Origin of the sequence: Streptomyces tuirus (assembly GCF_014701095.1) — a bacterium.
GTDB lineage: Bacteria > Actinomycetota > Actinomycetes > Streptomycetales > Streptomycetaceae > Streptomyces > Streptomyces tuirus.
Window position 1 is genome coordinate 6,108,177 of the sequence record NZ_AP023439.1, and the last position, 114,208, is coordinate 6,222,384.

A 114,208-nucleotide genomic window follows, 5' to 3' on the forward strand; every position below is an offset into this window, starting at 1 on the left:
GGTAGTCGGCGAGTCCGCCCGGGCCGTTGCCCATCGCGTGCGCGTACTCGCACTGGATGAAGGGCAGTTCGCGGCGCCTGAGCGTGCCGCCGTCGAGGTGCCGCCCGATCTTCTCGACCTCGTCGTGGAAGGCGTACATCCGCGAGTACACGTCCGTGTCGCGGCAGTTCCAGTCGCCCTCGTAGTGCACCAGCCGCGCGGGGTCGCGGCCGTGGATCCACTCGGCCATGGCGGTGAGCCCGCGGCCGGTGCCGGCCTCGTTGCCCAGCGACCAGAACACGATCGACGGGTGGTTCTTGTCCCGCTCGACCATGCGCGCCGCACGGTCCAGCAGGGCCGGGGTCCAGCGGTCGTCGTCGACGGGGTTGTCCCGCCAGTCCTGCTCGGTGAAGCCGTGGGTCTCCAGGTCGCACTCGTCGATGACCCACAGGCCGTACTCGTCGCACAGGTCAAGGAAGGCCGGGTGCGGCGGATAGTGCGAGGTGCGCACGGCGTTGAGGTTGTGCCGCTTCATCAGCACCACGTCCTCGCGCATGGTCTCCAGGTCGAGCGCGCGGCCGTGCTCGGGGTGCCACTCGTGCCGGTTGACGCCCTTGAACAGGACGGCCTTGCCGTTGACCTTGATGAGCCCGTCCTCGAGGACGACCGTACGGAAACCGATCCGCAGCGGCACCCGCTCCCCGTCCGTGACCAGCACACCGTCGTAGAGCTTCGGCGTCTCGGCGGTCCACGGCTGGACCCCGACCGTCACCGGCTCGCCGGTCGCGACATCGATGTCGAGGGCCGGCACGGTCACCCGGCCGTCGACGTCGGAGTCGACGCGCAGGGTGCCCTCACCGGTGGTGTGGTCGTAGGAGGCGTGCACGAAGAAGTCGCCGGCGCTGCCCGCCGGGCGGTGCAGCAGCGTCACGTCACGGAAGATGCCCGGCAGCCACCACTGGTCCTGGTCCTCCAGGTACGACCCCGCCGACCACTGGTGCACGCGCACGGCGAGCACGTTGGAGCCCGGCTTCAGCAGCTCGCCGACCGCGAACTCGTGCGCGAGGCGGGAGCCCTTGAACTCGCCGAGCTCCGTGCCGTTCAGCCAGACCCGGGCGCAGGACTCGACCCCGTCGAAGCGCAGCACCGCCCCGCCGTCCGCCGGCCAGTCGTACGGCAGGTCGAAGACGCGCAGATGGTCACCGGTGGGGTTCTCCGTCGGGACGTACGGCGGGTCCACCGGGAAGGGGTAGAGGTGGTTGGTGTAGATCGGGGAGCCGAACGCCCCGTCGCCCTGGAGGACCCAGTGCCCGGGGACCGTGACCTCGGCCCAGTTCCCGGCGTCGAAGCCCTCCTCGGCGAACGAGTCGTCCTCGGCGCCGGCGGTGGCCGAGAGCCGGAAACGCCAGCTGCCGTTCAGCGACAGGGACCGCGCGTCCGAGGCCGCGTACCAGGCGCGGGGCGGCAGGGCCCCGGTGCCCGGGGAGACGTCCTCGACGTAGTCGACGGAGGGGGTCGTGCGCAATGACATCGGTCTCCTAGCTCAGCCCTTGATGCCGGTCTGTGCGATCCCCTGCACCAGCCAGCGCTGGAGGAAGAGGAACACGAAGATCAGGGGCAGGATCGAGATGGCGGTGGCCATGAAGATCAGGTGGTAGTTGACGGTCTGGTTCGTCATATACGACGACAGCGCCACCTGGACTGTCCAGGCACTCGGATCCTGGCCGATGACCAGGGGCCAGAGGAAGGCGTTCCAGCCGTTGATGAAGGTGATCGTGGCGATGGCCGCGAAGAAGTTCAGCGAGTTGGGTACGACGATCCGCCAGTACGCGCCCCAGTAGCCGAGCCCGTCCACCCGCGCCGCCTCCTCGAGCTCCTTCGGGAACCCCAGGAAGTACTGCCGGAACAGGAAGCAGGTGAAACCACTGAAGAGGCCCGGGATGATCAGACCCCGGTAGCTGTCGACCCAGCCGAGGGACGAGACCAGCACGAAGCTCGGCACGAAGGTGACGGCCGTGGGAACCATCAGGGTCACCAGGACGGCGTAGAACACCTTGTTGGCGTGCTGGTACGGGATGCGGGCGAGGCCGTATCCCGCCATCGAGCAGATCAGCAGGATTCCCGCCGTGTGGAGGACGGCGACGACCACGGAGTTCCACAGGGACCGTGCGAAGTCGACCGTGACGTCGTCGAACGGCTCGGTGATGTTGCCCCACTGGATGGACGTGGGGAACCACTTCCAGGTCTCGCCCGTGATCTCCGGGTCCGTCATCAGCGCGTTGCGGACGATCAGATAGAAGGGGACGAGGAAGAGCAGGGCGGCGACGCCGGTCGCGAGGTACAGACCGGTACTGCCCATGACGCCGCCGCCGCGTCTTGCCTTGGCCGGCTTCGTCGTCTCGGTGATGTCGGGTGCCGTGGTGGTCACTTGGACTCCTCGCCCCTTCCGAAGCCCATGATCCTGCCCTGGAGCAGTGTGACGACGCAGATGAGCAGGGTCAGCACGACCGCGCCCGCGCTGCCCGCGCCGTAGTTCTGGTTCTGGCCGAGGGCCATCTTGTACAGCTCGACCAGCGGGGGCTGGCCCCAGGTGGCCTTGCTGAGCAGGTTGAAGAACTCGTCGAAGGCCTGGTACGCGGCGACCAGCAGGAGCAGGATCACCGCGGTGGAAGTGGCCCTGAGCTGGGGCAGGGTGATGTGCCGGAAGGTCTGCCAGCCCGGTTTGGCGCCGTCGATGGAGGCCGCCTCGTACAGCTCCCGCGGGATGTTCTGCAGCGCCGCGATGAACAGGATCATGTAGAAGCCCGACTGGAGCCAGAGCCGGACGGTCACGATGACCAGCCAGTACCAGGGCGGGTCGGGGTTGGCCAGCCAGGCGATGTTGTCGACGCCGAACCAGCCGAGGACGGTGTTGGCCAGACCGAAGCGGACGCCGTTGAAGATGGACATCTTCCAGATCAGCGCGGCGGCGACATAGCTGACCGCGGTCGGCAGGAAGAACACCGACCGGAAGAACGCCCGCATGAACCGCAGCCGGTTGACCAGCAGCGCGAGCCCCAGCGAGAGGGCCCAGGTGGCGGGCACGATGAACGCGGCGAACACGGTGAACGTGACCAGCGAGTTCCGGAAGTTCGTGTCCGTCAGGACCTGCTGGTAGTTGCCGAAGCCGACGAACTCGCTCGGCGTCACGGTGAAGCGCGCCTCGAAGAAGCTGAGCCAGACGCTCCAGCCGATCGGCACGAAGACGAAGATGATCAGGCCGGTCAGGAACGGCCCGGTGAACAGCCAGAAGTTGAAGGTGCTGCTCGCCCTCAGGCCCCGCCGCGGCCGACGCCGGGAGACCTTGGCCGGGGCGGGCTGGGCGACCCCGCGCGTGGTGGTGGTCGACATGTCGAGATCCCTCCGGTGGTCTATCCGAAGAGCTTCTCGAGTTCGGCGTCGACCTTCTTCTCACAGGCGTCGAGCTGGGCCTTCGGGTCACCGTCCTTGCGGACGGTGTTGGCGATCACGTCCCAGAACGCGGCGATCATGGCCTGCGTCCAGCCGATGTTGTCGAAGTGGCCGAACTCGTTGAAGAGCTTGACGCCCTCGGCCGGCAGACCGGACTTCAGCTTGGTCGCGGACCGGGCGAGCGAGGCGCGCGGCGGGATGTGGAAGCCGTAGGAGGTGGCGAAGTCCTCCTGGTACTTCTTCTGGTCGATCCACAGCCACTTGACGTATTCCTTGGCCGCCTCGACGTTCTTGCTCTTGGCGTTGACGAACATCGACCAGCCGCCGTTGTAGACCGACTGCTTGCCGGCCGAACCGACCTTCGGGAAGGGGAAGATGCCGATGTCGTCGCCGAGTGCTTTCTGCATGGCCGGCATGGCCCACATGCCGCACCACTGGATCGCGGTCAGCCCCTGGATGAGGGCCGACGGGTCCCACGAGTCGGCGGGGGCGTCGAGCAGCAGGTTGCCACTGGTGAAGAGGCCACGCAGCTGCTTGAGGCCGTCGGCGACGGCGTCGGTGTTGAAGGCGGGCTTGTTGTCCGCGGTGAGGGTGTCGGCGCCGGCCGACCAGATCAGCGGGCGGTCGATCGAGGTCAGGTCGTTGCCGAGGAAGATGCCCTTGACCTTGCTGGTGGTCAGCTTGCCGGCGGCCTCGATCAGCTCTTCCAGCGTGGTCGGCACCTCGACTCCGGCCTTCTCGAACAGCGAGGGCCGGTAGAAGAGGAACTGCGGGTCGTCGATCATCCGGACGCCGTATATCTTGCCGTCGACCGTGTGCGACGTGATGTCGGCCTGGTTGAAGTCGTCCTTGACCGGTTCGATGATGTCGGTCAGGTCGGCCACCTGACCGCTCTTGACGAGCTGGATCTGCGGGTGGAACTCGAAGACGTCGGGCGCGTTCCTGGTGAGCAGCGCGGCGAACAGCTTCTGCTCGTAGTTGTTGCCGGTGATCCACTGCGTGGTGACGTCGGCGTCCTGGTACGCCTTCGCGTACCGCTTGACGGCCTGCTCGACACCGGCCTCGCCGTACGCGTGGAAGTACTGGACCAGGCCGTCGCCGGATCCCCCGGTGCTGCGTCCGGTGTTGCTGCCGCACGCGGCGAGTCCGCCGGCGGCGGCCAGGCCCATCGCGGCCCGCAGTACGTTTCGGCGGTCCCAGTTCATGTTGCTCGATGCCGGCATGCTGACGTCCTTGTCTCGAGTGCGGCTGCGGCTCTGCGGCTCACTGCCTGAGGCTCACGGCCCGGGGGCTCGCGCCGGATGGCTCAAAGGAAGGTGCGGTGCGGGACGCTAGAGCTTCGGCTAAACCTTCGGCAAGGGGTTGGACGAAGTCTGTGCGAAGCGTTGTGTCCGGTTCGTCATTTCGAACGCGTGGGCGCGCGGAGGAGTTGGTTCCGCCGCTACGAAGGTGTGGTGGTACGGCTCCGCACGGGGGCGGCGCGTTTGCCGTTCTTCTGCCCGACGGTCTGCAGGGCGCCTTCGAGTGCGAACGTGGCCGCGCCCAGGCACACCGGGTCGGTGGGGATCGGCGAGAGGACCACTTCGGTGGCGGCCAGCGGCCGGGGCAGCGCGTGCCGGGTGACGGCCTCGCGCACCTCGTGCAGCAGCGGCTCGCCCAGGGTGCGGGCGACCCAGCTGCTCAGCACGACGATCTCGGGGTTGAACAGGTTGACCAGATCCGCGACGCCGGCGCCGAGGTAGCGGGCGGTCTCGTGGACGACCCGGCGTGCCACGGGGTCGTCCGCCGCGACCCCGCGGGCCAGGGCGTCGATGGTCGCCGTCTGGTCCTCGCCGTGCAACAGCGGGCTGCCGGGGCTGAGTTCGCGCAGGTTCAGCATGATGCCGCGCGCGCCGACGTACGCCTCCACACAGCCGTGGTTGCCGCACCGGCACAGGCGTCCGTCCAGCACCATCGTGGTGTGGCCCCACTCGCCGGCGCTGTTGCTGACCCCACGGTGCAGTCCGCCGCCCAGGACGAGACCGGCGCCCACGCCCGTGCCGAGGTTGACCACCACGGCGTTTCCGCGCCCGCGTGCGGCCCCGAACCACAGCTCGGCGACCGCGCTCGCGCGTAGCGGGTTGTCCAGGTACAGCGGGTAGGCGATGTGCTCGGTGAGCAGATCGAGGAGCGGTACGTCGTGCCAGTCCCAGTTGGGCGCGTACTCCGAGGTGCCGGTCGCGCGGTCCACCTGCCCCGGCACGCTCACCCCGACCCCGAGCACCCGGGCGCCCTCGATGCCGGCCTGGGTGACCACCGAGCCGACGGCGGTGGCCACATGGCCCACCACCTGCTCGGGCAGGCTCTCGCTGGGCCGGACGTCCTCCTCGGCGCGGGCCAGCACGTTCAGCCCGAGGTCGAACAGCTCGACATGGACGTAGGTCTCCGCGATGTCGACGCCGATCAGCGCGCCGCCCGAGCTGTTGACCGCGACCAGGCCCCGGGGGCGGCCGCCCGCCGAGTCCTCGAAGCCGACCTCGGTGATCATGCGGAGGTCGAGCAGCTCGCCGACGAGGGTGGCGACCGTGGCGAGGCTGAGGCCGGTGGCCGCCGCCAGCTCCTGCCGGGACGTGGGTGACTCCGCGATGATCTGGCGCAGCACCTCGTAGCGGTTCGCGGTGCGGATGTCGCGTGATGTGCGCTTCACCGGGGTGTCCCATTCCTTCCCAGACCGGCCGGGCGGTTCGACGTCGGCACCGGCGCGGCGCAAGGCTATGATCTGCCTCGACTTTCGACAAGGGGTTTGGAAAGGGGCTTTATAAAGGGCGCGCCCGCTGCGTACGGTGGTGGCCGGGCTCGGCCTGCCCATGATGCCTCAGTGCGGGGGTGTCAGTCGCCGGTGGCGCGGTCCCGGTCCTCGACCGGGGCGCCCGTGGGGCATGCCGCCGGCTCTCCCGGGCGGCTCGCCCCGGCGACCGCGGCGGCCAGCTGTCGCTGCACCTGCTCCGGCAGCGTCCTGCCGCGCACGGTGCCCACCAGGTCCTGGGCGAGGTGGTGCAGCTTGGTGTTGGTGTTCTGGGAGGTCCTGACCAGAACACCCCAGGCGGCCTCGGGGCTCAGGCCGAACGAAGCCATCAGGATGCCGCGGGCCAGGTCGATGGTGGGCCGGGTCTGCATGGCGCGGCGCAGCTGGGTGACCTCGGCGCGGAGGTCCTGGCCGTCCTCTTCCGGCGGGTCCGCGGCGGGAGCGGCCGGGGGCGGGACGCTCCCGGAGCGGCCGGAGTCCGCGAACAGCTCCCGCGTGCCGGTCAGGTCGAGCAGGCGCTCGACCGCGACGCCGCAGGACCGGACGGTGACCGTCTTGCCCTCGTCGACCGCGCGGGTGCGCAGTTCCAGCAGTGCGTTGAGGCCGGAGCAGTCGCAGAAGCCGACCGCGTCCATGCGCAGGTCGAGGCCGGTGCCGGACAGGGTGAGCATGTCGTACAGCTCGGGGAGCAATCGCCGGCTGCCCAGGTCCAGTTCGCCCCACAGGGTCACGGTCATGCGGTCGCCGTCCGGGACGACGTCCATGGTCGCCATGCAGGGCGGGATCGCCGCCGGCGCGCTGCCGGCCGCTGTGGGTACGGCGTCCTCCTCTGTGTGAGACCGCGCAGAGTACGCAGGCTCCGGCATGGCCCTGTTCTCCCTTGCTCTGTTCGCCTTGCCTCCGCTTCCAGCGTCGCCTCTCTACCCCACACCCGTCAACTGATACATGAAACAGAGTACGTGTTTTTGGGTGCATGAATGTTCTGTCGCTAGAGTTGAGGCATGGATGGAGTGCCCGAGCCACACACCGGATGGACGTTCCTCACCAACCATGCCCGCGTGCTGGCCGCCATTGCCGACAATCACTGTGCCCGGATCCGTGACATCGCGGCCCACTGCCGGCTCACCGAGCGAGCCGTGCAGAAGATCATCGCCGACCTGGAGCAGGACGGATACCTCTCCCACACCCGGGAGGGGCGCACCAACACGTACCGAATCGACCCCGGCAAGGTGCTGCGCCACCCGGCCGAGGCGGGTCTGACCGTGGCCTCCCTGATGTCCCTGCTCGTCAAGGCCGAGGCCGACCGCGCCACGACCTCCAGGACGAGGGGCGGCGGCCCGCGCCCGGCGACCTGACCGGGGGCGAGGGGGCTGCCCCCGCCCCCTTCTCGCCTACGCCTGCGTCTACGCTTCCGTGCCCGCCAGCACCCCTCGTACGAAGGCGTTGGCGAACTTCACCCGTGGGTCCAGATCCTGGGCCAGTGACCGGAAGTCGCCGAGTCGCGGATACAGCTCGCGCAGGGCGGTCGCGGGCATCGCGAACACCTTCCCCCAGTGCGGGCGCGCCCCGAAGGGCTCGAGCGCCTCCTCGACCCGCCGGACCACCGGCAGCACCGCCTCCGTGTCCTCGACCCACGTGAAGTGCGCCGCGACCGTGTCCCGGCCGTGGGAGGGGCTGAGCCACTGGTCGTCACCGGCGACCGTGCGCACCTCGCAGGTCTGCAGGACCGGGGCGACGGTCTGCCGTATCGCGTCGAGCGCGTGCAGCATCTCCACCGCGTGCCCGCGCGGCAGCAGGTACTCCGACTGCAGCTCCGCCCCGCTGCTCGGGACGAACTCCGCCCGGAAGTGCGGCAGTCGCTGGTGCCACGGCCCCGGCACACCGAACTGCTCGGTGCAGTTGACCGCGGGCATGCCCGGCACCGGGTGCATCTTCTGCGTGGCGGGAGCGGCCCAGGGGAAGGCGGGCAGCGGCTGGTCGGTGCGCCGCTTGAGCCACACCTGCCGGAAGCCCGGCTCCCGCCAGTCGGTGAACAGGCTGACGCTGTACCCCGTGGCCATCACCGTCTCGAACACCCCGGAGTCCAGTCCCTCCAGCGGCAGTTCGGTGAACACGTGCTGCTCGACCTCGTAGGCCGGCTCCAGGTCCAGGGTGAGCGCGGTGACGACCCCCAGCGCGCCGAGTGACGTGACGGCCCCGCCGAACCGCTCCTCGCCCCGGCCCACGGTCAGTACCGAGCCGTCCGCCGTGACCAGCTCCACCTCGCGTACGGACACCGAGAGCGGCCCGTTGAGCACCCCCGAGCCATGGGTGCCGGTCGCCACCGACCCGGCCACCGAGATGTGCGGCAGGGACGCCATGTTGTGCAGCGCGAGCCCCTGCCCGTGCACCCGGCGGGCCAGTTCCGCGTAGCGCACGCCCCCGCCGACCCGGACGGTGCGGGCCGCCGTGTCGACGTCCACCTCCGGGGGCAGGCCGGCCAGCGACAGCAGGACGCCCTCGGGGCCCGGTTCGGCGATCTCGTTGAACGAGTGCCCGCTGCCCAGCACCCGCACCCGGTCGCCGTCCGCGACGAGCGCCCGCAGCGCGGTGAGCGACCCGGGCCGGTGCAGTTCCTTGGCCGCGTAGGTGATGTTGCCCGCCCAGTTGGTCACGGTCCCGTTCATCGCGTCGTCCTTCCCCTAGGCAGCGGGGACCGGGAAGCCCCCCGGCCGGAACCTACCCCGGCCCGGTGCACGTTGCCGCTGCCGCCCGGCCGGGCCTACCGTGGAGAGGTTGTAGAGAGCGGTTTCTGCCGCCGCGGCCTCCCCATCTGCCGCCCAGCCGGAAGGTCACCCCTTGAGCCACCGCCCCCAGGCACTTTCCTTGAGCCGGCGCCCCCAGGCACTCTTCGCCATGGCCGCCGAGAACGTGCCGCAGGTCTTCCCGCCCGAGGTGCTGGCACGGCTGCGCACGTCGGTGGACATCGATCCGGACGTCGTGGCCGAGGACTTCACCCACCCCCGCGTCCTCGACGCCCTGGCCCGGACCGAGGTCCTGGTGACCGGCTGGGGCTGCCCCCGGCTCGACGAGACGATCCTCGACGCCGCTCCCCGGCTGCGGGCGGTACTGCACTCGGCCGGTTCCGTGAAGTCCTTCACCACCCCCGCCGTCCGGGAGCGCGGCATCACCGTCTCCTCGGCCGCCGCCGCCAACGCACTGCCGGTCGCCGAGTACACCCTCGCCATGATCCTGCTCGCCGGGAAGGACGTCCTCGCCGCCCGCGACCGGCTGCGCACGGCCCGCACCTCCACCGGCTGGGGTCTCATCCCCGGCATCGGCAACCACGGCCGCCGGGTCGGCGTCATCGGCGCCTCCCGCATCGGCCGCCGCGTCCTCGAACTGCTGCGCCCCTTCGACCTGCGGCCGGTCCTCACCGACCCGTACGTCGACGAACGGCGGGCCGCCGCGCTCGGCGTCCCCCTGCTGCCCCTGGACGAACTGCTGCGCACGTCCCACATCGTCACCGTCCACGCCCCCGACACGCCCGAGACGCGCCACATGATCGGCCGCCGCGAGCTGGCCCTGATGCCCGACGGCGCCGTGCTGATCAACACCGCGCGCGGCGCGCTCGTCGACCACGACGCCCTGGTGGCGGAACTGCGCGCCGGGCGCCTGACCGCGATCCTCGACGTCACCGACCCGGAGCCGCTCCCCGCCGACTCCCCGCTCTACGACCTCCCCGGCGCGTTCGTCACCCCGCACCTCGCGGGCTCCCAGGGCAACGAGCTGGCGCGGCTCGGACTGGCGGTCGTGGAGGAGGCGGAGCGGCTGCTGGCGGGGCAGGAGCCCGCGCACGCGGTCGACTGGGCGGCGCTGGCCCGCGAAGCCTGACAGCAGCCCGGCAACGCACCACGAACGGGGCTTTCTCCCGGCTCGGGGGGACCCGGTACCCGCCCCGCACACCCATGGGCATACCGTGAGGAGTCGTACGTCCGAACCGGGAGGAGAGACGGGATGGGCAGCCGAACCGCGCTGGTCGAGGATCTGATGGAGCGGTTCCCGCACGTGCCGCGGGAAGCCGTCTTCAAGGAGGACCTGCTCCGCGGCGGTGTCGCCTTCGACCCGTCCGCGCTCAGCGACAACGAGGGCGGCGAGGTCAAGCCGAAGTCGTACTTCATCTTCTCCTTCGACCACGGCACCCTGCCCGAGCTGGGCGAGGCGGCGCTGCGCCGGCCGCCGGAGGAGATCATCCTCACCGGCGGCCCCTACGACCTGCGCCGCACCGTCGTCTCGGTGCGCGTGAACCCGTCCTCGCCGTACCGCGTCGCCGCGAACGACGACGGTGTGCTCGGCCTGTACCTCGACGGCAAGCGGATCTCCGACGTCGGGGTGCCGCCCATGCCCGAGTACTACCGGCACACCCTCGCCAACGGGAAGTCGGTCATGGAGGTCGCCCCGACCATCCAGTGGGGCTACCTGATCTACCTGACCGCGTTCCGCGTGTGCCAGTACTTCGGTGCCAAGGAGGAGTGCCAGTACTGCGACATCAACCACAACTGGCGCCAGCACAAGGCGGCGGGCCGGCCGTACACGGGCGTGAAGGACGTCGACGAGGTCCTCGAGGCGCTCGACATCATCAACAGGTACGACACCGCGAAGGTGTCCACCGCGTACACGCTCACCGGTGGAGCGATCACGTCGAAGGTCCAGGGCCTGGACGAGGCGGACTTCTACGGGCGGTACGCCAAGGCCATCGAGGAGCACTTCCCGGGCCGCTGGATCGGCAAGGTCGTCGCCCAGGCGCTGCCGCGCGACGACGTCCAGCGGTTCAAGGACTACGGCGTGCAGATCTACCACCCCAACTACGAGGTGTGGGACGAGTACCTCTTCAAGATGTACTGCCCGGGCAAGGAGCGGTACGTCGGCCGGGACGTATGGCACAAGCGCATCCTCGACTCGGCCGAGGTCTTCGGGGCGCGCAACGTCATCCCCAACTTCGTCGCGGGCGTCGAGATGGCCGAGCCGTTCGGCTTCAAGACGGTCGACGAGGCCATCGCGTCGACCACCGAGGGCCTGCGGTTCTTCATGTCGCACGGCATCACGCCCCGCTTCACCACCTGGTGCCCGGAGCCCACGACGCCGCTCGGCAAGGCCAACCCGCAGGGCGCGCCGCTGGAGTACCACATCCGCCTGCTCCAGGCCTACCGGCAGACCATGGAGGACTTCGGTCTCTCCTCGCCCCCCGGCTACGGTCCGCCCGGCGCCGGCAACGCGGTCTTCTCGGTCAGCTCCTTCATGGACAGTCTCCCGGCCGACGAACCCACCGCCGTTTGATAACACTTCGATGACGCCGTGCCTTTTCGCGGCACGGTATTGAGTCGCGCGGCGGCCGCACCCGTAGGACACTCCGAGCTCGGAGTCGTGGGGTGCGGCCGTCCTGTCGTGATATCTGAACAGGGCGCTTGTCAGTTGTGAGGGAGGCGTGAAAAGCTCTGCCCCTGCCGCGAGGTTCCCCCCAACTCCGATGCCGATCCGGTGAGTTGACCTCGCTTGTGGATGCAGGAGACTCATGCCCGACCTGCCGACCCCTCAGGACGCCACCGAGGCCGCGCTGTTCTCCGAGTGCTGGGACGCCGTCCTCGCGTACGCGGACCTGTGCACCTCCGGTTCCACGGCCGCCGCGCAGCTCGGCCGCGAGGCGTTCGCGCACGGCATACGCGAGGCCCGCGCCGCCGACACCGGCCCGGTCCGCGGCACCGCACGCCGCCCGGCCCGGCTGCCCCGCATACCCCTGCTGCTGACCTCCGTACGCACCACGGCGGCGGCCTGGGAGGAGGCGGGGCAGGGCCACAAACTCGACCCCGACCTGCGCCTGTGGCTCAACTCGGACAAGGCCGCCCGCTACACCGGCCCGCCCCTGCAGCGCCCGCTCGCGCTGCGCGGCCTGCGCGATCTGCAGCAGGCGGACGCGGAACTGCTGTGGTTCACCGAGGTGGAGGCGCTGCCGCTGCCCCTGGTCGCCCGCCGTCTCGGCCTCGACCCGGCCGGCGCCGCCGAGGAACTCCAGCAGGTGCGCACCCTGTTCCGGGACCGCTGCCACCGCAACCACCTCGACACGCCGATGGACGCACAGTGCCGCAGCTACGCCCGGCTGCTGGACGCCGTCACCCGCTCCTCCGCCGCCGAGACCCCCGGCGACCTCTCCCGGCACCTCGCCACCTGCACGCAGTGCGCCGAGGCCGCGGCCTGTCTGCGCCTGCACGGCGGCTCCCTGCCCGGGGCGCTGGCCGGCGGGGTGATCGGCTGGGGCGGCCTCGCCTACCTGGAGCGCCGCCGCCGCGCCGCCGAGGTGCGGCTCGGCGCGGGCCGCACCGGCCCGGCCGACAAGGCGGCCGGTGAACCGCAGGACGGCGAACAGAAGGCGCGCGTCGCCCGCAACGGCCTCCTTGTTGCCGCCGTCCTGGTCTCCGCACTGGCCCTCGGTGTCTCACTGATGCCCTTCGGCGGTGGAGACGACGAACTCGGCGCGCCCGGCGGCACCGACCGCCAGCCGGTGGCCGACCCCGCTCCGCCCCTGCCGTCCGCCCCGTCCCTGCCGCCGGCCGCCTCCAAGCCGGCCGAACGGACCACCCAGGGCACGAAGCAGCTGAAGAAGTCCGGCACGCCGCAGGACAGGAACCGCCACACCGAACCGCAGGGCACCTCCTCGCCCACCGGCCGCCCCGAGCCGGACGAGAGCGGCGACCCCGTCTGCCGGGTCGAGTACGACCTGGTCAACCAGTGGCCCGACGGCTTCCAGGCCACCGTGACCGTCACCAGCGCCCGGTCCCTCGACTCCTGGCGCGTCGCCTGGTCCTTCCGCGACGGCCAGAAGGTCGGCCAGATGTGGGACGCCTCGGTCTCCCAGGACGGCTCCCGCGTCACCGCCACCGCCGCCGACTACAACAAGTCGGTCCCCGCCGGCGGCGACCTGGCCTTCGGCTTCATCGCCTCCTGGCACGGCAAGAACTCCCCGCCGTACGACTTCGAGGTGAACGGGCACGCCTGCGCGCAGGGCCGTTGACGAACTCCCCTTCGTCAGGCGGCAAGCGGCACCTGCTCGCCCTCTTCCGCGTTCTGGTACCGAGCCCAGATCTGGTTCAGCTCATGCTGGTAGTAGAGCGGGAACAGCACGGCCACGATGTAGAGAATGAGGCCGATCCAGGGGTTGCAGCTGCGCTCCATCCCGGCCGACTGCTGCATGCGGGCAATGCGCACACCGGTGTTGTAGACCGACACGAAGGGCGGAACGATCAGCAGCCAGCCGAGGGTGATGGCCACCACGGCAAGCGCCGGATTGACCTCGATCCGTGAATCGAATTCCCGGGCCTCGCGATTGATTTTGTAGTACCAGACCAGGTGGTAGATACCCAGTGTGATCAGCGGCCAGATCAGCCACACGAGAAAGATGTTGCGGGTCTTGCCTGCGCGACCTGACATGCTGCACCTCCCGTCATTCCAGTGCACCACGTCCGCCCACCACGTGCGCGTCGTGCCTTAATTCCGTGGCGCCCGGGGGGCGCACGCCTCTATGGTGGGGGCGAATCGCGCGGCGGCCCGGTGCTGCCGCCGTCGGCCGTGTGACGAGCAGGAGGTGTGATCGATGGCTGTCTTCGAGACGGGCGCTGCCCGCATCCGGAAGTTCATCAAGTCCACCTCCGTGGCCTCCGGCTGACCCCTTTCTCCCAGCGCCTTCGAGCGCGCCGCCGGGGCCACCCTTGTGAAGGGTCACCCCTTGTCTTTCTCCTCTCTCCCGGGTTCGTCCTCGTCTGCCTCGCATCCGCTTCAGCCGTACGGCTGGGACGCGGGCTGGGAGGCCGAGTTCGCGCCGTACGAGGCCGAAGGCCTGCTGCCGGGCCGGGTCGTACGGGTCGACCGCGGGCAGTGCGACGTCGTCACCGCCGACGGGCCGCTGCGGGCCGACACCGCTTTCGTCACCCCGCACGACCCCCTGCGGGTCGTGTGCACCGGCGACTGGGTCGCCGTCGAGCCCGGCGGGAACCCGCGCTACGTCCGCACCTGCCTGCCGCGCCGCACCGCCTTCGTCCGCTCCACCTCCTCGCAGCGGTCCGAGGGGCAGATCCTCGCGGCCAACGTCGACCACGCCGTCATCGCCGTGTCCCTCGCGGGCGAGCTGGACCTCGGCCGCATCGAGCGCTTCCTCGCGCTCGCCTGGGAATCCGGGGCCCAGCCCGTCGTCGTCCTCACCAAGGCCGACCTCGTGCCGGACGCCGTGACCCGCGGGCACCTCGTCCAGGACGTGGAGACGAGCGCGCCCGGCGTGCCGGTCGTGCCCGTCAGCTCCGTCGACGGGGACGGGCTCGACGTCGTCGCCGCGCTCGTCGGCGGAGGGACGTCCGTGCTGCTCGGACAGTCCGGCGCGGGCAAGTCGACCCTCGCCAACGCGCTGCTCGGCGAGGACGTCATGACCGTCCGGGCCACCCGCGACGTCGACGGCAAGGGCCGCCACACCACGACCACCCGCAACCTGCTCGTCCTGCCCGGCGGGGGCGTCCTGATCGACACCCCCGGACTGCGCGGCGTCGGACTCTGGGACGCCGAGACGGGCGTCGGGCAGGTCTTCTCCGAGATCGAGGAACTGGCCGAGCGCTGCCGCTTCCACGACTGCGCCCATGAGGCGGAGCCGGGGTGCGCCGTGCTGGCCGCCATCGACAGCGGCGAGCTACCGCAGCGGCGCCTGGAGAGCTACCGCAAGCTGCTGCGGGAGAACCAGCGCATCGTCGCCAAGACCGACGCCCGCCTCCGTGCCGAGATCCGCAAGGACTGGAAGCGGAAGGGGGCGATGGGCAGGGCCGCGATGGAGGCGAAGCGGGGGGCGCACTGGCGCGCGTAGCCGTCTCGCGCCGCGGTACCGGAGCCTGCGGCGCGCTCGCGCAGTTCCCCGCGCCCCTGACGGGGCGTGATGCCGACCGCGTCGCCGTTGCCGGGCACCCCCGCATCGCGGTGTCCGATTTCCGCCAGCGGCCGGTCGGCCGCCGGCGGAGACTGGACCTGTGACAGACCAGGGAACGGACGAGGACACCAGGTACGAGGCCGTGCGCAGTCGTGACGCCCGCTTCGACGGCGTGTTCTTCTTCGCCGTCGGGACGACCGGCATCTACTGCCGGCCGAGCTGCCCCGCGGTCACCCCCAAGCGGGCCAACGTACGGTTCTTCGCCACGGCCGCCGCCGCGCAGGGCTCGGGCTTCCGGGCCTGCCGGCGGTGCCGTCCGGACGCGGTGCCCGGCTCCGCCGAGTGGAACGTCCGCGCCGACGTGGTGGGCCGGGCCGTGCGGCTGATCGCCGACGGCGTGGTCGACCGGGAAGGCGTCGCCGGGCTCGCCGGACGCCTCGGCTACAGCGCACGGCAGGTGCAGCGGCAGCTCACCGCCGAACTCGGCGCCGGGCCGGTCGCCCTCGCCCGGGCCCAGCGGGCCCACACCGCACGCGTCCTCGTGCAGACCACCGGGCTTCCGATCACCGAGATCGCGTTCGCGTCGGGCTTCGCCAGCGTGCGGCAGTTCAACGACACCATCCGGGCGGTGTACGCGTCGACCCCCAGCGAGCTGCGCGCCGCCGCGCCGAAGCACGGCCGGGCCCGCCGTACGGCCACCCCGAACGCCGGCATCCCGCTCCGGCTCGCCCACCGCGGCCCCTACCGGGCCGGACCCGTCTTCGACCTGCTCGCACACGAGACCGTACCCGGCATCGAGGAGGTGAGCGGACAGCGCGGCACCCGCACCTACCGGCGCACCCTCCGCCTCCCGTACGGCACCGGCATCGTCGCAGTCGACGAACGCCCCGGCGCCGCCCGGACCGGGCCCGGCGCCCACCCCGGGGGCTGGCTGGACGCCCGCCTGCACCTCACCGACCCGCGCGACCTGACCACCGCCGTCCAGCGGCTGCGGCGCCTCTTCGACCTCGACGCCGACCCCTACGCCGTCGACCAGCGCCTCGCCGCCGACCCGCGGCTCGCGCCCCTGGTCGCAGCCCGGCCCGGGCTGCGCTCGCCGGGCACCGCCGACCCGGAGGAACTCGCGGTGCGCGCACTCACCGGCCGCACGGAAGCGGAACGGCTCGTACACCGCTACGGCAAGGCCCTCGACGCCCCCTGCGGCAGCCTCACCCACCTCTTCCCCGAGCCGGCCGTGCTCGCCGCTGCCGAGCCCGGCGGCACCCTCGGCGCGCTCACCGCCGCCCTCGCCGACCACGCCGTACGCCTGGACCCGGGTGCCGACCGGGACGAGGCGCAGGACGCCCTGCTGGCCGTGCCCGGCCTGGACGCCCGTACGGTGGCCGAGATCCGCACCCGCGCCCTCGGCGACCCGGACGTCGCCCCGCCCGGCCTCGACGTCCCCGACAGCTGGCGCCCCTGGCGCTCGTACGCACTGAACCACCTGCGCGCAGCAGGGGAGTGGGAGTCCCGATGACCTGCCCGACCTACTGGACGAGCGTGCCCGGCCCCCTCGGGCCGCTGCTCCTCACCGCCGCCCCGACCGGCGAGCTGACCTCACTGTCGGTGCCCGGCCAGAAGGGCGGACGCGAGGTGCGGGAGGACTGGCGGCGCGACCCCGGGCCCTTCCGGGAGGCCGAGGAGCAGCTCGCCGCCTACTTCGCCGGGGAGCTGAAGGAGTTCCGCCTGGCCTGGCGCACCGAGGGCACCGCCTTCCGCGAGAAGGTCTGGGCCGCGCTGGACGACATCCCCTACGGCTCGACCACGACCTACGGCGAGATCGCCGCGCGCATCGGGGCGCCCCGGGCGGCCGTGCGGGCCGTCGGCGGTGCGATCGGCGCGAATCCGCTGCTGGTGGTCCGCCCGTGCCACCGGGTGATCGGCGCGGACGGCGCACTGACCGGATACGCGGGAGGCCTGGACCGCAAGGTACGGCTGCTGACCCACGAGGGCGTGCTGCGTGCCTGAGGGCTCACGGCTGAGGACTCACGGCTGAGGACTCAGGGCTGAGGGCTGAAGGCTCAGCCCCAGACGACCGCGCCCACCCAGGCCGCCGCGATCAGCTGGCAGGTGAACAGTTCAGCCAGGATGCTGGAGCCGCCCGCGCGCATGACCGTGCGCAGGGCGGCCACCGCGTCGGCGTGCCGGCCGAGGCGGAGCCGTTCGAAGAGGTAGACACCGCCGAGGAATCCCGGGATCGCGCCGAGGACCGGGACCAGGACGAAGCCGAGGACGGATCCGGTGCCGGCGCAGGCCAGCATGCGGCGGGTGGTGCGGTTCATGCGCAACCGCCGCGGCGGCAGCGCCCAGCGGACGGCCTGGGAGAGCAGCAGCAGGACCGTGGCCCCGACCAGCACCCACCATGCGACGGGCTGCGGATCCTTCAGCGCCCACCACATGACCGCGGCCCACACCAGCAACGATCCCGGCATGGCGGGCAGCAGCACTCCGCACAGCCCGAGCAGGATGACCAGCCCGACCAGCAGGAGGTCCCACACTCCCATCTGACCAGCCTGCCGGAACACGGGAGAACACGCAGGTCAGAAGCCTGGCCGGGCCCCAGACCCGCAGGTCAGCCGCCCGCGCGCCGCCGGACCCCGGATTTCGGATGACCGTTCTATCGCTCACCCGAGGCGCCGTTCACCTGCCCGCGGCCGGCCGGTTTTTTCCACAAGCCCCGTTTTCATCCGGCTCGTGCGGTGGACAATTACGGGCATGAGCCAGCAGGGGGGAAGGCCCACCGGTCACGAGGACGACTGGTGGAGGGAGTTGTACGAGGACTCCACCGACGACACGGGCCCCACACCGGCACGGGATTCCCTGGACGACCGGTTCGCGTCGGCGTCGGGGGCGGTGGGAGACGCGGCGGAGGGGCGGACCGGTCCCTCGGACCGGCCGGCGGCGCGGCCCCCCGGCTCGGAGCCGGGGGTTCCGGCACCCCGGACCGGGGCCGACGACGCCCCGGCGACGCCCCGCCCGAACGGCCGGGCCCCGCAGCGCGCCCCCTGGGAGCCACCGCCGCCCCGGCCCACCGGGCCCATGAGCTTCCCGGCCGCACCGAACCCGCCGGGCCGCCCGGAGCGGACCCGTTCGCAGGAGCGGCCGGGCAGCGCGTCCCCGGGCCCGGCCGGGTCCCGTCCGCCCACGGGTGAGCAGGCGGCCGGCCCGCCCCCGCCCACGGCGGCTCCGCGTCCGTCCCCGGATGACGGGCCGGGCAGGGCGGCTCCCGCCGCGGCGGGCCCTGACCGGCCCTCCTCGGGCGAGCGAACCGGCGGCGCACCACCGCCCACCCCTGCCCCACCCCCACCCCCGCCCACAGCCGCCCCGCCTCCGCCCTCGGAGCGCCCGGGGCAGCCCCCGGCCCCGACGTTCTCCGCCTCCGGGACGCACCCCGTTCCCCCACCCCCCAAGGCCCCTCCGGCCTGGCAGGACCCCGAGGCGCGCCCCGCCGCGGCATCGGAGCCGCCCGCCAGCCCCGCCCCACCGGCCACCGCCGCCGCGCCCCACGACGCCCCGCCCCCCGCTCCGACCGGCCGGCCGCCCGCACCGCCGCGCCCCGCCGAGCCGCCGCCCACTGACTCACGCACCGCAGACTCACGCACCCCGGCCTCACGTACCCCGGATCCCCGCACCGCGGAGCCACGTGCCGCCGAGCCCCGGTCGGGATCGCCGTCCCCCGTCGACACTCCGCCCACCACGAATCCCCCTCCCGGCCAGGACGGCCCCCGGATCGAGCGCCCGGCTCCCACCCCCCGGCCCCGTGGCCACGTCGGAACCCGGCCCCCCACGTACGACGCCGAACCCACCGCTCTCCCGGCCGCCGATCCGGACGACCTCGACGATCTCGTGCCGGACACGGTGCTGGACGGGGCCCGGTACGGGGCCTGCACCCTGCGGGCCGTCTCCGTGCGGGGGGACTCGGCGCGGTACCGGGGCGAGCCCCGCAGGGACTCGCTGCTCACCGCCCGGTTCGGGACGGGCGAGCACGCGCTGCTGCTGGTGGCGATGGCGACCGGGGCCCGGGCCACACCGGGTGCGCACCGGGCCGCCGCCGAGGCCTGTCACTGGATCGGCCGGGCCGTCGGACGCAGCCACCCGCGCCTGGTCGAGGACATAAGGGACGGCCGGCGCGGCGACCTCAAGTCCGGGCTGCACCGGCTCATCGACCGCAGTCTCGGCAAGCTCCGGGCCAGCGCCTCCGAGCAGGGCGTCGACCCCGAGGAGTACGCGGCCAGCCTGCGCTGTCTCCTGCTGTCGGCCGACCCCGGCTGCCGGACCCGGGTGTTCTTCGGGGTCGGACCGGGCGGACTGTTCCGGTTGCGGGAGGGGGAGTGGCAGGACATCGAGCCGCGGGTCGCCGACGTCAAGGGCGAGCCCGTCCTGGGCTTCGGCTCGCCGCCCTCCGAGACCCCCGAGGGCGACCGGCTCACCATGGACCTGGGCATTCCGACCCCGCCCAGCCCGTACGAACCGGCCCCGGAGCCGCCCCGCGAGCCCTTCCGCTTCCGGACTTCGGTCGCCCGCCCGGGTGACACGCTCCTGATGTGCAGCGGCGGCCTCGCCGACCCCCTGCGCGGCGAGCCCGAACTGGGCGAGTACCTCGCCGAGCGGTGGTCCCGCCCCGAACCGCCCGGCCTCGCCGCGTTCCTCGCCGACTCCCAGGTACGGGTCAAGGGATATGCGGACGACCGCACGGCCGCCGCGGTCTGGGAGGCGTGAGCGCCACCGGTGTGACTTGATGGAACCCGGAGGGATCCCAGGAGACCGAAGGGGCAGACGAGAGCCATGGCCAAACAGAACGTCGCGGAACAGTTCGTCGACATCCTGACCCGCGCCGGGGTCAAACATCTCTACGGAGTCGTCGGCGACAGCCTCAACCCGGTCGTCGACGCCGTCCGCCGCAACTCCGCCATCGACTGGATCCACGTCCGGCACGAGGAGACCGCCGCCTTCGCCGCCAGTGCCGAGGCGCAGATCACCGGCCGGCTCGCGGCCTGCGCCGGCTCCTGCGGCCCCGGCAACCTCCACCTCATCAACGGCCTCTACGACGCCCACCGCTCCATGGCCCCGGTCCTCGCCCTCGCCTCGCACATCCCGTCCAGCGAGATCGGCCTCGGCTACTTCCAGGAGACCCACCCCGACCGGCTGTTCAGCGAGTGCAGCCACTACAGCGAGATGATCTCCAGCCCGGAGCAGATGCCGCGGCTGCTGCAGACCGCCATCCAGAACGCCGTCGGACGCAGCGGCGTCAGCGTCGTCACCCTGCCCGGCGACATCGCCGACCGGCCCGCCCCGGAGAAGGCCGCCGAGTCCGCCCTCGTCACCTCCCGCCCGACGGTCCGCCCGGGCGACGCCGAGATCGACCGGCTCGTCGAGATGATCGACGGCGCGGGCAAGGTCACCCTCTTCTGCGGCAGCGGCACGGCCGGCGCGCACGCCGAGGTCATGGAATTCGCCGGGAAGATCAAGTCCCCGGTCGGGCACGCCCTGCGCGGCAAGGAATGGATCCAGTACGACAACCCCTTCGACGTCGGCATGAGCGGGCTGCTCGGCTACGGCGCCGCCTACGAGGCCACCCACGAGTGCGACCTGTTGATCCTGCTCGGCACCGACTTCCCCTACAACGCGTTCCTCCCCGACGACGTGCAGATCGCCCAGGTCGACGTCCGGCCCGAGAACCTCGGCCGCCGCTCCAAGCTGGATCTCGCGGTGTGGGGCGACGTACGGGAGACGCTGCGCTGTCTGATCCCGCGCGTGAAGGAGAAGAAGAACCGCCGCTTCCTCGACCGGATGCTGAAGAAGCACGCCGACGCGCTGGAAGGCGTGGTGAAGGCGTACACCCGCAAGGTCGAGAAGCACGTGCCGATCCACCCCGAGTACGTGGCGTCCGTGCTCGACGAAGTGGCCTCCGACGACGCCGTGTTCACCGTCGACACCGGCATGTGCAACGTCTGGGCCGCCCGCTACATCTCACCCAACGGCCGCCGCCGGGTCATCGGCTCCTTCTCCCACGGGTCGATGGCGAACGCGCTGCCCATGGCGATCGGCGCCCAGTTCACCGACCGCAAACGGCAGGTCGTGTCGATGTCCGGCGACGGCGGATTCTCCATGCTGATGGGCGACTTCCTGACGCTGGTGCAGTACGACCTGCCCGTGAAGGTCGTGCTGTTCAACAACTCCTCCCTCAGCATGGTCGAGTTGGAGATGCTGGTCGCCGGCCTCCCCTCGTACGGCACCGCGAACAAGAACCCCGACTTCGCCGCCGTCGCCAGCGCCTGCGGTGCGTACGGGGTGCGCGTCGAGAAGCCCAAGGACCTCCCCGGCGCCCTGAAAGACGCCTTCAAGCACAAGGGGCCGGCCCTCGTCGACGTCGTCACCGATCCCAACGCCCTGTCCATCCCGCCGAAGATCAAGGCCGAGATGGTGACCGGCTTCGCCCTGTCCGCCTCGAAGATGGTGCTGGACGGCGGGGTCGGCCGGATGCTGCAGATGGCCCGCTCCAACCTGCGCAACGTGCCCCGCTTCTAGCTGTAGGGCCCATGTTCTAGCTGTAGGGCACCCACGCGCGTGCGGAGGTTTCGTACACGTAGCGGGGCAGCCCCTTGATGCCGCTGGTGCGGAACGGGCGGCCGGCGTCGTCGATCCGGACCGTGCCCGTGCGGCCCTGCGAGGACCAGTCCAGCTCCAGGTACCAGCGGCAGTCGCACCCTTGGGTCCTGGCGTTGACCAGCAGCACCTCGGGATCCCGCGCCGAGACGCGGTACGGCATGCGCACCGCCGGGACCGGCGTACCCGCGTCGCTCCCGGCGACCGCGCGGGCGATGGGGCGGTCCTTGTCCAGGTTCACCTCGAAGGAGCGCGGCGTGATGGAACCGCCGCAGCCCCGGTCCATGGCGTAGGCGTTGCCCTGCGCCGGGGCCGTCCGCCCCACCACGCGTACGCGCAGCGCCTCCAGCACGACGGCCGTGTCGGTCCGCCCCTGCACGGTCAGCTCCACGAGGGTCTCGCCGCCGTGCACCGCGTTCTGCGACGCGGCCCAGACGCCCGCGTCCTGCGGGACGGGCGGCGGCGCCACCTGCCCGGGCGGCCTGGCGATGACGTAGTCGTGAGCGCAGCCGAGCTCCCAGGCCTGGGAGTTGGCCGACCAGGTGAGGGGCGGGGTGGGCGCGGAGCCGCCGGTGGGCGGGGTGGTGCGCGGGGTGGTGCGCGGGGTGGTGCGCGGGGAGGGCTTCAGCTGCTTCGGGGCGGCGGAGGGAGAGGACCGCCGGGGAGCCGGGGAGCCGCCGCTCGGAGTGGGCGAGGCGCCGCGCCGGTCCGGTGCCCTGGTCTCCGTCATGGCGGAGGGGGCCGGACCGGCCGAGCCGGCCCGGTCGCCGGCCGGCGTACGCCGCCCGTCCGGCAGTGCGGCGAGGCTCCCGAGCGCCGCGAGCACCACGCAGACGGCGGCCAGTCCGACCGCGACGCGTCTGCGGCGGTACCAGGGCCGGCGGGGGAGCGGGGGGTCTCCCGCAGGGGCGTGCCCCGGGCCGTCCGCCGCGTCGGTAACCGAGCTGTCCATCCCGTCGTCCGCCGCGTCGGATACCGGGCTGTCCACCGGGTCGGGTACCTGGCCGTCCGTCAATCCGTTGACGACGTCCGGTGCGTGCTCCGGTTCGTCCGCCCCGGCGGCGACCTCGCTCTCCTGCGCAGTACCGGCCGCAGCCGCCGTCCGGGGCCGTTGCCGCGCGGCCACCGCCAGGAGCCAGCGGCGGTGCAGTTCCAGACGTTCCTCCGGGGACGCCCCGCACAGGGCGGCGAAGCGCTCCACCGGCGCGAAGTCGAGCGGGACCGCGTCGCCCGCGCAGTAGCGGTGCAGGGTCGAGGTGTTCATGGCCAGACGCCGGGCCAGCGAACCGTAGCTGCGGTCCGTGCGCTCCTTCAGCGCCCTCAGCAGCGCCGCGAACTCCCCGACGTCGTCGACGTCGCTCTGTGCCGACACCGTTCCCCCGTCCTCGTAGGTCCGACCCGGCCCGGAACGGCATCCCAGGCACTCCATGTACCTGCACGTCAGACGGGCTGGGATGGTTCCACCGTGCCCGATCGAACGCCGGCTGTTGCGCCCGCCCGGTGTGACCGCTGATGCTTTTGGTGTCGCACCGAGCAGGCCCGGGCCGACCAGCCGGCCTCGCGGCGGCATCCGGCATCCACGCCGTCTGCATTCGTCCACGCCTCGTCCACGCACTCATCCACGGGGGAACACCCATGCCCAAGCACCTCCGAGCCAGCGCGCTCACCGCACTCACCGTCGCCGCCCTCGCGGCGGGCACGGTCCTCACGGCACCGGCTGCCGGCGCCGCGCCGAAGGCCGCCGCCCCCACGTTCCTGTCGGCGTCCCAGCTGCCGCCGCACCCGACCTCGGCCTGGACGGCCGGCCCGGTCACCGAAGGGTTCCCGGAGGAACTCGGCTTCTGCGTGAGCACGGAGGGCGTGCCCTCCTACGACTACCGGCACCGGCAGTTCCGGACCGACCTGGACACCGGCGCCGTGCAGCTGACCGTCGTGGCGGACACGGCCGCCCTGGCCAAGGCCCTGGCGAAGCACTACGACGATTTGATCCGCACCTGCGCCGACCGCATCGAGCAGAACGACCCCGACGTCGAGGCCGAGGGCCGGGACTACGGCACCCTGCCGGTCGAGGAGGGCGCCCACGTCCGCGGCCTGCACACCGAGACGTCCTGGGGTGCCACGGACATCTCGCTGCTGTCCGTCGGGCGGGACGGCAGGACCGTCACGGTCGTGCAGTGGGGCCAGATGGGCGACTTCGACGACGCCCCCGTGGCCGCCTTCAAGAAGACCACGACCACCGCCGTCAACAAGCTGTACTGACCGCTCGCGCCGGAAGGCCGGGGCCGTCCTCCCGCCACGGGGGTGGGGAGGACGGCCCCGTACCGGTCCCGGCGGATGTCAAGACGTCGTACTTCGGCCAATTTCGCCGGAGCGCCGTGCGTGGAGGCCCGTCGCCCCAGCCCTTCACCCTGTACGCAGGGATCGGCAGCCGGCCATCGGCCCATCGTCCGATCTCCGGCGGTCAGGATCCACCCGCGGACCCTGACCGGCTACCCTCTTGTCCCCCTCACCCGCAGCGTCGTACCGCTCGGCGCCCCGCCCCCGGGCCGCCCGTCCCGTTCCGGTGGCCGAACACCCGGTCGTTGACAATTCGACATGACTGCCGCGTTCCCGTTGGGGCATGGATCCCCGTGAACATGTTCGAGCAGGAGGGGAACCGACATCGGCGCGCGGGCGGGGGTCATGGAGAGGCAGGCACGACGAGGCGGTCCCATAGCGATCGGGAGCTACTCGACCAAGACAGTGGAGGACGGGGCCGACGACATCACGGAGCGGGATCCGGCACCGCAGTTGAGGCGCAGACTCGGGCGGGCGGACCTGCGGGCCGTCCCGGAAGCCCGAAGGGCCCTGCGGGAACTGCTCGGGCAGTGGGGGAAGCACGGGCAGTCGGATGTGGCGGAGCTGCTGACCAGCGAGCTCGTCACCAACGCGATCGTCCACACCGACCACGACGCGGTCCTGACGGCCACGGTCGGGCCCCACGGACTGCGGGTGGAGGTGCGGGACTTCGTGGCCCGCAGGCCCCGGCTGCGTGTACCGGTCGCCGACGACGGTACGAACGGCAGGGGCCTGTTGCTGGTGCAGTCCCTCGCGGACGCCTGGGGGGTCCGGCCGCACGGCGTGGGCAAGGCCGTCTGGTTCGAGCTGGAGGCGGAGGCGGCGTGAACGCCGAGGGGGCGCGGCCCGCAGGCCACGCCCCCTCGGCGCTTCGCTCCGGCTCGGCTAACCGAACTGCTGCTCAAGGTCCTTGAGCTTGCGCTCCAGGGAGTCCAGCCGCGGCAGCGCCATGGTGTCGTCCTCCGCGGTGAGGTCGACCGTCACGGGGTCAGCTCCTTTGCGCACCGGCTGAAGGGAGGGACGCGAGCGCACGGGCAGGGGCTCCGGCGCCGATATGGCAGGCTCCGCGGTGACCTGCGAGGAGCCGCGCTCCACCTGCACCTCCAGCTGGCGTCCGGCACCCCGGCCGAAGTGGCCGCGGTGGCCGCGGCTGATCGCCTTCAGCTGGGCCCGCTCCACGCGCTGCTGGTCACGCCGCCGCTGCCGCGCCTCTTCCTTCTTGCGCCGGTCGTCGCGCACCTCGTCGACGGCCTCGTCCAGGCTGCGCACACCCTCGAGGAGCATCAGCGACCAGGCGCGGTAGGTCTCCCTGGGGGCCCGCAGCCAGCGCACCATACGGATCTGCGGCAGCGGGCGCGGCACCAGGCCCTGCTCCCGCAGGGCGGCCCGGCGGGTCTGCTTCAGCGCGCGGTCGAAGAGGACCGCCGCCGACAGGGACATGCCCGCGAAGAAGTGGGGGGCACCCGCGTGACCGATGCCCCGGGGCGCGTGCACCCAGTTGAACCAGGCCGCGGCGAAGGCGAACGTCCAGACCAGTATCCGGGAGCCGAGCGCCGCGTCACCGTGGCTGGCCTCGCGCACCGCGAGGACGGAGCAGAACATCGCCGCGCCGTCCAGGCCGAACGGGACGAGGTACTGCCAGCCGCCGGAGAGCCCGAGGTTCTGCTCGCCGAAGCCGACCAGGCCGTGGAAGGACAGCAGGGCGGCGACGGCCGCACAGCAGAAGAGGAGGAGGTAAGAGAGGGTGCCGTAGACGGCTTCCTTGCGTCTGCGGCGTTCCTCGCTGCGCTCCCAGGAGTCGTCCGCGCTCGTGTCCTTGACCGAGGAGCGCTTGCCGCGCGCGAGCACCGCCACCGCCGCCAGCATGCCCAGGAAAAGCACGGCGCCCGGAAGCAGCCAGTTCAGCGATATGTCGGTCAGTCTCATCTGGGTGGTCCCTTGCATTGGGATAGGGCGTAACGCCCGCCATAGTGGCCCAATCCCGTCGGCCCTCAGGGGGTTTCGGGGCAAGAGGCCGCCAAGGAGGTGCAAGGGAATGCCCAGGGCGGCGTTCTGCTCGAACTGCCGCTTGAGGGGGGGGAGTTGAGTTCGAACAAGACTACCCGTACGAGTGGTTCCCCGGAAAGTTCCCGTGACACGTGAGGATGATGTGAACCGCCTGTGGGCGTACGGGTGTCCGGTTCCGTGATGATCTTACGGGACGGCGGGGGCGGATCCGGCCCCGCGGAAGCTCAACTCGCCGTTGCCAGAAGCTTGGTGACGCGGTCCGAGTCGCAGGTGCGCGGGCAGGTGGCGCAGGTGTCCTCGGGGCGGAGTGTGTAGAACATGCAGCAGCTCGCGCGGTCCCGGGTGAGCAGCGGCTGGCCGCCCGGGCCGGCCAGCTCCCGGAACGCCGCCGTGCCGACGTACGGCTTGGTCGCGCCCGGCAGGAGCAGCTCCAGCTCGCGCATCGCGCGCCGCTCCTCGATCTCGCCGAGCAGCTGGGCGATGTACCAGACCCCTTCGACGATCTCGTCGGTCGCCATGCCCCACAGGGCGCGTCCGCGGCGCCGCATCCGGGGGCCGAAGCCGGTCAGGACCGGCTCCAGGTGCTCGGCGACCGCCGACCGTACCTCCGCCCGCAGCGCCTCCTCGTCCGGGACGACCCGGGCGCCGGGCAGGGCGGCCGCCTCGTCGCCGGGCAGGCAGGCGAAGCCGGCGGGGCGGACGGCCATGCGTCCGAGGGCGTGGCCCGGGGCGGTGCGGTCGTACGAGACGTGGGTCACGGGGTAGCGGGGGACGCGGCGGTGCAGGAACCACGGCACGGTGATCAGGAGGCAGGCGGGCCAGGCGTAGCGGTGCAGGCCGAAGGTGGCGACGACGTCGGGGCGGGCCTGGCGGCCGTAGTCCCGTTCGATCTGGGCCACGTCCCATGCGAGGAAGCGGTCGAGGGCGGGGCCCGCGGCCGCGAGGTCGGCGGCCGTGGTCCAGCCGCCGCCGTGCGGGGTCTCGGCGTCGGCGTCCAGTTCGGTGACCGCCAGGCCCGGGAGGACCTCGGCCAGGCGGGTGTAGGCGCCGGAGACGGCCGAAACGGGCGCAGGCATGTGATCACCGATCCGTCGGGGGAAACGGGGCTCTTAAAGGTAAGCCTAACCTTACTCAAGATCTCCGGAAATTGAACGGGGATGTGAACTGGGGGCCGGGGCGCTTATGGTGCTTGACGGACGAGTAACAACCCGCCGTAATGACCCCAAGTACCGATACGTCCGGAGGAGGACCTGTGAGGCAGGGAGCGCAGGGCTCCGCGGAGACGGGGGTTCCGTGGGTGGGGGTGGGTCGGGGACGGTCGGCTGCCGGTGCCGGTGCCGGTGCCGGTGCCGCTGCCGGTGCCCGTGCCGCTTCGGCTGCCGCTGCTCAGGTGCGGGTGCCGCGGCAGGGCGGCGAGGCGGTGGTGCGGGGGGAGCATACGCACAGTGAGCCGCCCGCGCCGCCCGCGCCGGTCGTGCCTGTCGTTCCGCGGGTTCGGCCGGTGGTGCAGCGGGCCTCCGTGCGGGGGCAGATTCTGGACGCGCTGCGGGCCGCGCTGGTGGCGGGGGATCTACGGCCCGGGGAGGTGTACTCGGCGCCGGTGCTGGGTGAGCAGTTCGGGGTCTCGGCGACGCCGGTCCGGGAGGCCATGCAGCAACTGGCCCTCGAGGGGGCCGTCGAGGTCGTGCCGAACCGTGGGTTCCGGGTGGTCGAGCGGGGCGTGCGGGAACTGGCGGAGCTGGCCGAGGTCCGGGCGCTGATCGAGGTTCCGGTGATGCTGCGGCTGGCCCGTACCGTGCCCGCCGAGCGCTGGGCCGAACTGCGGCCTCTCGCGGAGGCGACGGTCCGCGCGGCGTCCTCCGGCTGTCGCGCGACCTACGCGGAGGCCGACCGGGGGTTCCACCGGGCCGTGCTGTCCCTCTCGGGCAACGAGCAACTGGTTCAGATCGCGGAGGACCTGCACCGCAGGGCGCAGTGGCCGCTGGTCGGGGGTGGGCCGGGGGTGCGGGGGCGGGCCGACCTGGTGGCGGACGCGCACGAGCACACGGCGTTGCTGGACGCGCTGGTGGCGCGTGACCTGGATGTGGTGCGGGCGCTGGTGGGGGAGCACTTCGGGGGTGCGGCGGGGGCGGCTGCCGCGGGCTGAGCGTGCGCCTTCGCGTAGGGGGTGGGTCGGGGTCGCGCCGGGGGGTGTCCGTCCTCGGAACGGCGCGATGGACCTTCATACCGACTGACTGTCCGTTGACGCGCCAACCGCTGCGGGCGGACACCCCCCGACACGGCCCCTTGCGTACGACGGCGGGTGCGGGCGCGCCTAGCTGCGGGCATGCGTGCCGCTAAGGGCGGCACGGGTGGGCGCAGCGGCACCCCGTACCGCCGGGCTGCTGACCCACCCGGCCTCAGCACCGACGCCGAGTACCCCGCACCCCCGTCAAGCCGTCGCAGCCGGCGGAACCGGCGGAGCCAACTGGCGGGACAGCCACGTCGGTACGCCCCCGAGGAGGCGGAACAGGCGGCGGGCCTCCTCCCGCAACCGGGACGCCTCCGGCTCCGTCTCGGTGTCGGCCAGGGACACCAACGCCGGGGCGGTGCCGACGAGATAGCCCAGCTCCTCCCGGATCCGCAGCGACTCCGCGAAACCGTGCCGCGCCTCCGCCAACTCCCCTTCCCGCAGGGCGAGTCCCGCGAGGTGTCGCCACGTGAAGGACAGCAGCAGCGGGTCGGAGTGCGCCGTCGCGCCCGCGTGGGCCCGGCGGTAAGCGGCCCGGGCGGCCTGGGGCGCGCTCGTGAGGTTCTCCGCCAGCAGGCCGCGACGGAAGTCCAGCAGAGCCCGCGCGGGAGCCCCGGGAGGGAGCAGTGCCGCCGCCCGGCCGAGCGCTGCCCGTGCCTCGTCGGCCCGGTCCCGTACCGCGAGCAGCGTCGCCGCGTAGGCCAAGTACCCGCGTTCACAAGCGGCCGCGCCGCGTTCGTCGTCGCTGTGGGCCATCGCCTCGGCCGTGCGCAGCGCGTCCTCGGCCTCCTCCCAGCCCTGCTCGGTGTACAGACACCGTTCCACCAGCAGCGACGCGCGTTGCAGCGCCGCCGCCGGTGTGGCCGGCAGCAGCAGGGCCGCCGCGTCGGCCCAGCACCCGCGGGAGCGCAGCCGCCATACCGCGGTCTGGAGGGGATCGTCACCGGCGGTCGTTCCGTTACCAGACATGGCGGTATGCGCCACGTTGCCCTCCCCGAGCACGCCATCGAGCTGTTGAGTGGTGGCGGCATCTCAGCACGAATCGGCGGGCCGGGCCAAGGGGGTGGGTGAAGGATTTCACAAAGTCGTGGGACTCGGGGGTGCCCGGGGTTTGCCGCCGGGGCACCTCGCGTATCAGCTCATGCGCAGTGCCAGGAAGAAATCCAGCTTGTCCTCGAGCCGCGACAGATCACGACTCGTCAACTGCTCGATCCGGCCGACCCGGTAGCGCAGCGTGTTGACGTGCAGGTGCAGACGGGTGGCGCAGCGGGTCCAGGAGCCGTCGCAGTCGAGGAAGGCCTCCAGGGTGGGGATCAGCTCGGCACGGTGGCGGCGGTCGTAGTCGCGCAGGGGGTCCAGGAGCCGGGCCGTGAAGGCCCGGCGGACGTCGTCCGGGACGAAGGGCAGCAGCAGGACGTGGGAGGCCAGTTCCTGGTGGCCGGCCGCGCAGACCCGGCCGGGGCGGGCCGCGGCGACGCGCCGGGCGTGGCGGGCCTCCTCCAGCGCGCCCCGCAGGCCCTCCGCCGAGTGGACGGCCGCGCTGACGCCGAGGGTGAGGCGGCCGTCGTCGTTCAGGCCGGCCGTGAGGGGCTCCCGTACCGATGCCAGGAGCACGTCCGCGAGGACGCCCGTCTCCGAGCCGTCGTGCTCGGCGGAGACGGCCGGGAGGGGGACCAGGGCGATGGCCTCACCGCCGGTGTGGGCCACGGCGATGCGGTCGGAGTGCTCCGGCCCGGCGACCGCGGGGTCGACGAGGACCTCCTCCAGCAGCGCCTGCGCCACCGGGCCGCCCTCGATCTCCTCGCCGTCCCAGTCGACGCGGGCCACCACGACCTGCCAGTGCGGCGCGGCGCCCAGGCCGGGCAGCAGCACCGGCGCGGCCACGCGCAGCCGGGCGGCGATCTCGGCGGGTGCCGCGCCCGTCTGGACCAGTTCCAGGACCTCCTGGGCCAGGCGGCGGCGGACCGTGCGGGCCGCGTCGCGGCGGTCCCGCTCGACCGCGATCAGCTGGGTGACGCCATAGAGCAGGTCCAGGCGCTCTTCGGGCCAGTCCCCGGCGTCGGCCTCCACGGCCAGCAGCCAGTCCGACAGGACGGTCTCGCGGACGTCCCGGGCCGGCTGCGGGGAGCGGCCGGTGGAGCGGACCGGGAACAGGGAGTACGTCGTGGCGCCCAGGGTGACGCGGTGGGGGCCGCGGCGGCCGGTGCGGGTGGCGGCCAGGTGCTCCCCGGCGAGCCGGGCGCACGCCTCGGGCGGCAGGGCGGGCCCCGCCGCCTTCGACCCGGCGATCGGGCGGCCGGTGGGGGAGAGGACCCAGGCCCGCAGGTCCAGGTCCGTGCCCAGCAGGTCCAGGACCACGTCGGGGCCGCCGCCCGCGGGCCCCGAGGTCATCATGCGGCGGTGGCGGTCGACGACCGCCGCGAGATCGCCGGCGCGCTCGCCGGACACCTGCCGTACGACGTGCTCGGTGATGGTCGCGAACGCCACCGACTCGTGCACCGCGAACAGGGGCAGGCGGTGCCGGGCGCAGGCCACGACCAGGTCCTCGGGGACGTCCCCGAGCTCGGCCTCGCCCGCCGCGAGGGCCGTCACGCCCGCCTGCACCAGGATCCGGACGAACGGCTCCGAGTCGTCGGCGTCCCGGCGCCAGGCCAGGCCCGTGAGCACCAGTTCGCCGCCCGCGAGGTAGCGGCTGGGGTCGCGGAGGTCGGTGGTCATCACGCCCCGCACGGTGCGGTCCAGCTCGTCCTCGCCGCCGAGCAGCTTGAGGCCCAGCGCGTCGGTGTCCAGCAGTGCGCGCAGCCGCATTCTCGTCGCCGCCGTTCTTTGTCTCGAAATCAAACCCTGCCCGGGCTGTGTCCCAGGTCACGCGGCCGTGTCGCGTGTTTCCACAGGAGAACGAGGAGGTTTCTGAGGACCTCCGTTCATACGAATCTACAAGATGCCTGTCCTGGCCAGCCAACTCCTTCATGGTTTCCGTGACTGACTCGCTTGGCGCAGCGCGCTGTGTACTGAGGCCACTACGCGTTAACAGCACATGAACGAGCCGGGACCGCCGCACACGGATTGGCTCAATCTGAACGCCCCACGAGAAGACGAAGAAGAGAGCCGGTCATGGACTTCCTTCGCCCCGCCAGCTGGGAGGAGGCGCTCGCCGCGAAAGCCGAGCACCCCACAGCTGTGCCGATTGCGGGTGGCACCGACGTGATGGTCGAGATCAACTTCGACCACCGCCGGCCCGAGTACCTCTTGGACCTGAACCGCATCGGCGACCTCTCCGAGTGGGAGGTCGGCGAGGACAGCGTGCGGCTCGGTGCCTCCGTGCCGTACACGAAGATCATGGAGAACCTGCGCGCCGAACTGCCGGGTCTCGCCCTCGCCTCGCACACGGTCGCCTCGCCGCAGATCCGCAACCGCGGCGGCGTCGGCGGCAACCTCGGCACCGCCTCCCCGGCCGGTGACGCCCACCCCGCCCTGCTCGCCGCGGGCGCCGAGGTGGAGGTCGAGTCGGTGCGCGGGAGCCGTCTCATTCCGATCGACGCGTTCTACACGGGCGTGAAGCGCAACGCGCTCGCGGCCGACGAGCTGATCCGCGCCGTGCACGTGAAGAAGGCCGATGGGCCGCAGCAGTTCTCCAAGGTGGGCACCAGGAACGCGATGGTCATCGCCGTGTGCGCCTTCGGGCTCGCGCTGCACCCCGGGACGCGGACCGTGCGGACCGGGATCGGCTCGGCCGCCCCGACACCCGTCCGGGCCAAGGCCGCCGAGGAGTTCCTGAACGCCGCGCTGGAGGAGGGCGGCTTCTGGGACAACGGGCAGATCATCACCCCGTCGGTCGCCAAGCAGTTCGCGGACCTGTGCTCCGCCGCCTGCAACCCGATCGACGACGTCCGGGGTACCGCGAGCTACCGCCGCCACGCGGTCGGCGTCATGGCCCGCCGCACGCTGACCTGGACCTGGGAGTCCTACCGCGGCACCCGCCGCCTCACCGAGGGAGCTGCGTGATGCGTGTCAACTTCACGGTCAACGGCCGTCAGCAGGAAGCCGACGACGTGTGGGAGGGCGAGTCCCTGCTGTACGTGCTGAGGGAGCGGCTCGGCCTGCCGGGTTCCAAGAACGCCTGTGAGCAGGGCGAGTGCGGCTCATGCACGGTCCGCCTGGACGGTGTGCCGGTGTGCTCGTGCCTGGTCGCCGCCGGGCAGGTGGAGGGCCGCGAGGTCGTCACCGTCGAGGGGCTCGCCGACTTCGCCAAGCAGCGTGCCGAGGGCGGCTGCGCCTCCGGAGCCTGCGGTACGTCGCTCCAGGACTCACAGCTGGGGGTCCCCCCGGGCGAAGCCTGGGGGAGGGAAGGTAAGGGCACCGACTCGCAGACCGGCGAGGGCACCGAGCTGTCCGCCATCCAGCAGGCGTTCATCGACGCCGGCGCCGTCCAGTGCGGCTTCTGCACCCCCGGCCTGCTGGTCGCGGCCGACGAGATGCTGGAGCGCAACCCGACGCCGAGCGACGCGGACATCCGCGAGGCGCTGTCGGGCAACCTGTGCCGCTGCACCGGCTACGAGAAGATCATGGACGCGGTCCGCCTCGCGGCCGCCCGGCAGTCGGAGGCGGTCTGATCATGGCGTCCCCCAGCGGAACCCCCACGAAGATCACCCAGGGCTCCCAGACCAAGGGCGGCATCGGCGAGTCCACGCTCCGCCCCGACGGCACCCTCAAGGTCACCGGCGAGTTCGCGTACTCGTCCGACATGTGGCACGAGGACATGCTGTGGGGGCAGATCCTGCGCTCGACCGTCGCGCACGCCGAAATCCTGTCCATCGACACGGGCGAGGCCCTGGCCATGCCGGGCGTCTACGCCGTACTGACGTACGACGACCTGCCCACCGATGTGAAGAACTACGGGCTGGAGATCCAGGACACCCCGGTCCTCGCCCACGGCAAGGTCCGCCACCACGGCGAGCCGGTCGCCCTGGTCGCCGCCGACCACCCGGAGACCGCGCGCCGGGCCGCCGCGAAGATCAGGGTGGACTACCGCGAGCTGCCCGTCATCACCGACGAGGCCTCCGCGACCGCCCCGGACGCGCTGCTGGTCCACGAGAACCGCGACGACCACCACGCCGGTCACGTCCCGCACCCCAACATCGTCCACCGCCAGCCGATCGTCCGCGGTGACGTCACGGCCGCCCGGGAGCGGGCCGACGTCATCGTCGAGGGCGAGTACATCTTCGGCATGCAGGACCAGGCCTTCCTCGGCCCCGAGTCCGGCCTCGCCGTGCCGGAGGAGGACGGCGGAGTCCACCTCTACATCGCCACCCAGTGGCTGCACAGCGACCTGCGCCAGATCGCGCCCGTGCTCGGCCTGCCCGAGGACAAGGTGCGGATGACGCTCTCCGGCGTCGGCGGCGCGTTCGGCGGCCGCGAGGACCTGTCGATGCAGATCCACGCCTGCCTGCTGGCCCTGCGCACCGGCAAGCCCGTCAAGATCGTCTACAACCGCTTCGAGTCGTTCTTCGGGCACGTCCACCGCCACCCCGCCAAGCTGTACTACGAGCACGGCGCCACGCGCGAGGGCAAGCTCACCCACATGAAGTGCCGGATCGTCCTGGACGGCGGCGCCTATGCCTCCGCCTCCCCGGCGGTCGTCGGCAACGCCTCCTCCCTGTCCGTCGGCCCGTACGTGGTCGAGGACGTGGACATCGAGGCCATCGCCCTCTACACCAACAACCCGCCCTGCGGGGCGATGCGCGGCTTCGGCGCGGTACAGGCGTGCTTCGCCTACGAGGCGCAGATGGACAAGCTCGCCGCGAAGCTCGGCATGGACCCGGTGGAGTTCCGCCGGCTCAACGCCATGGAGCAGGGCACGCTCCTGCCGACGGGGCAGCCCGTCGACTCCCCGGCCCCGGTCGCCGAACTGCTGCGCCGCGTCAAGGCGATGCCGATGCCGCCGGAGCGCCAGTGGGAGTCCAGCGAGGGCGCCGACGTACGGCAGCTGCCGGGCGGCCTGTCCAACACCACGCACGGCGAGGGCGTCGTACGCGGCGTCGGCTACGCGGTCGGCATCAAGAACGTCGGCTTCTCCGAGGGGTTCGACGACTACTCCACCGCCAAGGTCCGCATGGAGGTCGTCGCCGGTGAGCCCGTCGCCACCGTGCACACCGCCATGGCGGAGGTCGGCCAGGGCGGCGTCACCGTCCACGCGCAGATCGCCCGCACCGAGCTGGGCGTCACGCAGGTGACCATCCACCCGGCCGACACCCAGGTGGGCAGCGCCGGTTCGACCTCTGCCTCCCGGCAGACGTACGTCACCGGCGGCGCCGTGAAGAACTCCTGCGAGCTGGTCCGCGAGAAGGTCCTGGAGATCGGGCGCCGCAAGTTCGGCTCCTACCACCCGGCCTGGGCGACGGCCGAGCTGCTCCTGGAGGGCGGCAAGGTCGTCACCGACGGCGGCGAGGTCCTCTCCGACCTGGCCGACGTGCTGGAAGGTGAGACCGTGGAGGTCGAGGCGGAGTGGCGGCACCGGCCGACCGAGCCCTTCGACCTGCGCACCGGGCAGGGCAACGGGCACGTGCAGTACTCCTTCGCCGCGCACCGGGCCGTCGTCGAGGTCGACACCGAGCTCGGCCTGGTCAAGGTCATCGAGCTGGCCTGCGCCCAGGACGTCGGCAAGGCGCTCAACCCGCTGTCGGTGCTCGGCCAGATCCAGGGCGGCACCACGCAGGGCCTGGGCGTGGCGGTCATGGAGGAGATCGTCGTCGACCCGAAGACGGCGAAGGTCAAGAACCCCTCCTTCACCGACTACCTGATCCCGACCATCCTCGACACGCCGACCATCCCGGTCGACGTCCTCGAACTCGCCGACGAGCACGCCCCGTACGGGCTGCGCGGCATCGGTGAGGCACCGACCCTGTCGTCCACCCCGGCCGTCCTCGCGGCGATCCGGAACGCGACCGGGCTCGAGCTGAACCGGACTCCGGTGAGGCCCGAGCACCTGACGGGCACACAGCTCTCCGAGGGCTGAGCAGTCACGTCCCCCTGGGGGGCTTCGTCCCCCAGGGCCCCTTGTTCGTCTCGGGCCGTCCCCCGGGTCGTGAACATCCCAACCCCCTTTGAAACTTGGGAGACGGCACCCATGACCCAGCAATCACTGGAGCCGAGGGCCACAGCCGAAGACGCGGGTGAAGGCACCCGCGTCCCGGCCGGACGGTCCTGGCTCGACCGGTACTTCCACATATCCCGCAGAGGGTCCACGGTCGCCCGTGAAGTGCGCGGCGGCATCACGACCTTCATGGCGATGGCGTACATCCTCCTGCTCAACCCCCTGATCCTGTCCGGCAAGGACGCGGCCGGGGCCACGCTCGCCCAGCCGGCCCTGATCACCGCGACCGCGTTCGCGGCGGCCTTCACCACCCTGCTGATGGGCTTCGTCGGCAAGGTGCCCCTGGCCCTCGCCGCCGGCCTCTCGGTCTCCGGAGTCCTCGCCTCCCAGGTCGCGCCCGAGATGACCTGGCCGCAGGCGATGGGCATGTGCGTGATGTACGGCGTGATCATCATGCTGCTGGTCGTCACCGGCCTGCGCGAGATGATCATGAACGCGATCCCGCTCGCGCTCAAGCACGGCATCACCATGGGCATCGGTCTGTTCATCGCCCTCATCGGCTTCTACAAGTCGGGGTTCGTGCACCAGGGCAAGGCCACGCCCCTCGCGCTCGGCCCGGCGGGCGAACTGGCCGGCTGGCCCGTGCTGCTGTTCGCCGGGACCCTGCTGCTGATCTTCATGCTGCAGGCCAGGAACATCCCGGGCGCCATCCTCATCGGCATCGTCAGCGGCACGGTCGTCGCGGCGATCCTGAACGCGGCCGGTGTCATCGACCCCCGGCAGTGGGCGGGCGGCGCACCCGAACTGCACGGCAGCGCGGTGTCCATGCCCGACTTCTCCCTCTTCGGGGAGGTGCGGTTCGGCGGCTGGGGCGAGGTCGGCGCGATGACGGTCGGGATGATCGTCTTCACGCTGGTGCTCGCCGGGTTCTTCGACGCGATGGCCACCATCATCGGCGTCGGCACCGAGGCCAAGCTCGCCGACGACAAGGGCCGCATGCCGGGCCTGTCCAAGGCGCTGTTCATCGACGGGGCCGGCGGCGCGATCGGAGGCGTGTCCGGCGGCTCGGGCCAGACGGTGTTCATCGAGTCGGCGACCGGTGTCGGCGAGGGTGCCCGTACCGGCCTGGCGTCCGTGGTGACGGGCCTGTTCTTCGCGGCCTGCCTGTTCTTCACGCCGCTCACGGCGATCGTGCCGCAGGAGGTCGCGTCCGCCGCCCTCGTCGTCATCGGCGCCATGATGCTGATGAACGCCCGGCACGTGGACTGGGCCGACCGGGCCACCGCCATCCCGGTGTTTCTCACGGTCGTGCTGATGCCGTTCACGTACACCATCACCACCGGCGTCGCCGCCGGCGTCATCTCCTACGTCGCCATCAAGTCCGCCCAGGGCAAGTGGCGCGAGATCGGCGCCTTCATGTGGATCCTCACGGCGGTGTTCGTCGTCTACTTCGCCCTCAACCCGATCGAGAGCTGGCTGGGCGTCCACTGACGCCCCGCCCGCCGCAACCCCGAGGAGACCGAGACAGATGCTGGACATCGCCGAGGAGCTGAACCGGTGGGTCGAGCAGGGCCGTGACTTCGCCGTGGCCACCGTGGTGGCCGTCGGCGGCAGCGCGCCCCGCCGGCCCGGCGCCGCGCTCGCGGTGGACGCCGAGGGCACGGCGATCGGCTCGGTCTCCGGAGGCTGCGTCGAGGGCGCGGTCTACGAACTGTGCGAACAGGCGCTGCGGGACGGCGAAACCGTCCTGGAGCGCTTCGGCTACAGCGACGACGATGCCTTCGCCGTGGGACTGACGTGCGGCGGCGTCATCGACATCCTGGTCACCCCGGTGCGGGCCGCCGATCCGGTCCGCCCGGTGGTCGCGTCCGCGCTCCGCGCCGCCGCCGAAGGGGAGGCGGCGGCGGTGGCGCGGATCGTGAAGGGCCCGCGCGAACTCACGGGCCGGGCCCTCCTTGTCCGCCCCGACGGCTCCCGCGAGGGCGGCTTCGGCGCCCACCCGGAACTGGACCGCACGGTCGCCGCCGAAGCCGGCGCCCTCCTGGACGCCGGCCGCACCGGAACCCTGGAGATCGGCGAGCAGGGCTCTCGCTGCGGGGCGCCCCTCACGGTCCTGGTCGAGTCCTCGGTCCCGGCCCCCCGCATGATCGTCTTCGGGGCGATCGACTTCGCCTCCGCCCTGGTCCGCATGGGCAAGTTCCTCGGCTACCACGTCACTGTGTGCGACGCCCGCCCCGTCTTCGCGACCCGGACGCGCTTCCCGGACGCCGACGAGATCGTCGTCGAGTGGCCCCACCGCTACCTGGAGCGCACGGACGTCGACGCCCGTACGGTGCTGTGCGTCCTCACCCACGACGCCAAGTTCGACGTGCCCCTGCTGAAGCTGGCGCTGCGCCTGCCGGTGGCGTACGTCGGTGCCATGGGCTCCCGGCGCACGCATCTGGACCGCAACGCCCGCCTGCGTGAAGTGGGCGTCACCGAGCTGGAGTTGAGCCGGCTGCACTCGCCGATCGGCCTGGACCTCGGGGCCCGTACGCCCGAGGAGACGGCCCTGTCGATCGCGTCGGAGATCGTCGCCGGGAAGCGGGGCGGCAGCGGGGTCTCACTGACCGGCGCCCGCACCCCGATCCACCACGAGCCCGAGTCGGAGGCGGTCGGACGGATCGGGTCGGTCGCCTGACGCCCCGTCCCCAATCGTCCCGCCGACGGCTCGTCAGGGCTGTCTGAGCAGGCGGTTCAGAGCCCGCCCGAACACATGCCGCGACGAACGCCGCACCACGCCGTCGAAGAGCGACGGCAGGAACCGGATCCGGATCTCCTCCCGCCAGATCACCCGCGTACGGCCCCCCGGTCCCGGCCGCACCTCCAGTTCGGCCCACCCGAGCACCACACGGCCCCGCTTCTCCAGCCGGCACACCCCCGCGGTCCCGTCCTTGGGCGGCTGCCACACGGTGATCTCCATCGGGTCGTCGAAGGCCAGCGGCCCGGCGCCCGAGCGGGCCACGACGAGCGACCCCGCACGCGTCGGGCCGGGCGGCTCCACCCTGACCACCGTCAACGGGACCGCCTCACCGTGCCGCGGCCACCGTGTGATCCGCCGCCACGCCTCGTCGAGGGGGAGCGGGACGGTGCGTTCGAGCAGGAAGTTCGCCACCCCCCGATCGTAGGGAACCGGCGGGGAGTCACCGGTACACCTCCCCCGGCTCCGCCTTCCGGAGAAGGCACGCCGGGACTATGCATTGCGTGTATACGCTCAGTGCATAGTGTTTTCGGCTCGTCAGCGGGTTACTCGCCCCGGGACACAGGGGCCCCGAGTGGGAGGAGAGTCCCGTGAGCGGACACATCTGGAGCCGGGCTCTGATCACCGGCGGTGCCGGGTTCGTCGGGTCCCATCTGTGCGCACGGCTGCTGGACGCCGGCACGGATGTGGTGTGCCTGGACAACCTCGCCACCGGCTCCCGCGCCAACGTGGCCGATCTGGAGCCGCGGCCCGGCTTCCGCTTCGTGCGAGGTGACGCCACCGACCCGGAGGTCCTCGCCGGGCTGCCCGGCCGGTTCGACCTCGTCCTGCACTTCGCGTGCCCGGCCTCGCCCGTGGACTACCTGCGGCTGCCGCTGGAGACCCTCGACGTCGGCAGCACCGGCACCCGCCTCGCCCTGGAGCGCGCCCGCGCCGACGATGCCCGGTTCGTCCTCGCCTCCACCTCCGAGGTCTACGGCGACCCGCTGGAGCACCCGCAGCGCGAGGACTACTGGGGCAACGTCAACCCGGTCGGCCCGCGCAGCGTCTACGACGAGTCCAAGCGCTTCGCGGAGGCCCTGGTCACCGCCCACCGCGGCGCGCACGGCACCGACGCCGCCATCGTCCGCATCTTCAACACCTACGGCCCGCGCATGCGCACCGGCGACGGCCGCGCCGTCCCCACCTTCGTCACGCAGGCCCTGGACGGCATGCCCCTGACGGTCGCCGGTGACGGCGGCCAGACCCGCTCGCTGTGCTACGTCGACGACACCGTGGACGGCGTGCTGGCCCTGGCCGCCTCCGCCGAGACCGGGCCCGTGAACATCGGCGGCGACGACGAGATCACCATGCTGGAGCTGGCCCGCAGGATCATCGCGCTCACCGGCTCCGCCTCCCGCGTCCGCCACGTGGGCCGCCCCGTGGACGACCCCGCCCGGCGCCGCCCCGACACCCGGCTGGCCCGGGAGCGGCTCGGCTGGACGCCACAGATCGGCTGGGCCGACGGGCTGGAGCGGACCGTTGGCTGGTTCTCGCGGTCCGCTGCCGCCTGAGCCGGTCACCCTGTGCGCTGTAGCGCGCGACAAAAAGTGATATTTCGGTCTATGTCGTAGAAGTTGGCTCCAATTGTTTGAGACAGCCGCACCGCGGCACTCGGCTGCCTCGAAGCCCCACCCGCCTCCGGGACGGAGCACCTCTTCATGCGCATTCTCGGAATCAACGCCCTCTTCCACGACCCCGCCGCCGCCCTCGTGGTCGACGGCAGGACGGTGGCGGCCGCCGAGGAAGAGCGCTTCAGCCGCCGCAAGCACGGCAAGCGCCCGCTGCCGTTCTCCGCGTGGGAGCTGCCCGAGCTGTCCGCCCGCTGGTGCCTGGAACAGGCCGGGACACGACCGGACGAGCTGGACGCCGTCACCTACTCCTTCGACCCGAAGCTCGCCCGGCCCGCGCGTGACATGGGCCTGGACGACCCCTGGGACCCGCTCCGCCTGGAGTACGCGCGCCGCGCCCCGGAGTTCCTCGCCGAGGCCCTGCCCGGGCTCGACCCCGACCGGGTCGTCTTCGTCCCCCACCACGTCGCCCACGCCGCCTCCGCGGGGCCCGCCTCCCCGCACCCCGACAGCGCCGTCCTCGTCCTCGACGGCCGCGGCGAGGCCACCTCCCATCTGGCCGGCCGCTACCGGGAAGGCAAGCTCGACACCCTCGCCACCCAGGCGCTGCCCGACTCGCTCGGCCTGGTCTACGAGGAGCTCACCGAACACCTGGGGTTCCTGCGCAGCAGCGACGAATACAAGGTGATGGCCCTCGCCTCCTACGGCACCCCGCGCTTCCTCCCGCGACTGCGGCAGTACGTCCACCCCACCGGCCACGGCGGCTTCCGCGCCCACGGCGTCGACTGGGCCCTGTTCACCCCGCCCCGCGCGAAGGGCGAACCGTGGAACCAGGACCACGCCGACCTCAGCGCGAGCACCCAGGCCGTCCTCGAAGAAGTCCTGCTGGAGCTCGTCGACTGGCTGCACCGCGAGGCCGGCGGCGAGGCACTCGCGATGGCCGGCGGCGTCGCCCTCAACTGCGTCGCCAACTCGAAGATCGCCGCGAAGGGCCCCTACCGGGACGTGTGGGTGCAGCCCGCCGCCGGCGACGCCGGCACCGCCCTCGGCGGGGCGCTGCACCTCGCCGAACAGCCCGAGCCCCTGTCCGGCGCCGACCTCGGACGCGGCTGGAGCGACGACGAACTGCGTGCCCTGCTGGACACGGCCGCGATCCCGTACGAGAAGCCGGACGACATCGCCGAGACCGTCGCCGAGGTCCTCGCGCAGGACGGAGTCGTCGCCTGGTTCCAGGGCCGCAGCGAATACGGACCGCGCGCCCTCGGGCACCGCTCCCTGCTCGCCCACCCCGGCCGCGCCGAGAACCTCGAACGCCTCAACCACGTCAAGGGCCGCGAGGAGTTCCGGCCCGTGGCCCCCATGGTGCTCGCCGACCGCGCCGCCGACCTGTTCTCCGGCGGCCCGCTGCCCAGCCCCTACATGCTGTTCGTGCACGACGTCGCCCAGCGGTGGCGGGACCGCATCCCCGCCGTCGTGCACGTCGACGGCACCGCCCGCATCCAGACCGTCGAGGAGCGGCGCGAACCGCTGGTGGCGCGGATGCTGCACGCCTTCGAGCGGCGCACCGGACTGCCCGTGGTCGTCAACACCAGCCTCAACACCGCCGGCCGGCCCATGGTCGACGACCCGCGCGACGCCCTGGAGTGCTTCGGCTCCGCGCCCGTCGACCTGCTGGCCATCGGGCCGTACGCGGTCCGCCGGGGGCGGGCGTTCGCCGAAGGGAGGAGGGCTGGATGACCTCGTACGCCGTCGTGATCCCCACCCTCGTACGGGACACCCTCGCCGACTGTCTCGCCGCGCTGGCCGCGGCGACCGGGCCGCGCCCCGAGCAGATCGTCCTCGTCGACGACCGGCCGGACCCCGAACCGGACAGGCTGGAGCACCCGTTGAGCGTCCTCGGCGATCTGCGGGAGCGCACCACCGTGCTGGACGGCGGTGGTCGTGGGCCGGCCGCCGCCCGCAACACCGGGCTGCGGGCCGTCACCACGCCGTGGACCGTCTTCCTCGACGACGACGTCCAGGTCGGGCCCCACTGGTGCGGGCAACTGGCCGAGGACCTCGCCGAGGCGGCCCCCGACGTCGCCGGCGTCCAGGGCGTCATCGCCGTACCCCTGCCCGGCGGACGCCGTCCCACCGACTGGGAGCGCGGCACCGCCGGACTCGCCCAGTCCCACTGGATCACCGCCGACATGGCCTACCGCACGGAAGCGCTCAAGCACGTCGGAGGCTTCGACGAACGGTTCCGGCGCGCCTTCCGCGAGGACGCCGACCTCGCGCTGCGCGTCCTCGACGCGGGCTGGCGCATCCGGCAGGGCCGCCGCACCACCCGCCACCCCGTGCGCCCCGCCTCCCGCTGGGCGTCCGTGCGCCAGCAGCGCGGCAACGCCGACGACGCCCTCATGGCTCACCTGCACGGACCCGACTGGTGGGACAAGGCGGTCGCCCCACGCGGCCGGATCCGCACCCACGCGGCGATCACCACCGCGGGCGTCGCCGCCTGCGCCCTCGCCGCCACCGGGCACGGCCGGGCCGCCACGGCCTGCGCGCTCGGCTGGGCGGCCGGCACGGCCGAGTTCGCCCGGGCCCGCATCACTCCCGGCCCCCGCACCCGCCACGAGGTGACGACCATGCTGGCCACCAGCGTCCTCATCCCGCCCGCCGCGACCTGGCACCGGCTGACCGGCGCCCTGCGCCACCGTCACGCCGCCGCCTGGCAGGAGGTGGCGCGATGAGCCCGGTCAAGGCCGTGCTGTTCGACCGCGACGGCACGCTCGTCGAGGACGTCCCCTACAACGCCGACCCCGACCGCGTACGGCCCGTCGAAGGCGCCCGGGAGGCGCTCGCCCTGCTGCGCGCCCGCGGCATCCGCACCGGCGTCGTCACCAACCAGTCCGGCGTCGCACGCGGACTGCTCACCGAGGCCGACGTCCGCCGCGTCAACCACCGCGTCGACGAACTCCTCGGCCCCTTCGACGTGTTCGCCGTGTGCCCGCACGGCCCCGACGAGGGCTGCCACTGCCGCAAACCCCAGCCCGGCATGGTGCTGTGGGCGGCCGGGCGGATCTGCGCCGGCCCCGCCGACCTCGTCGTCATCGGCGACATCGGCGCCGACGTGGAGGCCGCCCGCCGGGCCGGCGCCCAGGGCATCCTCGTCCCCACCGCGCAGACCCGCCCCGAGGAGACCGCGCACGCGGACCACGTGGCACCGGACCTGCTGACCGCTGTCCGCGCCGTGCTGAACGGACCGCCGAAAGGGCGCGTCATCGCCGACGAACGCCCCATCCAGGAGGCCTGCACGACCGGCCCGGCCCCGGGGAGAGTCACGTGAAGGCCCTCGTCACCCGGCTCGACAGCTTCGGCGACGTCCTGCTCGCCGGGCCCGCCGTCCGCGCGGTCGCCGCCCGCGCCGACACCGTCACCCTGCTGTGCGGGCCGCGCGGCGCGCCCGCCGCCGGGCTGCTGCCGGGCGTCGACGACGTCCTCGTGTGGGACGCGCCCTGGGTGGGCTTCACCCCCCCGCCCGTCGGCCGCGGCGAGGTCGACCAGCTCATCGACACGATCGACGCCGACACCGCGCTGATCCTCACCTCCTACCACCAGTCGCCGCTGCCCGCCGCCCTGCTGCTGCGCCTGGCCGGCGTCGGCTTCATCGCCGCCGACAGCGAGGACTACCCGGGCTCCCTCCTCGACGTACGCCACCGCCGCGCCCCGCACGCCCACGAGGCCGACGCCGCGCTGGCCCTCGCCGAGGCCGCGGGGTTCCCGCCGGCCGACGACGGCCGGCTGCGGGTGCTCCCGCCGCCCGCCACCACCGGTCTCACCGGCCCGGGCCCCTACATCGTCCTGCACCCCGGCGCCAGCGTCCCCGCCCGCGCCTGGAGCCCCGGGCACTGTGCCGAGGCGGCGCGTGAACTGGCCGCGGCCGGCCACCGCGTGGTGGTCACCGGCGGCGCGGGGGAGAGCGACCTGACCGCGTACGTCGCGGGCTCGCACGCCCTCGACCTCGGCGGCCGCACCGGGGCCGCGGAACTGGGCGGCGTCCTCGCGGGCGCCTCCGTCGTCGTCACCGGCAACACCGGCCCGGCCCATCTCGCCGCCGCCGTCGGCACCCCGGTGGTGTCCCTGTTCGCGCCGGTCGTCCCGGCCGAGCGCTGGCGCCCGTACGGCGTCCCGTACGTGCTGCTGGGCGACCAGGACGCGCCGTGCGCGGACAGCAGGGCCAGGCAGTGCCCCGTGCCCGGCCATCCGTGCCTGGACACCGTCACCGCACAGGACGTGGTGACGGCCGTCGAGAAACTGCTGGGGGAGACATGAGGATCCTCATCTGGCACGTGCACGGATCGTGGACCACCGCCTTCGTCCAGGGTCCGCACACCTACGTCGTCCCCGTCACCCCCGACCGCGGCCCCGACGGACTCGGCCGCGCCCGCACCTGGGACTGGCCCGGCTCGGTCGTCGAGGTACCGCCGGAGCGGCTCCGGGACGAGGAGATCGACGTCGTCGTCCTGCAACGCCCGCACGAACTCGCCCTGGTCGACCGGTGGCTGGGCCGACGGCCGCCCTTGGTGTACCTGGAGCACAACGCCCCGCACGGCGACGTGCCCGACACCCGCCACCCCGCCGCGGACCTCCCCGGCGTCACCCTCGTCCACGTCACCCACTTCAACCGCCTGATGTGGGACGCCGGCCCGGCTCCGAGCACCGTCATCGAACACGGCATCGTCGACCCCGGGTACCTGTGGACCGGGGAGCTGGACCGCGCCGCCGTCGCCGTCAACGAGCCGCTGCGGCGCGGCCGTACCACCGGCACCGACCTGCTGCCCGCGTTCGCCGAGGCGGCCCCGCTGGACGTCTTCGGCATGGGCACCCAGGGGCTCGCCGGACACCTCGGCGTCCCCGCCGACCGCTGCCGCTCCCACGAACTCACCCAGGCCGCACTCCACAAGGCGATGGCGCGGCGACGCGTCTACGTCCACCCCGTCCGCTGGACCTCCCTCGGTCTGTCCCTGCTGGAGGCGATGCACCTGGGCATGCCCATCGTCGCGCTCGCCACCACCGAGGTCACCGAGGCCGTACCGCCCGGCGGCGGAGTGGTCTCCAACCGGATCGAGGAACTGACCGACGCCGTACGGAACTTCGTCGCCGATCCGATGCACGCCCGCATGGTCGGCGAGGGAGCGAGGGCGGCGGCGCTCGCCCGTTACGGACTCACCCGCTTCCTGGACGACTGGGAGCGGCTGCTGAAGGAGGTGGCCCGATGAGGATCGCCATGGTCTCCGAGCACGCGAGCCCGCTCGCCGCGCTCGGCGGTGTCGACGCGGGCGGCCAGAACGTGTACGTGGCCCGCCTGAGCGAGGAACTGGCGCGGCGCGGCCACGACGTCACGGTCTACACCCGCCGCGACGCGGCCGACCTGCCCGACCGCGTCGCGCTGCCCGGCGGCGCCGTCGTCGAGCACGTACCCGCCGGGCCCGCCGCCCCCGTCCCCAAGGACGAACTGTTCCCGCACATGCCCGCCTTCGGCGCCTGGCTGGCCCGCGCCTGGGCCCGGGAACGGCCCGACGTGGTCCACGCGCACTTCTGGATGTCCGGCCTGGCCTCCCGGATCGGCGCCCATCCGCACGGCGTTCCCGTCGTGCAGACCTTCCACGCCCTCGGCACCGTCAAGCGCCGCCACCAGGGCCGGCTCGACACCAGCCCGCCCGAACGCGTCGGCGTCGAGCGGCAGATCGGCCGCGGCTGCGCCCGCGTCCTGGCCACCTGCACCGACGAGGTGCACGAGCTCGCCGACATGGGCGTGCCGCCCGGGCAGGTGTCCGTGGTGCCCTGCGGGGTGGACGCCGGGCACTTCCGGCCCGGGGCGGCGCCCGGCGGCGTCCCGGCGCGCCGCGCGCGCCACCGGCTGCTCGCCTGCGGCCGGCTCGTCCCGCGCAAAGGCTACGACCAGGCCGTCCGGGCCCTCGCCCGGATCCCGGACACCGAACTCCTCATCGCCGGCGGACCCCCCGCGGGCCTGCTCGACGAGGACCCCGAGGCACAGCGGCTGCGGCGGCTCGCGCGGAGCGCCGGCGTGGCCGACCGGGTCCGGATGCTCGGCGCGGTCGACCCGGCCGCCATGCCCGCCCTGATCGGCAGCGCGGACCTCGTGCTGTGCACCCCGGTCTACGAGCCGTTCGGCATCGTGCCGCTGGAGGCGATGGCCTGCGGCGTGCCCGTCGTCGCCACCGACGTCGGCGGCCACCGCGACAGCGTCGCCGACGGCGTCACGGGCCGGCTCGTCGCACCGCAGGACCCCGGGGCGGTCGCCGCCGTCGTACGCGAACTCCTCGGCCACGACGCACTGCGCCGCCGGCAGGGCGCGGCCGGGCGCGAACGCGTCCTCGCCCACTACACCTGGCGGCGCGTCGCCGACGGCGTGCAGCAGGTCCACCACCAGGTCCTCGCCGGACACGCACAGCAGAAGGAGGTGGCGTGATGACCGTGCACCCGCCCGTCACGGGGCATTGCGACGAACTCCAGGACGCCCTGACCGCGTTCCGTGCCTCGGCTCACCTCACGCAGCGGTGGGGCGAGCGCCTGGCGACCGTGCTCACCGGCGGCGGACGGCTGCTGGCCGCGGGCAACGGCGGCAGCGCCGCCCAGGCACAGCACCTGACCGCCGAACTCGTCGGCCGCTACCGCGACGACCGGCCGCCGTTCTCCGCGCTCGCCCTGCACGCCGACACCTCCAGCACCACGGCCATCGCCAACGACTACGGCGTGGACGAGGTGTTCGCCCGCCAGGTCCGCGCCCACGGCCGCCCCGGTGACGTCCTGATGCTGCTGTCCACCAGCGGCGCCAGCGCCAACCTGCTGTCCGCCGCGGACGCCGGCCGGGCGGCCGGGGCAGTCGTGTGGGCCCTCACCGGCTGCGCCCCCAACCCGCTGATGGCGGGCAGCGACGAGTACCTGTGCGTCGAGGCACCGACGGCGGCGACCGTGCAGGAACTGCACCTGGTGGCGGTGCACATGGTGTGTGCCGCGTTCGACGCGGCGGTGGAACGGGGCACCTGGCGCGACGGCGACGGCCGGAGGTGACATGAACGGCAAGACACCCTTGGTCGTGGTCGGGGACGCGCTGCTGGACCGGGATCTGAGCGGCCGGGCGGAGCGGCTCGCGCCGGACGCGCCGGTGCCCGTCGTCGACGACTGCGCGGAACGCACCCGGCCCGGCGGCGCCGCGCTGGCGGCCTACCTCGCGGCCCGCGACGGCAGGGACGTCACGCTCGTCGCCGGGGTGGGCGACGACCCGGCGAGCCGCGCCCTGCGCCGCCTTCTGGAACCCTGGCTCACCCTGGTCCCGCTGCCGCTGACCGGCACCCTGTCCGAGAAGACCCGGATCCTCGCACAGGACCGCCCCGTGGTCCGTCTGGACCGCGGCGCCGGCCGCACGCGCGAGGCCACGGACACCGCCCGCGGGGCCGTCCGCTCCGCGCCCGCCGTCCTGGTCTCCGACTACGGCCGCGGCACGGCCGACGCCCTCCGCGACGTCCTCGCCGCCCGCCCGCCGCTGGTCTGGGACCCGCACCCGCGCGGCGGCACGCCCGTGCCCGGTACCCACCTGGTGACCCCGGCCGAGAAGGAGGCCCACCGCCTCGCCCCGCCGGACGGCACCGCGCGCCGGGACCTGCACGCCGCCGCCCACAGCGCCGCCGCCCTCGTACGGCACTGGCGGTCCGCCGCCGTGGCGGTCACCCTCGGCGCCCGCGGCGCCCTGCTGTCCTACGGCGAGCACCCGCTGCTCGTCCCCGCGCCCGCCGCCCACCACGGCGACAGCTGCGGGGCGGGGGACCGGTTCGCCGCGACGGCGGCCGGGCTCCTCGCCGACGGTGCCCTGGTCGCCGAGGCCGTCGAGGGCGCCGTGGCCACCGCGAGCGCGTTCGTCGCCGCGGGCGGGGCGGCGGCGGTACCGAGCGCGGAGGCCGGACCGGCACGGCAGACCGACGATCACGACCCCTACGCCCTGGCGGCCCGGGTCCGTACCGCGCACGGCACGGTCGTCGCCGCCGGCGGCTGCTTCGACCTGCTGCACGCCGGCCATGTCGGCCTGCTCCAGGCCGCGCGGCGGCTCGGTGACTGCCTGGTCGTCTGCGTCAACTCGGACGCCTCGGTGCGGCGCCGCAAGGGCGGAGCCCGGCCGGTCAACCCGCTCGCCGACCGCGTCCGGGTCCTGACCGCCCTGGCCTGCGTCGACGCCGTCGCCGTCTTCGACGAGGACACCCCCGAACGCCTCCTGGCCGACCTGCGCCCCGATGTCTGGGTCAAGGGCGGCGACTACGCGGCGGCCGACTTGCCGGAAGCCGCCCTCCTCCAGAAGTGGGGCGGCCAGGCGGTCCTCCTGCCCTACCTCGACGGCCGCTCCTCGACGGCCCTGATGGAACGAGCGGCGGAAGGAGCACGGTGACCGTGCCACCCCGCATCCTCGTGCTGCGCGCCCTCGGACTCGGCGACCTCCTCGCCGGCGTCCCCGCCCTGCGCGCCCTGCGGCGGGCCCACCCCGGGCACGAGACCGTCCTGGCCGCGCCCGCCGAGCTCGAACCGGTCGCCGCGGTCACGGGGGCCGTGGACCGGTTGCTGCCCGCCTCCGCGCCGGGGCGGGAGGTGCCGCCGTCGCTCGACTGGAGCGGGCCGCCGCCGGACATCGCCGTCGACCTGCACGGCAACGGAGCGGCGAGCCACCGGCTGCTCATGGGCCTGCGGCCCCGGAAGCTCCTCGCCTTCGCGCACCCGGACCTGCCCGGGATCGACGGCCCGCCCTGGTACGCCGAGGAACACGAACGCGACCGCTGGTGCCGGCTGCTCCAGGCCTACGGCATCGACGCCGACCCCGCCGATGTGCGACTGTCCCGGCCGCGCAACGCCTCCCCGGCGCCCGGCGCGGTCGTGCTGCACCCCGGCGCCGGGTCACCCGCCCGCTGCTGGCCCGTCGAGCGGTACGCGGCCGTCGCCACCGAACTGCGGGCGCGGGGCCTGCGGGTCGTCGTCACCGGCGGCGCGGACGAGGGCGACCTCGTGGCCCGGCTCGCCAAACAGGCCGGCCTGCCCGACACCGACGTGTTCGGCGGCGGCCTGCCCTTCGGCCGGCTCGCCGCCCTCGTCGCCGACGCGCACGTCGTGATCAGCGGCGACACCGGCATCGCCCACCTCGCGGTCGCCCACGCCACCCGCTCCGTCACGCTGTTCGGCCCGGTCCCGCCGAGCCGCTGGGGCCCGCCACCCGGTCCGCGCCACCGCGCGCTGTGGTACGGCCCGGAGGGCGACCCGCACGGCCGCCGACCCGACCCGGCGCTGCTGCGCATCACCCCCGGGGACGTCCTGCGCGCCGCCGGCCGACTGCCCGGCACCCGTCACCCGTGAGGGGCACCCCACCATGACGACCACACCGCACGCGCACCCGAGCCCCGTCGGCGTCGTCATCGCCACCCGCAACCGCTCGGCCACCCTCGCCGCCGCCCTGCGCCGGCTCCTCGCCCTCCCCGAACGGCCCGAGATCCTCGTCGCGGACAACGCCTCCACCGACGACACGCGCGCCCTGCTCGCCCGTGACTTCCCCCGCGTCCGCGTCCTCGCCCTGCCGGTCAACCACGGCGCTCTGGCCCGCAACCACGGTGCCCGCGCCCTGAACACCCCGTATGTGGCGTTCAGCGACGACGACTCCTGGTGGGCGCCCGGCGCGCTCGGCACCGCGGCCCGGCTCTTCGAGGGCCATCCGCGGCTCGGCCTCATCGCCGCCCGCACCCTCGTCGGCCCCACCGCCGACCCCGACCCGCTCAACGACGTGCTCGCGGACTCACCCCTCGGCCGGGTCGCCGACCTCCCCGGCACCCAGGTCCTGGGCTTCCTCGCCTGCGCCTCCGTGGTCCGCCGCCGCGCCTACCTGGACGTGGGCGGCTTCCACCGGCTGCTGTTCTTCGGCGCCGAGGAGACCCTTCTCGCCTACGACCTGGCCGCGTGCGGCTGGGGCGTCAGCCACTGCCCGGACGTCGTCGCCCACCACCATCCGGCGCCCGGGCCGCGCACCGGCCGCCCGGCCGTGCAGCGACGCAACGAACTCCTCACCGCCTGGTTGCGCCGTCCCGTGCCGTACGCGCTCGGACGTACCCGCGCCCTGGCCGCCGAGGCCTGCCACGACGACCACGCCCGGCGCGCCCTGTGCGGGGCGCTGGTCCGGCTGCCCGCCGCCCTGCGGGCGCGCCGGCCCCTGCCGCCGGAGGTGGAGCGGGCCGCGCGCCTGACCGAGGGAGCGGCCGTATGAGCGACAGCCGGACGACCGTCGTCGTCATCACCCACAACCGGCGCCGGGAACTGCTGCACACCCTCGACCGCCTCGCCGAACTGCCGGAGAACCCGCCGGTGATCGTCACCGACAACGCCTCCACGGACGGCACCGCCGAAGCCGTCGCCCACCACCATCCCCGGGTCCGGCTGCTGCGGCCCGGACGCAACCTCGGCGCCGTGGGCCGCAACCTCGCCGTCCGGCAGGTGGGTACGCCCTACATCGCGTTCTGCGACGACGACTCCTGGTGGGCGCCCGGATCGCTGAGGGGCGCCGCCGACCTCCTCGACCGGCATCCGGGACTGGGCTCGGTCACGGCCCGGATCGTCGTCGAACCGCAGGGCACCGACGACCCGATCGTCGAGGAACTCCGCGACTCGCCCGTGCCCGGGCCCGCCTGGCTGCCCGGACCGGCCCTCGGATCGTTCCTGGCGGCCGCGACCGTGCTGCGCGCCGACGCCTTCCGGGCCGCGGGCGGCTTCCATCCGCGGCTGTGGCTGGGCGGCGAGGAGGAACTGCTCGCCGCTGACCTGGCAGCCGACGGGTGGTGGCTGACGTACGCCGATCACCTGGCGGTGCACCACCACCCGTCGCGGGTCCGCGACGCCACCCTGCGCCGCACCCACGGCATCCGCAACACCCTGTGGTTCACCTGGTTGCGCCGCCCGGTGGGCCCCGCCCTGCGCCGGACGGTCGACCTGGCCCGTACGGTCCCGCGGGACGCCGCGTCCCTGCGTGCCTTCGCCGAGGCCGCCGCCGCGCTGCCGTGGGTTTTGCGCGAGCGGCGCGTCCTGCCGCCCGCGGTCGAGTCCCGGCTGCGCCTGCTGGAACCGTCCCAGCGCTCCTCGAAGGCCCGCCGCTACCGGGGCTGACGCCCGGCCGGGGCCCCGGGAGCGCTCAGTCCCCGGTCCTCCGGCGCATCAGCCTGAACCCGGCGAACAGCGTCAGGGGCCACACGGCGGCGAACGCCCAGATCACCGCGGGCCGGGCGGTGATGATGCCGGTGACCAGCAGGGCGACCGACACCGCGAGCAGGATCGCCACGGTCCAGACGCGGGGCCGGTAGGCGGCCAGGCGCGCGACGCCCCGGGCGGGGTCGGGGAGGCGGCTCAGGCGCAGGGTGCGCAGCCGGCGGTCGAGGCGGCGGTTGCGGCGCAGGGCGCGTTCCATCTCGTCGAGGACGCGCTGCTCGTGATCGGGAAGTCGGCCGATGGACACGCGGTTCTCCTTCCGGGCGGCCCGGACCGTCTCTTCTCCCGGGGGACATGCGGCGGGACAGGAAGCGGGGACTGACCGAGCGGGTGCCCCGTGGGGTCCCCGGGCTAACCGGGCACGGCCCGTGCCAGCGCCTCGACGAGCCGGTCCGCGCTGTCCGGCACGGTGCCCTCGCGGAACCCGTCGCGGATCTGCCGGGCGGTCACCCGGCCGCCGGTCAGGCACCAGTCCCACCAGCGGTCCAACTGCCCCACGTCCAGCTGCTCGCCGGGCACCAGCGCGGGCCAGCCACAGGCCCGGGCCTGTGCGGCCACCTTCGCCCCGCCGTCGACCGGGTCGACGGCCAGCACCGGCGTGCCGACCCGCAGGGCGATGACCATCCCGTGCAGCCGGTCGGTCACCACGAGGTCCAGCCGGGCCAGCACGGACTGGAGCTGCGCGGGTGTGGCGCTCAGATGCCAGTCGTGGGTGTCGAGCCGGGTCTCCAGCTCCAGGCGGGCGCAGTCCTTCGCGGCCAGCCAGCGCGTCACCTCCTCGGCGACCTGACCGTGCCGCCGCTGCCGCCCGTACTCGTGCTGCCCGTGCGTGAGGATCACCCCGACGACCGGCCGGGCGGGCACGTCCGGGGCACGGGCCGCCAGGTCCTCCACCGGCTCGCGGTCCGGCGCGTCCCGCGGCAGCACGCGGTGGAAGCCGGTCACGGCCGCGCTGGCGGGGTCGATCACCGAGGTGCCGACGGCGATCCGCGCGCAGTGCGCGAACCGCCGGTGCAGCTCCTCGACCTGCGGCCCGTGCAGCGGGCCGCACACGAACACCAGGTGCGAGTAGTCCTCCGGCCAGAGCCGGTCCAGATGCAGGGCGTCCGGACGGAAACCGGGGCTCCAGGCGACGTCGTAGGGGATGCCCGTGCCGTGCAGTACGTCCTCGACCCGGCGCAGGGCCAGCACATCCCCGGCGGTCGCCTCCCCGTCCCGGAAGCTGAACCACCCCGTCAGTAGAACCCTGCGCGGTCGCATGCCGTTGTGTGGGTGCACATGCCCTGAGTGCCCGCCCCACGGGCAGGGTAATCAGGGCATTACTCGCATATGCCTTGCCGTCACCGGGAGTGGAAGGTCTCCACGCATGTGACGTGGCTGCCGCCGTGGTGCGCGGTCGTAGGCTGGCCCCATGGCTCGTACGGCTGGGGAGTCGCCCGTCGTGCTCACGATGCGGCCGTCGGTGCCCGCGCTCGGGGCGGCGATCGGTGCGATGGGCTGTGTGGAGCTGCGGTTCGCGCACTCCGCCGAGCTGGCCCTGCCGACCGGTGCGGCGCAGTTGCTGGTGAACCTGGACGGGGACGCCCTGTCCTCGTCGCCGTTGCAGGGCGCCCATCGGCGTACCCGCGGCGCCGCCCTGCACGGGCCGTACGCCGAGCCGGCCGTGATCGACCCGGCGCAGCAACGAGCCGTCCTGTGGGTGGCGTTCCGGCCCGCGGGCGTCCACCCCTTCCTCGGCGCCCCCGTCTCGGAGGTCCGCGACCAGCTCGTCGGCCTGGACGACCTGTGGGGCACGGACGGTGCGGTGCTGCGCGAACGGCTGCTGGAGGCCGTGGCAGCCGGTGGGCCCCGGGCCGGACTCCGGGCGCTGGAGACGGCCCTGCTGGACCGGACGGACCGCCCGCCGGAGCCGGACCCGGCGGCATGGCGCGCCGCGGCGCTGCTCGACCGTGGCACCCCCGTGAGTGAGGTCGCCGACCGGCTCGGCTGGACCACGAGACGGCTGGCCCGCACCTGCACCGAGCACCTGGGGTTCCCGCCCAAGCGGTACGCGCGCGTCCGGCGCTTCCAGCGGCTGCTGGGGCACGTGAACGCCGGGCACGGGCCGCCGGACTGGGCGCTCCTCGCGGCGAACTGCGGCTATCACGACCAGGCCCATCTGATCCACGAGTTCCGCGCGTTCGCCGGCCTCACCCCGACCGCGTACGCACCGCGCTCGCCGCACGAACGCAACCACGTTCCGCTCGGCGGCTGACGGACTCCGTCCGGTCGGCGGTTTTCTACAATCCACGCCGCCGTATAACCCGCGATCGTGAAGGCATGACACCTGCGAACACCACCCCCGCCGTCACCCGCCTCTACGCCCGCCTCGTGGTCTCCGACGGGGCCCGGGCGATCGACTTCTACCGGGACACCCTCGGCGCCGAGGAGATCGAGCGGTACACCGGCCCCGACGGCACGATCGTGCACGCCATGCTGCGACTGGGCGGCTCGGCGATCGCGGTCAAGGACGCCGACACCGCCGACCCGGCGCCGACGTCCCTCGGCGGCAGCCCGGTGATCATGGCGCTCGACGTGCCCGACGCCGACGCCGTGGCCGAGGCCATGCTGCGGGGCGGGGCGACGGTGGTGTACCCCGTCGCCGACCAGCACTACGGGCAGCGCGGGGGCCGACTCGCCGACCCGTTCGGCCATCTCTGGATGATCTCCCAGACCATCGAGGACCTGACGCCCGAGCAGATCCAGCAACGCACGACGGACCTGTTCACGTCCTGACGGGCGTCGTCAGCGGGCCCGCGCCGCCGGTTCCTCAACCTTCGCGTTCGCGTCCACCGTGCCGCCCGGGTGCCGCAGGGCGCACAGGAAGGCGATGCCCAGCGCGATGGCCATGCCGTAGAACACCCACTGGTTGGCTTCCGCGAAGTCCATGCGGATCGCCGGCATCGCGTCCCGGGTCGCCTCGGCGGCGGGGCCGGTGCCGGTGGGCGGCCGGGCGTCGCCGCTGCCCGTGATCGTTTCGGTGACGTCGCGTGCCGTGCTCTGCGCCGTCCCGGTGGGCACGCCGCGGGACTCCAGGGTGCCCGTGACGTTGTCGGTCGTGACGTGCGTCAGGATCGTGCCGTAGATCGCCATGCCCACGCTGGCCGCGAAGTTGCGCACGGTCTGGGTGATGCCGGTGACCTCGCCGTAGGAGGTGCCGATGGCCCGGTTCACGGCGTCCGTCGACGCCGGCGCCAGGATGAAACCGATACCGGCTCCGGCGAGCGCCGCGTAGAGCCACTGGTCGTGCATGGTCAGGTCGGTGAGTTCACCCGCCCAGAGCGCGAACCCGACGGCGCCCACCACCCCGCCCATCTTCAGGGCGGGCCTCGCGCCCTTCTTGTCGAGGATCCGGCCGCCCCACTGGGATGCGATCGCGAAGCCCACGAAGATGTACAGCAGGAACAGCGCCGCCTGGTTCGGTGAGGCGCTCAGTGACACCTGGGCGTAGACGGAGGCGAAGAAGAACAGCGGGACGAACGCGAGCATCGCGAAGAACAACACCAGCGCGTCCACGCTGAACGCCTTGTCGCGGAAGACCCGCAGATCGATCAGCGGATGCTCCACCCCGCGCTCGAAGCGGACGAACCCGGCCAGCACCGCCAGGCCGCCCACGATGCACACCCAGGTCGCCCAGCTGCCCCAGCCCCAGGAGAACGCCTGCTGGAAGCCGAGGACGCTCAGGCCCATGCCGATCGCGATCAGGACGGCACCCGGGACGTCCAGCGTGCCGGACCGCCGCCGGTCGGAGATGTGCGCCATCGCCGTGAGGACCAGCGCCACGATCGCCACGGGCACGTTGACCCAGAACACGGCGCGCCAGGTCCAGTTCGTCAGCCAGCCGCCCAGCAGCGGGCCGATGGCGGTCAGCGCGCCGGTGACCCCGAAGAACAGCGCGAGGGCACGCCCGCGCCGCTCGACCGGGAACACCGCCACCACCACGGCCAGGGCCGCCGGGAACAGCAGCGCCGCCCCGAGGCCCTGGGTGGCGCGGAAGATGATCAGCCAGGCCTGCGCGGCGCCGCCCGAGGGGACGCACCCGCACAGCACCGACGACACGACGAACACCACCGTGCCGATGACGACGACCCGCCGCGGCCCGTAGAGGTCCGCGAGACGGCCGCCCAGGGCGAAGAACGCGGCGAGAGCCAGCAGATAGGCGTTGACCACCCACTGCATGCCGGAGGACGACAGACCCAGTTCGCGGACGATGTCCGGAGCCGCGATCGACACGATGGTCTGGTCGATGAAGGTCATGGCGACGGCGAACATCATCGCCGCCAGCGCGACACTCTGGTGCGGTGCGGATCGGGAAGGGGTCGCGGCCTCGCCGCGCCCCGGGCGCGTGCTAGTCACCACATCAGTCTGCGCCCGGCCGTGTCACGTCGCATCACAGGACTCTTTGCGCCCCGCGCGGCACACTGATACCGCGGAACGCGCCGTTCGGCAACCCCTCGGCGGTGTGAGGACGACCTCCTCGTCCATGTGACCGTGGTCCGCCACGGATGCCGCGTCGAACGTGCAGGATGCGGGCACCAAGCGAGGACAGGCAGTCGAACGACGGGAGAGGCAGACGATGGTCCCAGCGGAACCGCAACCCCAGGGGATCGGCATACCGGCCGAATCCACTGCGGGCGAGACCAGGGTGGCGGCGACGCCGGCCACCGTGGGGAGACTCGTCGCGCTCGGGTACGACGTGACGGTCGAACCGGGAGCGGGAGCCTCGTCGCGCTTCTCCGACGCGGCCTACGAGGAGGCGGGAGCCCGGCTCGGCGACCCGTGGCAGGCGGACATCCTGCTGAAGGTCAACGCCCCCTCGAGCGAGGAGATCGGCCGGCTGCGCGAGGGGGCGACGCTGATCGCGCTGATCAGCCCCGCCCTCAACCCCGAACTGGTCGAGGAACTGGCACGCCGTCCGATCACCGTGCTCGCCATGGACGCCGTACCGCGCATCTCGCGCGCCCAGTCCCTGGACGTCCTCAGCTCCATGGCGAACATCGCCGGGTACCGTGCCGTGGTCGAGGCCGCGCACGCCTTCGGGCGCTTCTTCACCGGCCAGGTCACCGCCGCCGGCAAGGTGCCGCCCGCCAAGGTGCTGGTGGCCGGGGCCGGAGTGGCCGGACTCGCCGCGATCGGCGCGGCCCGCAGCCTCGGCGCCGTCGTCCGCGCCACCGACCCGCGCCCCGAGGTGGCCGAGCAGGTGCGGTCCCTGGGCGGGGAGTTCCTGACGGTGACCGCCGAGCAGGAGGTGAGCACCGACGGCTACGCCAAGGCCACCTCGGACGACTACAACCGGCTCGCCGCGCAGCTGTACGCCGAGCAGGCCGCCGACGTCGACATCATCATCACCACCGCGCTCATCCCGGGCCGCCCCGCGCCGAGGCTCATCACCGCCGAGGACGTGGCGCGCATGAAGCCCGGCAGCGTGATCGTCGACATGGCCGCCTCCCAGGGCGGCAACGTCGAGGGCACGGTCGCCGGCAAGGCCGTCGTCACCGACAACGACGTGACGATCATCGGCTACACCGACCTGCCCGGCCGGCTCCCCGCCCAGGCCTCGCAGTTGTACGGCACCAACATCGTCAACCTGCTGAAGCTGCTCACCCCCGGCAAGGACGGCCGGCTCGTCCTCGACTTCGACGACGTGGTGCAGCGCTCCATCACCGTGGTCCGCGAGGGCGAGAAGACCTGGCCGCCGCCCCCGGTCCAGGTGTCCGCCGCACCCGCCCCGAGCGCGGCGAAGGAGCCCGCCCCGGCCCCCGCCGAGACACCGGCGAAGCCCGCCCGCCCGGCCTGGTTCTCCTACGCCCTGGTCGGTCTGGGAGCGCTCGCGCTGTTCCTGGTGACGGCCCTCTCCCCGAGCGAACTCCTCGGCCACTTCACGGTGTTCGTCCTGGCGATCGTGATCGGCTTCTACGTCATCGGCAATGTGCACCACGCGCTGCACACCCCGCTGATGTCGGTCACCAACGCCATCTCCGGCATCGTCGTGGTCGGCGCGCTGCTGCAGATCGGGTACGGGGACACCGCCGTGACCGTGCTGTCGTTCGCCGCGATCCTGCTGGCGAGCATCAACATCTTCGGCGGATTCGCCGTGACCCGCCGCATGCTCGGCATGTTCTCGAAGGGCTGATCAGGGATGACCACAGACACGGCCGCCCAGGCCGCCTACGTCGTCGCGGCGCTGCTGTTCATCCTCAGCCTCGCCGGCCTCTCCCAGCACAAGACGTCCCGGTCGGGCGTCGTCTGGGGCATCGCGGGCATGGTCGTCGCCCTGGCCGCCACGGTCGGGCTCGCCTCCCGCAGCATCACCGCGAGCGGCCTCGTGCTGATCGTCGTCGCCACGGCTCTCGGCGCGGGCATCGGCCTGTGGCGGGCCCGGGTGGTGGAGATGACCGGCATGCCGGAGCTGATCGCCATCATGCACAGCCTGGTGGGCCTCGCCGCCGCCTTCGTCGGCTGGAACGGCTACCTCGACGTCGACGCCGAACTCTCCGGCTCGCTGCTGGGCATCCATCACGCCGAGGTGTTCATCGGCGTGTTCATCGGCGCCGTCACCTTCACGGGCTCGGTCGTCGCCTACCTGAAGCTCTCGGCGCGCATCAACTCCCGTCCGCTCACGCTGCCGGGCAAGCACGTCCTGAACATCGGCGCGCTGGTCGCCTTCGTGGGGCTGACCATCGCGTTCGTGGTTCGCCCGAGCATGGGGCTGCTCATCGCGGTCACCGTGATCGCGCTCGCCCTCGGCGCCCATCTGGTCGCCTCCATCGGCGGCGGTGACATGCCGGTGGTGGTCTCCATGCTCAACAGCTACTCCGGCTGGGCCGCGGCGGCTTCGGGCTTCCTGCTCGCCAACAACCTGCTCATCGTCACCGGCGCGCTGGTCGGCTCCTCCGGTGCCTATCTGTCGTACATCATGTGCAAGGCGATGAACCGCTCCTTCATCTCGGTCATCGCGGGCGGCTTCGGCACCCCGGCGGCGTCCGCCGACGACGACGAGCAGGGCGAGCACCGGGAGATCAACGCCGAGGAGACCGCGGAGCTCCTCGGCAACGCCACCTCGGTGATCATCACGCCCGGCTACGGCATGGCCGTCGCCCAGGCCCAGTACCCGGTCGCCGAGTTGGCGCGCAAGCTGCGCGACCGGGGCGTGGAGGTGCGCTTCGGCATCCACCCCGTCGCGGGCCGGCTGCCCGGGCACATGAACGTGCTGCTCGCCGAGGCCAACGTGCCCTACGACATCGTCCTGGAGATGGACGAGATCAACGACGACTTCGCCGCCACCTCGGTCGTCCTGGTCATCGGCGCCAACGACACGGTCAACCCGGCCGCCACCGACAACCCCTCCAGCCCCATCGCGGGGATGCCGGTGCTGCACGTGTGGGAGGCGGCGAACGTGGTCGTCTTCAAGCGCTCCATGGCCGCCGGCTACGCGGGCGTGCAGAATCCGCTGTTCTTCCGCGAGAACACCCAGATGCTGTTCGGCGACGCCAGGCAGCGCGTGGAGGACATCCTGCGCGGCCTGGACTCCCTCGACGCCCCGGTCCCGGAGATGGCCGGCACGACCCGCTGAGCGCGCGATGCCCCGCCGGCGGACGACCGGCGGGGCATCGCTGTGCGCGCGCCCGCGCAGGTGGTGAGGGTGCGGTCGGCGAGGTATCGGCGTTGACTGGTGGGGGAGGCACCTCGGTGCGCCTGGCACGCCCGGCACGCACAAGACGACGCAGTCATGCTGCGCCCCGGCCATGTTGCGGAGTCGACCATGACCCATCAGCTGCGGCTGCGCGTGTGCGCGGCGCTCACCACCGCGTTGCTGGCCGTTTCCGGCGGCTACGCGTACGGGACCGCCGGCGAGGCGTCCCGTACCCTCCCCACCGCCGGACCGAACGACGAAGTCACCCGGGACATCGAGTCGGCCGTGCAGGGCGTCGACGCGTTCTGGCGCAAGCACTGGTCGGACTACTTCACGGGGGCCTACGTCCCGCCCACCGTCCTGGGACCCTACGACGGCGCTTCGCCGAATGCCCCCACCTGCGGCGGGGAGCCGCTGGTCGACGACAACGCCGTCTACTGCCCGACGAGCGAGGACTATCTCGCCTGGGACATGGACCTCATGCGCAGCGGCTACCGGTTCGGGGACGGGTTCGTGTACCTGGTCGTCGCGCACGAGTGGGGTCACGCGATACAGAACCGTCTGGACGTCCGGCTGCGGACGATCGACAGCGAACTGCAGGCGGACTGCCTGGCCGGGGCGGAACTCGAGGGTGCCGCCCGGGACGGAACGCTCGTCTTCGAGCCCGGGGACGTCGACGAGTTGCGTACGGCCCTCGTCCTCGTCGCCGACGAGACCCCCTGGACGAAGGTCGGAGACCACGGAAGCGCCTCCGAACGAGTTGCCGCCTTCACCCTGGGGCAACAGCAGGGGGTCGAGGGATGTCTGCCGTCTTCGGTCACGGACGGCGCGCAGTCGTGAAAACGCGGGAGGCCGGCCCGACGCGATGTCGGGCCGGCCTCCCGGCGGTTGCGCGGGGTCAGTCCGTGCCGGACTCCATCGCGGCCCGGTCCAGCCAGGCATCCTGCTCGGAGACCTCGCCCCGGGAGGCGATGGCCTCGGCGCCGCCCTGCGGCAGCTCCGGCATGGTGCCGATCAGCCCGGTCGCGGCGGCCTGGGAGGCGCCGATGGTGGGGCTGCCGGTGCCGATCATGCCGATGCCGGCGTACTGCTCCAGCTTCGCGCGGGAGTCGGCGATGTCGAGGTTGCGCATGGTGAGCTGGCCGATCCGGTCCACCGGGCCGAACGCGGAGTCCTCGGTGCGCTCCATGGACAGCTTGTCCGGGTGGTAGCTGAACGCCGGGCCCGTGGTGTCGAGGATCGAGTAGTCCTCACCGCGCCGCAGCCGCAACGTCACCTCGCCGGTCACGGCGGCGCCGACCCAGCGCTGGAGCGACTCGCGGATCATCAGCGCCTGCGGGTCCAGCCAGCGGCCCTCGTACATCAGCCGGCCCAGGCGCCGGCCCTCGGTGTGGTACTGGGCGAGGGTGTCCTCGTTGTGGATCGCGTTGACGAGGCGCTCGTAGGCGGCGTGCAGCAGGGCCATGCCCGGGGCCTCGTAGATGCCGCGGCTCTTGGCCTCGATGATCCGGTTCTCGATCTGGTCCGACATGCCCAGGCCGTGCCGGCCGCCGATGGCGTTGGCCTCCATGACCAGGTCGACGGGGGAGGCGAACTCCTTGCCGTTGACCGACACCGGGCGGCCCTCGGCGAAGCCGATCGTCACGTCCTCGGCGGCGATCTCGACCGACGGGTCCCAGAACCGGACGCCCATGATCGGCTCGACGGTCTCGACGCCGGTGTCCAGGTGCTCCAGGGTCTTGGCCTCGTGCGTGGCGCCCCAGATGTTGGCGTCCGTGGAGTACGCCTTCTCCGTGCTGTCCCGGTAGGGCAGCCCGTGCGCGAGCAGCCACTCGGACATCTCCTTGCGGCCGCCGAGCTCCGCCACGAAGGCCGCGTCCAGCCAGGGCTTGTAGATGCGCAGGTGGGGGTTGGCGAGCAGGCCGTAGCGGTAGAACCGCTCGATGTCGTTGCCCTTGAAGGTCGAGCCGTCGCCCCAGATCTGGACGTCGTCCTCGAGCATCGCCCGGACCAGGAGCGTGCCGGTGACGGCGCGGCCGAGCGGGGTGGTGTTGAAGTAGGCCCGCCCGCCGGAGCGGATGTGGAACGCGCCGCAGGTCAGCGCGGCCAGGCCCTCCTCGACGAGCGCGGCACGGCAGTCGACCAGACGCGCGATCTCGGCCCCGTACGTCTTGGCGCGGCCGGGCACCGAGGCGATGTCGGGCTCGTCGTACTGGCCGATGTCGGCGGTGTAGGTGCACGGGACGGCGCCCTTGTCGCGCATCCACGCGACCGCGACGGAGGTGTCGAGACCGCCCGAGAAGGCGATGCCGACGCGTTCGCCGGCGGGCAGGGAGGTGAGGACCTTGGACATAGAAAGAGTATGTATCACTTTGCATAGTCATGCAAGCGGGGTATGCGGAATCGTCGTCCGGACCGATTCCGCTTCCGTCTCAGGAACCCGCTGTACCGGATCCGTCGAGCGCCCCGAGGATCCGCTCGGCCGCCAGCGTCGGTGTCAACGCGCCTTCCCTGACCCGCTGTTCCAGCTCCGGCGCGAGAGCCCGTACCGCCGGGTCGGCGTGCAGGCGGCCGAGGAGCTCGTCGCGGACCATGTTCCAGGTCCAGTCGACCTGCTGGTCGCGGCGCTTCGCGGAGAGGCGGCCGGTGGAGTCCAGCAGGGTGCGGTGCTGTTCCAGGCGCTCCCACAGCGTGTCCAGGCCGGTCGACTCGCGGGCACTGCAGTGCAGCACCGGCGGGGTCCAGAAGGCGTCCTTGCCGTGCATCAGGCGCAGTGCGCCCGCCAGCTCCCGCGCGGCCGCGCGGGCATCGCGCTCGTGCGGCCCGTCCGCCTTGTTGACGGCGATCACGTCGGCCAGCTCCAGCACGCCCTTCTTGATGCCCTGGAGCTGGTCGCCGGTGCGCGCGAGGGTGAGCAGCAGGAACGAGTCGACCATGTTGGCGACGGCCGTCTCGGACTGGCCGACACCGACCGTCTCCACCAGGACCACGTCGTAGCCGGCCGCCTCCATCACCACGATCGACTCGCGGGTGGCCTTCGCGACCCCGCCCAGCGTGCCCGCCGTGGGGGAGGGGCGCACGAACGCAGCCGGGTCCACCGCCAGGCGCTCCATCCGGGTCTTGTCACCCAGGATGGAACCGCCCGTACGGCTGGAGGACGGGTCGACGGCCAGCACCGCCACCCGGTGCCCGAGCGAGGTGAGCAGCGTGCCGAACGCGTCGATGAACGTCGACTTGCCCACGCCGGGCACTCCGCTGATCCCGATCCGCCGGGCCCGGCCGCTGTGCGGCAGCAGCGCGGTCAGCAGCTCCTGGGCCAGCGCCCGGTGCTGCGGCCGGGTCGACTCGACGAGTGTGATCGCGCGGGCGATGATCGCCCGCTTCCCGTCGAGCACGCCCTTCACATACGCGTCGACATCGATCACAGGGCGTGCCCGAGGCCGTCCGACAGTCGCCGCACCAGGTCGTACGCCGCGTCCGGGATCACCGTCCCGGGCGGGAAGACGGCCGCCGCGCCCATCTCCAGCAGCGTCGGCACGTCCTGCGGCGGGATCACGCCGCCGACCACGATCATGATGTCCTCGCGGCCCTCCTCGGCCAGCGCCTCGCGCAGCGCCGGCACCAGGGTGAGGTGACCGGCCGCCAGCGAGGAGACGCCGACGATGTGCACGTCCGCCTCGACGGCCTGCCGGGCCACCTCGGCGGGCGTCTGGAACAGCGGGCCGACGTCCACGTCGAAACCGAGGTCGGCGAACGCCGTGGCGATCACCTTCTGGCCGCGGTCGTGACCGTCCTGGCCCATCTTCGCGACCAGGATGCGCGGGCGGCGGCCCTCGGCCTCCTCGAAGGCGGACACCAGGGTGCGGGTGCGGTCCACGCTCGGGGACTCTCCGGTTTCGTTGCGGTACACGCCGGAGATCGTACGGATCTGCCCCGCGTGCCGGCCGTACACCTTCTCCAGGGCGTCGGAGATCTCCCCGACGGTGGCCTTCGCGCGGGCCGCGTGCACGGCCAGCTCCAGCAGGTTGCCCTCGCCGCCGGCGGCCCGGGTCAGCGCGTCCAGCGCGTCCTGGCAGGCCCGCTTGTCCCGCTCCGCGCGCAGCCGCCGCAGCTTCTCGATCTGCTGCGCCCGCACCGAGGAGTTGTCGACCTTCAGGACGTCGATCTGCTCGTCGGACTCCACCCGGTACTTGTTGACGCCGATGACCGGCTGACGGCCCGAGTCGATCCGGGCCTGCGTACGGGCCGCGGCCTCCTCGATGCGCAGCTTCGGGATGCCCGCGTCGATGGCCTTGGCCATGCCGCCCGCGGCCTCGACCTCCTCGATGTGCTGCCAGGCCCGCCGGGCCAGGTCGTACGTCAGCTTCTCCACATACGCGCTGCCGCCCCACGGGTCGATCACGCGGGTGGTGCCGGACTCCTGCTGGAGCAGCAGCTGGGTGTTGCGGGCGATGCGCGCCGAGAAGTCGGTCGGCAGCGCGAGCGCCTCGTCGAGGGCGTTGGTGTGCAGCGACTGCGTGTGCCCCTGCGTCGCCGCCATGGCCTCGACGCAGGTGCGCGTCACGTTGTTGAACACGTCCTGCGCGGTCAGCGACCAGCCCGAGGTCTGCGAATGGGTGCGCAGGGACAGCGACTTGGCGTTCTGCGGGTCGAACTGCCTCACCAGCTTCGCCCACAGCAGCCGCGCCGCCCGCAGCTTGGCGACCTCCATGAAGAAGTTCATGCCGATCGCCCAGAAGAACGAAAGACGCGGCGCGAACGCGTCCACGTCCAGGCCCGCTTCACGCCCCGCGCGGATGTACTCCACGCCGTCCGCGAGCGTGTACGCCAGCTCCAGATCGGCCGTCGCACCCGCCTCCTGGATGTGATACCCGGAGATGGAGATGGAGTTGTAGCGGGGCATCCGCTGCGAGGTGAAGGCGAAGATGTCGGAGATGATCCGCATCGACGGCTTCGGCGGATAGATGTAGGTGTTGCGGACCATGAACTCCTTCAGAATGTCGTTCTGAATGGTTCCGGCCAGCTTCTCGGGCGGTACGCCCTGCTCCTCCGCCGCCACGATGTACAGCGCCAGCACCGGCAGCACGGCACCGTTCATCGTCATCGACACGGTCATCTTGTCCAGCGGGATCCCGTCGAACAGCTGCCGCATGTCGTAGATCGAGTCGATGGCCACGCCCGCCATGCCGACGTCGCCGGTCACCCGCGGGTGGTCGCTGTCGTAGCCGCGGTGCGTCGGCAGGTCGAAGGCGACCGACAGGCCCTTCTGGCCGGCCGCGAGGTTGCGCCGGTAGAAGGCGTTGGACTCCTCGGCCGTCGAGAAGCCGGCGTACTGGCGGATCGTCCAGGGCTGGTTGACGTACATCGTCGGGTACGGGCCGCGCAGGAACGGCGCCGCTCCCGGGTAGGTGTCCAGGAAGTCCAGGCCCTCCAGGTCACGCCCGGTGTAGAGCGGCTTGACGGCGATGCCCTCCGGGGTCTCCCAGAGCAGGTCGTCCCCGCCGGACGCGTTCTTCACCGCCGCACGCCATTCGTCGGCGCCGCCGTCGGGGGCCGGGGTGCCCAGCTCGATCCCGGAGAAGTCGGGGATTGCCATCAGGAAACGACTCCCATGCGGTCGAGGGTGGCGGACAGCACGGCGACGGCGTCACAGCCCGCGAACACGTACGCGTCGACACCGGGGTGCTCCCCGGGACGGCCCGCGAGGAACACATGCCGGGCACCGGCGGCCTTCAGGTCCCGGACGGCGGCCTCGGCCTGCTCCGCGTACAGCGCGTCGCTGGAGCACAGCACGGCCTCCGTCGCACCGCTCTCCCCGAAGGTGCCGTCCGTGACCGGCTCGATGCCGCCGGCCTGGAAGAGGTTCGAGGCGAAGGTGAGACGTGCGGTGTGCGCCGCGGCCGGGCCCAGCGCGGCGAGGAAGATCCGCGGGCGGGAGCCGGTCGCCGCGAGGTGGGCGTCGGAGCGGGCGCGCAGCGCCTCGTACGCCTCGTCACGGCGGACGCGCGGCAGGCCGCCGGAGCGCGGCTCGGGAGCGTCCGCGCGGACGACCGGCTTCTCCGCGAGGAACGGGAACTCGCTGACGCCGGTGATGGGTTCGCGCCGCTTGGCCAGCAGGCCCGCGCGGGCCTGCCAGGTCTCGGCGAGATCCCGCTCCAGGTCGCCCGAGCGCAGGACGGCCGGCATGCCGCCCAGGCGCTCGATCCGCTGGAAGAACTCCCATCCCGCGTGGGCGAGTTCGTCGGTGAGCCGCTCCACGTACCAGGAGCCGCCCGCCGGGTCGATCACCCGGGCCAGGTGCGACTCCTCGATGAGGATCGTGGAGGTGTTGCGGGCGATGCGGCGCGCGAACGCGTCCGGCAGGCCGAGGGCGTGGTCGAACGGCAGGACGGTGACCGCGTCGGCCCCGCCCGCCCCCGCGGCCAGCGTGGCGATCGTCGAGCGCAGCATGTTCACCCACGGGTCGCGGCGCGTCATCATCACCGGCGACGTCACGACGTGCTGGAGCTGCGCCCCCGCCCGGGGCGCTCCGCAGACCTCGGCCACGCGGGCCCACAGCCGGCGCGCGGCCCGCAGCTTGGCGATCGTCAGGAACTGGTCGGCGGTCGCCGCGTACCGGAACTCCAGCTGCGCACAGGCCTGTTCGACGCCCAGCCCGGCATCGCCCAGCTCCCGCAGGTACGCCACGCCGGTGGCCAGTGAGCAGCCCAGCTCCTGGGCGGCCGAACCACCGGCCTCGTGGTACGGCAGCGCGTCCACGGTCAGCGCCCGCAGCCCCGGGTGCTCCCCGGCGCACAGCCGCGCGAGCTCCGCCGCCGGAGCGGTGTCGCACCGCTCACCGGTACGGGCCTCGTGCCCGAGCGGATCAGCGCCCAGATTGCCGCGCGCCGCGTCCCGGGCGACACCCCGCTCCTCGTACACCCGCAGCAACTCCCGTGCGGCGGGCTCGGTGTCGCGCCCCGCGTCGAGGACGACGGGCGCGAGGTCCAGGTACACGCCGTCGAGGACCCGGCCGAGGTCGGGCACCGCGATGCCGCCTTCCCCGACCGTCAGCCAGAGGGAGGTGACACCGTTCTCCAGGTCCCCGAGCACCGCGTCACGGTCGGCCACCGTGTGCCGTTGCCGTACGTCCCAGCCGCCCACCGTGTTCCCCTCGGCGCGGCCGCCGCGCACAAAGGGGGCGAACCCGGGCAGGCCCGGCTCGGGCGCGGAGTCGTGGGCGGTGTAGAGGGGGCGGGTGCGCAACCCGTCCTCCAACGCGGTGGACAGGGCGTGCTCGGCCTCGGCCCCCTCGACGTCCTTGCCCGATTTGCGCAGTACGCCCGCCACAAGGCGCTGCCACTGCTCATGGGGCACGTCAGGGAACTCGCCGGCCAGCTCAAGCCCGTCGTCAGGCAGGACCGTCATGCTCGGATGTTAGGTCACGCCCACGAACGAGAAGCAGAGGGAACGGCTGTGACCTTGCCCTCGCCGTGAATGTGGCCCCGATCTCCCGTGAACGGCTGCCCGGGACCCCGTGACGAAGCATGGAGACCGCCCCGGACACCGAGGCGAGGGCCGCCCCGATGCCCTGACCGAAATGTCTCCTGAGGGCCGTCTTTTGGGTGCGTGACCGCACAGGCCGCGACATTTCACTTGTGCGGCACGAGGTGTAACGCGGCGGCAATCGCAAGGCGCAGTAGGGGGCAGAAAAGGCCGGCCGAAACCGGATCACGCTCCCGATGTCATTCATGGGAGCGACCGGCCGGCGAAGCGATACACCAGATGGGATTTCTCGTGAACGGCACCGACCCGGCTTCTCCCTATCAGCCGTACGACCAGCCACCGCCGCCCGACCGCACTGCCCGCAACCAGGCCACCGCACGGCGGACGGCCCTCACGATCTGCACGGTCGCCGACATCGCGGCCGGCCTGCTGGGCCTGTGGATCGTGCTCTATCTCCTCGACGCCAATCAGGGGAATCCCTTCGTCGAGTTCGTCCACGGAATGGCGGACTGGCTTTCCGGATGGGCCCAGGACATTTTCACGATGGACACAGAAGGGTTGCGCGTCGTCCTCAATTATGGGCTTCCCGCGGTCATCTATTTGCTGATCGGTCACGGAATCGCGGCCCGGATCAACAGAGCCTGAAGAACGCGTCGAACCGGCCCCCGCCGTTCGCCCCCTCGGCCGCGGGCCACGCGGTGCGGAGCACACCACAACGGCGGGCCGTCGGCAGTATGCGCGCTCCACGGCGGGGTAGACGACGTCCGAAAGGCACTGAGCAGCACGAACAACAACGAAAGAGCCCCATATGGTCATCCCGCTTATGAAGCAGGCGGCAGATGAGCCGGGCACGGACGAGCAGGTCCCCCTGCGCTGCGGCGCGGTCTGGGACGACGGCGCAGCGTGCGCCGTCGAGGCGCGCCGGGCGCTGCACGCGTTCCTGGCGTACGTACCGTGTACCGGCCGCCCGCCCGTGCCGGCCCTTCTGGCGATCGACGCCGAACTGGTCGTCAGTGAACTGGTCACCAACGCGATCCGGCACGCACCCGGCCCCTGCGGGATGATTCTGCGGCTCTCCGGTGACGAACTGGCCATCACGGTGTGGGACACCTCCACCGAGCAGCCGGTGCTCAGGGAGCGCGACGGCCGGCGCTTCGGCGGTCATGGCATGCATGTGGTGCACACGGTCAGCAGCAAGGTCGCCGTCACACCCCTCGGCCCGGGCAAGCAGGTCACCGCCTGGTTGCGTCCCGCCCCGGACGGCGGGCCCGACGCCCTGAGCGCGGTCGGCCCGGCCGCCTGACGCCCCGACGAGACCCCCTCCCGGCCCAGGTCACCACCCGGTGAGCAGCAGATGGTTGAGGAGCAGAGCGAGCACCGCCTGGACGGTGAGCCAGGGGCGGGGGCGGGTGAGGAACGCGCAGGCCGGGAGCAGCCACAGGGCGAAGGGAAGCCAGATACGTTCCGTCTCGGCCTTGCTCATGCCGGACAGGTCGGCGATCAGCAGGGCCAGGAGCGCGGCGGACACGAGGAAGGCGAGGCGGACACCCGCCCGGGGAGAGGTGCGGCGCCGGACCAGTACGGCCCCGGCCCGCCGCAGCCCCGCCGCCGTCGCCAGTCCCGTGACGAGCACCGTGCAGGCCAGGTTGGCCCACACCCAGTACCCGTAGGGGCGGATGCCGCCCGCGCCCTGGGCGTAGCGCGTGACCAGCAGCCGGTAGGCCTCCCACCAGTCGAAGCCCGCGAGCGTGAACACCGCGGGGACCACGGCCGCTCCGGCGAGCAGCGACACCAGCAGGGCCGGACGCTCCCGGACCCCGTTCCGGCCGAGCACCAGGGCCGCCGCCGCGATCAGCGCGACGAGGGTCAGGCCGTACGACAGATAGCAGGTCAGGCCGAACAGCAGCCCGGACGCGCCCGCCCACCCCGGGGATCTCCGGGTGACCGCCACAGCGAGCAGGGCCACCGCCCACGCCGCCACCGCCGCGAAGTACGCGTCCGCCGAGGTGCCCATCCACACGGCCGCCGGGGCCAGGACCAGGAAGGGGGCCGCCCGGCGGGCCAGTGCCTCGTCGCAGAGGGCGCGAACCGTGACCAGCACGGCCACACACGCCGTCGCGCCGACGACGACGCACCACACCCCGGCCCAGCCCCCGCCCCGCAGGCCGATCCGGTCGAGCAGCACGAAGGTGAGCGTGGCGGCGGGCGGGTGCCCGGCGATGTGGGCGGGCCAGTTGTCGGGTGAGTCGAGCAGGATGTGCCCGGTGAAGTCCCGCAGCGCCGCCGGGATGTCATGGAAGCGGTCGATGACCTGGAGGTACTCGTAGCGGGTGGTGAGTCTGCGGGCGATGCCGCGGTCCCAGCCGTCGATCAGCGCCAGGGAGAGGATCCAGGCCGTCGAGGCGCCCCAGGCCACCGGCAGCAGGGCCCGCCAGGGGAGACGGGCCGCGAGGACGGGGCCGTACACCACGACGGCGACCGCCACGAGCACGGCCGCGGGGGTGCCGGGGCCCACGTGCGGACCCCAGGAGGCGAGCAGCGGGGGCCAGTCGACGAACAGCGTCCCGCGGGTGTCCTCGATGTGGCGGCCGGCCACCGCGGCCACCGTCACGAGCACCGCGGCGGCCCCGGCGGCGTACAGGTCACGGCGCAGACGGCCGGGAGGCTCGGACTCACGGGTCCGGGCGGGGGAGGGCAGGGTGCGGATCACACCGGCACGCTAGGCCGCGCGACCGCTCACGGACCGCCGACCGGGCCCGATGTCAGCGTTTCGTCATGGGTCGCGCACCCTTTCGCGGGGCTCCGGCGGCCTACCGTCGGTTCATGCGACACGATCCACGCGATCCGCGGCTTCCCACGTCCCCCGGCTTCTGGCGCAGCCCTCTGCGCGGCCCCCGGTTCACCTCGGTGCTGGGCCTCGTCCTCCTGGCGGGCATCACCGTGCTGTTCGTGACGGGACTCCTGTCGTACGCCGCCTACAACCCGGACCTCGCGCCGGTCAACGACAAGACCCCGGACAAGGGGCTCCTCGGCTTCTACCTCTTCGCCTGGCCGACCGACCCGCACTGGCTGTACCGGCTGAACCAGGGCGTCCACGTCACCCTCGGCATCACCCTGATCCCCGTCCTGCTCGCCAAGCTGTGGTCCGTCGTGCCGAGGCTGTTCACCCTGCCGCCGGCCCGCTCGCTCGCACACGCCCTGGAGCGGGTCTCCCTGCTGCTGCTGGTCGGCGGCGCACTGTTCGAGTTCGTCACCGGCGTCCTCAACGTCCAGCTCGACTACGTCTTCCCCGGCTCGTTCTACCCCCTGCACTTCTACGGCGCCTGGGTGTTCTTCGCCGCCTTCGTGGCCCACGCGCTGCTCAAGACGCCCACGGCACTGCGCAATCTGCGGCGGCTGCGGGAGGAGAAGAACGACCTGGTCTCCCCGCGCCCCGCCGAGCCGACCGTCTCCCGGCGGGGCGCCCTGTGGTTCGTCGGGGGCGGCTCGCTGCTGCTCTTCGGCACGACCGTGGGGCAGAACTTCGGCGGCCCGCTGCGGCGCACCGCCCTCCTCGCCCCGCACGGCGGCGCGGAACCCGGCAGCGGCCCGAACGGCTTCCAGATCAACAAGACCGCCGCGTACGCCCGGATCGACCCGGCGGAAACGGCCGAGGACGCCTGGCGGCTCGTCGTGACCGGGCGCACGGGCACGATCCGGCTCAGTCGCGCCCAGCTCGCCGGCCTCCCCCTGCACAGCTCCGCGTTGCCCATCGCCTGTGTGGAGGGCTGGTCCACGCCGGACCAGTGGTGGCGCGGGGTGCGGCTGCGCGACCTCGCGGCCCTCGCCGGGTACGAGGACGACCCGCCGGACGTGTTCGTCGAGTCCCTCCAGCGCCAGGGCGCCTTCCGTAAGGCCGCCCTGCGCGCCAACCAGGTGGCCGACCCGCGTTCCCTGCTCGCCCTGTACGTCAACGGCGAGGAACTGTCCCCCGACCACGGCCACCCGGCCCGGATCATCGTGCCCGCGGCCCCCGGTGTGCTGAACACCAAGTGGGTGGCCCGGATGACGTTCGGAGACCTGTGATGCGAGGCCGCTTCGCCGTCGGCAGCCCCCTGCAACTCCTGCTGCTGGCCTGCTCGTTCGCCCTCGCGGCCTACGCGGGGGTACGCCTGCTCGCCGATGACTGGCTCGGCGTGGCGCTCTGGGTCGTCGGCGCCGCGCTGCTGCACGACCTGGTGCTGCTGCCGCTGTACGCGGCGGCGGACCGGGCGCTGGTCGGAGGGCTCGGCCGGGTCCGCCGCCGGGAGTGGACGATGTACGTGCGGGTGCCGGCGGCCCTCTCCGGGCTGCTGCTCCTGGTGTGGTTCCCGCTGATCAGCGGCATGGTGGAGGAGCGCCGCTACCGGTCCGCGACCGGCCTGCCGCCGGAGGGGTTCCTCACGCGCTGGCTGCTGATCACGGCCGTCCTCTTCGCGGGCTCGGCACTGCTGCTGGCGCTGCGGCTGCGCAGCGCGGCGAAGCGCCGCCCGCCGGCCGTCCACTGACCGTCCCGCTCCCAGCGGCCTCGCGCGTACCGGAGCAGCGCGCGGGTGCCGAGCCGGGCCCAGGGGAACGGGGCGCCCGAGGTGGCGTGGGTGTCGGTGATGTGCACGCGCACCCGTTCGTCGACATCCGCGGGGGCGGTCTCGGCGATCAGCAGACCGCCGGGGCGCAGAAGCCCGCCGACCCGCTCCAGCAGGGCGCTCGGGTCGCCCCCGATGCCGATGTTGCCGTCCATGAGCAGCACGGTGTCCCAGCGGCCCTCGCCGGGCAGTTGCTCGAACACCGACCGCCGCAGCGCCTGGCCCCCGAGCCGGACGGTGTGCTCCACCGCGGCCTCACTGACGTCGATCCCGAGGGCGGCCCGGCCCCGGGCGGCCAGTTCCGCCACGAGCCGCCCGGGCCCGCACCCCACGTCCAGCACGGCCCCCTCGCACCGGTCCAGCACGTCCCGGTCGACCGGGTCGGCCCGGGCGCACCAGCGCTCCACCTCCAGCGGCAGCAGCCAGCCGTCGGTGCGCCGCAGGAACAGGGGGCCGCGCCCCGCGCGCAGGGCGGCGTCGTAGGGGTCGGCGGCCGCCCAGGCCAGGGCGGTGGCGGGCGGGGCGCTCATCGAGGGCCGACCGGAGGCACCGGACGCGGCGCCGGCTCGGCGGCCGTCTCCCGAGCCGGCGAACAGCGGGCCAGCCGGGCCGCGAAGCGCCCTCGCGGGGCGAGCGCGGCGACCGCGCCCGCGTCGGCGGCGGTGTCGACGTCCCGCAGCGTCGGCAGGTCGCGCACGCGCAGCCCCGCGGCGACCAGCCGCTCCCGCTGCACGGCACCCGTCACCGGTGTCGACATGGGCACACCCCGCAGCAGGGCGGGGTCCGGGCAGGCCAGGCCGAGGGCCCAGAAGCCGCCGTCCTGCGCCGGGCCGAACCAGGCGTCGCAGCCGGCGAAGTCGACGGTCAGGAGTTCGGGGGTCACCTGCGGGGTGTCCATGCCGATGAGCAGGGCCGGACCGGCGCACCCCGCGAAGGCGTGCGCCAGCCGCTCGTCCAGACCGCCCGCGCACTGCGCCACGACGTCGAAGCCGGGCGGCAACCAGGGGCCGGGGGCACCGTCGAGCACCAGGACGCGCCGGGCGGCGGGCGTGGCGGCCACGGCGTGCAGCGTGTCCACGAGGGCCGCTTCCGCCAGTTCGGCCGCCTGACGGGGTGTGAAGGGGGGCGTGAGCCGGGTCTTCACCCGGCCCGGCCGCGGCTCTTTGGCGATGACGAGGAGCGTGGTCAACGGACGGTTCCCCCTTCGGACGCGGGCGTTTCGGACAGCACGCGGCTCATGTCCCGAACGGCCTGCCAGGTGCCGCGCCACGTGCCCGTCACCTTCGAGGCCCCGGCGCGCGGCAGATACGGCACGTCGTGCTCGGCGATCCGCCAGCTCGCGTCGGCCGCGCGGACGACCATCTGGAGCGGATAGCCGCTGCGCCGGTCGCTGAGACCGAGGCCGAGCAGCGGCTCGCGGCGGGCGGCGCGCAGGGGACCGAGGTCGTGCAGACGCAGTCCGGTGCGGCGGCGCAGCATCCGCGCGAGCGCGAGATTCCCGGCCCGGGCGTGCGGCGGCCACGCGCCCCGCCCCTGCGGGCGCCGCCGCCCGAGCACCAGGTCGGCCGCGCCCTCGCGCACCTCGCGCACGAAGGGGACCAGGAGCCCAGGGTCGAGGGAGGCGTCGCAGTCGCAGAAGCACACCACCTCGGCGGTGGCCGCGGTCAGCCCGGCGTGGCAGGCCGCGCCGAAGCCCCGCCGCGGCTCGTGCACCACGGTCGCGCCCCGCGCGCGGGCGACCGCGGCCGAGCCGTCAGTGGAACCGTTGTCGACGACGAGTGCGCGCCAGCCCGGCGGAATCCGTTCGAGCACCCAGGGAAGGGCCTCGGCCTCGTTCAGGCAGGGCAGCACCACGTCGACGTCGATGGGTGTCGTCGTCACGGTTTCACCCTACGAACGCGAACCGGGCAAACCGGACCACCGCTCCTTACGAAACGCGGACGTCGGAGGCCGCAGCGGTGCCCGGGCCCCCGCCGGTGGCGGCGTGGTGCCAGGCTGGAGGCATGCACCGAGAGCCGTACGAGCCGCCCGGGACCGCGGACGGATCCCGCAGGATCCTGGTCGTCGACGACGATCCGACCGTCGCCGAGGTCGTCGCCGGATATCTGGACCGCGCCGGTTACGCCGTGGACCGCGCCGACGACGGCCCGACCGCCCTCGCCCGCGCCGCCGCGCACCGGCCGGACCTGGTCGTGCTCGATCTGATGCTGCCCGGTATGGACGGCCTGGAGGTGTGCCGGCGGATCCGCGGCCGCGGCCCCGTGCCCGTCATCATGCTGACCGCCCGAGGCGACGAGGACGACCGCATCCTGGGCCTGGAGGTCGGCGCCGACGACTACGTCACCAAGCCCTTCAGCCCCCGCGAACTCGTCCTGCGCGTCGAGTCGGTGCTGCGCCGCAGCCGCCCCGCCGCCACCGGGAACCGCTTGGGAGCGGCCGGTCTGACGGTGGAACCGGCGGCGCGCAGGGCCACCAAGAACGGCACCGAACTCTCCCTGACCCTCCGGGAGTTCGACCTGCTCTCCTTCTTCCTGCGGCACCCGGGGCGGGCCTTCGGGCGCGAGGACCTGATGCGCGAGGTCTGGGGCTGGGACTTCGGCGACCTGTCGACCGTCACGGTCCACGTCCGCCGCCTGCGCGGCAAGGTCGAGGACGACCCCGCCCGGCCCCGCCTGATCCAGACCGTCTGGGGCGTGGGCTACCGCTTCGAACCCGGTGACCCCAGCGCCCCCGGTGAACCCGGTGAAGGGGACGACTGACCGTGCGCGACACCCTCCTCATCGCCCTGTACGCCTTCGCCGGTGCCGCCGCGACGGGACTGGCCGGAGCGGGTGCGCTGCGCCTGCTCCGCCGCCGCTCGCTGACCGTCTCGCTCGCGGTGGTGGCGGCGGTCGGCGTCGTCGCGATGCTCGCGGGCACGCTCATCGTCGCCTGGGCGATGTTCCTGTCGCCGCACGACCTGACCGTCGTCACGACCGTCGTCGCCATGGCGGCCGTCGTCTCCCTGGCCACCGCGCTGCTGCTGGGCCGGTGGGTTGTGGCCCGCAGCCGTGAACTCGCCGCGGCAGCGCGCTCCTTCGGCGACGGCGGGAACTTCGCCGCGCCCGGGGGTCCCGCCACCGCCGAACTCGCCGCGGTGAGCCGCGAGCTGGCCGCCACCAGCGCCAGGCTCGCCGAGTCCCGGGAGCGGGAACGCGCCCTGGAGACCTCTCGTCGTGAACTCGTCGCCTGGATCTCCCACGACCTGCGGACCCCGCTGGCCGGTCTGCGCGCCATGTCGGAAGCCCTGGAGGACGGCGTCGCCGCCGACCCGGACCGCTATCTCCGGCAGATGCGGACCGAGGTCGAACGCCTCAACGGCATGGTCGGCGACCTCTTCGAGCTCTCCCGCATCCACGCCGGGGCCCTGGCCCTGACGCCCACCCGGATCTCCCTGTACGACCTCGTCGGCGACGCGCTCGCCGGAGTCGACCCGCTCGCCCGCGAGCACGGGGTGCGGCTGGTGGGCGGCCGCATCGAGCCGGTGCCGGTGGAGGTGGACGGCAAGGAGATGAGCCGGGTGCTGGGCAACCTGCTGGTCAACGCGATCCGCCGGACTCCGGCCGACGGCACGGTCGCGATCGCCGCCGAGCGTTCTCCCGAGGGCGTCGTGCTGTCGGTGACGGACGGCTGCGGTGGCATCCCCGAGGAGGACCTGCCCCGCGTCTTCGACACCGGCTGGCGCGGCACCCACGCCCGGACGCCCCCGGCGGGCGCGGGCCTGGGCCTCGCCATCGTCCGCGGCATCGTCGAGGCCCACCAGGGCCGAACCGGCGTACGCAACATCCCCGGCGGCTGCCGCTTCGAGGTCGTACTGCCGGCGGCGGCGTCGGTGAAGCCGAGCTGACCGGCGCCGCGTCCGGACGCCGGCGAGCCCGGCGTTGCGGCATCGCGCGGGAGTGCTGCTCGCGTGCGGGTACCGCGGCTTCGCCACGAAACGTCCGTCGCGTGCCGAGGCCTGGGATCGCTGCTGCTTCGCGGCGGACCCGTTGCCGTGCGCTGACGCCCGCCGGCGCTTCGGCCTCGCGGCGGATCCGTCCGCCGCGTGCCTGCGCCCGGGGCCCTGCCCGCGAGCGCTGCTGCGCGGCGGAAGACGCCGTCCGACCGGCTAAGCGCCCCGCATCCCCGCTCGTGCGAACTCCGTCATGCCCTCCTCGAAGCCGGACTCCGGCTTCCACCCCAGTTCCGCCCGCAGCCGCGCGGAGTCCGCGGTGATGTGCCGTACGTCCCCGAGCCGGTACTCACCTGTGACGACCGGGTCGGGGCCGCCGTACGCGGCGGCCAGTGCCCGGGCCATCTCGCCGACGGTGTGGGGATCGCCGCTGCCGGTGTTGTACGCGGTGAGCGCACCCGGCGCGGCCCGGGCCTCCAGCGCCACGGCGTTCGCCGCCGCCACGTCCCGGACGTGCACGAAGTCCCTGCGCTGCCGCCCGTCCTCGAACACCCGCGGCGCCTCGCCCCGGGCGAGCGCCGAGCGGAAGAAGGAGGCGACACCGGCGTAGGGGGTGTCCCGGGGCATGCCGGGCCCGTACACGTTGTGGTAGCGCAGCGACACCGCCGAGCCGCCGGTGCAGCGGGCCCAGGAGGCGGCCAGATGCTCCTGGGCGAGCTTGGTCGTCGCGTACACGTTCCGCGGATCGGCCGGGGCGTCCTCACGGACCAGCCCGGGGGCGAGGTCCTGTCCGCACACCGGGCACGCGGGCTCGAACCGGCCCGCGTCGAGATCGGCCACCGCCCGCGGCCCGGGCCTCACCACCCCGTGCCGCGCACAGGCGTACCGCCCCTCGCCGTACACGACCATCGACCCGGCGAGCACGAGGGTCCCCACACCCGACTCCGCCATGGCCGCGAGCAGCACGGCGGTCCCGAGGTCGTTGTGCGCGACGTAGTCCGCCGCGTCGGCGACCCCGTCGCCGAGCCCGACCTTCGCGGCCTGGTGGCACACCGCGTCCACACCGGCCAGGGCTTGGCGCACCGCCGCGGCGTCCCGTACGTCGGACGCGGAATCCTCCCGCACGTCGAACACGACCGCCTCGTGCCCCCGCTCCCGCAGGGTGGCGACCACATGGGACCCGATGAACCCGGCACCGCCGGTGACCAGTACGCGCATACGGGCACGCTAGGCGCCCACGACCGCCGTCTCACGGGAACGCGGCCGTACGTCATGACTCCGTAAGGCGGGCGCGGGTGCGCCGAACCACAACAAGCCGGGCCCGCCGCGAGACCCTGCACCCATGACAGCTCCCTCCGCACCCGACGCGGCCCCCCGCTACGACGACCTGAGCGCCCTCTACATCAACTGCACCCTCAAACCGTCCCCGCAGCGCAGCCACACCCAGGGCCTGATCGACAAGAGCCGGTCGATCATGGAGAGCGCCGGGGTGACCACGGACCTGATCCGCGCCGTCGACCACGACATCGCACCCGGCGTCTACCCGGACATGACGGAGCACGGCTTCGCCACGGACGACTGGCCGGCACTGTACGAGAAGGTCATGGCGGCGGACATCCTGGTCCTGGCCGGCCCCATCTGGCTGGGCGACAACAGTTCCGTCACCAAGCGGGTCATCGAGCGCCTCTACGCCTGCTCCTCGCTGCTCAACTCCAAGGGCCAGTACGCCTACTACGGCCGCGTCGGCGGCTGCCTCATCACCGGCAACGAGGACGGCATCAAGCACTGCGCGATGAACATCCTCTACAGCCTCCAGCACCTCGGCTACACGATCCCGCCCCAGGCGGACGCCGGCTGGATCGGCGCGGCCGGCCCCGGGCCGTCGTACCTGGACCCGGACTCCGGCGGCCCGGAGAACGACTTCACCAACCGCAACACCAGCTTCATGACCTGGAACCTCATGCACATCGCGGCCCTGCTGAAGCGCGCCGGAGGGGTCCCCGCCTATGGCAACCAGCGCTCGCAGTGGGACGCCGGCTGCCGCCCCGGTGCGGAGAACCCCGAGCACCGCTGACCGGGGCGGGGCGGGCGCGGTGTGCCAGTTCTTACGCGATGGTGACGCGCGGTCGGAACCAGTGGTCGCCCCTCGTCCCGGCGGCCACGGTGTTCCCACCTGACACAGGAACGGAAGGGTCACCATGCAGCAAGGACACAGGCGCAACCGGAAGCGGCGCAACGCGATCGTCCTGGTCGCCGGGCTGGCCGCGGGCGGGGTCGGACTCGCGCTGGTCACCATGCAGGCCAACGCGACCGACGCCCCCCGTGCCACCACCCGCGCGGCCTCACCCCTTTCCTGCCCCTCGGTGGCGGACCGCCTGCCGGACGTGCCCCGGCAGGCGCGTGCGAAGGTCGACCGCAACCGCGCCTCACCTACAGCGGCCTGGCCGGCAGCACCGCCTTCGCCGTGGACAGCTTCCCCGAGTCGCTGCACAAGCCCGTCACCGACCACGGCGACTTCATCAACGCGATGCCCGACCGGCTGATGAAGCAGGCCGTCACCTGCATCAACTCCGGCCGCCGCTGCGGCTGATCCCGATGCGCCCGCCGTCTCACAGCCGCTTCTCGAACCAGTGGTGGGCGTACGGCTCGTCGTTGAAGGCGGGGACCTCGGTGTACCCGCTGTCGCGGTAGAGGCGCGTGGCCGCCGTCAGTGCCTTGTTGGTGTCGAGCCGCACCCGGTCGCTGCCGTGCCGGGCGGCGCGGCCCTCGAGTTCGGACAGCAGCCGCCGCGCCAGGCCGAGACCCCTGGACTGCGGGGAGACCCACAGCCGCTTGATCTCGGCCGGGGCCCCGGCCGGCAGTTTGAGCCCGGCGCAGCCCACCGGCTCGCCGTGCAGCCGGGCGACGAGGAACAGTCCGCGCGGCGCCCGCAGTTCGCCCGGATCGGGCAGCAGGCTGTTCGCGGGGTCGAAGCCGCCGTCGAAGATCTCGCGCAGTTCGGCGGCGTAGGACCGCAGGCAGTGCGCGGCGTCCGGGTGACCGGGGTCGAGTTCGTCCAGGTGGACCGTCGAGGCGGTCAGCAGTCGTTCGACCTCCGCCATGGCGGAGGTCAGCCGCTCCCGCTGCCGGGCGTCGAGCGGGTCGAGGAGGGAGGCGGCGAGTGCGTCGCTGCGGTCGTCGAGCAGCGCACGCTCCTGCCGCCCGGCCTCGGTCAGCCGCACGGTGCGGACCCGCCGGTCGCCGGGGTGGGGTGCGACGGTGACGAGGCCGTCCCGCTCGAGCGCCCGCAGCAGCCGGCTCACATAGCCCGAGTCGAGCCCGAGCCGCTCCCGTACGCCGCGGACGTCGTGCGTGCCGCCGTCACCGATCTGCCAGAGCAGCCGCGCCTGGCCGTAGGGGCGCGCACCGCCCAGATAGTGGTCGTGCAGCACCCCCACCCGCTCGGCGACCGTCCGGTTGAAGCGCCGTACCTGCTCTACCTGCTCCTTCGCCATTCTCTGACCTTAGTCAGGTAATGGCGCGGGGGCAAAGTCCTGTCTCAGGCCTCGGGTGGCGCGAACTCGGTCTCCTTCGCCGTGACGATCCGGGCGCCCATGTTGCGCTCCATCATCTCCAGGGCCGCGGACGCCAGGTGGGGATGGATGGTGGCGACGGCGTCCCTCGGCACCGTCACCTCCAGGTGGCGGATGTGCGCGTCCAGGGCGGAGTACAGGACGCATTGCTCGGTGACCTGGCCGGTCAGGACCACGTGTCCGACGCCCAGGCTCCACAGCAGGTAGGACAGGGGCGTCTCGAAGAACACCGAGTGGCGGGCCTTCAGGACGAAGAGCGACCGTTCGTCGGGCCGGATCGGCTCGATCAGGTGGGCGTGCCGCTGGGACAGGGCCGCTTCCAGCAGCTCTCCGTGGTGCGAGCGCCACAACCCGAAGTTGTCGTTCACATAGATCACGGGGACGTCCGCCTCCCGGGCCCGGCCCAGCAACTCGGTCAGGACCGGCACGACCTGCTCCACGGACGGCAGGAGGAGCTCGGCGTCCTCGTGCTCGTACGTGTTGATCATGTCGATCACGATGAGAGCCGACCGCCTCGGGTCTGCGCCTCGTTCCATGCCCTCCGCCCTTCCGTCCGGTGCTGTCGTTCAGCGGGTGCGGGGGTGTTCTGGTCGCGGAGGAGGTCGGAGCATCGGTTCTCCCGTGTGGTGCGTGTGGTGCGGGTTCCGGGAACGTACAGCTGAGTACCCGGCGGCGCGGCGGGCCTAACAACCTGCGGGGATGTCGTCAGTCGGTGTGAAGACGACGTACAGACCCAAGGGCCACCCCGCGTCAGCGCCGGAATCCGTCAAGTCGCGGACAGAACCTGTCCGCAAGCGCCGCTACCGTGCCTCGCATGACGAACACCAAACGGAGCGTCACCGGCACGGCACCCCTGCTGGGCACGCGTGCCCTCAACCGCGCGACCCTCGACCGGCAGCTGCTCCTGCGCCCCGCCCGGCTCCCCGTAGCGGCGGCCGTCGAGCACCTGCTCGGGCTCCAGGCGCAGAACGTCAAGCCTCCGTACTACGCGCTCGCCGCCCGGCTCCACGGGTTCACCCCCGAGGCGCTGTCGCAGCCGATGGCGGACCGCGAGGTCGTTCGGATCGTCACGATGCGCTCCACCATCCACACCCACACCGCGGACGACTGCCTCACCCTGCGGCCTCTGGTGCAGCCCGCCCGGGACCGGGAGCTGGTCACCTTCCGCGACGGACTCGCCGGCGTCGACCTGGACCGGCTCGCCGCACTCGCCCGCGACCTCGTCGAGACCGAGCCCCGCACCATGAGGCAACTGCGCGAGGCCCTGCTCCGGGAGTGGCCCGACGCCGATCCGCAGGCCCTGGCCGTCGCGGCCCGCTGCCGTCTGCCGCTCGTGCAGGTGACGCCGCGCGGCCTGTGGGGGCAGAGCGGGCAGGTCAGTCTCACCACCGCCGAGCACTGGCTCGGCCGCCCCGCGCGACCGGCCCCCACCCCCGACGCCGTCGTCCTGCGCTACCTCGCCGCCTTCGGCCCGGCCTCCGTGAAGGACATGCAGGCCTGGGCCGGCCTGACCCGCCTGCGTGACGCCTTCGAGCGCCTCCGGCCGCAGCTCCTGACCTTCCGGGACGAAGCCGGCGTCGAACTCTTCGACCTCCCCGACGCCCCCCGCCCCGACCCGGACACCCCGGTGCCGCCGCGCTTCCTCCCCGAGTTCGACAACCTGCTGCTCTCGCACGCCGACCGCACCCGCGTCGTCCCGCCCGAGCACCGCGGCCGCTCCTGGCAGGGGAACATGGCCTACCGCACGCTCCTCGTGGACGGCTTCCTCGCGGGGCTGTGGCGACTGGAAGAGGACGCGCTCGTGATCGAACCCTTCGACCGTCTCACCCGGAGCCAGCAGGACGACGTCACCGCCGAGGGGGAGCGGATGCTGCGCGTCATGCACCCGGAGTCGTCGTACGACATCCGGTTCGGAGCCGTACGGACCTAGGCCACGGACCCGGCAGTCCGCTCCACGGCATGGAGAGGGGGCGTTGCGGGCCGCTCGTGGAGGCCCGCAACGCCCCCTGGTCTTTCACCTGAGGGTTACTCAGGAGCTAGTGGTAGATCAGGAATTGACCTGCGCCGTGACCAGGCTGGAGAAGGTGGTCAGCCGCGTGTAGACACCCGGGTAGCCGGCCTGGGCGCAGCCTTCGCCCCAGGAGGTGATGCCTGCCAGGACGCCCCCGATGAGCAGGGGGCCGCCGCTGTCGCCCTGGCAGGTGTCCACGCCGCCGGAGGCCTTCCCGGCGCAGACCATGTCGCTCTGCACGAAGTCGGAGCCGTAGGAGCTCGCGCAGCTGGAGTCGGACACGGTCGGTACGGTCGCGGTGCGCAGCTGGTTGGAGCTGCTGCCGCCCGAGGAGGTGGTGCCCCAGCCGAGGATGCGGGCCGTGGTGCCGGCCGCGTACACCGAGGTCTGGGAGGAGGAGACGTACGTCGCCGGGGTGTACGGCATCGACGTCGACAGCGTCAGCACGGCCACGTCGTCGCCGTTGGTGGCGTCGGTGTAGCTCGGGTGGATCCATATCCTGCTGACTCTGGCGACCGTGCCGTTGGTGCCGTTGAGGTAGGTGCGGCCACCGACGACGCGCACGCTGCTGGTGCTCTCGCCGACCATGCAGTGCGCGGCGGTGACGACCTTCGTGGGCGAGACCAGGGTGCCGCCGCAGAACTGGTTCTGCGAGGCGTCCGTGATCTGCATGACGAACGGGTACGCGGACGTCGTGGTCGTGGTGCCGCCGACGATCGGCTGGGGCGCGGCGACGGCCGTGGGGGCGGCGAGCAGCGCGGTGGTGGCGGCAGCGGTGGCCGCGGCGACGGCGGCGGCCTTCTTGGCAATGCTGAGCCCGAACATGGGTCTCCTTGGGGAGTTGCCGGTGGGGGGTCGCGCGGGTGGTGGTGCACGGGGACCCTGACGCCTTCGTTCGGATCTCCGTGTGCCCGGCGAGCGGCACGTCCCAAAGCTAGAGCCCGGCCGAGGGGGCTCCCAATGAGGGAACCCCCTAAGGGAGTTGGGCAGGGATAACCCTCGGTCCGGTCGGACAAACCCAGGTGGGGTCAGGTCGTTCGGCGGCCCGCAGCCAGCCGGACGATGTCCACCCGGGAGCGGATGCCGAGCTTGCGGTAGACCCGGGTGAGGGTCGCCTCGACGGTCTTGACGCTGATGAACAGGCGCGCCGCGATCTCCCGGTTGGTCGCGCCCTCCATCACCAGCGAGGCGACCTGACGCTCCATCGCGGCGAGGCCCTCCAGCGCGTCGAGGGCGACGGCCGGCGCGGCGGCGGCCGGTTCCACCGCCGCCGGACCCGCCGTGGCGGCCGCGTCGACCTGCCGCAGCCAGGGCAGCGCGCGGCAGCGCCGGAACAGCCGGGCGGCCTCGTCGTACGACGCCGGTCCCGGCAGGGGCCTCGCACCGGCCCGCGGGGCGGCGGCGGCCTGGGCGCGCAGCCGGGCCAGCGCGAAGGAGGCCCGGGCCTCCTCCAGGCCGTACCCGAGCCGGCCGAGCCGGTCCTGCACGGACGTCAACCGGACGACCGCGGCCTCGTGTTCGCCGCGTGCCGCCCGCACCAGCGCCTCGGCCCGGTCGAGGACGGCCAGTACGCTCTGCCGGCCCAGCCGCAGCGCGTGCGCCCGGGTGGTGTCGATGACGTCCTGCGCCTCGCCGGGCTCGCCGATGCGGACCAGGGCCTCGGCGAGGTCGCCGTGCCAGCGGCCGCGCCCGGGGTCGTTGATGCCGAGGCCCTGCTCCAGCTCCCGCACCCGGCGCAGCGAACGGACGGTGGCGGCCGGGTCGCCGGCCACCAACTGGGCATAACCGAGCGCCGCGAGGGCCCGGGAGAGGTACATCTGGTCGCCGTCGACCTCGGCGTGGTCGGCCGCCTCCCGGGCCAGGGCCAGGGCCCGGTCCACGTCCCCGGCGGAGGCCTCCGCGAGGGAGGCGAGCATGGCCGAGGCGCCCTCGCCGATCCCGGAGTCCCGGGCCAGCCGCAGGCTCTCGCGGGCCAGGTCCAGGGCCCGGCCGCAGTGCCCGGAGCGCAGCTCCGTGTCGGCGAGGAAGCGCAGGAAGTGCACCTCGCTCTCGACCATGCCGCGCCGGCGCACCTCGCGCAGCAGCGCGGTGATCGTCGCCCGCGCCTCGGGCAGCTGGTCGCTCATGATCAGCCAGCGGAAGCGGGCCGACCCGGCGCCGTTGTGATGGCAGGCCACGTACGGGTCCTGGGGTTCCTTCAGCGCCCGCTTGACGGTCACGGGGGCGTCCGGGTGACCCATCAGGGTCTCGGTGGAGGCCTGGAAGGACAGCGCCATCAGCTCGCTGCGCCGGTCCCCGCCCCGGGCGGCCAGCTCCGCCGCGTGCGCGGCCTCCTGGCGGGCCTCGGCGAAGTCGCCCTCGACGACCAGGCCGCGCCAGGCCAGCTGGTAGTGGACCTGGGCGAGCAGGCGCGGGTCGTCACCCGCGTCGGCCAGGACCTGCGGGAAGACGGCGTCGACATCGCCGAGGGCCTGGCCGGCCGCCTCGATGACCACCATCCAGGCCCGCACCCGCTCGGTGGGCACGGTGGCACGCGTCAGCACGTCACGTGCGATGTCCCGGGCCAGATCGGCCTCGCCGGCGGTGATCGCGTCCTCCGCGGCCTGCAGCCGGCGCTCGTCGGGGCCCGGGGTGCTGTCCGCCGGGGTGTGCCGGGCGGCGAGCAGACCGAGCGAGGCGGCCACGGAGGGTGCCCCGCGGTCCCGGGCCAGCGCACCGGCCTCGGCGAGCCGGGCCGCCACGTCCGGGTCGGTGCCGGTGGTCGCCAGGGCCAGGTGCCGGGCCCGCTCGATCGGGTCGGAGGCCGCCGTGGACAGCGCGGCGTGCACGGCCCGCCGCTCCTGCGCCGGGGCCTCCGCGTACAGGGCCGCCGAGATCAGCGGGTGCGCGAACCGCAGGGCGGGCGCCTCGGGGTCCGTGGCCAGCAGGCCCAGCGCCGCCGCCTGGGCCGTCTCGGCCTCGGCGTGCTCCCGGCCGGCCGCGTGCAGCAGCGCCAGGGTGGGACGGGCACCGGCGCTGGCGACGAGGAGGGTGCGGCGCGCCTCGTCGGACAGCATCTCCAGCCGGCTCAGCACCAGGGCCCGCAGTGAGGTGGGCACGGGCAGCGGCTCGCCCGGCCGGGGGCGGGCCGGGCTCTCGGCCAGGGCCCGGCCGAGCTCCAGGGCGAAGAGCGGGTTGCCGCCGCTGGTGCGGTGGATGTCGCGGATCGTGGAGCGGGACAGGGGCGTGTAGCCGCGGTGGTCGAGCAGCGCCGAGACCTGCGTACGGTTCAGCGGGCCCAGCCGGACGGCGAGCGTGTCGGGCGGGGACGCCGGCAGGTGGCGGTCGTACTCCTGGCCCTCGGTCCGCACCGCGCACAGCATCTGCACGGGCGTGTCGCCCAGCCGGCGGGCCGCGAAGCCGAGCAGTTCCGCGCTGGCGGCGTCCAGCCACTGGAGATCGTCGGCGACCACCAGCACCGGGCCCTTCGCGGCGAGGACGCGCAGCGCCGACAGCACCGCGAGGCGCAGCGCGAGCCCGTCCCGCTGGAGCGTGGACTCGCCGCGGCCGGTGAGCGCCGACTCCAGGGCGGTGCGCTGGGCGCCGGGCAGCGCACCGGACACGTCGTCCAGGACCAGACCGAACAGGTCGGCCAGCGCCAGGAAGGGCAGGTGCGATTCGGACTCCGTCGCCGAGCAGCGCAACACCGTCCGGTCCGCGCCGCCGTAATCCGCGGCCAGCGCCCGCAGGATCGTCGACTTTCCAATTCCGGCGGGGCCGTGGAGCAGCACACTGCCCCCTCGGCCGAGCTGCTCACGTGCCGACGTGAACAGGTCCTCCCGGCCGATGACCAGGTCGGGGCGGCTCCTGGGAGGCTCCTGGAAGTCCCGTCGCACGGTCACCGCTCCCCTCCCTGTGGCGTGTCCTGGCCAATATTAGGCAACAGCTCTTTGAATTTCGGAGGGACGAGGTCGTGAGGGAAATAACAAACGCGTACCGGCGGACGAATTTCCCGGACTCCCGAATGTGACGGAACACCAGGCCGGCGCCCCGTCGGGAACCTCGGCGGATCGAACGGGCGGGCACACCGCAAAACACCACAGAACTACGGCAACCACCCCGCCCGGCGCGCGGCGACCACGGCCTCGCCACGGGTGCGGGCCCGCAGCTTCCGCATGGCCGACCGCAGGTACCCCTTGACGGTCTCCGGCGTCACGCCCAGCCGCTCCGCGGCGACCGCGTTCGTCGCCCCCGCCGCCACACACGCCAGCACGTCCACCTCGCGCGGCGCGAGCCGGACCCGGGGCGGCCCGGCGGACTCGGCCGTCAGCAGCGCACACGCGCCGAGCAGCTCCGCGCGCAGCTCCGGGTCCGCGATCCGCGGCGCCAGCGCCCGCAGGGCCGTGTGCGCCTCCCGCACCTGCTCCCACCCCGGCCCGGTCCCGTCACCGGCACCGGACGCGGCCTCGGCGGCGAGCGTACGGGCCTCGTCCCGGACCACCAGCGCCCGCTCCAGGTCCCGCGCCGCCTCCACGGCCACGTCCAGCATCCGCCCGCCCAGCGGCAGAGCCGTGCGCAGCGCCCCGTACAGCACCCCGCGCACCCGGTGGCGCACCACCACCGGCACGGCCAGCACCGAACGCAGCCCCTCCGCGGCCACCGGGGCGTCGTACTCGTGACTGATCTGCCGCGACGCCGAGTAGTCCGTCACCACGCACGGCCGGGACAGCGCCACCGTCTTGCCGCCGAGACCGGTGCCGGACGTCACCGCCAGCGACCGCAGGGCGTGCGTCGCCGTGCCGCTCAGCTCGCTGATGCGCATCCGCTGCCCGGCCTCCATCAAGCCGCCGAACGCGACCGGAAGGCCGGTGCCCCGCCGCAGACGCAGCAGCGCGTTCCGTATCTCGACCGCGTCGGACGCGTCCGTCGTCACCTGATCGCCCCTTCACTACGGCTCCTGTGCGGACGCACCCCCCGTTCGGGGGTAGTGAGACCTGCATCACGGATTACACGATGGCTCAGAGCCGCCCGGCAATGGTCCGGTACCCAGGAGGACAGATGACATCGGCGACGGAGCTGTTCCGCAGCGCGCGGGATTTCCTGCTGGAACACCGCGACGACTACCCGACCGCCTACGCGGGCTTCCGCTGGCCCCGCCCCGAGTACTTCAACTGGGCGCTCGACTGGTTCGACGAGATCGCCCATGGCAACGCCCGCACCGCCCTGCACCTGGTCGAGGAGGACGGCCGCGAGACCCGGCTGTCCTTCGGGGAGATGTCGGTACGGTCGGCGCAGTTCGCCGGCTGGCTGCGCGAGCGGGGCGTGGGCGCCGGGGACCGGATCCTCGTCATGCTCGGCAACCAGGCCGAACTGTGGATCACCGCCCTCGCCGCGATGAAACTGCGCGCGGTGGTCATCCCGGCCACCCCGCTGCTCGGCCCGGCCGACCTGCGCGACCGCGTCGAGCGCGGCCGGGTCCGGCATGTCATCGCACGCCCGGAGGACACCGGCAAGTTCGCCGAGGTCCCCGGCGACTACACGCGCATCGCCGCGGGCGCCGCCGGAGCGGTGCCGGACGGCTGGCTGCCGCTGGACGACGCCTACGAGGCCTCCGCCGACTTCACCCCCGACGGCCCGACCCGGGCCGACGACCCGCTGATGCTCTACTTCACCTCGGGCACCACCGCCCGGCCCAAGCTCGTCGAGCACACCCACACGTCGTACCCGATCGGCCATCTGTCGACCATGTACTGGATCGGCCTGAAACCCGGCGACGTGCATCTGAACATCTCCTCACCCGGCTGGGCCAAGCACGCCTGGTCCAATCTCTTCGCCCCGTGGAACGCCGAGGCGACGGTCTTCCTGCACAACTACACGCGTTTCGACGCCGCTCGGCTCATGACGGAGATGGACCGGGCGGGCGTCACCACCTTCTGCGCCCCGCCGACCGTGTGGCGCATGCTCATCCAGGCCGACCTGACGCAGCTGCGCACCCCGCCCCGTGAGGTCGTCGCGGCCGGCGAGCCGCTCAACCCCGAGGTCATCGAGCAGGTCCGGCGTGCCTGGAACATCACCATCCGCGACGGCTTCGGCCAGACCGAGACCGCCGTCCAGGTCTCCAACAGCCCCGGCCAGCCGCTCAAGACCGGTTCGATGGGCCGGCCGAGCCCCGGCTACCGCGTCGAACTCCTCGACCCGGTCTCCGGCGCCCCCGGCGCCACGGAGGGTGAGATCGCGCTCGACCTGTCGGAGCGCCCCGTCGGTCTGATGACCGGCTACCACGGCGACGCGGACCGCACGGCGGAGGCGATGGCCGACGGCTACTACCGCACGGGCGACGTCGCCTCCCGGGACGACGAGGGCTACCTGACGTACATCGGGCGCAGCGACGACGTCTTCAAGGCCTCCGACTACAAGATCAGCCCGTTCGAGCTGGAGAGCGCGCTGCTGGAGCACGAGGGGGTCGCCGAGGCGGCGGTCGTGCCCGCCCCGGACGAACTGCGGCTCGCCGTCCCCAAGGCCTACGTCGTCCTGGCCGAGGGCTGGGAGCCCGGCCCCGACACCGCCAAGGTCCTGTTCGAGCACTCCCGCGAGGCCCTGGCCCCTTACAAGCGCATCCGCCGCCTGGAGTTCGGCGAGCTGCCCAAGACCGTCTCCGGCAAGATCCGCCGGATCGAGCTGCGTGAGGCCACGGCGGCCGGGTCGGACGCCGAGTACCGCGAGGAGGACTTCCGGTGAACTCCTACAGCCACGGCACCGGCGCGACGGCGCTGCTCGGCGACACCATCGGGGCCAATCTGGACCGGGCCGTGGCGGCCTGGCCGGACCGCGAGGCGCTGGTCGACGTGCCCTCCGGACGGCGCTGGACCTACGCCGAGTTCGGTGCGGCGGTCGGCGAACTCGCCTCCGCCCTGCACGCCTGCGGTGTCGCCAAGGGCGACCGGGTGGGCATCTGGGCCGTCAACTGCCCCGAGTGGGTGCTCGTCCAGTACGCCACCGCCCGCATCGGCGCGATCATGGTGAACATCAACCCGGCGTACCGCACCCACGAGGTGGAGTACGTCCTGAAGCAGGCGGGCGTGTCCCTGCTGTTCGCTTCCCTCAGCCACAAGACGAGCGACTACCGGGCGATGGTCGAGCAAGTGCGCGGCGGACTCCCGGAGTTGCGGGAGGTGGTCTACTTCGGCGACCCGGGCTGGCAGGCGCTGCTCGGCCGGGCGACCCCCGACACGGCGTACGCCGAGCTCTCCTGTGACGACCCGATCAACATCCAGTACACCTCGGGCACGACGGGCTTCCCGAAGGGCGCGACCCTCTCCCACCACAACATCCTCAACAACGGCTATTTCGTGGGTGAGTCGATCGCCTACACCGAGCAGGACAGAATCTGCATTCCTGTGCCCTTCTACCACTGCTTCGGCATGGTCATGGGGAATCTGGCCGCCACCTCGCACGGCGCCTGCATGGTCATCCCCGCCCCGTCCTTCGACCCGAAGGCGACCCTGGACGCGGTCCAGCAGGAGCGCTGCACCTCGCTCTACGGCGTCCCGACCATGTTCATCGCGGAGCTGAACCTCCCCGACTTCGCCTCCTACGACCTCTCCTCCCTGCGCACCGGCATCATGGCGGGCTCGCCCTGCCCGGTGGAGGTGATGAAGCGGGTGGTCGCCGAGATGCACATGGCGGAGGTCTCCATCTGCTACGGCATGACCGAGACGTCCCCGGTGTCGCTGCAGACCCGCAGGGACGACGACCTGGAGCACCGCACCGGCACGGTGGGCCGGGTCCTGCCGCACATCGAGGTCAAGGTCGTCGACCCGGCGACGGGAGTCACCCGGCCGCGCGGCACGGCGGGCGAGTTGTGCACCCGCGGCTACAGCGTGATGCTCGGCTACTGGAACGAGCCGGAGAAGACCGCCGAGTCCGTCGACGCCGGCCGCTGGATGCACACCGGCGACCTCGCCGTGATGCGCGAGGACGGCTACGTCGAGATCGTCGGCCGCATCAAGGACATGATCATCCGGGGCGGGGAGAACATCTACCCCCGCGAGATCGAGGAGTTCCTCTACGGCCATCCCAAGATCCAGGACGTCCAGGTCGTCGGCGTCCCGCACGAGCGCTACGGCGAGGAGGTCCTGGCCTGCGTCATCGCCCGCGACCCGGCCGACCCGCCGACGCTGGAGGAGGTCCGGGCCTTCTGCGAGGGGCAGTTGGCGCACTACAAGGTCCCGAGCGGGGTGCGGATCCTCGACTCCTTCCCGATGACGGTGTCCGGGAAGGTGCGCAAGGTGGAGCTGCGGGAGAGGTTCGCGGACGGCTGAGGGGCGTGGCCGCGCCGGTCACAGCGGAGCGCGCATGCACACCCGCGGCCACCGGTCGAGGCCGTGCGCCGTCTCCGTCGCGCGGATCGCGCGGAGGCCGGGCGTGAGGTCCGCCTCGGGGAGGGGCCGGAAGCCGAGGCGGGCGTAGTAGGGGGCGTTCCACGGGACCTCCGTGAAGGTCGTCAGCGTCAGGGCCGTCAGGCCCTCCTCGCGGGCGCGGTCGGCGGCTTGGCCCAGGAGGGCGCGGCCGACGCCCCGGCGCGCGGCGCGCGGGTGGACCGAGACCTGCTCGATGTGCAGGGCGCCGTCCACGGGTTCGGCGAGGAGGTAGGCGGCCGGCAGGTCCCGCTCGTCCGCCGCGACCCAGCAGCGGCCCGCCCGGCGGTAGCGCTCCAGCGCGTCGAGCGCGGGCGGTTCGTGGTCCGCGATCTCCGGCATGCCGAGCTCGCGGAAGGGCGCTCCGGCGGCCCGTTCGATGTCCTGGAGGGCCGGGAGTTCGGCTCGGGTGGCGAGGCGGATACGCATGCGGTGAGTATGCGGGGCCGTGGAGCCCCGGGGCAGGGCGCCCGCTACCCGGCGCCGGTGGCCGCCAGCGTCTCGGCCGGGGCGTTCACCGGCCTCGGGGTGCCGGTGAGGTCCAGCACGAACAGCGGGACGCCGAGGGCGTCGGCGCGGGCCCGGGCGTCGTCGGCGTACCCGGAGAGGGAGAAGTAGAGGCAGTCCGCGGACTCCGTCATGGCCGTCAGCCACAGGCACTCGACATCCCGCAGGGTCGCCGGGCGCACCGCCGGATCCACCTGGGCGACCACACCGCGGGCGGCGAGACCGATGCCGGAGGGCGGACGCTGGTCCGCCCGGCGAACGCCCCGGTAGCCGAGCCAGCGCAGATACAGGGCGGTGGCCGTGACGGCGTCGCGCGCGGTGCGGATCGTGATGGAGAGGAAGGGGGGCCGGGCGGCCGGTGCCGTTGCGGCGACGGCCGCGGCATCGCGCGGGCGGCCGGGTTGGTCGGGCCGGCGGGCTGAGCCCTGCTGGTCGTCCTGGTCGGCTGCCGTTCCCTCCTTGCCGGCCTCCGGGCCCCTCGAGGCTGCCGTTCCGCTCCCGTCATCCGCGGCGGCAAGCCCCGTCGTACCCCGTTCCTTCACGACCGCCACCCGCAGCACCACCCCGCACGCGCATCCCACTTCCGGGCGCGGCCACTCCCCGCGGCGCCCGCAGGAGCCGCACCGCACCGTCACCCAGTCGTCCTGCCAGTCCCGGTGCGAGACGGGCGTCGCCGAGCCGTCATGGTCCAGACGCGGGGCGACCGGGGCGCCGCACACGCACGGGTACGCCGGCGCCGTGTAGCGGTGCTCGCGGCGGCAGGCCGGGCAGCGCACCGGAACGGTCTCCGCCATGTCCACTCCAGAACCGTGTCGTATCGGGACAGCGTGCCCATCGTGCTCCCTCGGGCCCCGGCCTGTCCGGCGCTTGCCGTCTCTTGACGCCCTTCGCCCAGCCCACATACATTCATTCCAGATCGTAGAAAACAATTTCCGCAATACGGAAGAGCTCACCGCGGGGCGCGACGGGAGTGCGAATCCGACAGCCGAAGCAGGAGTACTCGATGGCTCGAATGACCGCTGCCCGCGCGGCAGTTGAGATCCTCAAGCGTGAGGGCGTCGCCGACGCGTTCGGTGTCCCCGGCGCGGCGATCAACCCGTTCTACGCGGCGCTCAAAGCCTCCGGCGGTATCGCCCACACCCTCGCCCGGCACGTCGAGGGCGCCTCGCACATGGCCGAGGGCTACACCCGCACCCACCCGGGCAACATCGGCGTCTGCATCGGCACTTCGGGCCCGGCCGGCACCGACATGATCACGGGGCTGTACTCCGCGACCGGTGACTCCATCCCGATCCTGTGCATCACGGGCCAGGCCCCGACCGCCGTGATCCACAAGGAGGACTTCCAGGCCGTCGACATCGCCTCCATCGCCAAGCCGGTCACGAAGATGGCCGTCACCGTGCTGGAGGCCGCGCAGGTCCCGGGCGTCTTCCAGCAGGCCTTCCACCTGATGCGCTCCGGCCGCCCCGGCCCGGTCCTCATCGACCTGCCGATCGACGTGCAGCTGACGGAGATCGAGTTCGACCCGGAGACGTACGAGCCGCTCCCGGTCTACAAGCCCGCCGCGTCCCGCGCCCAGATCGAGAAGGCCGTCGGGATGCTGAACGCGTCCGAGCGGCCGCTGATCGTCGCGGGCGGCGGCATCATCAACGCCGACGCGGCCGAACTCCTCGTCGAATTCGCCGAACTGACCGGCACTCCGGTCGTCCCGACCCTGATGGGCTGGGGCCTGCTGCCCGACGACCACGAGTTGAACGCCGGCATGGTCGGCCTGCAGACCTCGCACCGCTACGGCAACGCGACCTTCCTGGAGTCCGACTTCGTCCTCGGCATCGGCAACCGCTGGGCCAACCGCCACACCGGCAAGCTCGACGTCTACACGGCCGGCCGGACGTTCGTCCACGTCGACATCGAGCCCACCCAGATCGGCAAGATCTTCGCCCCGGACTACGGCATCGCCTCCGACGCCAAGGCCGCGCTGGAGCTGTTCGTCGAGGTCGCCCGCGAGCTGAAGGCCGCCGGTGGGCTGCCCGACCGTTCCGAGTGGGCCGAGGCGGCGCAGGAGCGCAAGGCGACCCTCCAGCGCCGTACGCACTTCGACGACATCCCGATCAAGCCGCAGCGCGTCTACGAGGAGATGAACAAGGCCTTCGGCCCGGAGACCCGGTACGTCTCCACCATCGGCCTCTCGCAGATCGCCGGCGCCCAGATGCTGCACGTCTACCGGCCCCGGCACTGGATCAACTGCGGTCAGGCCGGCCCGCTCGGCTGGACCATCCCGGCCGCGCTCGGCGTCGCCAAGGCCGACCCGGAGGCGTCCGTCGTCGCGCTCTCCGGCGACTACGACTTCCAGTTCATGCTCGAGGAACTCGCCGTCGGCGCGCAGCACCGGATCCCGTACGTGCACGTCCTGGTGAACAACTCCTATCTGGGCCTGATCCGGCAGGCGCAGCGGGCGTTCGAGATCGACTTCCAGGTGAACCTGGAGTTCGAGAACCTCAACTCCCCGGAGCTCGGCGTCTACGGCGTCGACCACGTCAAGGTCGCCGAGGGCCTCGGCTGCAAGGCGATCCGCGTCACCGACCCCGCCGAACTGGGCGACGCCTTCGAGCAGGCCAAGAAGCTGGCCGCGGAGCACCGGGTGCCGGTCGTGGTCGAGGCGATCCTGGAGCGCGTCACCAACATCTCCATGTCGACGACCAACGACATCGGCAACGTGGTGGAGTTCGAGGAGACCGCCACGGAGCCGGGCCACGCGCCCACCTCGATCCGGACGCTGAAGGTCTGACACCCGCGCGGCACAAGGGGCGGCCCGTCCGGAAGGACGGACCGCCCCTTCCGGTTTCCCCCGGGCTTCCCGCCCCCGGGCTCAGTCCCCGCCGCCTCCGCCTCCGCCGCCCCCGCCGCAGTAGTAGACGCCACCGCCGCCGCCCGTCCCGCGCGGCGCGTGCCTGAAGAGGTCCGGGCCGCCCACTTCGGCCCGGCGGACCAGACCCGCCCGCAGGGCGAACCGCGGTACCAGCAGCCGCAGGGCGGCCTCACCGTGCAGGGCGACCAGCAGCAGACGTTCGTGGTCGGTCAGGCCGTGCCGGCTCGCCGGCAGGGGATGCTCGTGCCGCAGCTCCCGGACGTGGCGGCGGGCGGCGCGGGTCGCGCCGAGCAGGGGATAGCGCAGCAGGCCCGCCTTCGCGAGCGGGATGCGCATGAGCGCCACCGCGAGGCGGATGTCGGGATCCTTCACCAAGGCCTTGGGCGCCGCGGGCGCGCGCAGACAGCCGTGCACCGCGGCCGCCAGGGGAAAGGGCGGCTCCACGGCCTCCACCCCTTCCACGGCGTCCATGGCGTCCACGGCACGTGCCCGGATCGTCCCGGGCAGGTCCGCCTCCACCAGGCCCCGCAGATACAGGTCCACCACGGCGACGGTGACGGCGGCCCGCGGGCCTTCCCCCAGCAGTGCGATCTCGTGCGGCTCCAGCCGGACCGCCGTACCGTCGCTCATGGCTTCACCCCCGTGCCGGGGCCCGCCGCCCCCGTGCCGACGGGCCCCGTGTGACGAGAATGTGCCCGGCCCCGGGGGCGGTTGAAGCCCCCGGGGCCGGGTTCAGAGGTTCATTTGAGGGTTCCGTACGGGGTGTACGACCGGTGCCGTAGGCGCGCTCACGCCTCGTGGTGCTCGGACAGCCCCGGCCAGTCGTCCGGCCCGCCGCCCTGCCACTCCACGAGGTCGCTCTCGGCGACGTCCGTGACGTACAGGTCGGCCAGGCGCAGGATCTCGGCGACGTCGTCGGTGTGCGTGGCGACGCCCAGCGGCTCGTCGCCCAGGGTGACCCGGCGCGAGCCGTCCAGGGCGGGGGCGTGGACCACGACATGCGGTTGCTCGGTGGGAGGTGCCATGCCTTCAGGCTGCTGCGAGCAGCACCGATCCGCACCCTGGGAACGGCTGGCCGTCCGGCGGCGCGAGGCTGGGCGCGACAGGACGTTCGCGCCGCCGGACGGGGTCTTCGGGAGAGGGGTGGGTGGTGCTGGGACCGCGGCGGGTGCGACGGGCTCCGGGGCCGGCCTCCCTCAGGTCGAGAAGCCGGTCCGGGCCCTTCACCACCGCACTGGCTCGCAGCCGCCGCGGTCCGCGCCCTGACCGCGTCCGTGCCCGGGGGACCACCCCTCATCCGGGTCGCCCCGGGGGTCGGACACAGTCAGGGAGTTCAGTTCTCGCGCAGGGCGTGGACCGCCTCCTCCACGCGCCGCCCGTACCCGGGGTCGGCTGCGTGGAAGTGCGCGAGGTCGACGAGGTCGTACGTGCCCTCGCCGAGCGAGTCGGCCACGGTGGAGAAGTGGTTCCGGGCGGCGCCGCCCCTTTGGGCGCGACAGGACAGGTGTCAGCGGCGGCGCCGCCCGGGGATCGGGGACCCCCGGGGTCACGAGGGCCGGGGGCTGTCAGACCTGGGCGCCGGAGAGCCGCTCCACGGCCCGCAGCAGCGCCGAGTGGTCGAGGCCGCCGTCGCCCTGCGCACGCAGGGACGCGACCAGTTGGGCGACCACGGCGCCGACGGGCAGGGCCGCGCCGACATTGCGGGCGGCGTCGGTGACGATGCCCATGTCCTTGTGGTGCAGGTCGATCCGGAAGCCCGGCTTGAAGTCCCGGCCGAGGAAGTTGTCCTTCTTGCGGGTCAGTACGGTCGACCCGGCGAGCCCGCCGCCCAGCACGTCCAGGGCCGCTTTCAGGTCCACGCCGGACTTCTCCAGGAACACCACGGCCTCGGCGCACGCCTGGATGTTCACGGCCACGATCAGCTGGTTGGCGGCCTTCACGGTCTGGCCGGAGCCGTGCGGACCGCACAGCACGATGGTCCTGCCGAGCGCCTCCAGGATCGGCTTCGCGGCGTCGAAGTCGGCCTGCTCGCCGCCCACCATGATGGACAGCACGGCCTCGATGGCACCGGCCTCACCGCCGGACACCGGGGCGTCCAGCACGCGAATGCCCTTGTCCTTGGCCGCCTTCGCCAGGTCGACCGAGGTCTGCGGGGTGATCGAGGACATGTCGATCAGCAGCGCGCCGGACCTGGCGTTCTCCAGGATGCCGTCCGGGCCGTAGGCGATGGCCTCGACCTGCGGGGAGGCCGGGACCATCGTGATGACGACGTCGGCGTCCTTCACGGCCTCGGCGATCGAACCGGCCGCGGTGCCGCCGGCGGCGGCCAGCCGGTCCAGCTTGTCCTGCTCCAGCGTGAAGCCGGTGACCTGGTAGCCCGCCTTGATCAGGTTCTCGGACATGGGGGAGCCCATGATGCCGAGGCCGATCCAGGCGACCTTGGGGAGTGTGCTCATGACGGGGGTGCCTTTCGGGTTCGGGGTCAGCGGGCCAGCCAGTCGAAGGCCTCGGCGCTCGGGCGGTCGCCCGGCTTGTACTCGAGGCCGACCCAGCCGTCGTAGCCCGCCTTCTTCAGCTGGTCGAGGAGGTCTTCGAGGGGCAGCGAGCCGGTCCCCGGCGCGCCGCGGCCCGGGTTGTCGGCGATCTGCACGTGCCCGGTCTTCGCGGCGAACCGCTCGATCACCGCCGGGAGGTCCTCGCCGTTCATGGACAGGTGGTAGAGGTCCATGAGGAAGCGGGCGTTGCCCAGCCCCGACGCCTCGTTGACCCGGTCGACGACGGCCACGGCCGCCGGGGCCGACACCAGCGGGTACAGCGGGGACTCGGGCCGGTTCAGCGCCTCGATCAGCAGGATCGCGCCGATCCGGTCGGCGGCCCGGGCCGCGAGGACCAGGTTCTCCAGGGCGAGCGCGTCCTGCTCGGCCGGGTCCACGCCCTCGACGCGGTTGCCGTACAGCGCGTTGAGCGCCGTGCAGCCCAGGGAGGCGGCGAAATCGGCGGCCACGTCGATGTTGGCGCGGAACCGATCCGACTCCTCGCCGGGGATCGACAGGGCGCCGCGGTCCGGGCCCGGGAGCTGTCCGGCGTAGAAGTTCAGGCCGGTGAGCTGGACGCCGGCCTCCTCGATCGCGCGCTTCAGGGCGTCGAGCTCGGACTGCTGGGGGACCGGTGAGTCGACCCAGGGCCACCACAGCTCGACCGCGGTGAAGCCCGCCGCGGCGGCGGCCGCGGGGCGCTCCAGGAGGGGGAGCTCCGTGAAGAGGATCGACAGGTTGACGTTGAAGCGCTGGTCTGCGAATCCCATCGGGCGCCGCGCTCCCTTCCTGTGTTTTCCGTAATGCGGAAGTTGCTTTCTGCTTAATGGAAGATTGCCTGTGACCGGGAAGGACTGTCAAGAGCGACCGCAAAAAAGAGCGCCCCCGCGCGGGGGCGCGGGGGCGGATGGGCAGAGGAGGTTCAGAGCGCGTCGACGCCGCTCACCCGCCAGCCCCCGGAGGTACGGGTGAGCGTCATCCGCACGCGGTTCAGGTCGACGCGGGACCCCGTGACCTGGGTGCTCCTGGTCACCTGGTTGACGAAGAGCAGCACGACCGCCCGGTCCGGGGCGGCCGACACGACGGAGGCCGCCGGGGCGCCACCGCCCGCCGGCTCCACGACCGCCGCCTTCACCACCCCGTGGTACTTACGGGCGGTCGGCCCGACCACCGTCTTCGTGGTCCTGCCGTACTCGTCGCGGAAGTCGCCGGTCAGATGCGCGCGCGCCCGGGCGAAGTCGCGGTCCAGGCGCCGGTAGTCGTACGACAGCACGACCGGCGCCGCCTTCCGCGCCGCGGCGAGCGCCTCCTTCCGGGACTGGTCCGCGCGTTGCCCCTCCCAGTACTGCCGGCCGAGCACGGCGACCGCGACCAGACCCGCCACGAGCAGGACGGCCGACGCGGCGGCGAGCAGCTTCCCGCGCGGGAACCGCCGCAGGCGCGTGCTCTCCCACGGCTCCTCCTCGGCGGCCTCGGGCGACGGCTCCGGCGGGTCGTCCCAGGCGCCGCCCGGCGCGTCGACGACCATCGTGCGCCCGGAGCCGGACTCCTCCGTCCGACGCGGCGGTGCCTCCTCCGCCGGGGACGAGACGGCGCGCCGGCCGGGGACGGGATGTTCCGGGCGCCGGGCGCGCTTGGCCGCCGCGCGGGCCGCCGCGGTCATGGAGCGGCGGGCGGGGGAACCGGCGCCGCGGACGCGGGAGGTCGGATTCGCCACGGTCTTTCTCCTCACAGGCGGTACGGGGGTGGTACGGACGGTCAGCCGACGAACTCGACGTCGGAGGTCAGCCAGCGGCCGTCCTGGTGCACGAGGTCGAGCTGCAGCCGGTAGGTGCGCGCCTCCCCGTCCGGCACGGCGGTGTTGGTCACCTTGCTGTCGGCGACGACCATCACCCGGGCCGAACGCGCGTCGGACCGCACGATGCCCGCTTCGAGGACCTGGCCCTCGGACACCGACTTGTTGCCGGCGACGAGCTTGGTCAACTCCGCGGTCTGCGCGGCGAACTGCTTCCTGAAGTCACCGGTCGCGCCCTTCAGCACGTTCTGGCTGTCCCGGTCGTAGTGCCGGTAGTCGAGCGAGGTGAAGTTCAGCGCCGACTGCCGGGCCGCCGCCAGGATCTCCTGGCGGCGCTGCTCCGCCGCGCGCTGGTCGTGCGTCTGGAGGCCGAGCCAGACCGCGAGCGCGGTGGTCAGGACCGTCGCGGCGACGAGCCCCGCCGACCGGGCCCTGCGGTGTCCGGCGGACCGCTCGGTGCGGCGGCCGCTGTCCGTCCGTCCGGCGGCCAGGCGCCGCAGCGGTCGAAGGGCCCGGGTGAGGGAGCCGCCTGTCAGCGGGAGGAGGCCCCCGCTCATGCCATCGGTCCGACGAGCAGCCATTGCCACGAGTCCTTTCCGAACACGGTCTGTTCGCCGCCCGTCGAGCCGATCTCGACGGGCGTTCCGTCCGGGCCGGTTGCCGTACCGGTCTCCGGGTCGTACGGGGCGACGTACGCGGCCGGTCCGGCGCCGCCGGAACGGCCGGACGCGCCGGGGGCGTTCTGCGCCCCGCGCACCGAGGTGCCGCCGCCGCGCGGCGCCGTGCAGCGCGCTTCGGTGTTCGCCGGGCGCGTGCCGGTGTCCGCGGGGTCGCGTCGCCGCGTGCCGTACCCCTGGGTGCACGGCGGCGGGTCGTCGGCGTTGAGGACGAGGCCGAAGTGGGTGGTGCCGTCCCCCGGGACGACGGTGTGGCTGCCCGCGACCACCACCGGGAAGGTGACCAGGGCCTGCTCCACGCCGGGCAGCCGGGCCACGGTGACCTGGCCGCCGCTGATGAGGTTGGCCAGCAGGACCGGCAGATGCGGACGGGTGGAGCGCAGCAGCGAGTTGACCTCCTGCCCAGCCGGCACCGCGTTGCCGATCAGCCGGCGCAGGTCGCCGTCGCTCGACTTCAACTCCGCGGTGAGCGCCGCCAGATCGCGGGAGAACGACTTGATGGACGAGCCCTGGTCGGCCTGCGTCTTGAGCACCTTCCGCGAGTCCTCGATCAGCGAGACCGTCTCCGGCAGCGAGTCGGAGGCCGACTCGACGAGCGCGTTGCCCGAGTCCACCAGCCGGCTCAGGCGGGGCCCCGTGCCGGAGAAGGCCTCGCCCAGCTCGTCGACGGTGATGCGCAGGTCCTTCTTGCCGACCGAGGTGACGAGCCGGTCGAGGCTGACGACCATGTCCGTGACGGGCAGCGGCACCCGGGTGTCCTCGCGCGGGATCGCGCTGCCGTCCAGCAGGTACGGGCCGCCCGAGCGGCGCGGCTGAAGGTCGACGTACTGCTCGCCCACCGCCGAGCGGTTCGCCACCACCGCCAGCGTGTCCGCCGGGATGCGCGGCGCGCCGTCCTCGATCTCCAGGGCCACCGAGACACCCTCGGAGCCGGACAGCCGCAGCGCGCCGACCCGGCCCACCGGCACCCCGCGGTAGGTGACCTCCGCGCCACTGAAGATGCCGCCGGAGTCGGAGAAGTCGGCCCGCACGGTGTAGCCGCGGTCGAGGAGGCCGTCCACCAGGCCCGTGTACTCGGCGCCGACGTACGACACCCCCACGGCGGTGACGGCGGCGAAGGCGAGCAGCTGGGCCTTGACCGTACGTGTGATCACGGCTGTATCCCCTTCAGCATGAGCTCCGCGAGCGCGAGGTCGATCCCCGGCGGGAGGCGGCGCGAGTCGGGCAGGGATCCGTGGGCCGCGGTGCACACCGGCGGGCACAGCGGGCCGGCGTCCCGGGGCGCCGGGGGTTCGACGGGCGTGTCCGGCACCTCCGGTGCGTCCGGCGGGGCCGTCGGTGAGGGCAGGCCGGGCACCTCGGGAACGCCGGGCACATCCGGGAGGTCGGGACGGTCCGGGGCGTCGGGCCCGCCCGAGTCGCCGTCCTTGCCGCCGGGCTTGCCGGCGAGGTTGCCGTAGATGCCCGCCAGGTCCAGGTCGGCGGTCACATGGAGGTTGACGTAGTCACCCTCGACGGCGTCCACCGCGTTGCGCGGGAACGGGTAGGTGGTGAGCAGTTCGAGCGAGTTGGGCAGATCGTCGCCCGCCTTGTTGAGCTGCTCCAGGATCGGCCTCAGCTGCCTGAGGTTGGCGACCGTGTCGTCCCGCGAGGCGTTGACGACCCTCGTTCCCGTCCTGCCCAGCTTCGACAGGGCGGTGAGCATCTTGGTCAGGTCGCGCCGCTGGTCGGCGAGGACCTTCAGCGCGGGCGGCATCGTGTCGACGGCCGTGGCGATCGTCTTCTTCTCCTTCCCGAGCCGCTTGGCCAGCCGGTCGATGCCCTTGAGCGCGCGGACGATGTCCTCGCGCTGGCCGTCCAGGCCGCCGATGAACGTGTTCAGCTCCTTGAGCAGGGACTTCACCCGGTTCTCGCGGCCCTGGAGGGCCTTGTTCAGCTCCACCGTGATCGTCTTGAGCTGGGCGACCCCGCCGCCGTTCAGGAGTGCGGACAGGGCGGACAGCACCTCCTCGACCTCCGGGTTGCGGCCGCTGCGGGACAGCGGGATCAGGTCGCCGTCGCGCAGCCGTCCGGCGGGTGCGGTGCCGGCCGGGGCGGACAGTGCCACGTACTTCTCGCCGAGCATGCTGGTCTGCCGCAGTTCGGCGACCGCGTTGCCCGGCAGCTTCACCGAGTCGGCGACCCGCAGCCGTACGCGCGCGTGCCACCCGTCCAGTTCCACCTTCTCGACGGCGCCCACGGTGACGTTGCCGGCCTTGACCGCCGACTGCGGCACCAGGTCGAGCACGTCCCTGAACTCGACCGTGACGTGGTAGGCACGGCCGTCCGCTGCGGCGCCGCCGGGGAGCGGGACGTCGTACCAGCCGTTGAACTCACAGCCGGACAGCAGCAGCGTCCCGACCGTCGCCCACGCGACCGCCCCGGCTCTCGTGCGCCCGCCGCTCCTCTGCCCGCCGCTCATGCGTCCGCCGCTCATGCGTCCGCCTCCAGGAGTCCGCCGAGGGTCCGGTCGACCGAGCCCGTGCTCGGCACCACCGGCACCTTCGGCACCTCGGGCAGGGAGTCGAAGAGCTTGTCCAGCTCCTCGCAGTCCGGGTTCTTGCCGCCCTCGTCGCCGGTCGTCCTCAGCAGGGAGCACAGCACGTCGGCCGGGTCCTGCGACTGCTGCGCGTTGTTGCGGGTGTCGAGGGTGCCGGCGGACGGGTTGTAGGCGTTCTGCAGGTTGCCCAGTCCGGTGGGGGCGACCTCCAGCAGCTCCTTCAGTGCGGCCCGTTGGGTGACCAGCACCTTGGTGACCTTGCTGAGGCCCTTGACGTCCGAGGCCAGGGTCTTCTTGTTCTTCTTCACGAAGTCGGCCACGTCACCGAGCGCCGCCGCCAGGTACTTCAGCGCCGCCGCCAGGTCCTTGCGCTCCCCGGCCAGCTCACCGGCCACCTTGGCGAGGCTGCCGTTGAACGACCGCACGCTCTTGTCGTCGGCCGCCAGCGCGGCGGTGAAGACCTGGAGGTTGCGCACGGTGCCGAACAGGTCGCCGCGGCCGTCGGACAGGGTGGTCACCGCCTTGGAGAGGTCATCCACCGTCCGGTTCAGGTTCTTGCCCTGCCCTTCGAGGTTGTCCGCGCTCACGCCCAGCAGCCGCGCCAGGGAGCCGTCCTGGTTCGCGCCCTTCGGGCCGAGCGCCTCGGACGTGCTGTGCAGGCTGTCGAAGACCCGGTCCAGTTCGACCGGTACGGCCGTCCGCGACTCGGGGATGACGTCGCCGTCCCGCAGCACCGGGCCCTTGCGGTACACCGGCAGCAACTGCACGTAACGGTCGCTGACCACCGAGGAGTTGATGATCGCGGCCTGCGCTCCGGCGGGGACCTCGCGGCCCTCGTCGTACTCCAGCTCGACCCGCACCCGGCCGCCCTCCGGCGTGATCTTCCTGACCTCGCCGATCCGGACGCCGAGCACACGGACGTCCGAGCCGGGGTAGATGCCCACGGTGCGCGGGAAGTACGCCGTGACGCGGACGGACCCGGGGCGGGGCCACAGGGCGACGGTGAGCGCGCCGGCGACCGCGAGCGCGGTGAGCAGCGCGAGAGCCTTCAGGCGCCTGTTCATGGCGTGCCTCCCGTGCGCGGGGCCACCGGAGCGGCCACCAGGTTCTGGACGTAGGCGTCGAACCAGCGGCCGTTGCCCAGGGTGTTGGTGAAGACCCGCACGTACGGGGCGAGCAGTGCGACGCTGCGGTCGAGGCTCGCCTGGTTGCGTTCGAGCATCCTGACGAAGGTGTTCAGTCCCTTGAGCGCGGGCCCGATCTCCGCGCGGTTGTCCTCGACCAGGCCGGAGAGCTGGATGCCGAGCGCGGCGGAGGTCTTGAGCAGCTTGTGGATCGCCGTGCGCCGCTTGCTGATCTCCTTGAACAGCTTGTCGCCGTCCTTCACCAGCGCGGAGAAGTCCTCGGTGTGGTCGGACAGCACGCCGGTGACACCGTTCGCGTGGTCGAGGAGCCCGCGCAGCGCCTTGTCGCGCGAGGCCACCGTCCGGGAGATTTTCGACAGCCCCTTGATGGAGGCGCGTACCTCCTCGGGCGAGTCCTGGAAGGTGGTGGAGAGGGTGTCCAGCGCCTTCGCGAGCCGTTGCGTGTCGACCTCCTCGGTCGTGGTCGTCAGATCGCTGAACGCCTGCACGACGTCGTACGCCGAGACCGTCCGCCGCAGCGGGATCTCGCTGCCCGGCTCCAGCCGGCCGGGCCCTTTCGGGTGCAGGGCGAGGTACTTCGCGCCGAGGATCGTCTTCACCCGGATCGAGGCGCCCGTCTGGGAGCCGACCTCCGGATCGCCCTTGACCTTGAACGTCACCTCGACGTGGTCGCCGGCCAGGTCGACCTCCTCGACCTTGCCGACCTTCACCCCGGCGATCCGCACCTCGTCGCCCGGCTTCAGCCCGCCGGCCTCCGAGAAGGCCGCGCTGTACGTCTCGCCGCCGCCGATCAGCGGCAGGCTGTCGGCGTTGAACGCGGCGGCCGTCAGCAGGGCGAGGGCGGTCAGGCCGGCGGCCCCGATCACCACCGGGTTGCGGTCGCGGAACGCCTTCGGGCGCGGGCGGCGCAGCCGGACGCGCGGCAGCTTCGGCGGCAGGATCCGGACCTTCACCAAGGGCTCGGGGCGACGGGTCCCGGCCTTCGGAGGCTTGGGGCTCCGGCGCGGCTTCGGCAGCCCCGGCAGCCTCGGCGGCAGGATCCGCACCTTCACCAACGGCTCGGGGCGACGGCGGCGCCGCCGTATGAGGCGCGGGCTCATCCGCCGCACCTCGCCCGGGCCACGTGCATCTCGGGAGTGAGCACCTGCTTCGTCTTCGGCAGCACGATCCGGCCGTCGAAGTCGCAGAGGTAGAAGTTGAACCACGAGCCGTAGGACGCCGTCCCCGTCAGCTCGTTCAGCTTGTTCGGCAGCCGCTTCAGCACGCCCTCCACGGTCCTCTCGTTCCTGTTCAGCGTTCCGGTGAGATCGGTCAGCCCGGCGATGTCGTCCTTCAGGGCCGGGCGGGCGTCCTCCAGCAGCCCCGAGGTGGCCTCGCTGAGGCTGCCGATGCTCACCAGGGACGACCCGATGGGCTTGCGGTCGGCGGACAGCCCGGAGATCACCCGCCGTAGCTGCTTCAGCAGCCCGGAGAAGCGGGCACCGCGCTTGTCGAGCGTCTCCAGCACGGTGTTGAGGTTGTCGATCACGGAGCCGATCAGCTTGTCGCGGCCCGCGAGCGTGGTGGTGAGCGACGCGGTGTGCGCGAGCAGGCTGTTGACGGTGCCGCCCTCGCCCTGGAGGGTCTTGATGATCTCGGTGGCGAGCTGGTTGACGTCCTGCGGGCTGAGCGCGGCGAACAGCGGCTTGAAGCCGTTCAGCAATGCGTTCAGGTCCAGCGCCGGCTGCGTCCGCGACAGCGGGATCGTGCCGCCCGGCCGCAGCCGGGTGCCGGTGCCGACGCCCTCGGTCAGCGCGATGTACCGCTGCCCGACCAGGTTCCGGTAGCGGACCACCGCCTGCGTGCTGGTGAGCAGCGGGCGCTGCGCCGCCACGGTGAAGCTGACCTCCGCGAGCGTCCGGTCCTTGATCCGGATGCCCTCGACCTCGCCGACCCGCACCCCGGCCACCCGGATGTCGTCCCCCTCCTCCAGGCCCGTCACATCGCTGAACACCGCCCGGTAGGTGTGCTTCCCGGCGAGGGAGACATTGACGATGGTCGCGGCGAGCAGGGCCGTCGCCATGATCGTGACCAGCGCGAACAGGCTGAACTTGATCAGCGGCGCGGCTGTCCGGCGTGCTCCGGTCGCCCTCATGCGACGCTCACCGCCGTTCCGCGGGCCAGCGGCCCGAACAGCAGGGTCGTGACGGGCGGCACCTCGTCGGCGGGCACGCCCAGGGCGGGGGCCACGAGCGAGCCGACGGCCCGCTGCTCGGCGTCGGTGGCGGACACGTGCGTACCTCCGGGCAGGGCGTCGTCCGAACCGCCGGACGACGTACCGTCGTTGAGCTCGGGTTTCGGGCCGGGCACCGGCGGGCCGGGCAGACCCCGGCAGTCCGGTCCCGACCGCTCGCCGTAGCGCGGCTCCTCGCCGGGCTCGTACGCGCGCTGGGCCCGCACCACTTCGAGGGTGATCCGCATCCTGCCGCCCCGGAACGCCTCCTCGGAGGCCTTCTCCTGCCGCACCAGGCCGTCCAGCAGGCACGGGTACTCGGGTGAGTAGCGGGCGAAGAGCGCCAGGGTGGGGCGGGAGACCCGGCCCAGCGTGATCAGCCGGTCGCCGTTGTCGTCCAGGAAGTCCTCCGTGGTGCCCGCCACGGACGCGGTCGTGCGCAGGGCGGCGGCCAGCCGGTCCTCCTTCTCGACGAGGGTGCGGCTGGTGGTGACCGTGTTGCGCAGGATCCTCATCAGGTCGGGCGCGGCGTCCCCGTACACCTCGGCGACGTCGGCGAAGCGCGCGATGTCCTCCTTCAGGGACGGCAGGTGCGGGTTGAGGCGGCGCAGATAGTCCTCGACGCGGGTCAGGTTGTCGCCGATCCGGTCGCCGCGGCCCTCCAGCGCGGTGGCGAACGCCGAGAGCGTGGAGTTGAGTTCGCCCGGCTCGACGGTCCGCAGCAGGGGCAGCAGGTCGTTCATCAGCTGCTGCACCTCCATGCCCACCCTGGTGCGGTCCTGGGTGATGACGTCCCCGGCGCGCAGGGGACGGGCGGCCGCGGAGCCGCGCGGTGCCACGAGGTCGACGTACTTCTCGCCGAACAGCGTCTTGGGCAGCAGCCGCGCGTGCACGTCCGAGGGGATGGACGCGACGTGCTCCGGGTTGAGCGCGAGGTCGAGCGTGGCCTTCTCGCCGTCCGCGCGCACCGAACGCACCTCGCCGACCAGCAGCCCGCGCAGCTTGACGTCGGCCCGCGGATCGAGCTGGTTGCCCAGGCTGCCGGCCTCCAGGGTGACGCGCACCACCGGGGTGAACGCCTGCTGGTAGACAGCCACGGCGAGGGACAGCAGCAGGGCCAGCACGGTGAGGAAGGCGATGCCGTACAACCGCAGTCTGATCACTCTCATCCGGTTCATGTGACTCACCCCGCGATCCGTACGGTCGTGCTGGCGCCCCAGATGGCGAGGCTCAGGAAGAAGTCCAGGACATTGATGGCGACGATCGAGGTGCGCACCGCGCGGCCCACCGCGACGCCGACGCCGGCCGGTCCGCCGCTCGCGTAGTAGCCGTAGTAGCAGTGCACCAGGATGATCAGGACGGCGAAGACGATCACCTTCCCGAAGGACCAGAGCACGTCCACCGGCGGCAGGTACTGCTGGAAGTAGTGGTCGTAGGTGCCGGCCGACTGCCCGTAGTAGCCGGTGGTGATGGTGCGGGCGGCCAGATACGAGGACAGCAGCCCGACCACGTACAGCGGGATCACGGCGACGAACCCGGCGATCATCCGCGTGGTCACGAGGAACGGCAGCGAGGGGACGCCCATGACTTCCAGGGCGTCGGTCTCCTCGCTGATCCGCATCGCGCCGAGCTGGGCGGTGAAGCCGGCGCCCACCGTCGCGGACAGGGCGAGCCCGGCCACCAGCGGGGCGATCTCCCGGGTGTTGAAGTACGCCGACAGGAACGCCACGAAGTTGGAGGTGCCGAGCTGGTTGAGGGCCGCGTAGCCCTGCAGGCCGACCTCGGTGCCGGTGAAGAACGACAGGAAGGCGATCACACCGACCGTGCCGCCGACGACGGCCAGCGCGCCACGGCCGAAGGTCACCTCGGCGAGCAGGCGCAGGACCTCCTTCTTGTAGCGGCGCAGCGTACGGCCCGTCCAGGCCAGGGAGCGGCCGTAGAAGGAGAGTTGGGTGCCCAGCTCTTCGAGGGAGCGCAGGGGGCGGTCGAGGAGTCTCATCGGCTAACCCCTCTGGGGGACGACCTGGAAGTACACCGCGGTCATCACGAAGTTCGTCACGAACAGCAACATGAAGGTGATCACCACCGACTGGTTCACCGCGTCCCCCACGCCTTTGGGCCCGCCCTTGGCGGTCAGTCCCTTGTACGAGGCGACGATCGCGGCGATCGCCCCGAACACCAGCGCCTTCAGCTCGGCCGCCCACAGGTCGGAGAGCTGGGCGAGGGTGGTGAAGGACGCCAGGTACGCGCCGGGCGTGCCGTTCTGGAGGACCACGTTGAAGAAGTAGCCGCCCGCGACGCCGACCACCGAGACCAGGCCGTTGAGCAGCAGGGCGACCACCATCGACGCCAGCACCCGCGGGACGACGAGGCGGTGGATCGGGTCGATGCCCAGCACCTGCATCGCGTCGATCTCCTCGCGGATCTTGCGCGCCCCCAGGTCCGCGCAGATGGCGGTGCCGCCGGCGCCCGCGATCAGCAGCGCGGTGACGATCGGGGAGGCCTCCCGCAGGACCGCGAGCACCGAGGCGGCACCGGCGAAGGACTGGGCGCCGAGCTGCCGGGTCAGGCTGCCGATCTGCAGCGCGATGACCGCGCCGAAGGGGATGGACACGAGCGCGGTGGGAAGGATCGTGACGCTCGCGATGAACCACGCCTGCTGGATGAACTCCCGTAGCTGGAAAGGGCGGCGGGGCATCGTGCGCAGGACGTCCAGCGCCATCGCGAACAGGCTGCCGGAGTGCCGCAGGGCCCCGGTGGGCGACAGGCTCATGCGTCCGCCACCTCCCTGCGGCGGTGCGGCTCGGCCTCGCGTCGGGCGATCGCCTCCCAGCGGGGCGGGCGGGCGATGCCCGGCCCCGGCAGCAGGCGGGGAGTCGGTTCCCGGCCGCCGGGAGGCTCGGCGCGGGCGCCGGCGCCGAGCTGTGCGAGCTCCTGCTCCACCTGGGCGGCGTCCTTCTCCTCGGCCATCCCGATCGGCCCCTGCATCCGGCCGTTCAGAAACTGCCGTACGACCGGCTCGTCGCTGGCCAGCAGCTTCTCCCGGGGGCCGAACATGACCAGCTCGCGCCGGAACAGCAGCCCGATGTTGTCGGGCACCTGGCGGGCCGAGGCGATGTCGTGCGTGACGATCAGGAACGTCGCGTCGATCTGCGCGTTGAGGTCGACGATCAGCTGGTTCAGATAGGCCACCCGCACGGGGTCGAGCCCCGAGTCCGGCTCGTCGAAGAGGATGACCTCCGGATCGAGCACCAGGGCGCGCGCCAGCCCGGCCCGTTTGCGCATGCCGCCGGAGATCTCGCCGGGCAGCTTCTCCTCGGCGCCGATCAGGCCGACCATGTCCATCTTCTCGAGCACGATCCGCCTGATGTCGCTCTCGGACTTGCGGGTGTGCTCGCGCAGCGGGAAGGCGATGTTGTCGTAGAGGTTCATCGAGCCGAACAGCGCGCCGTCCTGGAACAGCACCCCGAACAGCTTCCGCACCTCGTACAGGTCGTGTTCGCGAAGTCGCGTGATGTCCCGGCCCTGGATCGTGATCGAGCCCCGCTCCGGCTTCAGCAGGCCGACGAGCGTCTTGAGGAACACCGATTTGCCCGTGCCCGAGGGGCCGAGCATGACCGAGACCTCCCCGGCGGGCAGCGTCAGCGAGACGTCCTGCCAGATGACCTGGTGGCCGAAGGACTTGGTCAGCCCTTCCACGCAGATCTCGACACCCATCCGGTTCACCCTTCAGCCGTGGAGCAGCTCCGACACCTGCTCTACGGGGAGGGGCGGAGCGTCCGTCGCGACCGGGGCTGGTTTTTTTCGAACGGGTTTCGCGGTCCGGGCGGAGGGCCGCCGCACGGGCGGCCCGACCTGCGGTTCTACGGGAGCGCGGGCGTGGTGGGGACGGTGCTCGGTACGGCGGGTGTGTACAGAACCGAGGGGGTCCGCGGAGTCGGCCCGGCCGACGGGACGGCGGACTCGACCGGGACGTCCGGCCCGTCCGGAACCTCGGTCACGTCCGGGAGGCCCGGTGTTCCGGTCACGCCGGAGAGCTCGGGCAGCTCCGGCACCTTCGGCACGTCCGGCACCGGCGGGACCTCGGGGGCCGGCAGCGCCGGAAGCGGGGGCACCGAAGCCTCTGGCAGGGACGGCACGGACAGCGGCAGCAGCGGACCGTCGGCGGAAGACTCCGCCCCCCGCCCACCGGGCACCGCCGGCGCGGACGACGACCCGGGAGATCCGGGAGTGCCCAACTGGCCGTCGCCGTCGGGCCCGAGCGCCTCCGGGGGCCCCGACACGGAGGGCTTCGCCGCGGGGCCGCCCCCGCTCCCGTCGAGCGCGTACGGCAGGACGAACCCCGCGACCGCCAGGGTCGCGGCCGTGGAGGCGACGGCCACCGCGTGTGCCTTGCCGCCCCCGTGTGGCCGCCCGCGCCCGATCAGGTACAGCACGACCCCCAGCGTCCCGGCCAGCGAGGCGCGCAGCGTGCGCCGGGCCCGGGCCAGCAACGACTCGACGGTGCGGTAGCTCAGTCCCATCCGCACGGCGACCTGGCCGACGTCCAGGTCCTCGGACTTCAGCCGGAGCGCCTCCGCCTGGCGGGCGGGCAGGTCCCCGCTGCGCACCGCCAGCCACCTGGCCTCGGCCCGGTCGCACACGACCTCCTCGACGGGCGCCGGACCCGGCGCGACGAGCGTGGGGCTGGTGCGCACCTCGGCCTCACGGTTGACCTGGCGGTACCGGTCGACGCACAGCCTCATGGTCACGGTGGTCAGCCAGGCGCCGAGGCGCTCGTCGTCGAGGTCCGGGCGCTCCGCGGCGCGCAGCATCGCCTCGTGCACGGCGTCCTCGGCGTCCTCCAGGCTCATCGACCGCCGCCGGGCCACCTTGAGCAGCTGCTCGCGGTGGCTCCACATACGCTGCCAGCGGTCGTGGGCCTCCTGTGTCCGGGCGGCCATGGCCGCCTCCGCCTCAGCAGGCATGTCCGTCGCCATGAGGGCCCCTCCACGCTCACCCGCCGGTTCCTGTGCCGTCCGGCGGCTGGCGACATTACCCCCCGGTAGCCACGGTTGTGGAGGGGGCGGCTCCCATCGTGTCCTCACCGTTGCTGGTCAGCGGAGCGTCGCCGGGCAGCACCTCGTCCTCGGGCAGCCGCACGTCCGGATCGGGCACGGGGAGGGGCGGCTGCTCCGACTTCCCGGCACCGCCTGCCGGACGGGACGGCGCGGGGGAGGGCGAGGCGGGCCGCGCGGCGGGCGTAGGGGAGGGGGACGCACCCGGGCGCCCGGAGGGTTCCGGCGTGGCGGGCTCCGGCGTGCCCGGGCGCGCCGGCTCCGGTCGGCCCGGGGCTCCGGCGCCGCCGTCCGGCACCACTCGGTGCCCTTCCAGGAAGTGCGCGTACCAGGCCCTGACCGTGCGCAGATACGCCCGCGAGTGGTTGTAGCCGAGGATCGCCCGGTCCAGATCGGCCGGGTCGGACAGGTTCCGGCCCCCGGCGCACAGATAGCGGCCCGCGGCGAGCGCGGCGTCGAAGACGTTGTTCGGGTCGGCCCGGCCGTCGCCGTTGCCGTCGGCACCCCAGCGGGTCCAGGTGGACGGGATGAACTGCATCGGGCCCACCGCGCGGTCGTAGGCCGTGTCCCCGTCGTACGCCCCGTGGTCGGTGTCGCGGATGACGGCGAAGGGGCCGCCGTTCAGCCGGGGGCCGAGGATCGGCGTGACGGTCGTGCCGTCCTCCGTCACCCGGCCGCCGCGCGCCTGCCCGGACTCCACCTGACCGATCGCGGCGAGCAGCTGCCACCGCAGTCCGCAGCCGGGCGTGGTGCGCGCCAGCTCCCGCTCGGCGTGCCGGTACGCGGCGAACACGCTCGCCGGGAGGGCATCGCCGCCCGTCACCGGCCCGGCGCCCTCCTTCCGCTGCCCCGTCCGCAGCGGCGGCAGCTCGGTCCGGTAGGGGGTGTCGCCGGACACGCTCGCCCCGTGCGCGGCGGGTGTCGTCTGACGCGCGGGCTCCGCCGCCCGGGCCGGGAGCGCCCCCGGCGCCTGCGACGCGGTCAGCGCGGCCATGGCCGCCGCCGCGATCGCCGTACCTCCGGCACCCCTGAGAACCGCTCCTCTGAATGTGCGCACCTCGCGTTCCCCTCCCTGTGTGGATCCGTTCCCTGTGTGGAATCCGTCCTCTGCTCTACGCGGCGGGGCGGCACATCCGTCGCACGGAACGGGTCCCGCCGAGCAGGGGAGGTCCGCAACCGTGTCCGTTAAGGTCTCCCCAAGCGGCCGGGGCGTTGCGGTCCCGAGCGCGGACCTGACGGCAGGCGTGGGTCGGAGCCGATGCATGGGGGCACAGTGCGACTGAAAGTGGAGTTCACGACCGAGCCCTTCGACCTCGACGAGGCGCCCGCGCACGCCCTGGTGGCCCGGGAGGTCATCGAGGCCGCCGAGCTGGACGCCGTGGACGTGGGCCCGTTCGGCAACACCGCGCAGGGCGGTGCCGACGTGGTGCTCACCGCCGTGGACGCCCTGCTCCGCAAGGCCCTGGAGGCCGGTGCCACCCGGGTCTCGCTCCAGGTCAACGTGGTCGAGGAGGAAGAGGCGTGAGCGGCGCGGGGGACGAGCCGTTCATCGCGGCCGTCAAGCCCCTGGTCGACGCCATGGGCGGCGAGCTGATCCCGCCCGACGAGGCCGGCCCCGACGATGTCGTCCTGGCCTGGGCGGGCCGGGACGCGGTCGCCGTACGGCTGCCCCAGCTCGCCGACTCCCTCGATCACATCCTGGCCGCCATGGAGCGCCGCAAGGGCATGCCGCTGGCCGATCTGGACCGCAGGGCCAAGCAGGAGGTCGTACGGATACTCGAGGCGCGTGGCGCCTTCTCCGTACGGCACGGCGTGGAGACCGTGGCGAGCGCCCTGGGCGTCAGCCGCTTCACCGTCTACAACTACCTCAACCGCGAGAAGGGGGCCTAGGGGGCTTCTGATGGCCCCCTGACCCACCTCGCCGCACCGGTCCGGTTTCGCGCCACCGAATTTTCAACAAACTGTTGACGTGCGGTCGCGGGAGGGCGTTAGCTGTCGGCACGCCCGTTCAGCACGAAGGCCGAATCCGGCCACGGAGGCTCCCGTGACTTCCACTTCCACGCCGCCGGGCCTGGCCCGGTTCAACACTCTCGAGGAGCACGCGGCCCACAGCGCGCTCCACGAGGCGTGCGCCTCCACGGCGTGGGCGGAACGCCTGCTGGCCACCCGCCCCTACGCCACCGCCGAGGACCTGTACGCCGCGAGCGACGCCGCCATGGCGGAGCTGACGGCCGCGGACCTCGACGAGGCGATGGCCGGCCACCCGCCCATCGGCCGCCCGAAGCCCGGTGACCCCACCTCGGCCCGGGAGCAGCGCGGCATGGCCGGCGCCTCCGACGCGCTCAAGGCGGAGATGCTGGAGCTGAACCTCGCCTACCAGGAGAGGTTCGGCCATGTCTTCCTGATCTGCGCCACCGGCCGGACCGGCGAGCAGATGCGCGACGCGGTCAGGGAACGGATCGGCAACACACCGGAGCGGGAGCGGGAGATCGTCCGCACCGAACTGGGGAAGATCAACCGCATCCGGCTCGCCCGCCTCGTCGAAGACGACTGAAGAGGACGCCCGACCATGAGCACCAGCACCACCGCATCCGTGTCCACGCACATCCTGGACACCAGCGTCGGCCGCCCCGCCGGGGGCGTCGCCGTCCAGCTCTCCGCCCGCGCCGGGCGCACGGCGGACTGGCAGGCGCTCGGCGGCTCGGCCACCGACGCGGACGGCCGGTGCAAGGACCTCCCGGCACCGCCGGAGGGCACCACCCACGTACGGCTCGACTTCGCCGTCGAGCCGTACTTCGAGAAATCCGCGAACCAGCGAGCCGATGCGCAGCAGGACGCCCCCGCGAATCGGGACAGCGGTGCCGGTGTGTTCTTCCCGGAGGTGGCGATCACGTTCGCCGTCGTGCCGGGCGAGCACTACCACGTACCGCTGCTGCTCAACCCGTTCGGCTACTCCGTATACAGAGGGAGCTAGCTACATGCCCACGATCCTGGGACAGAACCAGTACGGCAAGGCCGAGAACCGAGTCGTAAAGATCACGCGGGACGGCGCCACCCACCACATCAAGGACCTCAACGTCTCGGTCGCGCTCTCCGGCGACATGGAAGAGGTCCACTACTCCGGCTCGAACGCCCACGTCCTGCCGACCGACACCACCAAGAACACGGTGTACGCGTTCGCCAAGGAGCACGGCATCGAGTCCGCCGAGCAGTTCGGCATCCACCTCGCCCGGCACTTCGTGACCTCGCAGGAGCCGATCAAGACGGCCCGGATCCGCATCGAGGAGTACGCCTGGGAGCGGATCGAGGCCTCCGACGCCGACGCGCGGTCCACCGGCGCCGGCGAGGTCAAGCACTCCTTCGTCCGCAAGGGCCAGGAGACGCGGCTCACCCAGATCACCTACGACGGTGAGCGCTGGGAGGTCGTCTCGGGCCTGAAGGACCTCGTCGTGATGAACTCGACCAACTCCGAGTTCTGGGGCTACGTCAAGGACAGGTACACGACCCTCAAGGAGGCCTACGACCGCATCCTGGCCACCGAGGTCTCCGGCCGCTGGCGGTTCAGCTGGACCGACGACGAACAGCACATGCCCGACTGGGAGACGTCCTACGAGCAGGTGAAGAAGCACATGCTCCAGGCCTTCGCCGAGACCTACTCGCTCTCCCTTCAGCAGACCCTGTACCAGATGGGTGCGCGGATCATCGACAACCGCAGCGAGATCGACGAGGTCCGCTTCTCCCTCCCGAACAAGCACCACTTCCTGGTGGACCTGGAGCCGTTCGGGCTGAAGAACGCCACCGAAGAAGGTGCTGTGTACTTCGCCGCCGACCGCCCCTACGGCCTGATCGAGGCGACGGTCCTCAGGGACGGCTGCGAGGCGAAGATCCCCGTGGACCTCACCAACCTCTGAGGTTCCCTCTTTCGGCACCCGTGGCCGGGGAACCCTTCTCCCGGCCACGGCACTCAAAACTTCCGGGGTCCTGCCGTGCCCTCTCCACCACAGCGCAAAGGACGAACCATGGCAGCAGACCGGCGCATCGTCATCGAGAACTGCGCGATCGCGACCGTCGACGGACACGACACCGAGTACGCCTCCGGGCACGTCGTCCTCGCCGGCAACCGCATCGAGTCGCTCGGCGCGGGCAGGGCCCCCGACGGCCTGGAGAACGTGGCACGCCGCATCGACGCCTCCGGCCACCTCGTGACCCCCGGCCTGATCAACACCCACCACCACTTCTACCAGTGGATCACCCGGGGCCTGGCCACCGACCACAACCTCTTCAACTGGCTCGTCGCGCTGTACCCGGTCTGGGCGCGTATCGACGAACCGATGGTCCGCGCGGCGGCCCAGGGCTCGCTCGCGATGATGGCCCGCGGCGGCGTCACCACCGCCATGGACCACCACTACGTCTTCCCGCAGGGCTCCGGCGACCTCTCCGGCGCGATCATCGGCGCCGCCCGCGACATGGGCGTGCGCTTCACCCTCGCCCGGGGCTCCATGGACCGCAGCGAGAAGGACGGCGGCCTGCCCCCGGACTTCGCCGTCGAGACCCTGGACGGGGCGCTGGCCGCCACCGAGGAGACCGTGCGCCGGCACCATGACTCCTCCTTCGACGCCATGACGCAGATCGCCGTCGCGCCCTGCTCGCCCTTCTCCGTCTCCACCGAACTGCTGCGCGACGGCGCCCAGTTGGCCCGCCGTCTCGGCGTCCGGCTGCACACCCACGGCTCGGAGACCGTGGAGGAGGAGAAGTTCTGCCACGAACTGTTCGGCATGGGCCCGACCGACTACTTCGAGTCCACCGGCTGGCTCGGCGAGGACGTGTGGATGGCGCACTGCGTCCATATGAACGACTCCGACATCGCCGCCTTCGCCCGGTCCCGCACCGGCGTCGCGCACTGCCCGTCCTCCAACGCCCGCCTCGCCGCCGGCATCGCCCGCGTCCCCGACATGCTCGCGGCCGGCGTCCCCGTCGGCCTCGGCGTCGACGGCACCGCCTCCAACGAGTCCGGCGAACTCCACACCGAGCTGCGCAACGCCCTCCTCATCAACCGCCTCGGCGCCCACAGGGAAGCCGCCCTGAACGCCCGTCAGGCCCTGCGGCTCGGCACGTACGGCGGCGCCCAGGTGCTCGGCCGGGCCGCCGAGACCGGCTCCCTGGAGCCCGGCAAGCTCGCCGACCTCGTGCTGTGGAAGCTGGACACGCTCGCCCACGCCTCCATCGCCGACCCGGTGACCGCCCTGGTCTTCGGCGCGGCCGCCCCGGTCACCGCCTCCTTCGTGAACGGCCGGCAGATCGTCGAGGACGGACGGCTGCTCACGGCCGACGAGGACGCCATCGCCCGCGCCACGCGGGACGAGGCCCAGCGCCTGGCGAAGATCGCCGCCGAGGCCTGAACACCCGGATGACTCCGGCCGGGAGGGACGGCTCCCGGCCGGTGGCCGTGGACCCGAGCGGGGACCACGGCGGTCGTCTCCGGGGTGCGCGCAGACGCGCGCGCCCCGGAACGGCCACAACCGTCCACCGCACATCCGGTCCCTCCCCCAAGCTCCCGGCTTCGCTCGAGCGGGGAGGTACCCAGCCCACCCGCACCACCTCCCTGACACCCACGGCGGCCCCCGGGCACAGCCGTGTAACCGACCGGAGGGACGCCGCCGTGGCCGACCACCCCGTTGACGAAAAACTCCCCGCGCTCAAGATGGCGACGACCGGCCTTCAGCACGTGGCCGCCATGTACGCGGGCGTCGTCGCCCCGCCCCTGATCGTCGGCGCGGCCATCGGCCTCGACGCCACCGACCTGACCTTCCTCACCGGCGCCTGCCTGTTCACCGCGGGCCTCGCCACCCTCCTGCAGACCCTCGGCATCTGGAAGATCGGCGCCCGGCTGCCGTTCGTCAACGGCGTCACCTTCGCCGGTGTCGCCCCGATGACCGCGATCGTCGCCTCCACCGAGGACAAGTCCGACGCCCTGCCCATCATCTTCGGCGCGGTCATCGTCGCCGGACTCCTGGGCTTCCTGGCCGCCCCCGTCTTCTGCAAGGCGATCCGCTTCTTCCCGCCCGTGGTCACCGGCACGGTCATCACCCTGATCGGCATATCGCT

103 protein-coding genes (2 of these 103 only partly in view) are annotated in these 114,208 nt (G+C 72.7%); 52 read left to right on the forward strand and 51 right to left on the reverse strand.

The features are described 5' to 3' along the window. The 6 genes from IGS69_RS27790 to IGS69_RS27815 form a co-directional block, all read right to left on the reverse strand. Positions 1–1,510, reverse strand: partial view of a glycoside hydrolase family 2 TIM barrel-domain containing protein gene (locus tag IGS69_RS27790; RefSeq protein WP_190903215.1) — the 5' portion only. Its footprint begins 1,403 nt before the window's first position; the window shows 1,510 of its 2,913 coding nt (coding positions 1–1,510); it begins with the start codon at positions 1,508–1,510; the stop codon falls past the left edge of the window. Between the two features lie 12 nt (positions 1,511–1,522). Further along, a complete protein-coding gene (locus IGS69_RS27795; RefSeq protein ID WP_190903216.1) occupies positions 1,523–2,407 on the reverse strand; it encodes a carbohydrate ABC transporter permease in 885 nt (294 codons plus the stop codon). Beyond that, a complete protein-coding gene (locus IGS69_RS27800; protein WP_190903217.1) occupies positions 2,404–3,369 on the reverse strand; it encodes a carbohydrate ABC transporter permease in 966 nt (321 codons plus the stop codon). The genes IGS69_RS27795 and IGS69_RS27800 overlap by 4 nt, the downstream gene beginning before the upstream one ends. Positions 3,370–3,389: 20 nt before the next feature. After that, positions 3,390–4,652 carry an ABC transporter substrate-binding protein gene (locus IGS69_RS27805; protein WP_190903218.1) on the reverse strand — a complete coding sequence of 421 codons (1,263 nt, stop codon included), beginning with the start codon at positions 4,650–4,652 and terminating at the stop codon, positions 3,390–3,392. Between the two features lie 218 nt (positions 4,653–4,870). Further along, on the reverse strand, positions 4,871–6,115 hold the full coding sequence (locus IGS69_RS27810; protein ID WP_190903219.1) for an ROK family transcriptional regulator: 1,245 nt from the start codon (positions 6,113–6,115) through the stop codon (positions 4,871–4,873). Positions 6,116–6,297: 182 nt separating this feature from the next. Beyond that, positions 6,298–6,987 carry an ANTAR domain-containing protein gene (locus IGS69_RS27815; RefSeq protein WP_232543660.1) on the reverse strand — a complete coding sequence of 230 codons (690 nt, stop codon included), beginning with the start codon at positions 6,985–6,987 and terminating at the stop codon, positions 6,298–6,300. Positions 6,988–7,215: 228 nt separating this feature from the next. Between IGS69_RS27815 and IGS69_RS27820 the strand changes: the two genes are divergently transcribed. Further along, positions 7,216–7,569, forward strand: a complete 354-nt coding sequence (locus IGS69_RS27820) for a helix-turn-helix transcriptional regulator (protein ID WP_190903221.1) — start codon at positions 7,216–7,218, stop codon at positions 7,567–7,569. A gap of 48 nt (positions 7,570–7,617) precedes the next feature. Here the strand turns inward: IGS69_RS27820 and IGS69_RS27825 are convergent, their stop codons facing one another. Then, entirely contained in the window at positions 7,618–8,880 is a 1,263-nt protein-coding gene (locus IGS69_RS27825; RefSeq protein ID WP_190903222.1) for a D-arabinono-1,4-lactone oxidase, read from the reverse strand. A gap of 199 nt (positions 8,881–9,079) precedes the next feature. Here IGS69_RS27825 and IGS69_RS27830 point away from each other — a divergent pair, with 199 nt between their 5' ends. From IGS69_RS27830 to IGS69_RS27840, 3 genes are all read left to right on the forward strand, one after another. Beyond that, entirely contained in the window at positions 9,080–10,087 is a 1,008-nt protein-coding gene (locus IGS69_RS27830) for a hydroxyacid dehydrogenase (protein ID WP_190903223.1), read from the forward strand. A gap of 123 nt (positions 10,088–10,210) precedes the next feature. Continuing rightward, the gene (locus IGS69_RS27835) at positions 10,211–11,530 is read left to right on the forward strand and encodes a radical SAM protein (RefSeq protein ID WP_190903224.1); all 1,320 of its coding nucleotides are present in this window, start codon (positions 10,211–10,213) and stop codon (positions 11,528–11,530) included. Positions 11,531–11,765: 235 nt separating this feature from the next. Beyond that, positions 11,766–13,259 (forward strand): cellulose-binding domain-containing protein, encoded by a 1,494-nt coding sequence (locus IGS69_RS27840; RefSeq protein ID WP_190903225.1) that lies wholly within the window; start codon positions 11,766–11,768, stop codon positions 13,257–13,259. A 14-nt stretch (positions 13,260–13,273) separates the two neighbouring features. Here IGS69_RS27840 and IGS69_RS27845 read toward each other — a convergent pair whose 3' ends face one another. Then, a complete protein-coding gene (locus IGS69_RS27845) occupies positions 13,274–13,675 on the reverse strand; it encodes a DUF4234 domain-containing protein (protein ID WP_190903226.1) in 402 nt (133 codons plus the stop codon). A gap of 295 nt (positions 13,676–13,970) precedes the next feature. On the opposite strand from IGS69_RS27845, the gene rsgA reads away from it, so the two are divergent. From rsgA to IGS69_RS27860, 3 genes are all read left to right on the forward strand, one after another. After that, positions 13,971–15,089: a ribosome small subunit-dependent GTPase A gene (gene rsgA, locus IGS69_RS27850; protein ID WP_190903227.1), complete on the forward strand. Its 1,119-nt coding sequence runs from the start codon at positions 13,971–13,973 to the stop codon at positions 15,087–15,089. Positions 15,090–15,249: 160 nt separating this feature from the next. Then, positions 15,250–16,665: a DNA-3-methyladenine glycosylase 2 family protein gene (locus IGS69_RS27855; protein WP_190903228.1), complete on the forward strand. Its 1,416-nt coding sequence runs from the start codon at positions 15,250–15,252 to the stop codon at positions 16,663–16,665. Next, complete coding sequence (locus IGS69_RS27860; RefSeq protein WP_190903229.1) at positions 16,662–17,156, forward strand: methylated-DNA--[protein]-cysteine S-methyltransferase; 495 nt, start codon at positions 16,662–16,664, stop codon at positions 17,154–17,156. Before IGS69_RS27855 ends, IGS69_RS27860 begins: the two co-directional genes overlap by 4 nt. Positions 17,157–17,209: 53 nt before the next feature. On the opposite strand, the gene IGS69_RS27865 is transcribed toward IGS69_RS27860, so the two are convergent. Further along, complete coding sequence (locus IGS69_RS27865) at positions 17,210–17,692, reverse strand: DUF456 domain-containing protein (RefSeq protein ID WP_190903230.1); 483 nt, start codon at positions 17,690–17,692, stop codon at positions 17,210–17,212. 211 nt (positions 17,693–17,903) lie between these two features. On the opposite strand from IGS69_RS27865, the gene IGS69_RS27870 reads away from it, so the two are divergent. Together IGS69_RS27870 and IGS69_RS27875 are read left to right on the forward strand one after the other, a co-directional pair. Continuing rightward, positions 17,904–19,907, forward strand: a complete 2,004-nt coding sequence (locus IGS69_RS27870; RefSeq protein WP_190903231.1) for a protein phosphatase 2C domain-containing protein — start codon at positions 17,904–17,906, stop codon at positions 19,905–19,907. Positions 19,908–19,973: 66 nt separating this feature from the next. Then, the gene (locus tag IGS69_RS27875; RefSeq protein WP_190903232.1) at positions 19,974–21,716 is read left to right on the forward strand and encodes a pyruvate dehydrogenase; all 1,743 of its coding nucleotides are present in this window, start codon (positions 19,974–19,976) and stop codon (positions 21,714–21,716) included. 16 nt (positions 21,717–21,732) lie between these two features. Here IGS69_RS27875 and IGS69_RS27880 read toward each other — a convergent pair whose 3' ends face one another. Beyond that, positions 21,733–23,166: a transcriptional regulator gene (locus tag IGS69_RS27880; RefSeq protein WP_190903233.1), complete on the reverse strand. Its 1,434-nt coding sequence runs from the start codon at positions 23,164–23,166 to the stop codon at positions 21,733–21,735. A gap of 263 nt (positions 23,167–23,429) precedes the next feature. Between IGS69_RS27880 and IGS69_RS27885 the strand changes: the two genes are divergently transcribed. Then, complete coding sequence (locus IGS69_RS27885; RefSeq protein WP_190903234.1) at positions 23,430–24,053, forward strand: hypothetical protein; 624 nt, start codon at positions 23,430–23,432, stop codon at positions 24,051–24,053. Positions 24,054–24,476: 423 nt separating this feature from the next. Beyond that, positions 24,477–24,959 (forward strand): ATP-binding protein, encoded by a 483-nt coding sequence (locus IGS69_RS27890; protein WP_232543661.1) that lies wholly within the window; start codon positions 24,477–24,479, stop codon positions 24,957–24,959. A 57-nt stretch (positions 24,960–25,016) separates the two neighbouring features. Here IGS69_RS27890 and IGS69_RS27895 read toward each other — a convergent pair whose 3' ends face one another. Both IGS69_RS27895 and IGS69_RS27900 read right to left on the reverse strand, forming a co-directional pair. Then, complete coding sequence (locus IGS69_RS27895; protein WP_190903235.1) at positions 25,017–26,057, reverse strand: DUF2637 domain-containing protein; 1,041 nt, start codon at positions 26,055–26,057, stop codon at positions 25,017–25,019. A 305-nt stretch (positions 26,058–26,362) separates the two neighbouring features. Then, positions 26,363–27,214, reverse strand: coding sequence for a (2Fe-2S)-binding protein (locus IGS69_RS27900; RefSeq protein ID WP_190903236.1), 852 nt, complete (start codon positions 27,212–27,214; stop codon positions 26,363–26,365). Positions 27,215–27,390: 176 nt separating this feature from the next. Between IGS69_RS27900 and IGS69_RS27905 the strand changes: the two genes are divergently transcribed. Beyond that, complete coding sequence (locus tag IGS69_RS27905; protein ID WP_190903237.1) at positions 27,391–28,284, forward strand: GntR family transcriptional regulator; 894 nt, start codon at positions 27,391–27,393, stop codon at positions 28,282–28,284. Between the two features lie 285 nt (positions 28,285–28,569). Here the strand turns inward: IGS69_RS27905 and IGS69_RS27910 are convergent, their stop codons facing one another. Continuing rightward, positions 28,570–29,337, reverse strand: coding sequence for a hypothetical protein (locus IGS69_RS27910; RefSeq protein WP_232543662.1), 768 nt, complete (start codon positions 29,335–29,337; stop codon positions 28,570–28,572). A 165-nt stretch (positions 29,338–29,502) separates the two neighbouring features. Then, positions 29,503–31,176, reverse strand: coding sequence for a PucR family transcriptional regulator (locus IGS69_RS27915; RefSeq protein ID WP_190903239.1), 1,674 nt, complete (start codon positions 31,174–31,176; stop codon positions 29,503–29,505). A 306-nt stretch (positions 31,177–31,482) separates the two neighbouring features. Here IGS69_RS27915 and IGS69_RS27920 point away from each other — a divergent pair, with 306 nt between their 5' ends. The 5 genes from IGS69_RS27920 to IGS69_RS27940 all read left to right on the forward strand — a co-directional run bounded on the left by IGS69_RS27920 (position 31,483) and on the right by IGS69_RS27940 (position 38,141). After that, positions 31,483–32,373 carry an FAD binding domain-containing protein gene (locus IGS69_RS27920; RefSeq protein WP_190903240.1) on the forward strand — a complete coding sequence of 297 codons (891 nt, stop codon included), beginning with the start codon at positions 31,483–31,485 and terminating at the stop codon, positions 32,371–32,373. Then, a complete protein-coding gene (locus IGS69_RS27925; RefSeq protein WP_190903241.1) occupies positions 32,373–32,981 on the forward strand; it encodes a (2Fe-2S)-binding protein in 609 nt (202 codons plus the stop codon). The genes IGS69_RS27920 and IGS69_RS27925 overlap by 1 nt, the downstream gene beginning before the upstream one ends. A 2-nt stretch (positions 32,982–32,983) precedes the next feature. Continuing rightward, the gene (locus tag IGS69_RS27930; RefSeq protein WP_190903242.1) at positions 32,984–35,383 is read left to right on the forward strand and encodes a xanthine dehydrogenase family protein molybdopterin-binding subunit; all 2,400 of its coding nucleotides are present in this window, start codon (positions 32,984–32,986) and stop codon (positions 35,381–35,383) included. Between the two features lie 111 nt (positions 35,384–35,494). Beyond that, complete coding sequence (locus tag IGS69_RS27935) at positions 35,495–36,952, forward strand: NCS2 family permease (RefSeq protein ID WP_190903243.1); 1,458 nt, start codon at positions 35,495–35,497, stop codon at positions 36,950–36,952. Positions 36,953–36,989: 37 nt separating this feature from the next. Further along, positions 36,990–38,141: an XdhC family protein gene (locus tag IGS69_RS27940; RefSeq protein WP_190903244.1), complete on the forward strand. Its 1,152-nt coding sequence runs from the start codon at positions 36,990–36,992 to the stop codon at positions 38,139–38,141. 33 nt (positions 38,142–38,174) lie between these two features. Here IGS69_RS27940 and IGS69_RS27945 read toward each other — a convergent pair whose 3' ends face one another. Next, complete coding sequence (locus IGS69_RS27945) at positions 38,175–38,615, reverse strand: SRPBCC family protein (RefSeq protein ID WP_190903245.1); 441 nt, start codon at positions 38,613–38,615, stop codon at positions 38,175–38,177. 176 nt (positions 38,616–38,791) lie between these two features. On the opposite strand from IGS69_RS27945, the gene IGS69_RS27950 reads away from it, so the two are divergent. The 12 genes from IGS69_RS27950 (at position 38,792) to IGS69_RS28005 (ending at position 50,998) form a co-directional block, all read left to right on the forward strand. Next, positions 38,792–39,754, forward strand: coding sequence for an NAD-dependent epimerase/dehydratase family protein (locus IGS69_RS27950; RefSeq protein WP_190903246.1), 963 nt, complete (start codon positions 38,792–38,794; stop codon positions 39,752–39,754). Positions 39,755–39,901: 147 nt separating this feature from the next. Continuing rightward, entirely contained in the window at positions 39,902–41,548 is a 1,647-nt protein-coding gene (locus IGS69_RS27955) for a carbamoyltransferase family protein (protein WP_190903247.1), read from the forward strand. Further along, positions 41,545–42,543, forward strand: coding sequence for a glycosyltransferase family 2 protein (locus IGS69_RS27960; protein WP_190903248.1), 999 nt, complete (start codon positions 41,545–41,547; stop codon positions 42,541–42,543). The genes IGS69_RS27955 and IGS69_RS27960 overlap by 4 nt, the downstream gene beginning before the upstream one ends. Further along, entirely contained in the window at positions 42,540–43,139 is a 600-nt protein-coding gene (locus tag IGS69_RS27965; protein WP_190903249.1) for a D-glycero-alpha-D-manno-heptose-1,7-bisphosphate 7-phosphatase, read from the forward strand. Before IGS69_RS27960 ends, IGS69_RS27965 begins: the two co-directional genes overlap by 4 nt. Beyond that, a complete protein-coding gene (locus IGS69_RS27970; protein ID WP_190903250.1) occupies positions 43,136–44,125 on the forward strand; it encodes a glycosyltransferase family 9 protein in 990 nt (329 codons plus the stop codon). Before IGS69_RS27965 ends, IGS69_RS27970 begins: the two co-directional genes overlap by 4 nt. After that, positions 44,122–45,072, forward strand: coding sequence for a glycosyltransferase (locus IGS69_RS27975; protein WP_190903251.1), 951 nt, complete (start codon positions 44,122–44,124; stop codon positions 45,070–45,072). Before IGS69_RS27970 ends, IGS69_RS27975 begins: the two co-directional genes overlap by 4 nt. Further along, the gene (locus IGS69_RS27980) at positions 45,069–46,286 is read left to right on the forward strand and encodes a glycosyltransferase (protein WP_190903252.1); all 1,218 of its coding nucleotides are present in this window, start codon (positions 45,069–45,071) and stop codon (positions 46,284–46,286) included. The genes IGS69_RS27975 and IGS69_RS27980 overlap by 4 nt, the downstream gene beginning before the upstream one ends. Continuing rightward, a complete protein-coding gene (locus IGS69_RS27985) occupies positions 46,286–46,888 on the forward strand; it encodes a D-sedoheptulose-7-phosphate isomerase (RefSeq protein ID WP_190903253.1) in 603 nt (200 codons plus the stop codon). Before IGS69_RS27980 ends, IGS69_RS27985 begins: the two co-directional genes overlap by 1 nt. Before the next feature lies 1 nt (position 46,889). Next, a complete protein-coding gene (gene rfaE2, locus IGS69_RS27990) occupies positions 46,890–48,254 on the forward strand; it encodes a D-glycero-beta-D-manno-heptose 1-phosphate adenylyltransferase (RefSeq protein ID WP_190903254.1) in 1,365 nt (454 codons plus the stop codon). After that, a complete protein-coding gene (locus tag IGS69_RS27995; protein ID WP_190903255.1) occupies positions 48,251–49,207 on the forward strand; it encodes a glycosyltransferase family 9 protein in 957 nt (318 codons plus the stop codon). Before rfaE2 ends, IGS69_RS27995 begins: the two co-directional genes overlap by 4 nt. Before the next feature lie 13 nt (positions 49,208–49,220). Then, a complete protein-coding gene (locus IGS69_RS28000) occupies positions 49,221–50,105 on the forward strand; it encodes a glycosyltransferase family 2 protein (RefSeq protein ID WP_190903256.1) in 885 nt (294 codons plus the stop codon). Then, entirely contained in the window at positions 50,102–50,998 is an 897-nt protein-coding gene (locus IGS69_RS28005) for a glycosyltransferase family 2 protein (protein WP_190903257.1), read from the forward strand. Before IGS69_RS28000 ends, IGS69_RS28005 begins: the two co-directional genes overlap by 4 nt. A gap of 25 nt (positions 50,999–51,023) precedes the next feature. On the opposite strand, the gene IGS69_RS28010 is transcribed toward IGS69_RS28005, so the two are convergent. Together IGS69_RS28010 and IGS69_RS28015 are read right to left on the reverse strand one after the other, a co-directional pair. Next, positions 51,024–51,344 (reverse strand): DUF3040 domain-containing protein, encoded by a 321-nt coding sequence (locus IGS69_RS28010; protein ID WP_190903258.1) that lies wholly within the window; start codon positions 51,342–51,344, stop codon positions 51,024–51,026. Positions 51,345–51,448: 104 nt separating this feature from the next. Beyond that, positions 51,449–52,357, reverse strand: a complete 909-nt coding sequence (locus tag IGS69_RS28015; protein ID WP_190903259.1) for a polysaccharide pyruvyl transferase family protein — start codon at positions 52,355–52,357, stop codon at positions 51,449–51,451. 151 nt (positions 52,358–52,508) lie between these two features. Here IGS69_RS28015 and IGS69_RS28020 point away from each other — a divergent pair, with 151 nt between their 5' ends. After that, positions 52,509–53,351: a helix-turn-helix domain-containing protein gene (locus tag IGS69_RS28020; protein ID WP_190903260.1), complete on the forward strand. Its 843-nt coding sequence runs from the start codon at positions 52,509–52,511 to the stop codon at positions 53,349–53,351. A 65-nt stretch (positions 53,352–53,416) separates the two neighbouring features. Then, positions 53,417–53,872, forward strand: coding sequence for a VOC family protein (locus IGS69_RS28025; protein WP_190903261.1), 456 nt, complete (start codon positions 53,417–53,419; stop codon positions 53,870–53,872). 9 nt (positions 53,873–53,881) lie between these two features. Here the strand turns inward: IGS69_RS28025 and IGS69_RS28030 are convergent, their stop codons facing one another. Continuing rightward, positions 53,882–55,495: an MFS transporter gene (locus tag IGS69_RS28030; RefSeq protein WP_385862689.1), complete on the reverse strand. Its 1,614-nt coding sequence runs from the start codon at positions 55,493–55,495 to the stop codon at positions 53,882–53,884. A gap of 217 nt (positions 55,496–55,712) precedes the next feature. On the opposite strand from IGS69_RS28030, the gene IGS69_RS28035 reads away from it, so the two are divergent. The 3 genes from IGS69_RS28035 to IGS69_RS28045 all read left to right on the forward strand — a co-directional run bounded on the left by IGS69_RS28035 (position 55,713) and on the right by IGS69_RS28045 (position 59,609). After that, the gene (locus IGS69_RS28035) at positions 55,713–57,269 is read left to right on the forward strand and encodes a Re/Si-specific NAD(P)(+) transhydrogenase subunit alpha (RefSeq protein ID WP_190903262.1); all 1,557 of its coding nucleotides are present in this window, start codon (positions 55,713–55,715) and stop codon (positions 57,267–57,269) included. Between the two features lie 6 nt (positions 57,270–57,275). Continuing rightward, entirely contained in the window at positions 57,276–58,709 is a 1,434-nt protein-coding gene (pntB, locus tag IGS69_RS28040) for a Re/Si-specific NAD(P)(+) transhydrogenase subunit beta (RefSeq protein WP_190903263.1), read from the forward strand. A gap of 189 nt (positions 58,710–58,898) precedes the next feature. Then, entirely contained in the window at positions 58,899–59,609 is a 711-nt protein-coding gene (locus tag IGS69_RS28045) for a neutral zinc metallopeptidase (protein ID WP_190903264.1), read from the forward strand. Positions 59,610–59,667: 58 nt separating this feature from the next. On the opposite strand, the gene argG is transcribed toward IGS69_RS28045, so the two are convergent. From argG to IGS69_RS28065, 4 genes are all read right to left on the reverse strand, one after another. Then, on the reverse strand, positions 59,668–61,122 hold the full coding sequence (gene argG / locus IGS69_RS28050) for an argininosuccinate synthase (protein WP_190903265.1): 1,455 nt from the start codon (positions 61,120–61,122) through the stop codon (positions 59,668–59,670). Positions 61,123–61,201: 79 nt separating this feature from the next. Continuing rightward, the gene (gene meaB, locus IGS69_RS28055; RefSeq protein WP_190903266.1) at positions 61,202–62,194 is read right to left on the reverse strand and encodes a methylmalonyl Co-A mutase-associated GTPase MeaB; all 993 of its coding nucleotides are present in this window, start codon (positions 62,192–62,194) and stop codon (positions 61,202–61,204) included. Next, positions 62,191–64,365, reverse strand: coding sequence for a methylmalonyl-CoA mutase (gene scpA / locus IGS69_RS28060; protein ID WP_190903267.1), 2,175 nt, complete (start codon positions 64,363–64,365; stop codon positions 62,191–62,193). The genes meaB and scpA overlap by 4 nt, the downstream gene beginning before the upstream one ends. Then, positions 64,365–66,176, reverse strand: coding sequence for a methylmalonyl-CoA mutase family protein (locus IGS69_RS28065; protein ID WP_190903268.1), 1,812 nt, complete (start codon positions 66,174–66,176; stop codon positions 64,365–64,367). The genes scpA and IGS69_RS28065 overlap by 1 nt, the downstream gene beginning before the upstream one ends. Before the next feature lie 369 nt (positions 66,177–66,545). Between IGS69_RS28065 and IGS69_RS28070 the strand changes: the two genes are divergently transcribed. Both IGS69_RS28070 and IGS69_RS28075 read left to right on the forward strand, forming a co-directional pair. Then, positions 66,546–66,899 (forward strand): hypothetical protein, encoded by a 354-nt coding sequence (locus IGS69_RS28070; RefSeq protein WP_190903269.1) that lies wholly within the window; start codon positions 66,546–66,548, stop codon positions 66,897–66,899. A gap of 163 nt (positions 66,900–67,062) precedes the next feature. After that, a complete protein-coding gene (locus IGS69_RS28075; protein ID WP_190903270.1) occupies positions 67,063–67,557 on the forward strand; it encodes an ATP-binding protein in 495 nt (164 codons plus the stop codon). 30 nt (positions 67,558–67,587) lie between these two features. Here IGS69_RS28075 and IGS69_RS28080 read toward each other — a convergent pair whose 3' ends face one another. Continuing rightward, positions 67,588–68,961, reverse strand: coding sequence for a hypothetical protein (locus IGS69_RS28080; protein ID WP_232543803.1), 1,374 nt, complete (start codon positions 68,959–68,961; stop codon positions 67,588–67,590). 116 nt (positions 68,962–69,077) lie between these two features. Between IGS69_RS28080 and IGS69_RS28085 the strand changes: the two genes are divergently transcribed. Beyond that, on the forward strand, positions 69,078–70,319 hold the full coding sequence (locus IGS69_RS28085; RefSeq protein WP_190903271.1) for a molybdopterin-dependent oxidoreductase: 1,242 nt from the start codon (positions 69,078–69,080) through the stop codon (positions 70,317–70,319). A gap of 316 nt (positions 70,320–70,635) precedes the next feature. Here the strand turns inward: IGS69_RS28085 and IGS69_RS28090 are convergent, their stop codons facing one another. From IGS69_RS28090 to IGS69_RS28100, 3 genes are read right to left on the reverse strand one after another with little or no spacing between them, the layout of a single operon-like run. Continuing rightward, on the reverse strand, positions 70,636–71,388 hold the full coding sequence (locus tag IGS69_RS28090; RefSeq protein ID WP_190903272.1) for a class I SAM-dependent methyltransferase: 753 nt from the start codon (positions 71,386–71,388) through the stop codon (positions 70,636–70,638). Then, entirely contained in the window at positions 71,385–72,047 is a 663-nt protein-coding gene (locus IGS69_RS28095; RefSeq protein ID WP_190903273.1) for a TIGR04282 family arsenosugar biosynthesis glycosyltransferase, read from the reverse strand. Before IGS69_RS28095 ends, IGS69_RS28090 begins: the two co-directional genes overlap by 4 nt. Continuing rightward, positions 72,044–72,739 carry a glycosyltransferase family 2 protein gene (locus IGS69_RS28100; RefSeq protein ID WP_190903274.1) on the reverse strand — a complete coding sequence of 232 codons (696 nt, stop codon included), beginning with the start codon at positions 72,737–72,739 and terminating at the stop codon, positions 72,044–72,046. The genes IGS69_RS28095 and IGS69_RS28100 overlap by 4 nt, the downstream gene beginning before the upstream one ends. Positions 72,740–72,861: 122 nt before the next feature. Here IGS69_RS28100 and IGS69_RS28105 point away from each other — a divergent pair, with 122 nt between their 5' ends. Both IGS69_RS28105 and IGS69_RS28110 read left to right on the forward strand, forming a co-directional pair. Next, on the forward strand, positions 72,862–73,617 hold the full coding sequence (locus IGS69_RS28105; RefSeq protein ID WP_190903275.1) for a response regulator transcription factor: 756 nt from the start codon (positions 72,862–72,864) through the stop codon (positions 73,615–73,617). 2 nt (positions 73,618–73,619) lie between these two features. Continuing rightward, on the forward strand, positions 73,620–74,744 hold the full coding sequence (locus tag IGS69_RS28110) for a sensor histidine kinase (RefSeq protein WP_190903276.1): 1,125 nt from the start codon (positions 73,620–73,622) through the stop codon (positions 74,742–74,744). A 261-nt stretch (positions 74,745–75,005) separates the two neighbouring features. Here the strand turns inward: IGS69_RS28110 and IGS69_RS28115 are convergent, their stop codons facing one another. Beyond that, on the reverse strand, positions 75,006–76,007 hold the full coding sequence (locus IGS69_RS28115) for an NAD-dependent epimerase/dehydratase family protein (RefSeq protein WP_190903277.1): 1,002 nt from the start codon (positions 76,005–76,007) through the stop codon (positions 75,006–75,008). A 124-nt stretch (positions 76,008–76,131) separates the two neighbouring features. On the opposite strand from IGS69_RS28115, the gene IGS69_RS28120 reads away from it, so the two are divergent. Beyond that, on the forward strand, positions 76,132–76,863 hold the full coding sequence (locus IGS69_RS28120; RefSeq protein WP_190903278.1) for a flavodoxin family protein: 732 nt from the start codon (positions 76,132–76,134) through the stop codon (positions 76,861–76,863). Between the two features lie 390 nt (positions 76,864–77,253). Then, a complete protein-coding gene (locus IGS69_RS34995) occupies positions 77,254–77,379 on the forward strand; it encodes a hypothetical protein (RefSeq protein WP_269783185.1) in 126 nt (41 codons plus the stop codon). Between the two features lie 19 nt (positions 77,380–77,398). Here the strand turns inward: IGS69_RS34995 and IGS69_RS28125 are convergent, their stop codons facing one another. After that, positions 77,399–78,283, reverse strand: a complete 885-nt coding sequence (locus IGS69_RS28125) for a bifunctional helix-turn-helix transcriptional regulator/GNAT family N-acetyltransferase (RefSeq protein WP_190903279.1) — start codon at positions 78,281–78,283, stop codon at positions 77,399–77,401. A gap of 44 nt (positions 78,284–78,327) precedes the next feature. After that, positions 78,328–78,897, reverse strand: coding sequence for an isochorismatase family cysteine hydrolase (locus tag IGS69_RS28130; RefSeq protein WP_190903280.1), 570 nt, complete (start codon positions 78,895–78,897; stop codon positions 78,328–78,330). A gap of 278 nt (positions 78,898–79,175) precedes the next feature. On the opposite strand from IGS69_RS28130, the gene IGS69_RS28135 reads away from it, so the two are divergent. After that, positions 79,176–80,291 carry a winged helix DNA-binding domain-containing protein gene (locus IGS69_RS28135; protein WP_190903281.1) on the forward strand — a complete coding sequence of 372 codons (1,116 nt, stop codon included), beginning with the start codon at positions 79,176–79,178 and terminating at the stop codon, positions 80,289–80,291. A 117-nt stretch (positions 80,292–80,408) separates the two neighbouring features. Here IGS69_RS28135 and IGS69_RS28140 read toward each other — a convergent pair whose 3' ends face one another. The 3 genes from IGS69_RS28140 to IGS69_RS28150 form a co-directional block, all read right to left on the reverse strand. Then, a complete protein-coding gene (locus IGS69_RS28140; protein ID WP_190903282.1) occupies positions 80,409–81,197 on the reverse strand; it encodes a S1 family peptidase in 789 nt (262 codons plus the stop codon). Positions 81,198–81,400: 203 nt separating this feature from the next. Continuing rightward, the gene (locus IGS69_RS28145; RefSeq protein WP_190903283.1) at positions 81,401–84,253 is read right to left on the reverse strand and encodes a helix-turn-helix transcriptional regulator; all 2,853 of its coding nucleotides are present in this window, start codon (positions 84,251–84,253) and stop codon (positions 81,401–81,403) included. A 203-nt stretch (positions 84,254–84,456) separates the two neighbouring features. Beyond that, entirely contained in the window at positions 84,457–85,284 is an 828-nt protein-coding gene (locus IGS69_RS28150; RefSeq protein ID WP_190903284.1) for a helix-turn-helix transcriptional regulator, read from the reverse strand. A 125-nt stretch (positions 85,285–85,409) separates the two neighbouring features. On the opposite strand from IGS69_RS28150, the gene IGS69_RS28155 reads away from it, so the two are divergent. Continuing rightward, positions 85,410–87,089: an AMP-binding protein gene (locus IGS69_RS28155; protein WP_190903285.1), complete on the forward strand. Its 1,680-nt coding sequence runs from the start codon at positions 85,410–85,412 to the stop codon at positions 87,087–87,089. Further along, the gene (locus IGS69_RS28160) at positions 87,086–88,672 is read left to right on the forward strand and encodes an AMP-binding protein (protein ID WP_190903286.1); all 1,587 of its coding nucleotides are present in this window, start codon (positions 87,086–87,088) and stop codon (positions 88,670–88,672) included. The genes IGS69_RS28155 and IGS69_RS28160 overlap by 4 nt, the downstream gene beginning before the upstream one ends. Positions 88,673–88,690: 18 nt before the next feature. On the opposite strand, the gene IGS69_RS28165 is transcribed toward IGS69_RS28160, so the two are convergent. Together IGS69_RS28165 and IGS69_RS28170 are read right to left on the reverse strand one after the other, a co-directional pair. After that, positions 88,691–89,197 carry a GNAT family N-acetyltransferase gene (locus IGS69_RS28165; protein ID WP_190903287.1) on the reverse strand — a complete coding sequence of 169 codons (507 nt, stop codon included), beginning with the start codon at positions 89,195–89,197 and terminating at the stop codon, positions 88,691–88,693. A gap of 44 nt (positions 89,198–89,241) precedes the next feature. After that, entirely contained in the window at positions 89,242–90,069 is an 828-nt protein-coding gene (locus tag IGS69_RS28170; RefSeq protein ID WP_190903288.1) for a hypothetical protein, read from the reverse strand. Between the two features lie 209 nt (positions 90,070–90,278). Here IGS69_RS28170 and gcl point away from each other — a divergent pair, with 209 nt between their 5' ends. Beyond that, positions 90,279–92,063 carry a glyoxylate carboligase gene (gcl, locus tag IGS69_RS28175; RefSeq protein WP_190903289.1) on the forward strand — a complete coding sequence of 595 codons (1,785 nt, stop codon included), beginning with the start codon at positions 90,279–90,281 and terminating at the stop codon, positions 92,061–92,063. Positions 92,064–92,144: 81 nt separating this feature from the next. On the opposite strand, the gene IGS69_RS28180 is transcribed toward gcl, so the two are convergent. From IGS69_RS28180 to IGS69_RS28260, 17 genes are all read right to left on the reverse strand, one after another. Beyond that, positions 92,145–92,774, reverse strand: a complete 630-nt coding sequence (locus IGS69_RS28180) for a TIGR04222 domain-containing membrane protein (protein ID WP_190903290.1) — start codon at positions 92,772–92,774, stop codon at positions 92,145–92,147. A 158-nt stretch (positions 92,775–92,932) separates the two neighbouring features. Further along, positions 92,933–93,169, reverse strand: a complete 237-nt coding sequence (locus IGS69_RS28185) for a hypothetical protein (protein ID WP_190903291.1) — start codon at positions 93,167–93,169, stop codon at positions 92,933–92,935. Between the two features lie 540 nt (positions 93,170–93,709). Then, positions 93,710–94,600, reverse strand: coding sequence for a 2-hydroxy-3-oxopropionate reductase (locus IGS69_RS28190; RefSeq protein ID WP_190903292.1), 891 nt, complete (start codon positions 94,598–94,600; stop codon positions 93,710–93,712). Between the two features lie 26 nt (positions 94,601–94,626). Further along, positions 94,627–95,448 (reverse strand): TIM barrel protein, encoded by an 822-nt coding sequence (locus IGS69_RS28195; RefSeq protein ID WP_190903293.1) that lies wholly within the window; start codon positions 95,446–95,448, stop codon positions 94,627–94,629. 152 nt (positions 95,449–95,600) lie between these two features. After that, a complete protein-coding gene (locus IGS69_RS28200) occupies positions 95,601–96,395 on the reverse strand; it encodes a hypothetical protein (protein WP_190903294.1) in 795 nt (264 codons plus the stop codon). Between the two features lie 41 nt (positions 96,396–96,436). Further along, complete coding sequence (locus IGS69_RS28205) at positions 96,437–97,030, reverse strand: hypothetical protein (RefSeq protein ID WP_385862713.1); 594 nt, start codon at positions 97,028–97,030, stop codon at positions 96,437–96,439. Continuing rightward, positions 97,027–98,304: an MCE family protein gene (locus tag IGS69_RS28210; protein ID WP_190903295.1), complete on the reverse strand. Its 1,278-nt coding sequence runs from the start codon at positions 98,302–98,304 to the stop codon at positions 97,027–97,029. The genes IGS69_RS28205 and IGS69_RS28210 overlap by 4 nt, the downstream gene beginning before the upstream one ends. Then, on the reverse strand, positions 98,301–99,626 hold the full coding sequence (locus IGS69_RS28215) for an MCE family protein (RefSeq protein WP_385862716.1): 1,326 nt from the start codon (positions 99,624–99,626) through the stop codon (positions 98,301–98,303). The genes IGS69_RS28210 and IGS69_RS28215 overlap by 4 nt, the downstream gene beginning before the upstream one ends. Next, positions 99,623–100,753 carry an MCE family protein gene (locus tag IGS69_RS28220; protein ID WP_190903296.1) on the reverse strand — a complete coding sequence of 377 codons (1,131 nt, stop codon included), beginning with the start codon at positions 100,751–100,753 and terminating at the stop codon, positions 99,623–99,625. The genes IGS69_RS28215 and IGS69_RS28220 overlap by 4 nt, the downstream gene beginning before the upstream one ends. Then, complete coding sequence (locus IGS69_RS28225; protein WP_232543663.1) at positions 100,750–101,934, reverse strand: MCE family protein; 1,185 nt, start codon at positions 101,932–101,934, stop codon at positions 100,750–100,752. The genes IGS69_RS28220 and IGS69_RS28225 overlap by 4 nt, the downstream gene beginning before the upstream one ends. After that, positions 101,931–102,968, reverse strand: a complete 1,038-nt coding sequence (locus IGS69_RS28230) for an MCE family protein (RefSeq protein WP_190903297.1) — start codon at positions 102,966–102,968, stop codon at positions 101,931–101,933. The genes IGS69_RS28225 and IGS69_RS28230 overlap by 4 nt, the downstream gene beginning before the upstream one ends. Then, on the reverse strand, positions 102,965–104,215 hold the full coding sequence (locus IGS69_RS28235) for an MCE family protein (RefSeq protein WP_190903298.1): 1,251 nt from the start codon (positions 104,213–104,215) through the stop codon (positions 102,965–102,967). The genes IGS69_RS28230 and IGS69_RS28235 overlap by 4 nt, the downstream gene beginning before the upstream one ends. Before the next feature lie 14 nt (positions 104,216–104,229). Beyond that, positions 104,230–105,045: an MlaE family ABC transporter permease gene (locus IGS69_RS28240; protein ID WP_031107739.1), complete on the reverse strand. Its 816-nt coding sequence runs from the start codon at positions 105,043–105,045 to the stop codon at positions 104,230–104,232. A 3-nt stretch (positions 105,046–105,048) separates the two neighbouring features. After that, positions 105,049–105,819, reverse strand: coding sequence for an MlaE family ABC transporter permease (locus IGS69_RS28245; RefSeq protein ID WP_031107738.1), 771 nt, complete (start codon positions 105,817–105,819; stop codon positions 105,049–105,051). Then, entirely contained in the window at positions 105,816–106,763 is a 948-nt protein-coding gene (locus tag IGS69_RS28250; RefSeq protein ID WP_190903299.1) for an ABC transporter ATP-binding protein, read from the reverse strand. Before IGS69_RS28250 ends, IGS69_RS28245 begins: the two co-directional genes overlap by 4 nt. Positions 106,764–106,909: 146 nt before the next feature. Next, positions 106,910–108,025 carry an RNA polymerase sigma factor gene (locus tag IGS69_RS28255; protein WP_190903300.1) on the reverse strand — a complete coding sequence of 372 codons (1,116 nt, stop codon included), beginning with the start codon at positions 108,023–108,025 and terminating at the stop codon, positions 106,910–106,912. Between the two features lie 55 nt (positions 108,026–108,080). After that, positions 108,081–109,097 (reverse strand): lytic transglycosylase domain-containing protein, encoded by a 1,017-nt coding sequence (locus IGS69_RS28260; protein ID WP_190904672.1) that lies wholly within the window; start codon positions 109,095–109,097, stop codon positions 108,081–108,083. Positions 109,098–109,376: 279 nt separating this feature from the next. Between IGS69_RS28260 and IGS69_RS28265 the strand changes: the two genes are divergently transcribed. From IGS69_RS28265 to IGS69_RS28295, 7 genes are all read left to right on the forward strand, one after another. Continuing rightward, the gene (locus IGS69_RS28265) at positions 109,377–109,628 is read left to right on the forward strand and encodes a hypothetical protein (RefSeq protein ID WP_190903301.1); all 252 of its coding nucleotides are present in this window, start codon (positions 109,377–109,379) and stop codon (positions 109,626–109,628) included. Then, on the forward strand, positions 109,625–109,993 hold the full coding sequence (locus tag IGS69_RS28270; protein WP_190903302.1) for a helix-turn-helix domain-containing protein: 369 nt from the start codon (positions 109,625–109,627) through the stop codon (positions 109,991–109,993). Before IGS69_RS28265 ends, IGS69_RS28270 begins: the two co-directional genes overlap by 4 nt. Before the next feature lie 154 nt (positions 109,994–110,147). Then, entirely contained in the window at positions 110,148–110,657 is a 510-nt protein-coding gene (uraD, locus tag IGS69_RS28275; RefSeq protein WP_190903303.1) for a 2-oxo-4-hydroxy-4-carboxy-5-ureidoimidazoline decarboxylase, read from the forward strand. Between the two features lie 15 nt (positions 110,658–110,672). Next, positions 110,673–111,077 carry a hydroxyisourate hydrolase gene (gene uraH, locus IGS69_RS28280; protein WP_190903304.1) on the forward strand — a complete coding sequence of 135 codons (405 nt, stop codon included), beginning with the start codon at positions 110,673–110,675 and terminating at the stop codon, positions 111,075–111,077. A 4-nt stretch (positions 111,078–111,081) separates the two neighbouring features. After that, a complete protein-coding gene (gene pucL, locus IGS69_RS28285; protein WP_190903305.1) occupies positions 111,082–112,014 on the forward strand; it encodes a factor-independent urate hydroxylase in 933 nt (310 codons plus the stop codon). Positions 112,015–112,122: 108 nt separating this feature from the next. Continuing rightward, positions 112,123–113,502 carry an 8-oxoguanine deaminase gene (locus tag IGS69_RS28290; RefSeq protein WP_190903306.1) on the forward strand — a complete coding sequence of 460 codons (1,380 nt, stop codon included), beginning with the start codon at positions 112,123–112,125 and terminating at the stop codon, positions 113,500–113,502. A 260-nt stretch (positions 113,503–113,762) separates the two neighbouring features. Continuing rightward, positions 113,763–114,208, forward strand: partial view of a nucleobase:cation symporter-2 family protein gene (locus IGS69_RS28295; protein ID WP_190903307.1) — the 5' end (the start) only. 943 nt of this gene lie beyond the right edge of the window; only the first 446 of its 1,389 coding nucleotides appear in the window; its start codon is at positions 113,763–113,765; the stop codon falls past the right edge of the window.

Bases quoted from the DNA above. Each gene is read 5' to 3' on its own strand.
- IGS69_RS28240 (WP_031107739.1), bottom strand. From the start codon at position 105,045: ATGAGACTCCTCGACCGCCCCCTGCGCTCCCTCGAAGAGCTGGGCACC.
- IGS69_RS28215 (WP_385862716.1), bottom strand. From the start codon at position 99,626: ATGAGCGGCGGACGCATGAGCGGCGGGCAGAGGAGCGGCGGGCGCACG.
- IGS69_RS27965 (WP_190903249.1), top strand. From the start codon at position 42,540: ATGAGCCCGGTCAAGGCCGTGCTGTTCGACCGCGACGGCACGCTCGTC.
- IGS69_RS28115 (WP_190903277.1), bottom strand. From the start codon at position 76,007: ATGCGCGTACTGGTCACCGGCGGTGCCGGGTTCATCGGGTCCCATGTG.
- IGS69_RS28120 (WP_190903278.1), top strand. From the start codon at position 76,132: ATGACAGCTCCCTCCGCACCCGACGCGGCCCCCCGCTACGACGACCTG.
- IGS69_RS28005 (WP_190903257.1), top strand. From the start codon at position 50,102: ATGAGCGACAGCCGGACGACCGTCGTCGTCATCACCCACAACCGGCGC.
- IGS69_RS27820 (WP_190903221.1), top strand. From the start codon at position 7,216: ATGGATGGAGTGCCCGAGCCACACACCGGATGGACGTTCCTCACCAAC.
- IGS69_RS27865 (WP_190903230.1), bottom strand. From the start codon at position 17,692: ATGGGAGTGTGGGACCTCCTGCTGGTCGGGCTGGTCATCCTGCTCGGG.
- IGS69_RS27915 (WP_190903239.1), bottom strand. From the start codon at position 31,176: ATGCGGCTGCGCGCACTGCTGGACACCGACGCGCTGGGCCTCAAGCTG.
- IGS69_RS28190 (WP_190903292.1), bottom strand. From the start codon at position 94,600: ATGAGCACACTCCCCAAGGTCGCCTGGATCGGCCTCGGCATCATGGGC.
- IGS69_RS28195 (WP_190903293.1), bottom strand. From the start codon at position 95,448: ATGGGATTCGCAGACCAGCGCTTCAACGTCAACCTGTCGATCCTCTTC.
- IGS69_RS27985 (WP_190903253.1), top strand. From the start codon at position 46,286: ATGACCGTGCACCCGCCCGTCACGGGGCATTGCGACGAACTCCAGGAC.
- IGS69_RS28140 (WP_190903282.1), bottom strand. From the start codon at position 81,197: ATGTTCGGGCTCAGCATTGCCAAGAAGGCCGCCGCCGTCGCCGCGGCC.
- IGS69_RS27885 (WP_190903234.1), top strand. From the start codon at position 23,430: ATGCCCAAGCACCTCCGAGCCAGCGCGCTCACCGCACTCACCGTCGCC.
- IGS69_RS27930 (WP_190903242.1), top strand. From the start codon at position 32,984: ATGGCGTCCCCCAGCGGAACCCCCACGAAGATCACCCAGGGCTCCCAG.
- IGS69_RS27870 (WP_190903231.1), top strand. From the start codon at position 17,904: ATGAGCCAGCAGGGGGGAAGGCCCACCGGTCACGAGGACGACTGGTGG.
- argG (WP_190903265.1), bottom strand. From the start codon at position 61,122: ATGTCCAAGGTCCTCACCTCCCTGCCCGCCGGCGAACGCGTCGGCATC.
- IGS69_RS27825 (WP_190903222.1), bottom strand. From the start codon at position 8,880: ATGAACGGGACCGTGACCAACTGGGCGGGCAACATCACCTACGCGGCC.
- IGS69_RS28260 (WP_190904672.1), bottom strand. From the start codon at position 109,097: ATGGCCGCGCTGACCGCGTCGCAGGCGCCGGGGGCGCTCCCGGCCCGG.
- IGS69_RS28035 (WP_190903262.1), top strand. From the start codon at position 55,713: ATGGTCCCAGCGGAACCGCAACCCCAGGGGATCGGCATACCGGCCGAA.
- IGS69_RS28155 (WP_190903285.1), top strand. From the start codon at position 85,410: ATGACATCGGCGACGGAGCTGTTCCGCAGCGCGCGGGATTTCCTGCTG.
- IGS69_RS28135 (WP_190903281.1), top strand. From the start codon at position 79,176: ATGACGAACACCAAACGGAGCGTCACCGGCACGGCACCCCTGCTGGGC.
- IGS69_RS27980 (WP_190903252.1), top strand. From the start codon at position 45,069: ATGAGGATCGCCATGGTCTCCGAGCACGCGAGCCCGCTCGCCGCGCTC.
- IGS69_RS28250 (WP_190903299.1), bottom strand. From the start codon at position 106,763: ATGGGTGTCGAGATCTGCGTGGAAGGGCTGACCAAGTCCTTCGGCCAC.
- IGS69_RS27935 (WP_190903243.1), top strand. From the start codon at position 35,495: ATGACCCAGCAATCACTGGAGCCGAGGGCCACAGCCGAAGACGCGGGT.
- rfaE2 (WP_190903254.1), top strand. From the start codon at position 46,890: ATGAACGGCAAGACACCCTTGGTCGTGGTCGGGGACGCGCTGCTGGAC.
- IGS69_RS27845 (WP_190903226.1), bottom strand. From the start codon at position 13,675: ATGTCAGGTCGCGCAGGCAAGACCCGCAACATCTTTCTCGTGTGGCTG.
- IGS69_RS28220 (WP_190903296.1), bottom strand. From the start codon at position 100,753: ATGAACAGGCGCCTGAAGGCTCTCGCGCTGCTCACCGCGCTCGCGGTC.
- IGS69_RS28170 (WP_190903288.1), bottom strand. From the start codon at position 90,069: ATGGCGGAGACCGTTCCGGTGCGCTGCCCGGCCTGCCGCCGCGAGCAC.
- IGS69_RS28130 (WP_190903280.1), bottom strand. From the start codon at position 78,897: ATGGAACGAGGCGCAGACCCGAGGCGGTCGGCTCTCATCGTGATCGAC.
- IGS69_RS27840 (WP_190903225.1), top strand. From the start codon at position 11,766: ATGCCCGACCTGCCGACCCCTCAGGACGCCACCGAGGCCGCGCTGTTC.
- IGS69_RS27975 (WP_190903251.1), top strand. From the start codon at position 44,122: ATGAGGATCCTCATCTGGCACGTGCACGGATCGTGGACCACCGCCTTC.
- IGS69_RS27940 (WP_190903244.1), top strand. From the start codon at position 36,990: ATGCTGGACATCGCCGAGGAGCTGAACCGGTGGGTCGAGCAGGGCCGT.
- IGS69_RS27815 (WP_232543660.1), bottom strand. From the start codon at position 6,987: ATGGCGACCATGGACGTCGTCCCGGACGGCGACCGCATGACCGTGACC.
- IGS69_RS27960 (WP_190903248.1), top strand. From the start codon at position 41,545: ATGACCTCGTACGCCGTCGTGATCCCCACCCTCGTACGGGACACCCTC.
- IGS69_RS27900 (WP_190903236.1), bottom strand. From the start codon at position 27,214: ATGCCTGCGCCCGTTTCGGCCGTCTCCGGCGCCTACACCCGCCTGGCC.
- IGS69_RS28045 (WP_190903264.1), top strand. From the start codon at position 58,899: ATGACCCATCAGCTGCGGCTGCGCGTGTGCGCGGCGCTCACCACCGCG.
- IGS69_RS27800 (WP_190903217.1), bottom strand. From the start codon at position 3,369: ATGTCGACCACCACCACGCGCGGGGTCGCCCAGCCCGCCCCGGCCAAG.
- IGS69_RS28180 (WP_190903290.1), bottom strand. From the start codon at position 92,774: ATGAGCGACGGTACGGCGGTCCGGCTGGAGCCGCACGAGATCGCACTG.
- IGS69_RS27910 (WP_232543662.1), bottom strand. From the start codon at position 29,337: ATGTCTGGTAACGGAACGACCGCCGGTGACGATCCCCTCCAGACCGCG.
- IGS69_RS27890 (WP_232543661.1), top strand. From the start codon at position 24,477: ATGGAGAGGCAGGCACGACGAGGCGGTCCCATAGCGATCGGGAGCTAC.
- IGS69_RS27805 (WP_190903218.1), bottom strand. From the start codon at position 4,652: ATGCCGGCATCGAGCAACATGAACTGGGACCGCCGAAACGTACTGCGG.
- pntB (WP_190903263.1), top strand. From the start codon at position 57,276: ATGACCACAGACACGGCCGCCCAGGCCGCCTACGTCGTCGCGGCGCTG.
- IGS69_RS28255 (WP_190903300.1), bottom strand. From the start codon at position 108,025: ATGGCGACGGACATGCCTGCTGAGGCGGAGGCGGCCATGGCCGCCCGG.
- IGS69_RS28065 (WP_190903268.1), bottom strand. From the start codon at position 66,176: ATGACGGTCCTGCCTGACGACGGGCTTGAGCTGGCCGGCGAGTTCCCT.
- IGS69_RS28105 (WP_190903275.1), top strand. From the start codon at position 72,862: ATGCACCGAGAGCCGTACGAGCCGCCCGGGACCGCGGACGGATCCCGC.
- IGS69_RS27835 (WP_190903224.1), top strand. From the start codon at position 10,211: ATGGGCAGCCGAACCGCGCTGGTCGAGGATCTGATGGAGCGGTTCCCG.
- IGS69_RS28290 (WP_190903306.1), top strand. From the start codon at position 112,123: ATGGCAGCAGACCGGCGCATCGTCATCGAGAACTGCGCGATCGCGACC.
- IGS69_RS27875 (WP_190903232.1), top strand. From the start codon at position 19,974: ATGGCCAAACAGAACGTCGCGGAACAGTTCGTCGACATCCTGACCCGC.
- IGS69_RS28125 (WP_190903279.1), bottom strand. From the start codon at position 78,283: ATGGCGAAGGAGCAGGTAGAGCAGGTACGGCGCTTCAACCGGACGGTC.
- IGS69_RS28230 (WP_190903297.1), bottom strand. From the start codon at position 102,968: ATGAGGGCGACCGGAGCACGCCGGACAGCCGCGCCGCTGATCAAGTTC.
- IGS69_RS27955 (WP_190903247.1), top strand. From the start codon at position 39,902: ATGCGCATTCTCGGAATCAACGCCCTCTTCCACGACCCCGCCGCCGCC.
- IGS69_RS28090 (WP_190903272.1), bottom strand. From the start codon at position 71,388: ATGAGCGCCCCGCCCGCCACCGCCCTGGCCTGGGCGGCCGCCGACCCC.
- IGS69_RS27895 (WP_190903235.1), bottom strand. From the start codon at position 26,057: ATGAGACTGACCGACATATCGCTGAACTGGCTGCTTCCGGGCGCCGTG.
- IGS69_RS27920 (WP_190903240.1), top strand. From the start codon at position 31,483: ATGGACTTCCTTCGCCCCGCCAGCTGGGAGGAGGCGCTCGCCGCGAAA.
- IGS69_RS28225 (WP_232543663.1), bottom strand. From the start codon at position 101,934: ATGAGCCCGCGCCTCATACGGCGGCGCCGCCGTCGCCCCGAGCCGTTG.
- IGS69_RS28245 (WP_031107738.1), bottom strand. From the start codon at position 105,819: ATGAGCCTGTCGCCCACCGGGGCCCTGCGGCACTCCGGCAGCCTGTTC.
- IGS69_RS28020 (WP_190903260.1), top strand. From the start codon at position 52,509: ATGGCTCGTACGGCTGGGGAGTCGCCCGTCGTGCTCACGATGCGGCCG.
- IGS69_RS28165 (WP_190903287.1), bottom strand. From the start codon at position 89,197: ATGCGTATCCGCCTCGCCACCCGAGCCGAACTCCCGGCCCTCCAGGAC.
- IGS69_RS27860 (WP_190903229.1), top strand. From the start codon at position 16,662: ATGACCTGCCCGACCTACTGGACGAGCGTGCCCGGCCCCCTCGGGCCG.
- IGS69_RS28000 (WP_190903256.1), top strand. From the start codon at position 49,221: ATGACGACCACACCGCACGCGCACCCGAGCCCCGTCGGCGTCGTCATC.
- IGS69_RS28085 (WP_190903271.1), top strand. From the start codon at position 69,078: ATGCGACACGATCCACGCGATCCGCGGCTTCCCACGTCCCCCGGCTTC.
- IGS69_RS28235 (WP_190903298.1), bottom strand. From the start codon at position 104,215: ATGAGAGTGATCAGACTGCGGTTGTACGGCATCGCCTTCCTCACCGTG.
- uraH (WP_190903304.1), top strand. From the start codon at position 110,673: ATGAGCACCAGCACCACCGCATCCGTGTCCACGCACATCCTGGACACC.
- scpA (WP_190903267.1), bottom strand. From the start codon at position 64,365: ATGGCAATCCCCGACTTCTCCGGGATCGAGCTGGGCACCCCGGCCCCC.
- pucL (WP_190903305.1), top strand. From the start codon at position 111,082: ATGCCCACGATCCTGGGACAGAACCAGTACGGCAAGGCCGAGAACCGA.
- IGS69_RS28205 (WP_385862713.1), bottom strand. From the start codon at position 97,030: ATGAGCGGGGGCCTCCTCCCGCTGACAGGCGGCTCCCTCACCCGGGCC.
- IGS69_RS28015 (WP_190903259.1), bottom strand. From the start codon at position 52,357: ATGCGACCGCGCAGGGTTCTACTGACGGGGTGGTTCAGCTTCCGGGAC.
- IGS69_RS28075 (WP_190903270.1), top strand. From the start codon at position 67,063: ATGGTCATCCCGCTTATGAAGCAGGCGGCAGATGAGCCGGGCACGGAC.
- gcl (WP_190903289.1), top strand. From the start codon at position 90,279: ATGGCTCGAATGACCGCTGCCCGCGCGGCAGTTGAGATCCTCAAGCGT.
- IGS69_RS28185 (WP_190903291.1), bottom strand. From the start codon at position 93,169: ATGGCACCTCCCACCGAGCAACCGCATGTCGTGGTCCACGCCCCCGCC.
- IGS69_RS27925 (WP_190903241.1), top strand. From the start codon at position 32,373: ATGCGTGTCAACTTCACGGTCAACGGCCGTCAGCAGGAAGCCGACGAC.
- IGS69_RS28025 (WP_190903261.1), top strand. From the start codon at position 53,417: ATGACACCTGCGAACACCACCCCCGCCGTCACCCGCCTCTACGCCCGC.